This window comes from Rudaea sp. (genome assembly GCF_047601565.1).
In the GTDB taxonomy this organism is placed as follows: Bacteria; Pseudomonadota; Gammaproteobacteria; order Xanthomonadales; family Rhodanobacteraceae; genus Rudaea.
Genome location: NZ_JASGIY010000001.1, coordinates 2466853 through 2582195, shown reverse-complemented (window position 1 = coordinate 2582195; position 115343 = coordinate 2466853). Strand labels below are relative to the sequence as shown.

101 protein-coding genes, 3 tRNA genes, 6 pseudogenes and 1 other annotated feature (1 of these 111 running past the window's edge) are annotated in these 115343 nt (G+C 65.9%); of the genes and pseudogenes, 68 read left to right on the top strand and 42 right to left on the bottom strand.

Annotated features, from left to right (window positions below; genetic code table 11):
• Positions 1-849: the 3' portion of a DNA topoisomerase IV subunit B gene (parE, locus tag QM741_RS11300; RefSeq protein WP_415207793.1), read on the top strand. The gene continues 1068 nt to the left of window position 1, outside the view; only the last 849 of its 1917 coding nucleotides appear in the window; the start codon falls outside the window, past its left edge; its stop codon occupies positions 847-849.
• A 229-nt stretch (positions 850-1078) separates the two neighbouring features.
• Positions 1079-1396, top strand: a complete 318-nt coding sequence (locus tag QM741_RS11295) for an HNH endonuclease (RefSeq protein WP_415207792.1) — start codon at positions 1079-1081, stop codon at positions 1394-1396.
• A 108-nt stretch (positions 1397-1504) separates the two neighbouring features.
• Here the strand turns inward: QM741_RS11295 and QM741_RS11290 are convergent, their stop codons facing one another.
• From QM741_RS11290 to QM741_RS11260, 7 genes are all read right to left on the bottom strand, one after another.
• Positions 1505-3067: a thioredoxin-like domain-containing protein gene (locus QM741_RS11290; RefSeq protein ID WP_415207791.1), complete on the bottom strand. Its 1563-nt coding sequence runs from the start codon at positions 3065-3067 to the stop codon at positions 1505-1507.
• Positions 3068-3083: 16 nt separating this feature from the next.
• Positions 3084-3608, bottom strand: coding sequence for a peptide-methionine (R)-S-oxide reductase MsrB (gene msrB, locus QM741_RS11285; protein ID WP_415209115.1), 525 nt, complete (start codon positions 3606-3608; stop codon positions 3084-3086).
• Between the two features lie 68 nt (positions 3609-3676).
• A complete protein-coding gene (gene hutG / locus QM741_RS11280; protein ID WP_415207790.1) occupies positions 3677-4459 on the bottom strand; it encodes an N-formylglutamate deformylase in 783 nt (260 codons plus the stop codon).
• Positions 4460-4679: 220 nt separating this feature from the next.
• Positions 4680-6395: a hypothetical protein gene (locus tag QM741_RS11275; RefSeq protein ID WP_415207789.1), complete on the bottom strand. Its 1716-nt coding sequence runs from the start codon at positions 6393-6395 to the stop codon at positions 4680-4682.
• An 11-nt stretch (positions 6396-6406) separates the two neighbouring features.
• Positions 6407-7663, bottom strand: coding sequence for an NAD(P)/FAD-dependent oxidoreductase (locus QM741_RS11270; protein ID WP_415207788.1), 1257 nt, complete (start codon positions 7661-7663; stop codon positions 6407-6409).
• Positions 7664-7866: 203 nt separating this feature from the next.
• Positions 7867-9558, bottom strand: a complete 1692-nt coding sequence (locus tag QM741_RS11265; RefSeq protein ID WP_415207787.1) for an N-acyl-D-amino-acid deacylase family protein — start codon at positions 9556-9558, stop codon at positions 7867-7869.
• A 197-nt stretch (positions 9559-9755) separates the two neighbouring features.
• Positions 9756-10244 carry an FKBP-type peptidyl-prolyl cis-trans isomerase gene (locus QM741_RS11260; RefSeq protein ID WP_415207786.1) on the bottom strand — a complete coding sequence of 163 codons (489 nt, stop codon included), beginning with the start codon at positions 10242-10244 and terminating at the stop codon, positions 9756-9758.
• Between the two features lie 86 nt (positions 10245-10330).
• On the opposite strand from QM741_RS11260, the pseudogene QM741_RS11255 reads away from it, so the two are divergent.
• A pseudogene (locus QM741_RS11255) lies at positions 10331-10826 on the top strand (C40 family peptidase).
• Positions 10827-10880: 54 nt separating this feature from the next.
• Here QM741_RS11255 and QM741_RS11250 read toward each other — a convergent pair.
• Positions 10881-11402 carry a YkvA family protein gene (locus QM741_RS11250; RefSeq protein ID WP_415207785.1) on the bottom strand — a complete coding sequence of 174 codons (522 nt, stop codon included), beginning with the start codon at positions 11400-11402 and terminating at the stop codon, positions 10881-10883.
• 300 nt (positions 11403-11702) lie between these two features.
• On the opposite strand from QM741_RS11250, the gene QM741_RS11245 reads away from it, so the two are divergent.
• Positions 11703-13022 carry a DEAD/DEAH box helicase gene (locus tag QM741_RS11245; RefSeq protein ID WP_415207784.1) on the top strand — a complete coding sequence of 440 codons (1320 nt, stop codon included), beginning with the start codon at positions 11703-11705 and terminating at the stop codon, positions 13020-13022.
• Positions 13023-13162: 140 nt separating this feature from the next.
• On the opposite strand, the pseudogene tnpA reads toward QM741_RS11245, so the two are convergent.
• A pseudogene (gene tnpA / locus QM741_RS11240) lies at positions 13163-13474 on the bottom strand (IS200/IS605 family transposase); the annotation flags it as partial.
• Between the two features lie 51 nt (positions 13475-13525).
• Here tnpA and QM741_RS11235 point away from each other — a divergent pair.
• The 3 genes from QM741_RS11235 (at position 13526) to QM741_RS11225 (ending at position 15807) form a co-directional block, all read left to right on the top strand.
• Positions 13526-14748, top strand: a protein-coding gene (locus QM741_RS11235) for an IS3 family transposase (protein ID WP_415207783.1) whose coding sequence is annotated in 2 segments (ribosomal slippage) — positions 13526-13811 and positions 13811-14748 — 1224 coding nt in all. Because the reading frame shifts where the segments join, the coding sequence is not laid out codon by codon here.
• Positions 13801-13917, top strand: a sequence feature (AL1L pseudoknot). Its footprint overlaps the gene before it by 117 nt.
• 46 nt (positions 14749-14794) lie before the next feature.
• On the top strand, positions 14795-15007 hold the full coding sequence (locus QM741_RS11230) for a type II toxin-antitoxin system HicB family antitoxin (protein ID WP_415207782.1): 213 nt from the start codon (positions 14795-14797) through the stop codon (positions 15005-15007).
• A gap of 86 nt (positions 15008-15093) precedes the next feature.
• Positions 15094-15807: a hypothetical protein gene (locus QM741_RS11225; protein WP_415207781.1), complete on the top strand. Its 714-nt coding sequence runs from the start codon at positions 15094-15096 to the stop codon at positions 15805-15807.
• An 18-nt stretch (positions 15808-15825) separates the two neighbouring features.
• Here QM741_RS11225 and QM741_RS11220 read toward each other — a convergent pair whose 3' ends face one another.
• Positions 15826-16437: a class I SAM-dependent DNA methyltransferase gene (locus QM741_RS11220; RefSeq protein ID WP_415207780.1), complete on the bottom strand. Its 612-nt coding sequence runs from the start codon at positions 16435-16437 to the stop codon at positions 15826-15828.
• A gap of 70 nt (positions 16438-16507) precedes the next feature.
• On the opposite strand from QM741_RS11220, the gene QM741_RS11215 reads away from it, so the two are divergent.
• The 4 genes from QM741_RS11215 to QM741_RS11200 all read left to right on the top strand — a co-directional run bounded on the left by QM741_RS11215 (position 16508) and on the right by QM741_RS11200 (position 20961).
• Entirely contained in the window at positions 16508-16816 is a 309-nt protein-coding gene (locus QM741_RS11215) for a hypothetical protein (protein WP_415207779.1), read from the top strand.
• 126 nt (positions 16817-16942) lie between these two features.
• The gene (locus QM741_RS11210; protein WP_415209114.1) at positions 16943-18184 is read left to right on the top strand and encodes a polyhydroxyalkanoate depolymerase; all 1242 of its coding nucleotides are present in this window, start codon (positions 16943-16945) and stop codon (positions 18182-18184) included.
• A gap of 79 nt (positions 18185-18263) precedes the next feature.
• The gene (locus QM741_RS11205) at positions 18264-20369 is read left to right on the top strand and encodes an FUSC family protein (RefSeq protein ID WP_415207778.1); all 2106 of its coding nucleotides are present in this window, start codon (positions 18264-18266) and stop codon (positions 20367-20369) included.
• Positions 20370-20418: 49 nt separating this feature from the next.
• Positions 20419-20961: a hypothetical protein gene (locus QM741_RS11200; RefSeq protein ID WP_415207777.1), complete on the top strand. Its 543-nt coding sequence runs from the start codon at positions 20419-20421 to the stop codon at positions 20959-20961.
• A 9-nt stretch (positions 20962-20970) separates the two neighbouring features.
• On the opposite strand, the gene folP is transcribed toward QM741_RS11200, so the two are convergent.
• The 3 genes from folP to rlmE all read right to left on the bottom strand — a co-directional run bounded on the left by folP (position 20971) and on the right by rlmE (position 24615).
• The gene (gene folP, locus QM741_RS11195) at positions 20971-21873 is read right to left on the bottom strand and encodes a dihydropteroate synthase (protein ID WP_415207776.1); all 903 of its coding nucleotides are present in this window, start codon (positions 21871-21873) and stop codon (positions 20971-20973) included.
• Between the two features lie 114 nt (positions 21874-21987).
• Positions 21988-23907, bottom strand: a complete 1920-nt coding sequence (gene ftsH / locus QM741_RS11190) for an ATP-dependent zinc metalloprotease FtsH (protein WP_415207775.1) — start codon at positions 23905-23907, stop codon at positions 21988-21990.
• An 87-nt stretch (positions 23908-23994) separates the two neighbouring features.
• Positions 23995-24615 (bottom strand): 23S rRNA (uridine(2552)-2'-O)-methyltransferase RlmE, encoded by a 621-nt coding sequence (rlmE, locus tag QM741_RS11185; RefSeq protein ID WP_415209113.1) that lies wholly within the window; start codon positions 24613-24615, stop codon positions 23995-23997.
• 57 nt (positions 24616-24672) lie between these two features.
• Between rlmE and yhbY the strand changes: the two genes are divergently transcribed.
• Positions 24673-24969: a ribosome assembly RNA-binding protein YhbY gene (gene yhbY / locus QM741_RS11180; protein WP_415207774.1), complete on the top strand. Its 297-nt coding sequence runs from the start codon at positions 24673-24675 to the stop codon at positions 24967-24969.
• Positions 24970-24978: 9 nt separating this feature from the next.
• Positions 24979-25353 carry an Mth938-like domain-containing protein gene (locus tag QM741_RS11175; protein ID WP_415207773.1) on the top strand — a complete coding sequence of 125 codons (375 nt, stop codon included), beginning with the start codon at positions 24979-24981 and terminating at the stop codon, positions 25351-25353.
• 12 nt (positions 25354-25365) lie between these two features.
• Here the strand turns inward: QM741_RS11175 and QM741_RS11170 are convergent, their stop codons facing one another.
• Positions 25366-25923: a LuxR C-terminal-related transcriptional regulator gene (locus QM741_RS11170; RefSeq protein ID WP_415207772.1), complete on the bottom strand. Its 558-nt coding sequence runs from the start codon at positions 25921-25923 to the stop codon at positions 25366-25368.
• Positions 25924-26308: 385 nt separating this feature from the next.
• On the opposite strand from QM741_RS11170, the gene QM741_RS11165 reads away from it, so the two are divergent.
• Positions 26309-27193, top strand: coding sequence for an Hsp33 family molecular chaperone HslO (locus QM741_RS11165; RefSeq protein WP_415207771.1), 885 nt, complete (start codon positions 26309-26311; stop codon positions 27191-27193).
• 150 nt (positions 27194-27343) lie between these two features.
• Here QM741_RS11165 and QM741_RS11160 read toward each other — a convergent pair whose 3' ends face one another.
• Positions 27344-29791 carry a zinc-dependent metalloprotease gene (locus tag QM741_RS11160; RefSeq protein WP_415207770.1) on the bottom strand — a complete coding sequence of 816 codons (2448 nt, stop codon included), beginning with the start codon at positions 29789-29791 and terminating at the stop codon, positions 27344-27346.
• Between the two features lie 184 nt (positions 29792-29975).
• On the opposite strand from QM741_RS11160, the gene metF reads away from it, so the two are divergent.
• From metF to QM741_RS11135, 5 genes are all read left to right on the top strand, one after another.
• Complete coding sequence (gene metF, locus QM741_RS11155; RefSeq protein WP_415207769.1) at positions 29976-30806, top strand: methylenetetrahydrofolate reductase [NAD(P)H]; 831 nt, start codon at positions 29976-29978, stop codon at positions 30804-30806.
• A gap of 127 nt (positions 30807-30933) precedes the next feature.
• Entirely contained in the window at positions 30934-31284 is a 351-nt protein-coding gene (locus tag QM741_RS11150; RefSeq protein ID WP_415207768.1) for a winged helix-turn-helix domain-containing protein, read from the top strand.
• Positions 31285-31314: 30 nt separating this feature from the next.
• On the top strand, positions 31315-32088 hold the full coding sequence (modA, locus tag QM741_RS11145) for a molybdate ABC transporter substrate-binding protein (protein WP_415207767.1): 774 nt from the start codon (positions 31315-31317) through the stop codon (positions 32086-32088).
• A gap of 6 nt (positions 32089-32094) precedes the next feature.
• Positions 32095-32775 (top strand): molybdate ABC transporter permease subunit, encoded by a 681-nt coding sequence (modB, locus tag QM741_RS11140; protein WP_415207766.1) that lies wholly within the window; start codon positions 32095-32097, stop codon positions 32773-32775.
• The gene (locus QM741_RS11135; protein ID WP_415207765.1) at positions 32765-33427 is read left to right on the top strand and encodes an ATP-binding cassette domain-containing protein; all 663 of its coding nucleotides are present in this window, start codon (positions 32765-32767) and stop codon (positions 33425-33427) included. The genes modB and QM741_RS11135 overlap by 11 nt, the downstream gene beginning before the upstream one ends.
• 6 nt (positions 33428-33433) lie before the next feature.
• Here QM741_RS11135 and QM741_RS11130 read toward each other — a convergent pair.
• Positions 33434-34241 (bottom strand): annotated as a pseudogene (locus QM741_RS11130) (IS5 family transposase).
• Between the two features lie 210 nt (positions 34242-34451).
• Between QM741_RS11130 and QM741_RS11125 the strand changes: the two are divergent.
• On the top strand, positions 34452-34802 hold the full coding sequence (locus tag QM741_RS11125; protein ID WP_415207764.1) for a helix-turn-helix domain-containing protein: 351 nt from the start codon (positions 34452-34454) through the stop codon (positions 34800-34802).
• 72 nt (positions 34803-34874) lie between these two features.
• Here QM741_RS11125 and QM741_RS11120 read toward each other — a convergent pair whose 3' ends face one another.
• The gene (locus QM741_RS11120) at positions 34875-35678 is read right to left on the bottom strand and encodes a C1 family peptidase (RefSeq protein WP_415207763.1); all 804 of its coding nucleotides are present in this window, start codon (positions 35676-35678) and stop codon (positions 34875-34877) included.
• Between the two features lie 204 nt (positions 35679-35882).
• Here QM741_RS11120 and QM741_RS11115 point away from each other — a divergent pair, with 204 nt between their 5' ends.
• From QM741_RS11115 to QM741_RS11105, 3 genes are read left to right on the top strand one after another with little or no spacing between them, the layout of a single operon-like run.
• Positions 35883-36491, top strand: a complete 609-nt coding sequence (locus QM741_RS11115; RefSeq protein ID WP_415207762.1) for an RNA polymerase sigma factor — start codon at positions 35883-35885, stop codon at positions 36489-36491.
• The gene (locus QM741_RS11110) at positions 36452-37276 is read left to right on the top strand and encodes a hypothetical protein (protein WP_415207761.1); all 825 of its coding nucleotides are present in this window, start codon (positions 36452-36454) and stop codon (positions 37274-37276) included. The genes QM741_RS11115 and QM741_RS11110 overlap by 40 nt, the downstream gene beginning before the upstream one ends.
• 10 nt (positions 37277-37286) lie before the next feature.
• Positions 37287-38480: a PDZ domain-containing protein gene (locus tag QM741_RS11105; RefSeq protein WP_415207760.1), complete on the top strand. Its 1194-nt coding sequence runs from the start codon at positions 37287-37289 to the stop codon at positions 38478-38480.
• 15 nt (positions 38481-38495) lie between these two features.
• Here QM741_RS11105 and QM741_RS11100 read toward each other — a convergent pair whose 3' ends face one another.
• The 3 genes from QM741_RS11100 to hemP all read right to left on the bottom strand — a co-directional run bounded on the left by QM741_RS11100 (position 38496) and on the right by hemP (position 40800).
• Positions 38496-39536: a DUF6607 family protein gene (locus QM741_RS11100; protein ID WP_415207759.1), complete on the bottom strand. Its 1041-nt coding sequence runs from the start codon at positions 39534-39536 to the stop codon at positions 38496-38498.
• Between the two features lie 90 nt (positions 39537-39626).
• On the bottom strand, positions 39627-40289 hold the full coding sequence (locus QM741_RS11095) for a hypothetical protein (RefSeq protein ID WP_415207758.1): 663 nt from the start codon (positions 40287-40289) through the stop codon (positions 39627-39629).
• Positions 40290-40596: 307 nt separating this feature from the next.
• Positions 40597-40800 carry a hemin uptake protein HemP gene (gene hemP / locus QM741_RS11090; protein ID WP_415207757.1) on the bottom strand — a complete coding sequence of 68 codons (204 nt, stop codon included), beginning with the start codon at positions 40798-40800 and terminating at the stop codon, positions 40597-40599.
• Between the two features lie 202 nt (positions 40801-41002).
• Between hemP and QM741_RS11085 the strand changes: the two genes are divergently transcribed.
• Both QM741_RS11085 and QM741_RS11080 read left to right on the top strand, forming a co-directional pair.
• Positions 41003-42040, top strand: a complete 1038-nt coding sequence (locus QM741_RS11085; RefSeq protein ID WP_415207756.1) for a hypothetical protein — start codon at positions 41003-41005, stop codon at positions 42038-42040.
• An 87-nt stretch (positions 42041-42127) separates the two neighbouring features.
• Positions 42128-42685, top strand: coding sequence for a TMEM165/GDT1 family protein (locus QM741_RS11080; RefSeq protein WP_415207755.1), 558 nt, complete (start codon positions 42128-42130; stop codon positions 42683-42685).
• Between the two features lie 317 nt (positions 42686-43002).
• Here QM741_RS11080 and QM741_RS11075 read toward each other — a convergent pair.
• A pseudogene (locus QM741_RS11075) lies at positions 43003-43989 on the bottom strand (IS5 family transposase).
• A gap of 739 nt (positions 43990-44728) precedes the next feature.
• On the opposite strand from QM741_RS11075, the gene QM741_RS11070 reads away from it, so the two are divergent.
• From QM741_RS11070 to QM741_RS11055, 4 genes are all read left to right on the top strand, one after another.
• On the top strand, positions 44729-47341 hold the full coding sequence (locus QM741_RS11070; RefSeq protein ID WP_415207754.1) for a hypothetical protein: 2613 nt from the start codon (positions 44729-44731) through the stop codon (positions 47339-47341).
• 263 nt (positions 47342-47604) lie between these two features.
• On the top strand, positions 47605-48558 hold the full coding sequence (locus QM741_RS11065) for a segregation and condensation protein A (protein WP_415207753.1): 954 nt from the start codon (positions 47605-47607) through the stop codon (positions 48556-48558).
• A gap of 70 nt (positions 48559-48628) precedes the next feature.
• Positions 48629-49393, top strand: coding sequence for an SMC-Scp complex subunit ScpB (gene scpB, locus QM741_RS11060; RefSeq protein WP_415207752.1), 765 nt, complete (start codon positions 48629-48631; stop codon positions 49391-49393).
• The gene (locus QM741_RS11055) at positions 49390-50811 is read left to right on the top strand and encodes a pseudouridine synthase (protein ID WP_415207751.1); all 1422 of its coding nucleotides are present in this window, start codon (positions 49390-49392) and stop codon (positions 50809-50811) included. Before scpB ends, QM741_RS11055 begins: the two co-directional genes overlap by 4 nt.
• 99 nt (positions 50812-50910) lie before the next feature.
• Here QM741_RS11055 and QM741_RS11050 read toward each other — a convergent pair whose 3' ends face one another.
• The 4 genes from QM741_RS11050 to QM741_RS11035 form a co-directional block, all read right to left on the bottom strand.
• Positions 50911-51630: a CsgG/HfaB family protein gene (locus QM741_RS11050; protein WP_415207750.1), complete on the bottom strand. Its 720-nt coding sequence runs from the start codon at positions 51628-51630 to the stop codon at positions 50911-50913.
• Between the two features lie 97 nt (positions 51631-51727).
• Positions 51728-53359 (bottom strand): glucose-6-phosphate isomerase, encoded by a 1632-nt coding sequence (gene pgi / locus QM741_RS11045; protein ID WP_415207749.1) that lies wholly within the window; start codon positions 53357-53359, stop codon positions 51728-51730.
• A 146-nt stretch (positions 53360-53505) separates the two neighbouring features.
• The gene (locus QM741_RS11040) at positions 53506-53985 is read right to left on the bottom strand and encodes a DUF1249 domain-containing protein (RefSeq protein ID WP_415207748.1); all 480 of its coding nucleotides are present in this window, start codon (positions 53983-53985) and stop codon (positions 53506-53508) included.
• A gap of 108 nt (positions 53986-54093) precedes the next feature.
• A complete protein-coding gene (locus tag QM741_RS11035) occupies positions 54094-54909 on the bottom strand; it encodes a pyruvate, water dikinase regulatory protein (protein WP_415207747.1) in 816 nt (271 codons plus the stop codon).
• Positions 54910-55042: 133 nt separating this feature from the next.
• Here QM741_RS11035 and ppsA point away from each other — a divergent pair, with 133 nt between their 5' ends.
• Entirely contained in the window at positions 55043-57421 is a 2379-nt protein-coding gene (ppsA, locus tag QM741_RS11030) for a phosphoenolpyruvate synthase (RefSeq protein ID WP_415207746.1), read from the top strand.
• A 46-nt stretch (positions 57422-57467) separates the two neighbouring features.
• Here the strand turns inward: ppsA and QM741_RS11025 are convergent, their stop codons facing one another.
• Positions 57468-58919 (bottom strand): hypothetical protein, encoded by a 1452-nt coding sequence (locus QM741_RS11025; RefSeq protein WP_415207745.1) that lies wholly within the window; start codon positions 58917-58919, stop codon positions 57468-57470.
• A 170-nt stretch (positions 58920-59089) separates the two neighbouring features.
• Between QM741_RS11025 and QM741_RS11020 the strand changes: the two genes are divergently transcribed.
• From QM741_RS11020 to QM741_RS10985, 8 genes are all read left to right on the top strand, one after another.
• Positions 59090-59653: an ECF-type sigma factor gene (locus QM741_RS11020; protein ID WP_415207744.1), complete on the top strand. Its 564-nt coding sequence runs from the start codon at positions 59090-59092 to the stop codon at positions 59651-59653.
• Positions 59650-62343, top strand: coding sequence for a protein kinase domain-containing protein (locus QM741_RS11015; RefSeq protein WP_415207743.1), 2694 nt, complete (start codon positions 59650-59652; stop codon positions 62341-62343). Before QM741_RS11020 ends, QM741_RS11015 begins: the two co-directional genes overlap by 4 nt.
• 163 nt (positions 62344-62506) lie before the next feature.
• A tRNA-Ala gene (locus tag QM741_RS11010) sits at positions 62507-62582 on the top strand.
• A gap of 51 nt (positions 62583-62633) precedes the next feature.
• A tRNA-Glu gene (locus tag QM741_RS11005) sits at positions 62634-62709 on the top strand.
• Between the two features lie 175 nt (positions 62710-62884).
• The gene (locus tag QM741_RS11000) at positions 62885-64141 is read left to right on the top strand and encodes a tyrosine-type recombinase/integrase (RefSeq protein ID WP_415207742.1); all 1257 of its coding nucleotides are present in this window, start codon (positions 62885-62887) and stop codon (positions 64139-64141) included.
• Between the two features lie 3 nt (positions 64142-64144).
• Positions 64145-64945: a DUF6387 family protein gene (locus tag QM741_RS10995; protein WP_415207741.1), complete on the top strand. Its 801-nt coding sequence runs from the start codon at positions 64145-64147 to the stop codon at positions 64943-64945.
• A gap of 163 nt (positions 64946-65108) precedes the next feature.
• Positions 65109-65435: a DnaB-like helicase C-terminal domain-containing protein gene (locus QM741_RS10990; RefSeq protein ID WP_415207740.1), complete on the top strand. Its 327-nt coding sequence runs from the start codon at positions 65109-65111 to the stop codon at positions 65433-65435.
• Complete coding sequence (locus QM741_RS10985) at positions 65432-65779, top strand: hypothetical protein (protein WP_415207739.1); 348 nt, start codon at positions 65432-65434, stop codon at positions 65777-65779. The genes QM741_RS10990 and QM741_RS10985 overlap by 4 nt, the downstream gene beginning before the upstream one ends.
• Positions 65780-65923: 144 nt before the next feature.
• On the opposite strand, the gene QM741_RS10980 is transcribed toward QM741_RS10985, so the two are convergent.
• Positions 65924-66286 (bottom strand): HigA family addiction module antitoxin, encoded by a 363-nt coding sequence (locus tag QM741_RS10980; RefSeq protein ID WP_415207738.1) that lies wholly within the window; start codon positions 66284-66286, stop codon positions 65924-65926.
• Positions 66287-66298: 12 nt separating this feature from the next.
• Positions 66299-66454: a type II toxin-antitoxin system RelE/ParE family toxin gene (locus QM741_RS10975; protein WP_415207737.1), complete on the bottom strand. Its 156-nt coding sequence runs from the start codon at positions 66452-66454 to the stop codon at positions 66299-66301.
• Between the two features lie 434 nt (positions 66455-66888).
• On the opposite strand from QM741_RS10975, the gene QM741_RS10970 reads away from it, so the two are divergent.
• The 11 genes from QM741_RS10970 (at position 66889) to QM741_RS10920 (ending at position 74968) form a co-directional block, all read left to right on the top strand.
• Positions 66889-67206: a hypothetical protein gene (locus QM741_RS10970; RefSeq protein WP_415207736.1), complete on the top strand. Its 318-nt coding sequence runs from the start codon at positions 66889-66891 to the stop codon at positions 67204-67206.
• Entirely contained in the window at positions 67203-67478 is a 276-nt protein-coding gene (locus QM741_RS10965; RefSeq protein WP_415207735.1) for a hypothetical protein, read from the top strand. The genes QM741_RS10970 and QM741_RS10965 overlap by 4 nt, the downstream gene beginning before the upstream one ends.
• Positions 67475-67744: a hypothetical protein gene (locus QM741_RS10960; RefSeq protein WP_415207734.1), complete on the top strand. Its 270-nt coding sequence runs from the start codon at positions 67475-67477 to the stop codon at positions 67742-67744. Before QM741_RS10965 ends, QM741_RS10960 begins: the two co-directional genes overlap by 4 nt.
• Positions 67741-67974 (top strand): hypothetical protein, encoded by a 234-nt coding sequence (locus QM741_RS10955; RefSeq protein WP_415207733.1) that lies wholly within the window; start codon positions 67741-67743, stop codon positions 67972-67974. The genes QM741_RS10960 and QM741_RS10955 overlap by 4 nt, the downstream gene beginning before the upstream one ends.
• The gene (locus tag QM741_RS10950) at positions 67971-68876 is read left to right on the top strand and encodes a YqaJ viral recombinase family protein (protein WP_415207732.1); all 906 of its coding nucleotides are present in this window, start codon (positions 67971-67973) and stop codon (positions 68874-68876) included. Before QM741_RS10955 ends, QM741_RS10950 begins: the two co-directional genes overlap by 4 nt.
• Before the next feature lie 32 nt (positions 68877-68908).
• Complete coding sequence (locus QM741_RS10945) at positions 68909-69829, top strand: hypothetical protein (protein WP_415207731.1); 921 nt, start codon at positions 68909-68911, stop codon at positions 69827-69829.
• Positions 69830-69831: 2 nt separating this feature from the next.
• Entirely contained in the window at positions 69832-70164 is a 333-nt protein-coding gene (locus QM741_RS10940; RefSeq protein ID WP_415207730.1) for a hypothetical protein, read from the top strand.
• 72 nt (positions 70165-70236) lie between these two features.
• The gene (locus tag QM741_RS10935) at positions 70237-70449 is read left to right on the top strand and encodes a hypothetical protein (RefSeq protein WP_415207729.1); all 213 of its coding nucleotides are present in this window, start codon (positions 70237-70239) and stop codon (positions 70447-70449) included.
• Positions 70450-70461: 12 nt separating this feature from the next.
• The gene (locus QM741_RS10930) at positions 70462-71880 is read left to right on the top strand and encodes a hypothetical protein (RefSeq protein ID WP_415207728.1); all 1419 of its coding nucleotides are present in this window, start codon (positions 70462-70464) and stop codon (positions 71878-71880) included.
• Positions 71877-73994, top strand: coding sequence for a hypothetical protein (locus tag QM741_RS10925; protein WP_415207727.1), 2118 nt, complete (start codon positions 71877-71879; stop codon positions 73992-73994). Before QM741_RS10930 ends, QM741_RS10925 begins: the two co-directional genes overlap by 4 nt.
• A 20-nt stretch (positions 73995-74014) precedes the next feature.
• Complete coding sequence (locus QM741_RS10920; protein ID WP_415207726.1) at positions 74015-74968, top strand: hypothetical protein; 954 nt, start codon at positions 74015-74017, stop codon at positions 74966-74968.
• On the opposite strand, the gene QM741_RS10915 is transcribed toward QM741_RS10920, so the two are convergent.
• The 13 genes from QM741_RS10915 to QM741_RS10855 all read right to left on the bottom strand — a co-directional run bounded on the left by QM741_RS10915 (position 74965) and on the right by QM741_RS10855 (position 92490).
• On the bottom strand, positions 74965-75495 hold the full coding sequence (locus QM741_RS10915; protein ID WP_415207725.1) for a hypothetical protein: 531 nt from the start codon (positions 75493-75495) through the stop codon (positions 74965-74967). The two genes, QM741_RS10920 and QM741_RS10915, sit on opposite strands and share 4 nt — an antisense overlap.
• Before the next feature lie 579 nt (positions 75496-76074).
• A complete protein-coding gene (gene truB / locus QM741_RS10910; protein ID WP_415207724.1) occupies positions 76075-77025 on the bottom strand; it encodes a tRNA pseudouridine(55) synthase TruB in 951 nt (316 codons plus the stop codon).
• A gap of 157 nt (positions 77026-77182) precedes the next feature.
• Positions 77183-77530, bottom strand: a complete 348-nt coding sequence (gene rbfA / locus QM741_RS10905) for a 30S ribosome-binding factor RbfA (RefSeq protein WP_415207723.1) — start codon at positions 77528-77530, stop codon at positions 77183-77185.
• Between the two features lie 2 nt (positions 77531-77532).
• Entirely contained in the window at positions 77533-78621 is a 1089-nt protein-coding gene (locus QM741_RS10900) for an alpha/beta hydrolase (RefSeq protein WP_415207722.1), read from the bottom strand.
• Between the two features lie 196 nt (positions 78622-78817).
• Positions 78818-81442, bottom strand: coding sequence for a translation initiation factor IF-2 (infB, locus tag QM741_RS10895; protein WP_415207721.1), 2625 nt, complete (start codon positions 81440-81442; stop codon positions 78818-78820).
• Between the two features lie 150 nt (positions 81443-81592).
• A complete protein-coding gene (gene nusA / locus QM741_RS10890) occupies positions 81593-83086 on the bottom strand; it encodes a transcription termination factor NusA (RefSeq protein ID WP_415207720.1) in 1494 nt (497 codons plus the stop codon).
• Positions 83087-83192: 106 nt separating this feature from the next.
• Positions 83193-83714 carry a ribosome maturation factor RimP gene (gene rimP / locus QM741_RS10885; protein WP_415207719.1) on the bottom strand — a complete coding sequence of 174 codons (522 nt, stop codon included), beginning with the start codon at positions 83712-83714 and terminating at the stop codon, positions 83193-83195.
• 225 nt (positions 83715-83939) lie between these two features.
• Positions 83940-84016, bottom strand: a tRNA-Met gene (locus tag QM741_RS10880).
• A 159-nt stretch (positions 84017-84175) separates the two neighbouring features.
• Complete coding sequence (gene tuf, locus QM741_RS10875; protein ID WP_415207581.1) at positions 84176-85366, bottom strand: elongation factor Tu; 1191 nt, start codon at positions 85364-85366, stop codon at positions 84176-84178.
• Positions 85367-85462: 96 nt separating this feature from the next.
• A complete protein-coding gene (gene fusA, locus QM741_RS10870; RefSeq protein WP_415207718.1) occupies positions 85463-87553 on the bottom strand; it encodes an elongation factor G in 2091 nt (696 codons plus the stop codon).
• A 127-nt stretch (positions 87554-87680) separates the two neighbouring features.
• A complete protein-coding gene (gene rpsG, locus QM741_RS10865) occupies positions 87681-88148 on the bottom strand; it encodes a 30S ribosomal protein S7 (RefSeq protein ID WP_415207717.1) in 468 nt (155 codons plus the stop codon).
• Positions 88149-88284: 136 nt separating this feature from the next.
• Positions 88285-88662, bottom strand: a complete 378-nt coding sequence (gene rpsL / locus QM741_RS10860) for a 30S ribosomal protein S12 (RefSeq protein WP_415207716.1) — start codon at positions 88660-88662, stop codon at positions 88285-88287.
• 336 nt (positions 88663-88998) lie between these two features.
• Positions 88999-92490 carry a S8 family serine peptidase gene (locus QM741_RS10855; RefSeq protein ID WP_415207715.1) on the bottom strand — a complete coding sequence of 1164 codons (3492 nt, stop codon included), beginning with the start codon at positions 92488-92490 and terminating at the stop codon, positions 88999-89001.
• 193 nt (positions 92491-92683) lie between these two features.
• Between QM741_RS10855 and rlmM the strand changes: the two genes are divergently transcribed.
• The 5 genes from rlmM (at position 92684) to QM741_RS10830 (ending at position 103405) form a co-directional block, all read left to right on the top strand.
• Positions 92684-93730: a 23S rRNA (cytidine(2498)-2'-O)-methyltransferase RlmM gene (gene rlmM, locus QM741_RS10850; RefSeq protein WP_415209112.1), complete on the top strand. Its 1047-nt coding sequence runs from the start codon at positions 92684-92686 to the stop codon at positions 93728-93730.
• Between the two features lie 211 nt (positions 93731-93941).
• Complete coding sequence (locus tag QM741_RS10845) at positions 93942-94583, top strand: TVP38/TMEM64 family protein (protein WP_415207714.1); 642 nt, start codon at positions 93942-93944, stop codon at positions 94581-94583.
• Between the two features lie 193 nt (positions 94584-94776).
• Entirely contained in the window at positions 94777-97467 is a 2691-nt protein-coding gene (locus tag QM741_RS10840; protein WP_415207713.1) for a glycosyltransferase, read from the top strand.
• A gap of 102 nt (positions 97468-97569) precedes the next feature.
• Entirely contained in the window at positions 97570-99363 is a 1794-nt protein-coding gene (locus tag QM741_RS10835; RefSeq protein ID WP_415207712.1) for an autotransporter assembly complex protein TamA, read from the top strand.
• 184 nt (positions 99364-99547) lie between these two features.
• Positions 99548-103405, top strand: a complete 3858-nt coding sequence (locus QM741_RS10830) for a translocation/assembly module TamB domain-containing protein (RefSeq protein WP_415207711.1) — start codon at positions 99548-99550, stop codon at positions 103403-103405.
• A 75-nt stretch (positions 103406-103480) separates the two neighbouring features.
• Here QM741_RS10830 and QM741_RS10825 read toward each other — a convergent pair whose 3' ends face one another.
• On the bottom strand, positions 103481-104305 hold the full coding sequence (locus QM741_RS10825; RefSeq protein ID WP_415207710.1) for a universal stress protein: 825 nt from the start codon (positions 104303-104305) through the stop codon (positions 103481-103483).
• On the opposite strand from QM741_RS10825, the gene QM741_RS10820 reads away from it, so the two are divergent.
• The 14 genes and pseudogenes from QM741_RS10820 to QM741_RS10755 all read left to right on the top strand — a co-directional run.
• Positions 104304-104459 carry a hypothetical protein gene (locus QM741_RS10820; RefSeq protein ID WP_415207709.1) on the top strand — a complete coding sequence of 52 codons (156 nt, stop codon included), beginning with the start codon at positions 104304-104306 and terminating at the stop codon, positions 104457-104459. The genes QM741_RS10825 and QM741_RS10820 overlap by 2 nt on opposite strands.
• A gap of 10 nt (positions 104460-104469) precedes the next feature.
• Positions 104470-105897: a bifunctional enoyl-CoA hydratase/phosphate acetyltransferase gene (locus QM741_RS10815; RefSeq protein WP_415207708.1), complete on the top strand. Its 1428-nt coding sequence runs from the start codon at positions 104470-104472 to the stop codon at positions 105895-105897.
• Positions 105894-107078 (top strand): acetate/propionate family kinase, encoded by a 1185-nt coding sequence (locus tag QM741_RS10810; RefSeq protein ID WP_415207707.1) that lies wholly within the window; start codon positions 105894-105896, stop codon positions 107076-107078. The genes QM741_RS10815 and QM741_RS10810 overlap by 4 nt, the downstream gene beginning before the upstream one ends.
• 142 nt (positions 107079-107220) lie before the next feature.
• Positions 107221-107463 (top strand): annotated as a pseudogene (locus QM741_RS10805) (MBL fold metallo-hydrolase); the annotation flags it as partial.
• Positions 107464-107484: 21 nt separating this feature from the next.
• Entirely contained in the window at positions 107485-107820 is a 336-nt protein-coding gene (locus QM741_RS10800; RefSeq protein ID WP_415207706.1) for an ArsR/SmtB family transcription factor, read from the top strand.
• Positions 107821-108132: 312 nt separating this feature from the next.
• The gene (gene ccoN / locus QM741_RS10795; RefSeq protein ID WP_415207705.1) at positions 108133-109599 is read left to right on the top strand and encodes a cytochrome-c oxidase, cbb3-type subunit I; all 1467 of its coding nucleotides are present in this window, start codon (positions 108133-108135) and stop codon (positions 109597-109599) included.
• Between the two features lie 10 nt (positions 109600-109609).
• Positions 109610-110272 carry a cytochrome-c oxidase, cbb3-type subunit II gene (gene ccoO / locus QM741_RS10790; RefSeq protein ID WP_415207704.1) on the top strand — a complete coding sequence of 221 codons (663 nt, stop codon included), beginning with the start codon at positions 109610-109612 and terminating at the stop codon, positions 110270-110272.
• The gene (locus QM741_RS10785) at positions 110269-110424 is read left to right on the top strand and encodes a cbb3-type cytochrome oxidase subunit 3 (protein ID WP_415207703.1); all 156 of its coding nucleotides are present in this window, start codon (positions 110269-110271) and stop codon (positions 110422-110424) included. The genes ccoO and QM741_RS10785 overlap by 4 nt, the downstream gene beginning before the upstream one ends.
• Positions 110421-111335, top strand: coding sequence for a cytochrome-c oxidase, cbb3-type subunit III (gene ccoP, locus QM741_RS10780; protein ID WP_415207702.1), 915 nt, complete (start codon positions 110421-110423; stop codon positions 111333-111335). The genes QM741_RS10785 and ccoP overlap by 4 nt, the downstream gene beginning before the upstream one ends.
• A gap of 10 nt (positions 111336-111345) precedes the next feature.
• A complete protein-coding gene (locus QM741_RS10775; RefSeq protein WP_415207701.1) occupies positions 111346-111552 on the top strand; it encodes a hypothetical protein in 207 nt (68 codons plus the stop codon).
• Entirely contained in the window at positions 111552-113978 is a 2427-nt protein-coding gene (locus tag QM741_RS10770) for a heavy metal translocating P-type ATPase (protein ID WP_415207700.1), read from the top strand. The genes QM741_RS10775 and QM741_RS10770 overlap by 1 nt, the downstream gene beginning before the upstream one ends.
• Entirely contained in the window at positions 113975-114148 is a 174-nt protein-coding gene (gene ccoS / locus QM741_RS10765; RefSeq protein WP_415207699.1) for a cbb3-type cytochrome oxidase assembly protein CcoS, read from the top strand. Before QM741_RS10770 ends, ccoS begins: the two co-directional genes overlap by 4 nt.
• The gene (locus tag QM741_RS10760) at positions 114145-114873 is read left to right on the top strand and encodes a sulfite exporter TauE/SafE family protein (protein ID WP_415207698.1); all 729 of its coding nucleotides are present in this window, start codon (positions 114145-114147) and stop codon (positions 114871-114873) included. Before ccoS ends, QM741_RS10760 begins: the two co-directional genes overlap by 4 nt.
• Positions 114874-114937: 64 nt before the next feature.
• Positions 114938-115314: pseudogene (locus tag QM741_RS10755) on the top strand (coproporphyrinogen III oxidase); the annotation flags it as partial.
• Positions 115315-115343 lie beyond the last annotated feature (29 nt).

The following is a 115343-nucleotide window of genomic DNA, read 5'->3' as shown; positions in this document are numbered from 1 at the left end:
CTCAACCAGCACACGGACATTGGCGAGAAGATCGCCCAGCTCGCGATCGAGCGCGCCGCGCTGCGGCTCAAGGCCGAAAAGCAGATCGTGCGCAAGAAGATCACCCAGGGCCCCGCCCTGCCCGGCAAGCTCGCCGACTGCGCTTCGAGCGACCTGTCGCGCACCGAGCTGTTCCTCGTCGAAGGCGACTCCGCCGGCGGCAGCGCCAAGCAGGCGCGCGACAAGGACTTCCAGGCGATCCTGCCGCTGCGCGGCAAGATCCTCAACACCTGGGAAGTCGATTCCGGCCAGGTGCTCGCCTCCGAGGAAGTGCACAACCTCGCCATCGCGATCGGCTGTGATCCCGGCAAGGACGACCTTTCCGGCCTGCGCTACGGCAAGGTTGTCATCCTCGCCGACGCGGACTCCGACGGACTGCACATCGCGACGCTGCTGTCCGCACTGTTCGTCAAGCACTTCCCCGCGCTCGTGCGCGAAGGCCACGCCTTCGTCGCGATGCCGCCGCTGTTCCGCGTCGACGTCGGCAAGCAGGTGTTCTACTGCCTCGACGAAACCGAGCGCGACGCGATGCTCGAGAAAATCCAGCGCGAGAAGATCAAGGGCGCGGTCAACGTCACCCGTTTCAAGGGGCTCGGCGAGATGAATCCCTCGCAGTTGCGCGAATCGACGATCGACCCCGACACGCGCCGCCTCGTCCAGCTCACCGTCGGCCTCGCCGTCGACGGCAGCGCGATCGAGGGCGACGACGGCACCGCGAAGGTGATGGACATGCTGCTGGCTAAGAAGCGCGCAGCGGATCGGAAGGAGTGGTTGGAGACGAAGGGGGATCTTGCTTCACTGGAGGTTTGATTGGGTTAGGCGAGGCTTGACCAAATTCAGGGATTCGCATTAATCTCCAATCATCCGGATTTCAGGTTCATGGCGCTATTCGTGCATGGACTTTGGGTACACGCGAAGAACGTGGCGTTGGTAGAAAAATCTTCACCAGCGTACCGAACGTACTCTAATAGGGGCGGTCGGCTCATTTTATGAGCCTGCGCGCCCACCCAAAGCACCGCAGGCTCAATCCAAGGAGCCAATGATGCGGTCGTCACATATCAAGATCATTCACCTACGCCGGAAGGCTGCAAATAGGCAAGGGCGCCGTTGCTACTACTGCAAGCGGCTCATGACATCCCAATCGCAGTTGCGCTGCACAGCCGAGCATCTGGTAGCTCGTGCAGATCATGGGAAGAACTCAAAATCAAACATCGTCGCTGCTTGCAAATTCTGCAATGCCATGCGTCATCGGCTGTTCCCTCGCCTACTTGCGCCAGAGTACGCAGCAACTGTCAAAACTCTCGTGAACCTCAATAAATGGCATGAACACCATCCTGCGTGGAAGAGTCTTGCCTAGCCCATAGCCCGTAGCTCGTTGGGGTGAACGCGTAAGGCGGGGTGAACCCCGCCCTACCCAATCGGTTGCGTAGGGCGGGGCTTGACCCGCCGAATCTTCTGCGGCAATTCAGCGCGCCCAGGTGCGCGAAGTCCTGCTCGACGGCCGGAATTCCTCGATGCGGTGGTTGCCGGTGTCGACGAGCAGCACGCGATCGGGCGAGGCCACGGCGATGCCGGCCGGCTCGCGCAGCGGATAGCAGACCGGGTCGGTGCAAGTATACTTTCCGCCGTCGAATTCGCTCACCGTCTTCTGCTTGAGGTCGAGCGTGCGCACGCGGTTGTTGTAGGTGTCGGCGACGAGCAGGCGTTCGCCGGCGACGGCGACGGCGAGCGGATGCTGCAGGCGAGCGATGTCGAACTTGCCGTCGACGCGGCCGAAGTCGAACAGGCCCGCGCCGACGACGGTCCAGGTGCGGTCGCCGGCGTCGAGGCGGATCGCGCGGATCGCCGAGCTTTCCGCGTCGGCCACGTAGAGCGTCGCGCCGTCGCCGCTCAGCGACAGGCCGCTGGGCTGCGCGAACGCGGCCTCGGCGGGCAGGCCCGATTGCAACGCCTCGTCGCCGTTGCCGGCGAGGCGCGCGAGCTTGCCCGTGGCGAGATCGAGCACGCCAATCTGGTGCGTGCCGGCGTTGGCGAAGAACAGTTTCCCGCCTTTCTTTTCGAGATCCCACGGCGAGGCGAGCGCGGCCGTCGCGCCCGCCTGCGGCGCCGAGGCGAGCAGCGTGCCGCGCTTGCCGGTGCCGGCGAGCGTCGTCACCGCCCCGCTCGTGCGGTCGATGCGGCGGATCGCATGGTTGCCGGTGTCGGCGACGAAGATCGCATCGTCCGCGGCGATCAGCCCCTGCGGATGATCGAAACGGGCGACGCCCGCCGCGCCGTCCCTGAACCCGGCCGTGCCGTCGCCGAAGCGACGCAAATCCTTGCCGTCGTCGTCGAGCAATACGATCTGGTTGTGGCCCGCATCGGCCAGCGCCCATTGCTTCGTGTCGCCCGGTACCGCCTTGAGCTTGCCCGGAAACAGGAAGCGGCTGTTCGGCGTTTCCTCGAGTCGCAACGCGAGCTTGGCGGGCTTCAATTCGCCCGCCCGGCCCGCGCGCGCGACGATGTCGCCGATCGCCTGGGCGAAGCGCCCGGGGTCGGGTTCGCCGGCAATCCGGCCGACGATGTTGCCGTCGGGCCCGACGACCACGAGTGTCGGCCACGCCTGCACGTCGTAGGCGTTCCACAACGTCATCTTCGGATCGTGGATGACCGGGTGACGCAGTTCGTAGCGTGCGATCGCGTCCTTCAGGCTCGCCGCGCTCTTCTCCTCGGCGAACTTCGGCGAGTGCACGCCGATCACGACGAGTTGCTCGGGATATTTTTCCTCGACGCCGCGCAGGATCGGAATGATGTGGATGCAGTTGATACAGCCCTCGGTCCAGAAATCGAGGATGACCACGCGTCCGCGCAGCGAGGCGATCGGCAAGGGCTTGGTAACGTTGAACCATTCGAGGCCGTCGCGCGCGATTTCCGGTGCGGGCTGGTCGGCGGCGGCGGCCGCGCTGCGCATGCGCAGCACCGCCCCGAGCGCCACGAGGACGATCGACAGGCAGACGACGAGCAGGCGATATCGATTGGCGGATTTCATCGGCATGCCTGCGCTGTCATGCGGCCGGCTGGAATTCGAGTGCCGTGCCGTTCATGCAATAGCGCAGCCCGGTCGGCCGCGGACCGTCGTCGAAGACATGGCCGAGGTGGCCGCCGCAGCGCCGGCAATGTACCTCGTCGCGCAGCATGCCGAGCGAATGGTCCTTGCGTTCGCCGACCGCGTTCGGCAACGGTTTCCAGAAACTCGGCCAGCCGGTGCCGCTGTCGAACTTGGTCTGCGACGAAAACAGCGGCAGCGCGCAGCCGGCGCAGGCGAAGATGCCGCGTCGCTTTTCGCGGTCGAGCGGGCTCGAATACGGATACTCGGTGCCTTCTTCGCGCAGGATGCCGTATTGCGCGGGAGTCAGGCGCGCGCGCCATTCGGCGTCGCTGTGCTGGACCTCGAACGCCTCGCGTTCCGCCGCGCGCACCTGCGCGACGCCCGACAGGCGCATCCGTGCCAACCACGCGCCGGCACCGAGTGCGCCCGCGGCGGCGAGCCATGCGCGCCGGCCGTGACTATGGGTTTCGTTCGTCGCCATGATGCGTTCCTCCACGATTTGCCGCATGCGCGGCCCTCGACCAATAGACGCGATCCGGTCGCAAAACCTTACACGGCCAGCGCCGCTTCGAGCAGGCGGCGGATCAACGCTTGCGTCGGCGTGGCGAGTCCGTCGCGATATTCGAACGAATCCTCGTCCATGTAGTTGAGCTGGGCGAGTTCGAGCTGCACGGCCTGCATGCCGTTGGCCGGATCGGCGTAATGGCGCGTGATGTAGCCGCCCTTGAAGCGTCCGTTGACGATAAAAGTATATTTTTCCTGCGCGGCGAGCACGGCTTCGAGACGCCGTTGCAAAGCCGGCGTGCAACTCGCGCCGGCCGCGGTGCCGAGATTGAAATCGGGCAGTCGTCCATCGAACAGGAACGGCACGCGCGAGCGGATCGAATGCCCTTCCCAGAGCACGACGCGACCGTGCGCCGCCTTGATGCGCACGATCTCGCCGGCCAACGCGGCGTGGTACGGCTTCCAGTAACGTTCGACGCGCTGCGCGATTTCTTCGGGCGATGGTTCCTGCCCTTTCAGGTAAACCGGCTCGCCCGAGAATTGCACGACCGGACACAGCCCCGTCGTGTTTTGCCCCGGATACAGCGACACGTCGTCGGGTGGACGGTTGAGGTCGACGACGTAACGCGAGTAGTTCGGCACGAGCATCGACGCGCCGAGCTCGCGCGCGAATGCGTACAGGCGCGAGACGTGCCAGTCGGTGTCGGGCACGCGGCGCGCTTCCGGCACGAGACGCGCTGCGATGTCGCCGGGCAGCGCGGTGCCGTCGTGCGGCAGCGAGACGAGCAGCGGCACGGTGCCGCGGTGAAGGGTGCAGATATCGCTCATGATTTTCGCGTCCGTTGTCGGGAGAATCTTTCCTTCTCCCACCGGGAGAAGCCGCGTCACCAAAGCGCCGGATGAGGGAGAAGCCTCGCACAATTCAGCAGCGTTGAGGTTTGTTGCGCCTCTCCCTCATCGGCCTGCCGGCACCCACCCCGTTCGGCATCCTGCCTCACCCTCAGCGGACTGTCGTCCGCTTCGACCCACCGGGAGAAGGGTCGCTCCGTCATATGTCGTCGAATTTTCCGGGGCACCATAGCCGCCACGCTTCGCGCAATGCGGCGCTCAGCTCGCGCGCATGGCGATCGGCGTCGCACAACCGCCCGCGTACTCGCTCACGCAACGTCACGCGTAACTCGCGCCGCCGCGCCGCATCGTCCGCGAGGCCGATTGCACAGCGCACGTAGTCGTCGGCGTTTTTCGCGATCAACTCTTCGAGTCCCAACGCGGTCAGCAAACTCGCGCTTTGCCGGCTCACCATCGTCTCGCCGATTCGCGTAACGACCGGCACGCCCATCCACAGCGCGTCGAGACTCGTCGCACAGCCCGAGAACGGAAACGGATCGAGCGCGATATCGACGTCGGCATAGTCCGCCAATGCCTGCGCATGCGAGCCGTAGCCGAGCAGTTCGAGCCGCTCGGCGGCGATGCCGTGCTTCGCGCAGCGCGCAAGGAAATACGTACGGTCGTCGGCCACGTCGAACGCGCGCGCCTTCAGGCGCAGCACGCTCTGCGGCACGCCGGCGAGAATGCGCGACCAGGCCGCGAGCACGTCGTCGTTGATTTTGTTGACGCGATTGAAACTGGCGAAGCGCAGCGGCGCGGTTTCGCGCGGAGCGACCTCGGGCGCATCGGCCGGTGGCGACCAGCACAATCGCCCGGACGGCAGGGCCAGCACGCGCTCGCTGTAGCGATGCGCGAACGACGGCGGACTCAGCACCGCATCGCTGATCAGCACGTCAACCGCATCGGTGCCGGTGCTGTGGAAATAGTCGAGCCAGGTCGCCTGCACCGGCGCGGGCCGCCGCGCGAGCGCGCGCAGGCGATTGCCGGGACTGTGTCCGCTCAGTTCGACGAGCACGTCGATGCGGTCGGCGCGGATCGCTTCGCACAGCGCCGCGTCGTCGAGGTCGTCGACGCGCCGCCATTCGTCGGCCGCCGCGCGAAAGCGCACCGTCGCGGCATCGTCGACGCCGCCGAGGTCGTAGAGCACGTGCTTCGCTTCGCGGCGATCGAACCGCTCCAGCACCGGAAGAAAAAAGTCCGCGACGAGACCGGAGAAGAAACGCGGCGACAGCCAGCCGATGCGCAGCGGACGATCCGGGTCGGCGTGCGGCGTCTGCGCCGTCCAGCGCGGCGCGACGCGCGGCATGTGCTTCGCGGCCCAGGCGCGATGCGCGTCGGCGATCGCATCGGCGGAAATCGCTGCGTCGTGCTGCATCGCGATCAACAGCGCGTCGTGCGCGATCGCGTCGCCCGGCACGATGTCGACGATGCGGCGGTATTCCTCGACGCTGGCGGCCGCCTCGCCGCGTTCGGCCAGCAGGCTCGCGCGCAGCATGCGCGTGGCGCGATGCCAGGGTACCGCGCGCAGCAGCGCATCGGCGGCGGCGAGCGCCGCACCGGGGCGGACTTGCTGATCGTGCAGGCCGGCCATGCCGTAGGCGCGTTCGATGTCGTGGCGGGCGCACACTTCCGCGTCGTTCGGCAGTTCGCGCCGCAACTGCGAGAGCACGATGAAGGCCGGCATCGCCTGGCCGTATTGCGTGAGCCGCAGCGCCGTATCGAGCGCGAGCTTTCGCTCAAAGGCGAGCGCGGGTAGCGGCGCACGCAAGCGCCGGGCGATGCCGGCGAACTGCTGCGCGATTGCCGCCGCGGAAAGCCATTCGAGCAGCGCTCGCGCCGGCATCGCACCCGGGGCAGCGGACGTCGGCGCGCTCATGCCATGCGTGACTACAAACCGAACCGAGTCGGCGCGAACGTCGCCGCGTCGAGCGCCGTGTCACCGCCGGCGAACAATTGCGCGACGAGTTCGCCGGTCGCCGCCGACATGGTCACGCCGAGCATGCTGTGGCCAGTCGCGAGCATCAGGTTCTTCCATTTCGACGTGCGCCCGATGATCGGCAGGTCGTCGTACGTCATCGGCCGCCAGCCGTACCATTCCTCGACGACGTCGGGGCCTTCGGCTTCGACGAGGTACTCCGCCGCGCCGCGCCGGATCGCATCGAGGCGCGTGCGGTTGAGCGAGGCGTCGTAGCCGGCGAATTCCATCGTGCTGCCCAAACGATAGCCCGAGCCCCAGATCGACACGCAGATGCTGCGCTCCTTCAGCGTCAGCGGAATGCGCGGCGCGCGAGCGGGCCGCGTGTAGGTGATCGAGTAGCCCTTGCCCGGCTGGATCGGGATGCGCAGGCCGAGTTGCCGGCCCAGTTTCGGCGACCACGCGCCGAGCGCGAACACGACCTCGTCGGCGGGGAATTCGCCGCGATCGGTGACGACGGCGGCAATGCGCTCGCGATCGTGGCGGAAGCCGGCGATCATCGTCGATTCGTGGATTTGCGCGCCGAGCACGCGCACCACGCGCGCCAGTTCCGCCGCGTAGCGGTCCGGGCGCAGGCGCGTGTCGTCCGGATTCCAGTAGCCGCCGACGACGCTGTCGTTCAACATCGGCTCCAGTTCGCGACAGCGCGCGGCGTCGACGCGCCGCATGGCGATGCCGCACGCGGCAAGCGTGTCCGGCAGATGGCTCGCTTCGTCGAACGCGGCTTCGTCGCGGTGCACGTAGAGCGTGCCGCTTTCCTCGTATTCGCAGGCGAGGTTCTCGGCGCGGACCAATTCGCCGATCAGCGCGCGCGAACGCAGCAGCAGCGGACCTTTCGCGCGCGCGAGCCGATGGTAGTCGCGCCACGTGCAGCGCCGCGCGAACTGCAGCATCCACTCGAACAGTTCGAAGTCGAGCCGCGGCGCGACGCGGAACGGCGCATCGGGCGTCAGCATCCACTTGAGCGCCTTGCCGATCATGCCCGGCTGCGACAGCGGCGGCGCATGGCTCGGCGTGATCGTGCCGCAGTTGCCGTGTGAGGAGCCGCTGGCGAGCGTGTTCTGCTCGAGGATCGTCACGCCACGCCCCGACTTGAGCAGATAGTAGGCGCAGGCGAGACCGATGATGCCGCCGCCGAGGATCAGGACATCAGACTTGTTGTTCGACATGCATGTGAGTATCGGTTATTCCGGCGGATGCGGGAATCCGCCGTGCCCTGCTTTTTCTGCCGTCATTCCAGCGCAGGCTGGAATCCAGCTTTTCAAACATTCCGAGCAAGAACTGGATTCCAGCTTGCGCTGGAATGACGAGCAAGACTATGCCAACAACTCATCCCTGAAGCGCTCCTCCGTTCGGCATCCATGCCTCACCCTCAGCGGGCTGTCGCCCGCTTCGACCATCCCGGCCCATGCACGAACTGGCCCGGCTTCGCGCCGGTATGCTCGCCGTCCTTGAGCACCTGCACGCCATTGACGAACACGTCGCGCATGCCGGTCGCATACTGCTGCGGCTGGTCGTAGGTCGCGTGATCGGCGATCGTCGCCGGATCGAAGATCACGATATCCGCATAGTTGCCGGCTTTCAGTTCGCCACGGTCGCGCAGCTTCAGGTTCCTGGCCGGCAGCGCGGACAGGCGACGGATCGCATCGGGCAGCGTGGCGACCTTTTCCTCGCGCACGTATTTGCCGAGCACGCGCGCGAAATTGCCATAGGCGCGCGGATGCGGCCGCGACAGCAGAAACACGCCCTCGGGCGCTTCCGAGCCTTCGTCCGAGCCGAACGCCATCCACGGCAGTGCGACCGCCTGCTTCACGTTGTCCTCGAACATGAGGAAATACACCGTGCCGACGCGGCTGCCGTCCTCGATGACGAGATCGATCGCGGTCTCGGCCGGCGATGTGCCGCGCATCTTCGCGACGTCGGCGAGGGTCTTGCCGGTCAGCGGCTTCAATTGCGGATTCTTGAACGCGACGAGCAGAACGTTCTCGGGCTTGCCCGCGGCGAGCAGCAGGTTCTCCCACTTGTCGGTCGGCGTGTTTATTTCGCGGATCACGCGCTGGCGTATCGATGCATCCTTCAGGCGCTTGATCCACTCATCGAGGCCGCCTTCCTGCACCCACGGCGGCATCGCCGCATCGAGCCCGGTGGCGCCAGCCGTGTACGTGTACATATTCGCGGAAATGTCTAGGCCCTGCTTGCGCGCCTGCTCGATCTTCGCGATCGCCTGCGCCTGCTTGCTCCAGTTGTCGCGGCCGGCCGCCTTAAAGTGGTAGACCTCGCCGTGCACGCCCGCTTCGCTGGCGATGCGGATCAGCTCATCGAGGCTTTCGAGCAGGCGCGGGCCCTCGCTGCGCATGTGCGAGATGCAGCCGCCGCCGAATTCGCCCGCGGCCTTGGTGATCGCGATCAACTCGTCGGTCTTCGCGTAGAACGCCGGCGCGTAGATCAGCGAGGAGCCGACGCCGAGCGCGCCCTCGCGCATCGCGGTGCGCGTCAGCTCCTGCATGTTCGCCAGCTCCTGCGCATTCGGCGCGCGATCGGCATAGCCGACCTCGTGGATGCGCAGCGTTGTCGCGCCGACGAACGAGGCGATGTTCGGCGAGATGCCGTGCGCGGCGAGCGCCTGCATGCCTTCGCCGAAGCCGCTCCACGTGATCGGAAATTTCAGATCGCCCTGCCGCTTCTGCGCGGTCTCGCGCATCGCCGCGGTCAACGGGCCGAGCGATTCGCCTTCGCCGAACACTTCCAGCGTCACGCCCTGCTTGATGTCCGACATCGAGCGGCCGTCGACGAACAGCGCGTCCGCCGCCCACGACAGCATGTTGACGAACCCCGGCGCGACGGCGAGTCCATGCGCGTCGATCTCGCGCGCCGCATGCGCCTGCGATAGATCGCTGATCGCGGCGATGCGCTCGCCGCGCACGCCGACGTCGGCCGCCACCGGCGCACCGCCGCTGCCGTCGTAGACGGTGCCGTGGCGGATGATCAGGTCGTAGGTTTGGTTAGCTACTGCCGGAACGCGATGCCGGCCCGCATCATTCGACGTTGCGCAAGCGGAAAGCATAACAGCCAGGAAAGCGAACAGAACAACGGCAATTCGCGACATGGTGACCTCGTGCCTCTCTTCCCTTCTCCCACCGGGAGAAGGTGCCGAAGGGATGAGGGAAAGGCGTCAGGATGCCCGACGTTTTCCCTCCAATGCAACGCCCTCCCCTCATCCGGCGCTTCGCGCCACCTTCCCCCGATGGGGGAAGGGAAGCATCAATGATGATGCCCGCCTTCGCCGTGCACGTGCCCATGCTCGACCTCCTCGGGTGTCGCCTCGCGCACGTTGGTGATCTCGACGTCGAAGCTCAGCGTCTTGCCGGCCATTGGGTGGTTCAGGTCCACGTCGATCACGCTCGATCCGACCTTGAGCACGACGACCTGGCGATAGCCGCCACCCTGCACGCTAAGAACGGTCGCATCGCCCGGTTTCAGATGCTCGGCATCGCGGAAATATTTCTTCGGCACGCGCTGGTTGAAGCCTTCGCGGCGCTCGCCGTAGCCCTGCTCCGGCGGCACGTTCACCACGAACTTGTCGCCGGCCTCGCGACCTTCCATCGCCTGCTCCAGACCGGGAATGATCTGGCCGTGGCCGAACAGGACCGTCAGCGGCTCGGGGCGGTCATGCGATGAATCGACCTTCGTGCCCGACTCGTCGGTCAGGTGATAGTGAAAGGTCACGACCTTGTTCTTTTCCGCCTTCATCGAATGTCCTTGCTGGGAGCGTCACTGGAATGCGCGGATTATATCGCGATTGACAACTCCGCCCGCTTCGCCCAACGTGCGCGGCGATGCGCGCACGGATCGTTCCCGCCCTCTCGCTTGCCTTGCTGCTCGCCGCATGCGCGGGTCCGCGCACGCGACCCGCGCGCGAACCGCTGCCTGCGCCCGCGCCGCGCGGACTGGCGACGCCGAACGACATCCTGTTTCGCGCGATCGGCCTTGTCGGCACGCCCTACCATTGGGGCGGCAACACGCCCGAGAGCGGCTTCGACTGCTCGGGCCTCGTCGTCTACGTGTTCCGCACGGTCGCCGGCGTCGCGCTGCCGCGAACGACGCAGGACATGTACGCTCTCGATCTCGTTGACGTGCGCCGCGACCGCTTGCAAGGCGGCGATCTCGGTTTTCTTCAACACGTCGGGGCGCGACATCGGCCATGTCGGCATCTACGTCGGCCAGGATCGCTTCGTCCACGCACCGAACGAAGGCGGCACGGTGCGACTGGACTATCTGAGCAACGTCTACTGGAACAAGCGCTACAGCGGCGCGCGGCGCGTGCGGCTGTGATGTCTTTCGCCCCTTCTCCCACCGGGAGAAGGAAAGTCAGGCGACGAATGATCGCTACACGGAATTCGCAATGCGCCTAGCTTTGCCGAGCCTCACGCGCAGCGCCTCGCGCTTGCGCGCGAGGCTGGCCGCGTATTCCTGCCGCGTCGCCGGCGGCGCGGCGGAAAGCTCCTCGCGGAACTTGCAGAAATCGGCATAGGCGCGCAGCACGGGCGCAAGCTTGCGCAACATCAGCTCGAGCATGATGGCGTCGTCGAGCAGGCCGATCACCTCGATGTCGTCGGGAATCAGGTCTTCCGGATCGCTGAAATAGACCAGCGCCTCGAGCACGTCGACGCGCGCCGGCGCGGGCAAGGCCCAGGCGTCGTCCTCGATCATCGCGACCAGGCGCTGCACGCCGGCGATGCGCTTGCGCACGTAGGTCGGTGCGGTCGCCAGCGGTGCCGAGTCGAGCGCCTGCTTGGCCGCGTCGAGGATATCGGCCTCGTCGGCCTGCTGGGCGGTGCGGCGCGAGCGCGCCAGCGCCTGCATGAAATGGTTTATGTCGCCGGGTTCGAGCTCGATCGTGATGCGCATTGCGGGACAAGATGAACGTGCGTTCACACTGACGGGCGAACTTGCAGTATACTTCGCCCTGCAACACTGCGTCGTACCGCCGTTTTTCCCTTCCGGTCGATCCGTTCGCGATTTCCTCGCGACCATTTCACCCGCACCACTCGGTTCCGACGCCCCTGGGGTCTCCCGCTTCATTGCGTGGATTCCGCCTTTCGCCCGCGGCGCGGTTCATCGGGAACGCCAAGGAATTTCAAATTTGCGAACCGCCATCGCGGTTCGTACGCCCGCGTGCATGCGCGGACCACACGGAGTATTTGCATCATGTCATTCGACACCCTCGGGCTTTCGCCCGCCATCCTGCGCGCGCTCGCCGAACAGGGCTACGACACGCCCACGCCGGTCCAGCAGGCCGCCATTCCGCTCGTGCTCGAAGGCCGCGATCTGCTCGCCGGCGCGCAGACCGGCACCGGCAAGACCGCCGCTTTCGCGCTGCCGCTGCTCGAGCGCCTGTTCGCGCAGGCGCCGAAAAGCGAAGGCAAGCGCCGTCCGCGCGCGCTGATCCTGACGCCGACGCGCGAGCTCGCCGCGCAGATCAGCGAGAACGTGCGCGCCTACGCCAAGCACCTGCGCGTGTTCTCGACGACCATCTTCGGCGGCGTCGGCATGGGCCCGCAGATCGACGCGCTGCGCCGCGGCGTCGACATCATCATCGCCACGCCGGGCCGCCTGATCGACCATCTCGAACGGCGCACGGTCGACGTCTCGGGCATCGAGATCCTCGTCCTCGACGAGGCCGACCGCATGCTCGATATGGGCTTCCTGCCGCAGATGAAGCGCATCCTCAACACGCTTCCCAAACAGAACCGCCAGACCCTGCTGTTCTCGGCCACGTTCGCCGACCCGATCAAGGCGCTTGCGCGCGAATTCATGCGCGATCCGGCCGAAGTGCAGATCGCCGCGCGCAACAGCGTCGCCGCGACGGTCACCCATCGCGTGCATCCGGTCGATGCGGCGAAGAAGCGCGACCTGCTGCTGGAGCTGCTCAGCCGGGACAGCCGCCGGCAGACGCTGGTGTTCGGCCGCACCAAGCACGGCGCCGACAAGCTCGCCAAGTTCCTCGACCAGCACGGCCTGCGCACCGCGGTGATCCACGGCAACAAGAGCCAGGGCGCGCGCACGCGTGCGCTCGCCGATTTCAAGAACGGGAAAATTACCGTTCTTGTTGCGACCGATATTGCCGCGCGAGGTCTCGACATCGACCAGTTGCCGATCGTCATCAACTTCGACCTGCCGATGGTCGCCGAGGACTACGTGCACCGCATCGGCCGCACCGGCCGCGCGGGCGCGGAGGGCCTCGCCGTCTCGCTCGTCTCGCACGAAGAAACGCGCCTGCTGCGCGACATCCGCCGCCTGCTCAAGCAGGACATCGCAATCGAGAACGTGGAAGGTTTCGAACCGAGCCAGCCGCTACGCCTCGATGGCAACGGCGGCGTTGGACAGCCGAAGCAGAACCAGGCCCGCAAGCCGAACCATGCGCGCCGTCCGCATGCGCAGGCGCCGAACGGCCAGCAGCCGAAGCCGCACGCGGCAGCGAACAAGCAACGCCATTGGCGCGGTGGGCGCGACGCGCGCAAGGCCTGATGCTCAAAGCCCTCCCCTTCAAGGGGAGGAGTAAGTATCCCCCGGCAAAGCCGGGGGCTTTATTGATGTGAGCCGCTCAAAGCGGCTTGTGCGGGGACGCTAACGCGGCCCCGCGTTCTTTGGCACCTGTCGGTGCCAACTCAGCGCCACAGATTCAACCGATCCATGCGCTTGTCCTCGTGCTCCTGATTTTGAATGTAGGCTCGTATCTGCGTTTCATCCCGACCTACCGTCGAAACGAAATACCCTCTCGCCCAAAAGTGCTGGCCCTGAAAATTCCGCTTCCGCTCTGCGTACGTACGCGCCAGATGAATCGCGCTCTTGCCCTTGATGTATCCCACCACTTCCGACACCGCGTACTTCGGCGGTATCGCCAAAAGCATGTGGACGTGATCCGACATCAGATGGCCTTCTTCTATCCGGCTCTCTCTTTGCCTCGCCAACTGCCGGAACTGAACCGCCCCGGGTATGTCGGAGGCTCCCACTCTTGAGAGGATGGAGCAATGACAAACTCGAAGTATTCGGCAGAAGTGAGAGAGCGAGCGGTGCGGATGGTGCGCGAGCACCAAGCCGAATACGGCTCGGAATGGGCGACGATCGCCTCGGTGGCCGGCAAGCTGGGCTGCACGTCGGAGACGTTGCGGCGCTGGGTGCGGCAGGCGCAGGTCGATGAAGGCCGGCGCGAGGGGTTGAGTACGTCCGAGCGTGATCGGCTCAAGGCGCAGGAGCGAGAGATTCGCGAACTGCGCCAAGCGAACGAGATCTTGCGCAAGGCGTCGGCGTATTTTGCCCAGGCGGAGCTCGACCGCCGATTCAAGCCATGATCGCGTTCATCGACGATCACCGCGAAGCCTACGGAGTCGAGCCGATCTGCCGCGTGCTGCCGATCGCTCCGTCGACGTACCGCCGCCACGCGCGGGAACGTCGCCATCCGGATCGACGCTCGGCGCGGGCGCGCCGGGACGAGGACTTGTGCCAAGCGATCCGGCGCGTGTTCGCCGAGAACCTGCAGGTGTACGGCGCGCGCAAGGTGTGGCGGCAGTTGCGGCGCGAGGGCTACTCCGTGGCGCGCTGCACGGTCGAGCGGCTGATGCGCAGGCTGGGCCTGCAAGGCGTGATCCGCGGCAAGCCGGTAAAGACCACGGTCAGCGACAAGGCCACGCCGTGCCCGCTGGATCGCGTCAACCGGCAGTTCCACGCCGACCGTCCGAACGCGCTGTGGGTCAGCGACTTCACCTACGTGTCGACGTGGGCTGGCTTCGTCTACGTGGCCTTCGTGATCGACGTGTTCGCTCGTCGCATCGTCGGCTGGAAGGTGTCGCGATCGGCGCGCACGGACTTCGTGCTCGACGCGCTGGAGCAGGCGCTGCACGATCGACGACCGGTGCAGCAAGCCCTGATCCACCACTCCGACCGCGGCGTGCAGTACGTGTCGATCCGCTACACCGAGCGGCTGGCGCTGGCCGGCATCGAACCGTCGGTCGGCAGCGTGGGCGACTCCTACGACAACGCGCTGGCCGAGACGATCAACGGGCTGTACAAGGCCGAGGTCATCCACCGCCGATCCTGGCCGAACCTGGAAGCCGTGGAAATGGCGACGCTGGCGTGGGTGAACTGGTTCAACCACCACCGCCTACTCTCCTCGATCGGACACCTACCGCCGGCGGAAGCCGAAGCGATATATCATCAGCAACAGCAACACCGTGAGATGCCGATGGCGGCTTGACTCACACCAACCAGCCTCCGACGTTCCCGGGGCGGTTCACTTATCCATGTGCTACGCAATCGTCATCGAGCAAGCCGCAGACAATTATTCGGCCTACGTTCCCGATCTTCCGGGCTGCGTGGCTACCGGCGCGACGCTACAAGAAACCGAGACACAGATTCGCGAAGCGATCGCTTTTCACCTTGAAGGCCGGCGCGACGATGGCATTCCTGCACCACTGGTGCATATCCAAGTCGAGTATGTTGACGTTGCTATATGACATGCATTGTCCTCGACAAGAGCTTTTTGCAAGGCGCCTCAGTACAACGCACTCGTGAACTATACGATTTATCGAACGCGCTTATAATGACAGACGCGCTCTTCTACGAGTTGCTCACAACAGACCCAATAACTCGTGCCCGCTGTTTTTCCAAATTCCCGGAAGTGAACAACCCCGTTCGAATAATCGGACACATAGGGCCTATGTTGCTCCATGAGCAACGAACCAACACTAAAGCTCTCAGCTTTCTCAGCTACGAGGTAGCTGAAAAATTCAGATTCAACCCACAACTCAGAAACGCCGAGTATCAACTACCGCTTGAGGCGAGGCGGAATACCGACGAACAAACGAGTCATATTTTTGATGGAGTCGAAAGGTATATACAGCGCATCAACAATGCAGTTAGCTTCTTCCCTCTTGTAGCTCAGGGGTCAGACGAAGCGCGGAAAAAAGCACTAAAAGACTACGAGGACGATTTGGCAAAGCCCGAGACGATCATCGAGTTCTTTCGCGTCCTTGACGACTCCAATTTGCCACCACCCACTCTTCTTTCAGACGAGTGGGCAACATTCCGGTTCTATCAAGTCAACCTTTTGTTCGCGCTGCATACACTGTACCGTCATCGAGGGGAAATGCCGTCCTCTCTCTCAAATCGTGAGCGCACGCGACTAGAACATGACGAACATGACGCAAGTCTCTTTGTGACTGCCGTCATGGCTGGAGGGCTCGCCACCAAAGAATCAAAGCTCATTCGTTGGTGGCATCTACTATGTCCGAATAAGCCGATCTACGACAACTGACCGATGCTTAGGAAAAGTTTATCTAGCCGTCGCCAATTCTAGGGCAGCCACCGATGCTTCAAGCTTCGGCCCAAGATAGCAATGCGAACCGCAGGCGGTCAGCCCCGCCTGCGCGAACGTGGACAAATACCATTTCGGCGAGCGCGCGATGAAACCGTGCTTGTCGCCGTCGAGCGCGTCCTTCGAGGTGAACAGTTCGAGGAAGGCGACGCCGGCGAGCATGTCGGCGATGCCGGCGAGTCCGCGGTGCAGTTCGGCGGACGGCAGGTAGTGGATCACGTCGGAGCAGACAATCAGGTCGAAATCGTCGTCGAAGCGCAGTTCGGCGAGTTGGCCGAAGCCGACCAGACGCAGGTTGCGCGCGCGACCGTAGCGCGCGATCGCGTATTCGCTCGAATCGATCCCGAGATAGTCGATGCGCGGACGCAGTTTCTTCAGCGGCGCGTGCCAGGCGCCCTCGCCGCAGCCGACGTCGAGCACGTTGCGTACGCGCCGACCGAGGTAGTACTCGGCGACGGCGATCGCCAGCGCGGCCTTGCGTTCGAGCAGGGCGGGAGTGTTCACCGCGTGTTGCGAATGGCGATACCAGCGGTCGAAATAGGCGCGGTCGTAGATTTTCTCGCTCTTCATCCCTTTTTCCCGACATCGGAGGCCGTCTCGCGACAGGCGGCAGCCGTGCGCGGAGGACAATGGCGGGAGTATGATCGAAACCGTCAGCGCGCAGAGGAGCCGAACCATGCCACGCGGAGACAAATCGGCGTATACCGAGAAACAGAAGCGCCAGGCCCTGCATATCGAACAGGGCTACGAATCGCGCGGCGTCGACGAAGTGACCGCGGCGGCGCGCGCCTGGGCGACGGTCAACAAGGAATCGGGCGGCGGCAAACTTTCGGGGAGCGGGCGCCGCACCCAGGCTGCGGCCAAAAAGAAGGCTCCGGCGGCAAAATCCGCCCCTCGCAAGTCGACGGCGAAGAAACCTGCCGCGAGCAAGTCTCCGCGCAAGCGATAGCTTTTGCCTGCCGCCGCGACATTCTTGGACAAGCGCCTGTCCTCCGGACAGACGCAATGTTGCAGCGCAGCGAATACGGGCATACGATAACGCGCTCGCGTTCCAGATACCGATACCATGACGATGTTGCTATACCAGCTCCACGAACTGAACCGCGCCCTGCTCAATCCGCTGATGACGTTCTCGGAGAGCGGCGCGCGCATGTTCTCGTCGAAGGAGAGCTGGCTGTCGAAGTTGCCGGGCGCACCGCGCATGGCCGCCAACTACGAATTGCTCTATCGCCTCGGCAAGGACTACGAAAAGCCCGCGTTCGACATCCAATCGGTGCAGGCCCACGGCGACACGGTGCCGATCGTCGAGCAGGTCGCGCTGGCCAAGCCGTTCTGCAACCTGATCCGCTTCAAGCGCTACAGCGACGAGATCCAGACGCTGCAACAATTGAAGAACGATCCGCCGGTGCTCGTCGTCGCGCCGCTGTCCGGCCACCACGCGACGCTGCTGCGCGACACCGTGCGCACGCTGCTGCAGGACCACAAGGTCTACATCACCGACTGGGTGGACGCGCGCATGGTGCCGGCCGAACAAGGTCCGTTCCACCTCGACGACTACGTCGCCTACATCCAGCAATTCATCCGCCACATCGGCGCGAAGGACCTGCACGTCGTCTCGGTCTGCCAGCCGACCGTCCCGGTGCTCGCCGCGATCTCGCTGATGGCCTCGGCCGGCGAGGTCACGCCGCGCACGATGACGATGATGGGCGGTCCGATCGACACGCGCCGCAGCCCGACCAAGGTCAACGACCTCGCCACGACGCAGCCGATCCAGTGGTTCGAGGCCAACGTCATCAATCCGGTGCCGCAGAACTATCCGGGCAAGGGCCGCAAGGTCTATCCGGGGTTCCTCCAGCACGCCGGCTTCGTCGCGATGAACCCGAGCCGGCATTTCTCCTCGCACTGGGATTTCTACCGCGATCTGCTGCGCGGCGACCTCGACGACGCCGACGCGCACCGCACCTTCTACGACGAATACAACGCCGTGCTCGACATGCCGGCCGAGTACTACCTCGACACGGTGAAGACCGTGTTCCAGGATCATGCGCTGCCGCGCGGCACCTGGAAGGTCAACGGCAAGCTCGTCAAGCCGCAGGACATCAAGCGCACCGCGCTGTTCACGATCGAGGGCGAACTCGACGACATTTCCGGCTTGGGCCAGACCGAAGCCGCGCACGATCTCTGCAAGGGCATCCGCGCGGCGAACCGCAGGCATCTCACCGTGCTGGGTGCGGGCCACTACGGCATCTTCTCGGGGCGGCGCTGGCGCGAGAACGTCTATCCCGAGGTGCGTGCGTTCATCCGCAAGTATTCCTGACGCACCGCTTGCCCGTTGCCGGCCGTTCCGAATCGGCGGGAACGACTAGCAGAATCGGGCATCGGACTAGAATCGCGCCATGCTCCGCAGTCTCGTCGAACTGAAACCGCGCGACGTGCCGCTCGGCGTGGCACTGCGCAATGCCGCCGGCCTCGTGCTGCCGCTCGGCGTCGGCATCGCGAGCGGGCATGTCGCGATCGGCCTCGGCGTCGCCACCGGCGCGCTCAACACCATGTTCCTCGACCAGCCGGGGCCGTACCGCCTGCGCATGCAGCGCATGCTGCTCGGCGCGCTCGGCTCGGGATTGTCGGCCTTCGCCGGCAGCCTGCTCGGCGCGCACGCGATCGCGATGGCCGCGGCCGCGCTGGTCTGCGGCGTGAGCGGCGGCATGCTCGTCGCGCTCGGCCCGAACGCGGGACGCGCGGGCTTGACCTGCATCATCCTGCTGCTCGTCACGAGTGCCGATCCGCAGCCGATCCGCGGCGCCGCCGCCACCGGCCTGCTGATCTTCGCCGGCGGCCTGATCGAAACGCTGCTCGCCCTCGCCGCCTGGCCGCTGCAGCGCTACCGCCCCGAGCGTTCGGCGCTGGCGCGCGTGTACCGCGAACTCGCAACGATCACGCAACGGCCGATCTCGCCGAACCGCCTCGAACGGGCGCCGCCGGTAACGCAGGGCCTGCTCGAAGTGGAGCACCTGCTCAACGGCGAGCACCGCGCGCGCGGCACGGAGATGGAGCGCTTCCGCGTGCTCGCGCGCATCGTCGAGCGCGTGCGCCTGGAACTGCTCGCGCTGGCCGATGCGATCAGCACCCTGCCCGACGACGAAGCGCGGCACACGCTGCTGCGCCTGCGCGAATACGCCTCGCGCACGCTCGCCGGCATCGGCGTGGCGCTCGAACACGGCACCACAGCGGAAGCGACGAGCGGTGCGATCGAAGGTTACGACGCCGCGCTCGCCGCGTTCGAGACGTTGGCTCACGCAGCCGACCCGCGCATGCAGCGCACGCTGACGGTCGCGCTCGCGCGCGCGCAGGCGCTCGCCGGGCAACTGCGCGCGGCGATCCGCAACGCCGGCCTCGCCGGCGCGCGCGGCGAACTCGAAGCCGAGGAACAGGAAGCACGCCTGCCGGCGGCGTTGCGCCCGATGAGCGCGCTGGCGACGCTGCGCGCGAACCTGCACCTGCAATCGGTGGCGTTCCGCCATGCACTGCGCCTCGGCGTCTGCGTCTGTGCCGCGGTCGTCGGCGAACGCATGCTCGGCTATCCGCACGGCTTCTGGGTGCCGATGACGACGGCGATCGTGCTCAAACCCGATTTCGCCGGCACCTTCAACTTCGGCCTGCTGCGCGTCGCCGGCACGCTCGCCGGTCTCGTGCTCACCTCGGCCCTACTCCACTACGCGCTCGACAACGTCTGGGCGCAACTCGTCCTGCTCGCGCTGCTCGGCATCGGCTTCCGCATGCTGACGACGATCAACTACGGCCTCGGCGTGATGATGCTCACCGGCCTCATCGTCATCCTGCTCGCGTTCCACGGCATCGCGCCCGGCGAGTCGATGCCCCTGCGCGCGATCGCGACGACGATCGGCAGCGCGCTCGCCCTGGCCGCCTACGCGCTGTGGCCGACCTGGGAACGGCTGCGCCCGTCGCTGGCGACGATGATCGAATCGTACCGCGTATACTTTTCCACCCTGTTCGATGGCGATGCCGGCCTGCGCCGCGATGCGCGCGTCGCCTCGCGCACCGCGCGCACCAACGCGCAGGCCTCGCTCGACCGCCTGCGCGGCGAACCCAAGCGCGATCCCGCCCTGATCGCGCTCGCCGAAAGCGTGTTCGCCAACGCGAACCGTTTCGTGCGCGCGTGCATGGCGCTCGAAGCCGTGCTCCAGGACAGCCGCGAACGGCCCGCGCACGACGACGTGCTCGCGTTCGCGCGGCGCGTCGACGCCGCGCTCGGCGCCGTCGCCGACGGCCTGCGCCACGATCATCCGGCGCAGGTCGAGGGCCTGCGTGCCTGCGAACGCGAACTGGCCAGGAAGCTGGCCGCCGTGCCGCCCGACGGCGAAGCGCACGCGGTCGCGATCGCCGTCGCCGACGCCTGCGACCGCATCACCGATTCGGTCGACACCCTGGCCCATCTGCTCGACCGCGACGCCGGACATGCCGCCGCCGCGCAACTCGGCTAGACTCGGCGCTCCGCGTAAACGTCGCGCCTTTTCCGAAGCGGAACCGTCCATGAGAATCGCCGCCGCCTGCCTGCTCGCCGCGCTGCCGGTCTGCGCTGCGCTCGCCCAGAGCGGTGGCAAGGCGGCCGCCAGGACAGGCACGCCGTATGCGCTCTACGAAGGTGCAGTGAAGTTCGCGGCGCCGGCGAACTGGCCCGCGATCATGCAGAAGACCGAGGGCACGCCGCAGTTCGTCGCGTTCCTGATCAAGGATCCGGCCGACGCGGACAGCGGCGAATCGGCACAGGTCTCGGTCGAGGCGAAACTGCTCAACGACGCCTCGGCCTTCCCCGCGCTGGTCAACGCGGCCACCGACAAGGCGAAACAGTCGCCGGGTTTCGAGGCGCGCGGCGAGACCGGCGCCAACGCGCTGCACTATGTCGCGCTCAACGGCAAGCAGCGCTACGAATACCGCGACGCCTGGTACCTGGCGTCGAAGATCCTCGTCCATGTGCGCTGCGCCCGCCCGCTGTTCCCCGCAACGGCGGCGGAATGGACCAGCGCCTACGAGTCCGGCTGCGCCCAGGTGCTCGCCAGCGCCGCGGCGCGTTGAGGCGAAGCCTCAATCGTCGTCGCCGAAACGCTGCGAGCCGAACGGCTTCTGCGCCTTCTTCGCCGCCACCATGCCGGCGGCGACGCCGTGCCAGACGGCCAGCGCGTCGCGCGTCGCCGCCACGTCATGCACGCGCACGATCAGCGCGCCCTTCTGCACCGCGATCAGCGCCGCGGCGGCGGAGCCGGCGCCACGGTGCTCGACGTCGCGGCCGGTCAGCGCGCCGATCATGCCTTTGCGCGACAGTCCGGCGAGCAGCGGCACGCCGAGCGCAGCGAGCTGGTCCAACCCGCGCAGCAGGGCGAGATTGTGTTCGAGCGTCTTGCCGAAACCGAAGCCCGGATCGACGACGATGCGCTTCTTGTCGATGCCGCTCATCTCGCAGGCGAAGATGCGGCCGGCGAGGAAATTCTTCACCTCGCCGACGACGTCGTCGTAGTGCGGCGCGTCCTGCATCGTGCGCGGCTCGCCCTGCATGTGCATCAGGCACACCGGCACCTTCAATTGCGCCGCGGCGTCGAGCGCGCCGTCGCGGCACAGCGCATAGACGTCGTTGATGAAACCCGCGCCGGCGGCGACGGCCGCACGCATCACCTCCGGCTTGCTCGTATCGATGGAGATCGGCACGTCGACGCGCTTCGCCAGCGCCTCGATCACGGCAACGACGCGCGCAATTTCCTCGTCCACGGAAATCTCGCCCGCGCCGGGGCGCGTCGATTCCGCGCCGACATCGAGCAGGTCCGCGCCCTGCTCCACCATCGCGATGCCCTGGGCCACGGCGGCATCGATATCACCGCGCAAACCGTCGCCGGAAAACGAATCGTTCGTGAGATTGACGATGCCGGCAATGCGCGCGCGATCGAGCTTCAGAACGCGGCCGGCGCAATCGAGGGTAGGAGTCGTATCGAACATAGGGCGAGTTTACGACACTGGCCGCGCCGGCGGACTGAGAAAGCGGAGCAAGCTGCCTCGCGAAACAGAAGGCCGCCCGAAGGCGGCCTTTTGCTTCGATCGATAAGAATGTCTTCAGTGCTGCGTCGCCGTGCCGCCGATCGGCGCAGAGGCTTTGTCGCCGCTGGCTGCGTTGCCGCCGCGCGGCGGCTCGCCGGACTTCTGCCAGTCCTTCGGCGCACCCGGCGTGCGGCCTTCCATGATCGCGGTGATCTGGTCGCTGTCGATCGTCTCGTACTGCAGCAGCGTTTTCGCCATCGTGTGCAGCTTGTCGATGTTGGTCGTGAGCAGATCGTGGGCGCGGTGATACGCGGTGTCGATGATGCCGCGCACGACTTCGTCGATCTTGCGCGCGGTTTCCTCGGATACATGCTTGTGCTGCGTCACCGAGCGGCCGAGGAAGACCTCGTCGTCCTCCTCCGCGTAGGTCATCGGCCCGAGCTCGGGCGAGAGGCCGTACTTGGTCGCCATGTCGCGGGCGAGGCCGGTCGCGCGCTGGATGTCGTTCGACGCGCCCGTGGTCACCTTGTCCTCGCCGAAGATGATCTCCTCGGCGACGCGGCCGCCGTAGAGGCTGGCGAGGCGGCTTTCCAGATACGTCTTGCTGTTGCTGTAGCGGTCGGCCTCGGGCAGGAACAGGGTGACGCCGAGCGCGCGTCCGCGCGGAATGATCGTGACCTTGTGCACCGGATCGTGCTCGGGCACGAGGCGGCCGACGATCGCGTGGCCGGCTTCGTGATACGCGGTGAGCTTCTTCTCGTCCTCGCTCATGAGCATCGAGCGGCGCTCGCTGCCCATCATGATCTTGTCCTTGGCGCGCTCGAAGTGGTCCATCGTCACCTCGCGCGAGTTGCCGCGCGCGGCGAACAGCGCCGCTTCGTTGACGAGATTGGCCAGGTCCGCGCCCGAGAAGCCCGGCGTGCCGCGCGCGATCACGGTCGGATCGACGTCGTTCGCGAGCGGCACCTTGCGCATGTGCACCTTGAGGATCTGCTCGCGCCCGCGCAGATCGGGCAGCGGCACGACGACCTGGCGGTCGAAGCGGCCCGGACGCAGCAGCGCCGGGTCGAGCACATCGGGGCGGTTGGTCGCGGCGATGACGATGATCCCTTCGTTGCCCTCGAAGCCGTCCATCTCGACGAGCAACTGGTTGAGCGTCTGCTCGCGCTCGTCGTGGCCGCCGCCGAGGCCGGCGCCGCGATGGCGGCCGACCGCGTCGATCTCGTCGATGAAGATAATGCACGGCGCGTGCTTCTTCGCCTGCTCGAACATATCGCGCACGCGCGAGGCGCCAACGCCGACGAACATCTCGACGAAGTCGGAGCCGGAAATCGTGAAGAACGGCACCTTGGCCTCGCCCGCGATCGCCTTGGCGAGCAGGGTCTTGCCGGTGCCGGGCGAGCCGACCATGAGCACGCCGCGCGGGATGCGCCCGCCGAGCTTCTGGAACTTCGATGGGTCGCGCAGGAACTCGACGAGTTCCTGCACCTCGTCCTTGGCCTCGTCGACGCCGGCGACGTCGGCGAACGTGACCTTGACCTGGTCCTCGCCCTGCAGGCGCGCGCGCGAACGGCCGAAGCTCATCGCCCCGCGCCCGCCGGCGCCGGCCTGCATCTGGCGCATGAAGTAGACGACCACGCCGAAGATGAAAAGGATGGGCAGCCAGTCGAGCAGGACGCGCGTGATCAGGCCGCTGTTGTCCTTGGCCTCCACCGTGAACTTCACGCCCTGCTTGTCGAGGATCTTGTCGAGCGAGCCGTCGGTCGGCACGATCGTGGTGTTGAGCTTCTGGCCGTCATTGAGCTTGGCGTTGACGGTCTGCAGGTCGTTGCGCAGCACCACCTCGCTGACGTTGCCGTTGTTCACCTGCGCCATGAAGTCCGAATACGGCACCGTGTTGGTTTCGGCGCCGCCGAACTTGAAGCTCTGCACGACGGTGATCAGCACCACCGCGATGACGATCCAGAGCACGAGATTTTTGACCATGTCATTCATTAGCCTTGACTCATCGCGCGGCGGATTGCCGCATACAACCATTCGCCTGCTTTTTGCCCGTCATTCCCGCAAAAGCGGGAATGGCCGCTATTTCTTTCCTGTCGCCAGCGCATACACCTCGGGGCTGCGCGCGCGCGACGCCTTCGGTTTTCGAATGCTGACGCGCTCGTAGCCTTCGCGCAAGCTTTTCAGGTAAGCGTCGTAATCGCGACCCTGGAAAAGTTTTATCAAGAACGCGCCGCCGGGCTTCAGGTGCACGGCGGAAAAATCCCTTGCCAATTCAGCCAGATACATCGCCCGTGCCTGATCGGCCACGGTCACGCCACTCATATTGGGCGCCATGTCGCTCAAGACAAGGTCCACGGGCGCGCCGGCCAGCAGTGTTTCGAGCTGCTTCAGCACCGCTTCCTCGCGGAAATCGCCCTCGATGAAGTCCACGCCGGCGATGCCCTGCATCGGCAGGATGTCGAGCGCGACGACGCGGCCCTTGTCGCCCAGTTTCTCGCGCACCATCTGCGACCAGCCGCCCGGCGCCGCGCCGAGATCGACCACGACCATGCCCGGCTTGAGGATCGCGTCGCGCTGCAGGAGTTCCTCGAGCTTGAACACCGCGCGCGAGCGCCAACCTTCGGCTTGCGCGCGCTTGACGTAGGGATCGCTGAAGTGCTCCTTCAACCAGCGGGCGCTGGATTTGCTGCGCGAGGCCATGGTGAGCCTCGCATGATACCCTGTGCAGCCCGGTTCCGCCCGTTTTCCCCTTACTCCATGTCCTTGAGCAACAGTCAGATCCGCTTCCTGCGCGGCCTCGCCCATGATTTGAATCCGGTGATCCTGGTCGGCAACAAGGGCGTCACGCCCGCGCTGCTCAAGGAATTCGACGCCGCGCTGGACCAGCACGAATTGCTCAAGGTCAAGATCGCCGGCGACGACCGCGACGCGCGCAGGCAGCAGATCGATGCGCTCGCCGACGAGGCCGGCGCCGAAGTCGTGCAGCGCATCGGCCACACCGCCACCTTCTTCCGCCGCAATGCGGATGCGCCGAAGATCGCGCTGCCGCGCTAGTGCCTTTTCATGCAACTGACCGAACAACGCAACGAACAGCAGTTGTTCGTGCGCAAGGCCGACGCGACAAGCGTGGTCGTGATCGACCGCAAGTTAACGAGCAGCCTGCTGCTGAGCCCGAACGAAGCGGTCACCGACTTTCCCGCGCGCACGGTCGATCAACTCGACGCTGCGGCGATCGAAAGAATCCTCGCACTGCAGCCCGAACTCGTCCTGCTCGGCAGCGGCGCGCGCGCGATGTTTCCCGCGCAGACCGTGCTCGGCGAATTCCTCCGTCGCGGCATCGGCCTCGAAACGATGGACAACGCCGCCGCGGCGCGCACGTTCAACGTACTGGCCGGCGAAGGGCGCAAGGTCGTCGCGGTGTTCCTTCTGCCGGGCTGAAGCCGCCCGCGCTCAGGCCTCGATCAAGCCGTTGCGCAGCGCGATCAGGGTCAGTTCGGCCTGGTTGCCGGCACCGAGTTTCTGCTTGATGTTGTACAGATGCGTGCCGACCGTGTTCGGCGACAGCGACAGCGTTTGCGCGATGCGCTGCACCGACTCGCCTTGCGCAAGCTTGATGAATACCGCGAACTCGCGCTCCGACAGGCTGTCGATCGCCTGCCCCGGCGCGGCGAGATCGCGCAGCGCGAGCTTACGCGCAATGGCGGCCTCGAGATAGATGCGGCCCGCGGCGACCGCACGCACCGCGTCGAGCAGTTCCTCGGGTGCGCCGCGCTTGGACAGGTAGCCGAGCGCACCCGCCTTGAGCACGCGCCGCGGATGCGCCGAGTCCTCCTGCGCCGACAGCACGAGGATGCGTGCGCCGTGCTCGCGCGCGATCTCGCGGCGCTCCTCCTCGATGCGCACGCGCACGCTCTCGCGCGTGCCGCGCACCTGCTGCACGAGCAGCACGCCGACGAAGACGACGATCAGCGCGGCGATCAGCAGGTTCAACTGCGCGCGCAGGTTCATGGCGCGGCTCCGCTCGGCCAACGCGGGAAATCGCCGCCGGCGTGGCAGCAGTTTGCCGACGCGTACGGCAACCGCGCCCGCGGATCGCGCCTCGCGCCCATACGAGTCGGCTACCGGCGGGCAACGCCATGGCGCGGCCGCGATCGCACGCGAGCGTCGCACTGTCGAACGTCTGCGGAAGCGGCCGTTGAGCGATATCGTCGAGCATGGCGCAGCATGCTAGCGCATCCCCGTGTCTGCGAACCCATGAAAATCGCGAAGCGTGATCCGACTCGCTGTTCACCGGATGAACCGCCGCCTCTTGCATCGCACCGCGAATGGCCGCATACAGGGACACCCGCGGCCATCGCCGCCGCGCCTTTCGACGGATTCGACGATGCGAGCCATGACGGTCCCTGACGATTTCCTGCACCGCTTCCGGCTCGAACGTGCCGGTGTGCACGGCGCGCTCGTGCGCCTCGACGAGGCGTGGCGGCACATACACGGGAATGGCGAGTACGACGCGCCGCTCGCCGAGTTGCTCGGCCAGACGGTCGCCGCGAGCGCGCTGTTCACCAGCGCAATCAAGTTCGACGGGCGCCTGTCGATCCAGCTGCGCGACAGCGGCGCGTTGCGTCTGTTGTTCGCGGAATGCACGAGCGACGGACAGGTACGCGGAATCGGACGCCGCGACGACGAGCAAGCCAAGGCGCGGGTCTCGCTCGAACCGGGCGCGCACCTCGCGATCACGATCGAAAACTCGGCGACCGACACGCGCTACCAGGGACTCGTGCCCGTGGAGCACGGCGATCTCGCGAGCGCGTTCGAAGGTTACTTCCGGCGCTCCGAACAGCTGCCGACGCGGCTCGTGCTCGCGGCGACGGGGCAGCGCTGCGCGGGCCTGATGCTGCAGCAGGTCGCCGCAGCGGGCGGTGTTCATGCAGGCGACGCCGACGGCTGGAACCGCGCCGAACATCTGCTTGCGACGCTGAGGCCGGACGAGCTGCTCGAACTTCCGCCCGAAGACCTGCTGTACCGCCTGTTCCACGAGGAGGACATTCGCCTGCAGGCCGCGCGGCCGCTCGCATTCGGCTGCACCTGCTCGCGCGAGCGGGTCGCCGACATGCTGCGTTCGCTCGGGCACGAGGAAAACGAATCCGTGCTCGCCGAGCAAGGCTCGGCGCAGATCACCTGCGAGTTCTGCAACCGTCGCTACGTGTTCGACGGGGCCGACGTCGCCGCGTTGTTTGTGGACGAGCCGCCGGCTACGGCAATGCCGACGCGGCACTGAGCTTTGCCTCCCTTCTCCCGCCGGGAGAAGCCGCGAGAGCCCAAGCGCCGGATGAGGGAAGAGCGCTACTCTTTATGAAATACATTGACGACTTGAAATGCCTTTCCCTCATCCGCCCTTCGGGCTTCTCCCGGTGGGAGAAGGAAAAGCTCAAATCGGCGCGCCTGGCGGAATCGCCGGCAGCGGTCGCAGCTTCACCGATTTCGGATCGGCGAGGTACTTGCGAATCGTCTCGGCGGCCGACGCGCGGCTCGCACTGACGGCATCGCTGTCGCCCTGTTTCGCCAGCCACGTCTGCCATTGCTGCAGCGAGGCACGCACGTCGGCATCGACTTGCGCGTGCAACTTGCCGTCGTCGAGCGCGTGCAGCAAGGCGTCGAGCACGACGAAGTCCGCCGCGGTCTGCACCGCGGCCGCCGCAGGCGCGGAACCCTCGCGCGGAGATTGTTGCCACGTGCCGCGAAACGTCGCATCGAGCACGTCCGCAACGCCGGGCTGCCTGGCATCGCGCGCGTGCTGCCAGGCGAGGCGATTGAGACGTTCCGGCGCGAACAGAAACAATGCGGTCTGCGCGGCCGCGGCCTCGACCGCGGCCAGCGGATCGAACAGCGGCGCGGCCTTCGTCGCGAAGTATTCGCGGCTGCGCGTGTAATCGTTGCCCGGCGGGGCGACGAGATCGAGCACACTCGCCGGCAGCGCGAGATCGTCCGCGCCGAGCGTCGCGACGAGGCGCGCCAGCGCATCGCGCTGCGTGGCCGCGGGCACCGGCGTCGACCCGGCCTGCCGATCCACTGCTTGCGAGTACGCATAGTCGGCACCGCCGAGCAGGCGCGCGACGGCTTCGGTCTGATAACGATGCAGCAGATACACCGGCACGAGGCGCGCTTCGAGTTCGCCGGCCTGGCGATCCGGCGGCAGCACGCCGATCGAGAAACTCTGCAGAGCTTGACGACGCGCGGCCATCAACGCATCGAACGTCTTCAACGTGTCGGGGCCGGAGTCCCACAGCAGGCCATCGGGCTCGGCATCGCCGGGACCGCGCGAATCCGGATCGCTCATGTAGCGGAATCCGGCCTTGGCGATGTCGGCGCGCAGTTTCGCCAGCGAAGCTTCTTCCGTGCCCGGCGCGAACTGGCCGTAGGCGTGCGCGATGATGAAGTCGTCCCACGGGCCGACACCGATGCCGTAGGCGTGTTCGAGCGAAATTTTTCCGTCGGCGCCGAGCGTCAGCAGCGGATGCGGATAGTCCATGACCGAACCGTTGCCGAGCCGGCTCGCGGCGAAATTGTGCGCGAAGCCGAGCGCGTGCCCGACCTCGTGCGCGGCGAGCTGGCGCAGGCGCGCGAGCGCCATCCGCTCGGCCTCGTTCTTCAGTTCCGTCGCGTTCGCCTTGTCGTAGGGCGCGAGCAGGCTTTCGGCGATGAGGATGTCCTGGCGCACGCGCTGCGAGCCGAGCGTGACGTTGCCGCGGATGATCTCGCCGGTGCGCGGATCGACGATGGGCTGGCCGTACGACCAGCCGCGCGTGTAGCGGTGCGCCCAGGTGATCAGGCTGTAGCGCACGTCCATCGGATCGGCGCCCTCGGGCAGCAGCTCGACGCGATAGGCGTCCTCGAAACCCGCCTTCTCGAACGCCGTCTTCCACCAGTTCGCGCCTTCGAGCAGGGCCGAGCGCACCGGCTCGGGCGCGCCGCGGTCGAGGTAGAACACGATCGGTTTCTTGACGTGCCCCGCCTCGTCGATCTTGTCGAGACGGAAGCGCGGCTGCACGCGACGCTCGATGCTCGACGCGAGCGGCTGCGCGAAGTCGTACCAGCCGACGCTCAACCCACCCGACGCCGGATGGTAGGCGCGCGGCGTATAGCCCGGCGGCGGCAGGCGCACGAAGCTCAAGTGCTGGCGCACGGTGACACTCTGCGGGTCCATCGCCACGTCTTTCACGAACGCGCCCTCGCCGGGGCCGCGGAACGTAATCATCGCTTCGAGTTCGGTGTTGTCGGGGAAACTCTTCGCGTCGGCGAGCGACACCGCGCTGCGCTTGTCGTCGACGCCGTAACTGCCCTGCTTCGTGTCGGCGAGGCGCGGCGCAATGCCGTGGCGGTCCGAGATCAGCAGCGAACTCACGTCGACGATCACTTCCGCATCCGCGCCCTTGCGCTCGGAGACGACGTCGCCCGCCCACAACACCGACTCGGCGAATGCCTGGCGCACGCTGAGCGCCTCGTCGGCATTGTTCGAGATCGCGCGGAATTTCGTATTGTCCTCGACCAGCAGCACGCGCGGGCCGACGTGGCGGAACTCGACCAGATGCGAATCGCTGCTCTGTCCGCGATCGAGGCCGACGTCGTTCGAGCCCAGCGCCCACGGCAGCGAGCTCATCATCAGGAACGGCTGGTCGAACGCATGCACGCCGAGCAGGATGCGGCCCTTCGCATTGTCGCGGTAGACGTCGAAGAAACCGGCGGCACGCTGCATGCCCTTCGTCGCGCCGCCGAAATCGGCGGCCTCGCTCCCGTCCGCCGCCCGCGCGGACGGCGGTGCGGCCCACGCCATGACCAGCACTCCCAGCACCACGCCCGCCATTCGTCCGCTACGCATCGCTATCGCCTCCCGCAGCAATCCCAGGATGCGCAATTGTGCCGGGACCGGGCGGCGTTGCACATGGGCCGGAATGCACCCGTCGCGCATTCCACGCAAAAAAAACGCGTCCGCCAATCAAATATCGCTTCATCGCGACAAAGAGATATATACTTCCCCTCTCAGGAAAAAACGACCCGCCGCAATGACGCCGATAAGTCTCGAATTCTTCCCGCCGAAAACCGACGAACAGCGTGCGACGCTCGAAGCGGCGCTGCCTAAACTCAAGGCGTTGAAGCCCGAATACGTGAGCTGCACGTTCGGCGCGGGCGGCTCCACGTTGAGCTACACGCCGGAGACGGTGCGCCACCTGCGCAGCGAGCACGGCCTCGACGCGGCGCCGCACCTGTCCTGCGTCGGCGGCACGCGCGCGGAAATCGGCAAGCTCATCGAGACGTACAAGGCGATGGGCTGCCGGCGCATCGTCGCGCTCCGCGGCGACCTGCCCTCGGGCATGGCGAGCTACGGTGAGTTTCACTACGCGAGCGACCTGGTCGAATACATACGCCGCGAGCACGACGGTTTCTTCCACATCGAGGTCGCGGCCTACCCGGAGATGCATCCGCAAGCGGCCGACGCGCACAACGATTTGGCCAACTTCAAGCGCAAGGTCGATGCGGGCGCGAATGGCGCGATCACGCAGTACTTCTACAACCCCGACGCGTATTTCCGCTTCGTCGAGGACGCGCGCAAGGCGGGCATCGCGGTGCCGATCACGCCCGGCATCATGCCGATCACGCAGTACTCGCAATTGAAGCGTTTCTCCGACATGTGCGGCGCCGAAATCCCGCGCTGGATCGCCAAGCGCCTCGAAGCGTTCCGCGACGACGCCGATTCGATCCGCCAATTCGGCGCCGACGTGGTCGCGCAACTGTGCGAAAAACTCGTCGCCGGCGGCGTGCCGGGAATCCACTTCTATACTTTGAATCGCGCAAAGGCCACGCTGGCGATTTGCGAGCGGATCGGCCTCGCCTGATCCCGCGTCGCGGGAACGCCGTATCGGACCGGCTGTTGCCGCGCGGATCGGACGACGAGGCGCAGATTTCCGCCATAGTCGGGATTCCGGTGGCACACTATCCCACGGTTTCCGCCCTTCCGCATTCATGGCCCGGACCACGCCCACCCTGCGCTTCCGGCTGCTGCTCGACGCCGAACACGCGCTCGGCCCGGGCAAGGTCGATTTGCTCGAAGCGATCGCGGCGACCGGCTCGATCGCGGCGGCGGGCCGATCGATGGGCATGAGCTACAAACGCGCCTGGCAGCTCGCCGACGATCTCAACCGCAGCTTCGCCGAACCGCTGATCGCGGCCAACAAGGGCGGCGAGCACGGCGGCGGAGCGGCGTTGACCGCAACCGGCGAAAAAGTCGTCGCGGCCTATCGCGGCATCGAGCGCAAGGCGAAACGGGCCTGCGCGGAGGAACTGCGCGCACTGTCGCGTCTGCTTGCGATATAGTCGGCCGACCGCATCGATCCGGAACCGACCATGATCCGCCCATTCCGCCCGCATTCGCGGTTCGCCTGTTTACTGGCTTTCGGCGCCTTCGCCTGCACAACGGGTGCGCGCGCCGACGACCTCACCGTTTCCGCCGCCGCCAGCTTGACCAACGCCTTCACCGACATCGCCAAGGCTTACGAGGCGCAGCACGCGGGCACGCATGTGAACCTCAACTTCGCCGCCTCCGACGTGCTGCTCAAGCAGATCGAGCAGGGCGCGCCGGCCGACGTGTTCGCGAGCGCCGACGAGGCGACGATGGACCGCGCCGCGAGCGCCGGCCGCATCGATGCCGCCTCGCGCCGCGACTTCGCCGCGAATTCGCTCGCGCTGATCGTGCCCGCCGACGGAAGGTCGCCGGCGGCGCTCGGCGATCTCGCGCACGACGAGTACAAGCGCATCGCGATCGGCAATCCCGATTCGGTACCGGCCGGCCGCTACGCGAAGCAGGCACTCGTCAAAGCGAAGCTGTGGGACACGCTGCAACCCCGGCTCGTGCAGGCGCAGAACGTGCGCCAGGCCCTCGACTACGTCGCGCGCGGCGAAGCCGAGGCCGGCTTCGTCTATGCCACCGATGCCGCCTCGCAGGCGACGAAGGTGAAAGTGGCGCTGAGCGTGCCGACCGCGACGCCCGTGCGCTATCCCGCCGCCGCGGTCGGCAGCTGCAAGCAGAAGCCCGCGGCCTGCGATTTCGTGCGGTTCCTGTCCGATCCGCAAAGCCGCGCGACGCTGGCAAAATACGGATTCAGTGCCGCCACGCCGTAACCGCGATTGGAATTCCTCTCCCCGCTCTGGCTGACGCTCAAGGTCGCCGCGCTCGCGACCGCGCTCGCCCTGGTCCTCGGCGTCGCCGCGGCGCGCGCGCTGGGCCGCCGCGGCGGGCTCGCGCGCGATACCGCCGAATCGCTGCTGACGCTGCCGCTGGTGCTGCCGCCGACCGTGCTCGGCTACTACCTGCTCGTCGTGCTCGGCCGCAACGGCGCGATCGGCGGCTGGTTGCATTCGACCTTCGGCATCAGCCTGATCTTCACCTGGCAGGGCGCCGTGATCGCCGCGGCGGTCGCCGCGTTCCCGCTGATCCTGCGCGCGGCGCGCGCGGCGTTCCGTGCGGTCGATCCGCAGCTCGAACGCGCGGCGCGCACGCTGGGCCTGGGTCCGGCCGCGGTGTTCTTCCGCGTCAGCCTGCCGCTGGCCTGGCGCGGCGTCTGCGCGGGCGCGTTGCTCGCGTTCGCGCGCGCGATGGGCGAATTCGGCGCAACGCTGATGGTCGCGGGCTCCCTGCCCGGCCGCACGCAAACCTTGTCGATCGCGATCTACAACGCGGTCATGGCCGGCGACGACGCGACCGCGCAGGCGCTCGTGCTCATCGCGCTCGTCGTTGCCGCGGTCACGCTCGTGCTCGCCGCACAGATTCTGCAACGCAGCCATCATGGAGACGACGATGCGGCTTGAAGTCGACATCGCAAGGACCTTGCGCGCGCGCGACCGCGAGTTCCGCCTCGAGCTGAAATTCGCGAGCGATGCGGACGTGACCGTGCTGTTCGGCCCCTCGGGCGCGGGCAAGACGCAGACGCTGTACGCGATCGCCGGCCTGATGCAGCCCGAGCGCGGCGCGATCCGCGTCGACGACGCGGTGCTGTTCGACGCGCAACGCGGCATCGACCTGCCGCCGCAGCGGCGGGGCATCGGCTACGTGTTCCAGGACTATGCGCTTTTTCCACATTTGAACGTTTTGCAGAATGTGGCATTCGCGACGTCGCGCAGTGTCGTGTTCAATCCGCGCCATGCGCCAAGCGAGGTCTACGCCCTGCTCGCGCGCTTCGCGCTCGGCAAGCTCGCGGCCAGCCGTCCGCACGAGCTCTCCGGCGGCCAGCGCCAGCGCGTCGCGCTCGCCCGCGCGCTCGCCGCGAAACCGCGCCTGCTGCTGCTCGACGAACCGTTCGCCGCGCTCGACGCGCCGCTGCGCGCACGCCTGCGCGCCGAGCTGCTCGCCGTGCGCGCGCAGTTCGGCGTGCCGATGGTCGTCATCACCCACGATCCCGACGACGTGGCCGCGCTTGGCGGCCGCCTCGTCCCGATCGAGAACGGCCGGGCGATTTCGTAAGAGAATCTAACAAAATGAATTTCGCAATGTTCTCCAGCAGATCATCGCACATCCGATCGTGAGGAAGGCTTTGTGGAGGCAAGGCAATCGTTCGTAGCGGATACGCAACCTGCGGAACTGGTGCAGCCAGGCAATGCTGCGCTCCACGACCCAGCGTGTCTTGCCCAGACCGCTGCCGTGTGCCGTGCGACGCTTGGCCAGATCCCTGGCAATGCTCCGTGATCTGAGTTCGTCACGATGCGGCTAGGAATCGTAACCGCGGTCGCCTTGCACGCAGCCTGGCTTTCGCCTGGGCAGTCCCGGCTTGCCGGCAATGGGCGGAATCGCATCGACCAGTGGCAACAACGGGGTAATGTCGTTGCGATTGGCCTGGGTCAGGATCACGCTCAGCGGAAGGCCGTGCGCCTCGACGAGGAGGTGGTGCTTGCTCCCGGCTTTGCGGCGATCGGTTGGGTTCGGTCCGGTTTTTCCCCCCGTGTACGGCCCGTACCGATGAACTGTCCACGACGACACGCGACAAATCGAGCTTGTCAGCGCCACGCAGCCGCGACAGCAGGACTTGGTGGAGCCGCTCCCAGACGCCGGCACATTGCCATTCGCGCAGCCGGCGCCAGCACGTCATGCCCGAGCCGCAACCCATTTCCTGCGACAGCATTTCCCACGGGATGCCTGTCTGCAAGACGAACACGACGCCCGTCAACGCCCGGCGGTCGTCCAGCCGTTTGCGGCCGGGGTATCGGGCGCGACGGGGTTGGACCGGGAGCAGCGGTTCAATCAAAGCCCAGAGTTCATCCTCGACCAGGGGACGAGCCATTGAACCCCCGCAAAGCCAATAGGTTGCGAGGCATTCTGACAGCTAAATCTTCATTTTGTTAGAGGCTCTTATGAGTGTCAATTCTCAATTGATGGCGCGGCGTCTCGCGCAAACCTGCCGACGGGAAACGGCCGCAGCCCTTGTGGCTGTAGTATCGCGGTCAATCCAAAGTTACGATTCTCGTAGCTCTTTCCATGCGCCGGAACGAGCATGCGTCCCGCGGACGCGAAAACCATCTTTTGCAGGCGGCTGCGCGAAGCCCGGACGGCCTCGGGGCTGTCGCAAAAACAGCTCGGAATCCGGTCCGGACTGGACGAATTCGTCGCCTCGACCCGCATCAACCGTTATGAAGTGGGCGTGCACGAGCCCGACATCGGCACGATGCGGCGTCTGGCCGCCGTGATGGGAGTGCCGCTGCCGTATTTCTATGCGGAAGACGATCTCCTCGCGCGCACGATTCTGGCTTTTTCCCGCCTGCCGCGATCACGGCGGCGGTCGGTGCTGGGCGAAATGGAGTCGCTCGCGGAAAAGCACCGCCCGCTCATCACGGAGCGGGCTTGAAATCCTGAATTCGGGGAATCCGGTGCGACGGGTGAATCACCCGCGCGCTACCAGATCGGGCGCGGCGCATCGTCAGCGCGATTTCTTTGCCGCCGCGGGCACGAAGCCGCGCACGGTCCAGAAGTCGTCCGACAAGTTGCGATCGGCGAGGTAGGCGTAAGGCATCGTGAAATAGCCTTTCAGCCCCCAGTCCGTGCCCCACGAATTGCGCACGATGAAGCGCTTGGCCTTGTCGTCGTAGCCGACCGCGCAGACCGCGTGGCCGCCGAGAACGCGCTCGCTCTTTTTCGGCAGGCTGACCACGCCGCTCTTCGCCACCGCCTGCGATTCGAAGCTTTCGTACACGGTGAAGCCGAACACGAACGGGTAGCCCTCGGCGAGGCAGGCGCGCATTTCATCCGTCGTGGACAGGCGCTGGTAGCTCGAAATCGTGTGGTTCAGCGCGGCCTTGTAGCAGGCCGGCGCGGGCTTCTTCGCGAATTGCGCGATGACGTAGGGCCATTGGCTTTCCGGGCACACGCCCTGCTTGGCCAGCGTCTTGATGCCGTCGCGGATCATCGCGCCGGAGTCCTCGCTCGTCGTGTGTTCGATCACGCGCTCGTTGTAGTAGACGAACAGGCGCGAGAGATCGACGAGCGCCTTTGCCGCTTTCAGTTCGAGGAATTCGAGTACGCCGACGAGGGCGTTGGCGGTGCAACTGCCGAGTTGGCCCTGATCCTCGACCGGCGGGCATTGCGCGCGCAGGTCGATCTTCGCCGGCAGCTTTTTCGGCACCTTGTAGACGGCGCCATAAAGCTGGTCGCGCTGATCGGGCAAGTCGGGAATCCAGCCGTACCAGGCGGGATTCCGCAGGGTGATTTTTCCGCGATTGCTCATGGTCGTGCTCCTCTTCGTATGCGTTTTCGCAGCGAATCGCAGCCCCTCATGCGACGGGGCGATCTGCCCTTGGCTTGCGCTGGGCAGCCAATCCGCAGTTTGTTCCAACCGCGCCGACGTTCCGTGTCCAAAATCACGGATTGGAAACGCCCTGCGGCTTTTGGCACTTGCGACCTTTTTCCTCGCCGGCGCATCTATGGCAGCGTGACCGGATCCTTCTTCGACATCGAGGTTCCCCAATCGCTGATTGAGCGCGCGCGCGCCGGCGAAATGGCGGCGTTCGAGCAAATCTACCGGCGCTTCGAGCGGCCGGTGTTCAACCTCGCCCGGCGCATGCTCGGCGATGCCGACGCCGCTCGCGAGATTCTGCAGGACGCGATGTTCAAGGTGTTCCAGCGCCTCGATCAGTACCGCAACGACGCGCCGTTCTGGGCCTGGCTGCGGCAGATCGCGACGAACGAGGCGTTGATGCGCCTGCGTCGCGACAAGCATCTGGACGATCGCGCCGAAGTGCCCGACGTGACCGACGATGCCGCGCCGCCGTGGGTACGCGCCGATTCGGCCGCGCTCGAGCGCGCGCTCGGCCGCCTGTCTGCGCTGACGCGCAGCGTGCTCTGGCTCTACCACGTCGAAGGATACGCGCACCACGAGATCGCCGCGCAGCTCGGCAAGACGGTCAGCTTTTCCAAATCTCAAGTCGCGCGCGGCACCGCGCGCCTGCGCGAACTGCTCGAGCCTTGCGCGCAGGCCCCGTTTCCACAGGACCCGATGTCATGTCCGATCCAACCCGACCGAACCGCGCTGGCGAATTGAACGCGGCCGACCCGATCCCGCTCGGGGATGCGCTGCGCGCGCTGCCGCAACTCGCGCCGGCCGAAAGCGCCTGGGCCGATCTGGTCGCGCGGCTGGCCGCAGACGACGACGCCGGCACTTCCAGGCCGTCATTCCCGCAGGCGAATCCAGTCAACTCGTCATTCGCGCGAAAGCGTGGATCCAGCGACTTTGCTTTGACAGGTCGCACCGGGAAAAGGCGCAAGAAACTGGATTCCCCCTTTCGCGGGAATGAAGGGCGGAGAATTACCGCATGGCCGATCGGCATCGCCGCCGCGCTCGTGCTCGCGTTTTCCGCGGCAGCGGTCCTGCGTCTGCGGCCAACGCACGTGCCGGCCGCAAATGCCGCGACGCAGATCGCCGCGACCGAAACGCCTACCGGCGCATCTTCCGTACACAATGCCACAAATTCGCAGAATGCCGCGCAGGCAGCGTCCGATGGCCTCGTGGCGCTGCAGGCGCGCTCGCGCTCGCTCGAACGATGGCTGCGCGACACCGGCACCGCGTCGATGCCGCACTCGGCGCAGGATCTCGCCGCCAGCATGGAAATCGAGGACATGATCGGTCTCGTCGACGTGCAACTCGGCGCGGGCGACGCGGGCAATGCGACCGCGACACGATCGCTCTGGAAGCGCCGCGTCGCCCTGCTCGAGGATCTGTCGGCGCTGCGCTACGGCGCCAAGGCGTCGAGCCTGCGCGACGGTCTGGTCGCCAACGGTGCGTCGGCGGATGCGATGAACGCGACTCCCGCCGTCTGGAGAAATTAGAGAAGCCGCCATGAAACGAAACGTGTATACTTTTACTCTTATCGCGGCGGCGCTGGCGCTTGGCGCCAACCCGGCCCGTGCCGCCAATTCGCCCGCCGGCACCGCCGCCGACGCGAAGATCGACGCCGAGCAGGCGCGGCGCGAGCTCGACCGCATGCGCACGGAGATGCGTGAACTGTCGAAGAAGATGGCCGAGATTTCGGCCGAGCTTGGCGACGTCGGCCCGAGCGCCTATGGCTGGCGCTATCTCGGCGATCCCGACCGCGGCATGATCGGCGTGGTCCTCGGCCAGGAGCCCAAAGGCATCCGCGTCAGCGCGGTCACGCCGGGCGGCCCGGCGGACAAGGCCGGCCTGCGCGACGGCGACCTGATCGTGTCGGTGCGCGGCGAGGGCATCGACAAGGATGCCGCCGGCAATGTCGCCGCCGCCAACCGCGCGTTGCGCAACCTCAAGGTCGGCGAGGAGGTCACGCTGACGGTGCAACGCAGCGGCAAGAACCTCGACATGAAGATCAAGGCCGAGCGCCGCGAACCGTTCAATTTCGCGTTCTCGTTCGATGGCCTCGACGGCATCGATGCGGAGAAGATCCGCGCCGAAGTCGACCAGGCGGCGCGCGGCGCGCAGATGAGCCGCGAGCAGGTCGCACAGATGCGCGAGCAAGTGCGTGAAGCGACGCGTATCGCTGCCGAACAAGGCCGTGCCGCCGCCGAGCAGGGCCGCACCGCTGCGGAACAGGGGCGCCAGGCCGCCGAAGAAGCCCGTCTGGCGGCGCGTCGGATCCGCTATTCGACGCCGTGGTGGGGGCTCAATCTGTCCAGCCTCAATCCCGATCTCGGCAGCTACTTCGGCGCGGACCATGGCGCGCTGGTGCTGTCGGCCGACGCGGAGTTCGCGAAGACGCTGAAGCCGGGCGATGTGTTGCTCGCGATCGACGGCAGGAAGATCGAGCGTCCCGAGGATGCGATGCGCCAGCTGCGCGACGGCAAGGCCGGACGCGAGGTCAAGGTCGAGGTGTTGCGCCAGCGCAAGATGCTGGCGCTGAGCCTGAAGGCACCGGAGTTCGAGAGTCCGTTCGTGCCAATGCCGCCGCCGCTGCCGCCGCTTGCGCCCATGGCGCCGACCGCGCCGACGCCGCCCGCGGCGCCTTCCTCGCCGCCGCAACAGGCCTCGCCCGCTCCTCCCGCTCCGCCGTCCCAAGAATAGGGCCCGGTCAAGCAGCTACGGAGTCGCCCGCACGTAGCGCGCCAGAACGGCATCGATCGCCGCGCCGTCGACCTTGTCGCCGCTGCCGATGCGTTCGGCGAGCTCGAACAACTCGTCGATGCGCGCTTCTCCGTCGGGTTCGGGGGCCGTGACGAAACGCGGCGATTTGTCTTCCAGTCGCTGCCACGCGGCGCGCACGTCGCTCCAGTACTTCCGCGTCCGATTCCAGTAGTCGCGGCCGGCGCCGAAATCGTAATCGGCGATACGCGTGTAGCTGTTCGTGCCGGTTTCGCGCGCCAGCGCATACACCGTTCCGTTCGCATCGATCGCGAGCTTGGTGTTGTCCTGTTCGTGCACCCATCCCGCCGGCGTCAGCGTGTGCCGGTTGACGACTTCGAGCACTTGGTAGTCCTTGCGCTGGGTATATTCGCGCCGCGGCAGCGGCCGCCAGGTGCGGTCGGACTGCCAGGCATCGACGCCGTTCGCGTGGGTCCAGCGGCCGATGCCGGCGTAGCGCGGCGCGTCGTCGACTTCGTAGACGGTCTGCGACCACGCGCCCGTACGGGTGTCCGCGGCGACGGTCTCGGTTTCGAACTTGCCGGTGCCGCGGAAGCGCAGCAGCGTGGGCGGCTGGTACTGCCAGTCCTGGCGCCAGTGCTTCACCACGGCGTGCTTGTCGCCGAGCACGAGGATGTGTTGCAGCGAGATGTGCTCGCCGGTGTCGGCGATCACGAGCACGAGCTCGGTGCCGCCGCTGCGCTGCGCGGCGTGCGGCGCATAGCCCGGCGCGAGCGCGGCGGTTTCGTCGAAGGCGAAGTGCACGCGGTATTCGCCGGCCATCGCGAGGATGCTGCGGCGGTCGCATTCGTACGCCGACAATCCGGGCTGCGCGCACGGCGGCGTGTAGTTCGCCGGCGCGGGCGATGCCGCGGGCTCGGCCCGCTTCGTTTCGGCCGCGGTTTTCTTCGGAGCAGTGGTGCAGGCGCCCAGCATCAGCGCCGCTGCGATGCAGCAGGTCAGGGCGTAGTCCCGATATCCGTCATTCGTGCGTTTCATGCTCGTTCGATCCGTTGCCGAACCGTTCAAACGTATCGGCGCGGCGGGTTTCTTCGTTTCGTTTTTCGACAGGGGAAACTTCCGCGGGAATCAGGCGTGCGTGGCCTGTAGCGCCGCGCGTTCGTCGTCCGCGATCGCCGCGGCGAGCTGGCCGCCGAGTTCGGAGAGGACGAGCGGCGCGCGCAGTCCGAGCACGTGCAGGCACGGCAGGCGCAGCAGCGGGAAGCGCACCGCCCGCGCCTGCCACGAACTGCGCAGGCGCCGCAATGCGCAGCGCATGAACGCCGCGTGCGCGCGCCAGCGCGTGGGCGCCTGCGCGGCGGCGCGCGCGATGCCGCAGTCGTTCAGCATCGCATCCCAGGCGAGATAGTCGGCGTCGGGCAGCAGATACAGGCGCGCGACGCAGGCGAATTGCGTGTCGAGAAATTCAAGCCACTCGCGCGGGCCGTGTGCGGTGACCGCGCTGTGCGCTTCGACGCGGACGCTGCCGGAAAACGCCGCCAGCGCCGGGTGGTCGAGCAACAGTACGCCGCACGGCAGCAGGCGCGCGCGCGGAAAGACGCCATCGCCTTCGCCCGCGCGATACAGCCAGAGCACGGTGCCGAGGCGCGGCAACCAATCGGCGAGGCGGTACCAGTCCACCTGCACGGATGCGTCGTCCGTGCCATGCGTGCGCAATGGGCCATGGTAGCGCGCATCCGGGTCGGGCTCGGAAGAAGCGTACATGTGATCGTCGTGGAAGCCGTCGCTCATTGCCGTTCTCCTCTCTTCGGGTCGAGGTGCTGCAAACCGATCCAGACGCCCGCACTGGGCGACCGCTGCCCCGCCGCGGAACAGCGCCGTCGATGCATCGCCTTCTCCAGAGAACCATTCGTCGATTCGCGGTTTACTTCACGAACGAATCTTCGGCCGCGCATGTTCCGACACATTCCCCGCGGGCCACGGTGCGTGACGCGAGGTCTCTGGCCAACCGGCTGGCTACCGTGCAGACGATCGATGTCGCGCACGGGGCCGCGCGACGGAAACAAGAACCGCAGCGACCGCGAACGACCGCCCGGCGCTACTTGGTGAGAATCAGCTTGCCGTTGCGCGTCTGGCGCAGGCGGTATTCCTGGCCGAAATGCTCGATACGCACTTCCTGCGCGTCGCCGAACAGCGTGCGGCTGTCGAACTGGCGCGTCGGCGCGGTCGACGCGCGCGGCATGTTTGAGGCGCCGAGGAAAGAAACGTTCGTGGAAAGGGAAGGCAGGGTCGCAGTGTGCATGGCAGGACTCCGTTGACGGGCACCTGAATGATAATAATTCTCATTTCCATGTCAAGCGGTTTCTTGCCATGGGCCAAGCACGACCCTACCGCGCAGGAAACCGTCAACACGGCTTCGCAATTTTTTACAACACACGCTTCGACAATCCGTTCACGCTTGCGCAAGAATGCACCTCCTGCCTTTGCACGTTCGCGGAGCTCGCGTGTCACGCCCTATCCTTCCTGCCGTTCTTGGCGCCATCGTCATCGCGGTCGTCGCCGCCGCGGCCTTCTACGGCGGTCGCCGCAGCGCGCCGGCATCTGCAAGCGGCGCGCAGACCGAAATGGAAAAAAAAGTGGAAAATGCGGCAAATTCCACGAAAGGAAAAAGCAACGTCGCAGCCAAACCGGCGCTTGCGCGAACGCCCGGCCGGCGCATGCTCGACAGCGCCGTCTCGAACCCGAGCGCGCGCGCGCCGCTGCCCGCCGCAGGCACGCCGCTCAAATCCGTTCTCGCCGACCTGAAGGCGCGCGCCGACGCGGGCGACGCCGACGCCGCCTCGCGCCTGTTCAAGGACATGCAGACCTGCGCGCAGGTGCAGCGGCTGAACCAGATGCTGCCCACGATGGCCAGCCGCGCGCTCAACGACACCCCGCCCGGAGCGTCTGCGCAGCGCAGCGAACGCATGCTCGACTTCCTCCAGCGCGATCTCGATTTCACCAAGAACAATGCAGCCATGTGCGCGGACCTTTCCGCCGACGATATGGCCTCGCTCGTGCCGGCGACGCTGGAAGCCGCGCAACTCGGCGATCCCGAAGCGGCCAACTGCTACGTCGGCGCCAACCTCAACAACTGGCCCGGCCTGCTCGACAATCCGCAATGGGTGCAGGACTATCAAACCAACGCGCTCAATCTCGCCAACTCCGCCCTGCAGCAAGGCGACTGGTCGATGGCGATGCTGATGGCGCAGGCCTACGGCGGCAGCTCGCGCAACCTGCTCAACCAGCTCACCGGCAGCAACGCGCAGCAGGCCTACACCTATGCGAAACTGATGAGCCTCGGCCAGCCGAGCGGCACGCAGCCCTCCCAGCGCTCGACCAATGCGCTGAGCAATTTTTCCAGCCAGTTGACGGCGGATCAGATCCAGGCGGCCGATGCACAGGCGCAGCAGATGTACCAGCAGTATTTCAACAGCACGCCGCGCCAGACCGGACAGATCGCCAACGCGACGCAGGCCTGCCAGGGCGGCCCGGGGTTCTGACCCCGCTGCGGCGGCTTGCGCGACACCGCTCGCGTCGAGCCGCGCGGCGGAACCATCGCGCCATCCGTGCCAACTTCGGAGTCTTTCTTGCAAACCCTGCTCATCTCCACGCTGACCGTCGCCCTCGGCGAAATCGGCGACAAGACGCAACTGCTCGCGCTAATCCTCGCGGCGAAGTACCGCAAGCCGTGGCCGATCTGCCTCGGCATCCTGATCGCGACGCTGATCAACCATGCGCTCGCCGGCGCGTTCGGTTCGCTCGTGAGCCAATGGCTCATGCCGCAGACGCTGCGCTGGATCGTCGCGGCCAGCTTCATCCTGATCGCCCTGTGGACGCTCAAGCCCGACAAGGCCGACGAAAACGAGGCCGCGCACGGCAGCGCGCACGGCGTGCTCGCCGCGACGTTGGCGAGCTTCTTCCTCGCCGAGATGGGCGACAAGACGCAGATCGCGACCGCCGTACTTGCGGCGCAGTATCACCCGCTCTGGCAAGTGGTCGGCGGCACGACGCTCGGCATGCTGATCGCCGACGTGCCCGTGGTCTGGCTCGGCGCGCGCTTCGCGCATCGGCTGCCGCTGCGCGCGGCGCGCATCGGCGCGGCGCTGCTGTTCGCGGCGCTCGGGCTCTGGATTCTGCTGTCGTAGCGCGATTCGCCGCACGCAGCTCTTTTTATTCGTCATTCCCGCGAAAGCGGTAATCCAGTACCTTTGCTTCTCTTCCCGCGAACAGCAAGAGCCAAGTCCCCGGATGGCCACCTCAAAGTGTTCCACTAAGGATGGTCTGATTTTTACCCCTCTCCACCGCCATCATCGCGGCGCAGCGAGAGGTCAGGCGCGTCGCGGGCCGTGCAACGTCTTTCGGTGCCTCCCGATGCGTTTCCACACCTCCCGGCGTGCGCATTTTGCGGGTTTCCACGCGCTTTCGGCGCCGCGGGCCGCTGTGGCCCGCGCGCCAGGCGCAACTATCCTGTCTTCAGCAACGTCGTTCGGGCCATCCAAAGATTCGCCAGCGCGAACAGCGTCGTCACCTGTGCGCCGTTCTTCGCCAGTCCGCGGTAGCGCGCCTTGAGGTAACCGAACTGGCGCTTGACCACCCGGAACGGGTGTTCGACCTTTGCCCGGATCGATGCCTTGGCATGCTCCAGCTTGTCCACGATCTCGCGCAGCGCCGCATCGGTGATGGCCTTGACCTTGCTGCGCTTCTCGGCGATCCAGAACGTCCGGCCGCGCTTCGCTGCCCGCTTCTCCGCACCCGTGTAACCAGCGTCGCCAAACACGCGTTGCTCCTCGCCGTGCAGCAACTGGTCCACCATCGTCACGTCGCCGACGTTCGCTGCCGTGGTCACCACCGAATGCGTCAGGCCCGTCGACTCGTCCACGCCGATGTGGGCCTTCATGCCGAAGTACCACTGGTTGCCCTTCTTCGTCTGGTGCATCTCGGGATCGCGCGACTTGTCCTTGTTCTTCGTCGACGGCGCGGCGGCGATGATCGTGGCGTCGACGATCGTGCCTTTCGACAGGCCCAGGCCGTGCTTCCTGAGGTGCTCGCCCACCGCATCGAACAACTGTTTCGCCAAGCCGTGCTTCTCCAGCAGGTGGCGGAACTTGCACACCGTCGTTTCGTCCGGCGCCCCTTCGCTGCCCAGGTCGATCCCCACGAACCGGCGCATCGCCTGCGAGTCGTACAGCGCTTCTTCCACGCCCGGATCGCTCAGCGCATACCACTGCTGCAGGAAGTGGATGCGCAGCATCCGTTCCACGCCGATCGGCGGACGACCGCCGCCATCTTCGCGGGCCTTCGGCTAGTGCGGCTCGATGCACGCACACAGCTCCGCCCAAGGCACCACCCGATCCATCTCGGCCAGAAACACATTCCGTCGCGTGGCCTTGCGATGCCGCTCGAATCCGGCATCCTGTTGCGTCGAGAGTGTCAGCTGCTTCGGCGGCATCGCGTCGGGTCCGTCATCAGGTCCGGATTGGACAGCGGGGCAAAATCAGAGTTTCCCTAATTCGACAATCGACGTCAACGGAACACCTCAATACTATTTTTGGTGGCAGGTCTTTGACGGCACAGTGAGTGGAAGTTCTGGAAATGTAATTTCCAATCTCTCCATCAACTACGGCGATGAAGTGGGTGCAGTCACCTTTTGGGTTCCAAACTCCAGCTATACGCCAATCGGCACGGCGGTAATGGGTGTCTGCAATTTCACCACGGGTTGGTGCGTTCACTATAGCCAAAGTTCCGTGAAAGAACCCGGGAAGACGACCGAATGGATAGTCGAAGCTCCCTCGGACATAAACATGCTTCCGTATGCACTGGCGAAATACGGCACAGTAGGAATCAGAAATTCATGCTGGGCTGCTACGACCAACTTGGTTGTGCCACAGAATAATGGAACTCCTTATCCGGTAGGTACGAACGGCGCTACTGTGAATTGCCAATCCATCACGTCCGGCGGTTCCCCACTACAACTCATCTTGGAGCAAGATATTTGGAACGGCTGGCGAGTGCTGTCTACGCCGGGCTCGATAAGTGCGAATGGAATGGACTTCAACACGACTTACTATTTTGGCCCCTAACATCGGTATAATGTAATCCTACGATGAGTAACCCCATTATTCTGTCCAATCTGGAATAATGGGAGAAAGAGTTCTCGATCAGGGGTCTTCATCGGAGTCGATTCGTTCATGAAAAAGCCTATTCCCTTCTTTCCTAAATCTGCGCTTTCTTCTGATTGCGGCAACACAGGCCATTTTTTCAGTCTGGCCGGTGCCGTGATTTTGGCTTTTTCATCGCTCAGCGCTTTTGCGGTCATTCCCGCAGCGGAACGCACGGTGCTATCCAACCTGTATGCCTACACCGACGGATGGTATTGGTCGATTCCGCGCGATAGCTGGAACGGACCGCCGGGCTCCGAATGCACTTGGTACGGCATTACCTGCGACGCATCGCAGAGCCATGTCGTCGCGATCGACCTGACCGGCATTTCGCTTACCGGAACGCTTCCTCCGCTCGCTCCGCTGTCGCAATTGCAGTCGCTCAAACTGTCGAATCTTGCCGATGCCGGCTCCCCTCTCTTCAACAACCTTTGGGGCGCCATCCCGGAACTGAAAGGGTTGTCGCAACTCCGCGAAGTCCAACTGGGAAACCAGCATTTCAGCGGTGCCATTCCCGATCTCTCGGGCCTTTCCGAACTGAGCACCTTGAATTTGATCAACAATCAGTTGACCGGTTCCCTGCCTTCCTTGACAGGTCTGGGGCAGTTGCAAACCCTGCAGGCAAGGATCAACCAATTGGATGGCAGCTTGCCTTCGTTCGACGACCTCACCCAACTGACCGATTTGGACCTGGGTTCGAATTTCTTCAGCGGTGGCATTCCGTCGATTGGCAAGATGGCGAATTTGCAGACATTCCGTTTGGACGGAAATCGACTCGACGGCAGCGTCCCGTCGCTGTCCGGCTTGACTCGGCTCAACGAGTTTGAGGTAGAGGAAAATCTGTTGGATGGCGCGTTGCCTGATGAGATTTCGGATTTGCCGAATCTTCAAGGGCTTTACGCGAGCATCAATTTTCTCACCGGCACGGTGCCAGTCCTCGCCAACGTGCCAAGCCTGCAGCAATTCGACGTATCCGTGAACCAGCTCACCGACCAGCCACCCGCGCCACCCTCGAACGCGGGATTCCAGGAATACCTGTGCCCGAATCCATTGACACCGGCATCCGATCCGCCAACCTCGATCGACGTCGCCCTCAACCTGGTTTCGCCGGTGACGCCTTGGTCGACTCCCTGCACGCAAACCCCGGTCGAAAGCGTGGTTCGCGGCATCGCCTATGTCGGTCCGGCAACGGCCGACGGGAAAACGGTGACGATTGAGGCCGCGGTTTATGGCCGCAATCCTGCGGGCACGGTGACGGTCACTTATTCGGGAATCATCGAGTCGAACTATGCGCAGATCACGGTCTGCGACAATGTGCCGGTCATCGCCTCGTTCGCCACTTGCCGTTTTCAGGCAGATGGCGACAACTGGTCGGGCGCTCTGGGCCTAAGCTATTCCGGCGACGCGAACAATCAGCCGGCAACTTATCCAGCCCACAGTCGAGTCGCGGGATATCGGCTGAGCCTGTCGAGCAGTTCTGTTCCCGTGCAGGCAGACCAGGCCGTGGACCTCGTTGCTACACTGACTTCCACCCCGGAAACGTTCAGCGCCGGCAATCCTGCGGACACACTGAGTTTTTACGATGGCGAAACGCTGCTGTGCGCTCATGTCCCCATCGACATCCTTGCGCCGAAACAGACGCAGGGGGCGACCTTGCAAATCATTCCTACGGTCACCGCCCGCTGCACGACGAGTTTCGCCACGCCGGGCGATCATGTGCTGACCGTGAAAAACGACAACGCGCTGGAACTCGGCGCGCCCTCGCCGCCGCTGACGCAGACCGTGGTCGCCGCCGCGCCGTTCGACGGCGACCAGTTCGGCGTGAGCGGCACCTGGTACAACCCCTACACGTCCGGCCAGGGATTGGTGCTCACCACCTATGTCGACGGCGGCGGCGCCGGCGTGGGCGAGCTGTTCGGCGGCTGGTTCACCTTCGATGCGCTCGGCAATGCGCAATGGCGCACGCTGCAAGGCAAGCTGCCGTCGGCGCGCGGCGCATCCTATGACCTCACCATCTACAGCAACACCGGCGGCAACTTCAACGCGCCGCCGAAGGCCACCGCCGTCGTCGACGGCACGGCAACCTTGACCTTCCACGATTGCACTCATGCCACGCTGGACTACCAGCTCAATGACGGCCGCAGCGGTTCGTTGGCGGAAGCCCGCCTCAGCGTGCCGACGGTGTGCAGCACCAATGTTCCGGCCATATCGTTCTCGTCTCTGCCATTCGGCTACGACAAAGCTTTTCTTTCCGGGGCCTGGTACGACCCGCAAACCAGCGGCCAGGGCCTGGTGGTGGATGTCATTCCGCCGCAATCCCTGCTGTTCGCGGCGTGGTACGCCTATGCGCCGCAGGCGGAAGGCCAAAGCGGAGCGGCCAGCCAGCGCTGGTTCACCGTGCAGGCACCCTACTCGCAGGCGGATTCGTATCCCAACGTGACGCAGGCGCCGATCTACGCGGTGACCGGCGGACTGTTCGACAAGGCGACGCGTACCGCGGGCCTGCCGGTCGGCACCGCCGACATCACCTTCACCTCGAACAGCACGATGACGATCGCGTACACCTTCACCGCAGGGGAATTCGCGGGGCTTTGCGGAACGATCAGCGCGCAGAAGATCGCGGGTGGTGCAAGCAGTCCGTAGCCGCGCGCGCCCCTCCTCGCGGTCGCAAGACACGGGAAAACGGCGCCTGGCTCTGGACAGGCGCCGGCAATCCTCGTAATCTGTCGCCCAAAGCGCTGGTCGACCAGGCCCGCCGCGAGCCGCGGCGCAGACACGAGACCTTGGCGCCGTTCTCTTGGGAATCGTCTCCCGCGCACGCCCGATGCGAATCGGCAGTTGTGGACGGGACATCATACGCACATCCGCCATGCCGCAGTTCCACGCGATGCCGCAGCGGTGCGCGAATGTGTATTTCTGTACTTCTGCACTCTGGCGTATGCACAACGCTTTTGTTTTTCCGGGCCGCGCCGCGCGCGGCGACCACGCATGACCGAATCCGCCGCATGAACACGCACAACGCCGCCGCGAGCGACGAAGGCGCGGCCGCCGGCCCGTTTCACCCGATTCCGCAGCAGCAGGAAATGCCGCTGGCGATCGTGCGCGGCGAGCCGGTGCTGCAGATGCCGCAGGATCTGTACATCCCGCCCGACGCGCTCGAGGTCATCCTCGAGGCGTTCGAGGGGCCGCTCGACCTGCTGCTGTACCTGATCCGCCGGCAGAACCTCGACATTCTCGATATCCCGATCGCCGAGATCACGCGCCAGTACATCGACTATATCGAGCTGATGAAGGACCTGCGCCTGGAACTCGCTGCCGAGTACCTGGTCATGGCCGCGATCCTCGCCGAGATCAAGTCGCGCCTGCTGCTGCCGCGGCCGCCGGCCGAGGAAGGCGCCGAGGACGATCCGCGCGCCGACCTCGTGCGCCGCCTGCAGGAGTACGAGCGCTTCAAGAAGGCGGCCGAGGACGTCGAGGCGATGCCCCGCGCGGACCGCGATTTCGCCGTCGTGCACGCGCACGTGCCGGACAGGAGCGTGATCCGCGTGCCACCGCCCGTGGGCATGCGCGAACTGCTGCTCGCGCTCAAGGACGTGCTGACCCGCGCCGAACTGAAAGGCCATCACGAGATCCAGCGCGACACGCTTTCGGTGCGCAGCCGCATGAGCGACGTGCTCAGCGCGCTCGGCGACGGCAGCTTCCATGCGTTCGACACGCTGTTCAATCCGGAGGAAGGCCGCCCCGGCATCGTCGTCACCTTCCTCGCCCTGCTCGAGCTGGCCAAGGAACTGCTGATCGAGATCATGCAGGCCGAGCCGCTGGCGCCGATCTACCTGAAGTCGCTCGCTGCAGTGGATTGAACAACAAGAGTAAAGGCACTGGATTCCGGCTTTCGCCGGAATGACGAGCGGAAAGAAAAAATTCTTTTTTATGATCGAATTCGAACAACTCAAACGCATCCTCGAGGCCGCCCTGCTCGCTTCGTCCACGCCGCTTTCGCTGCCGCAACTGCTCGCGCTGTTCGAGGAGAACGAGCGGCCGGGCCACGACGACCTCGCGCGCGCGCTCGACGAACTGGCGCGCGACAGCGAAGGTCGCGGCATCGAACTGAAGGAAGTCGCCTCGGGCTTTCGCTATCAGGTTCGCACCGAAGTGAATCCGTGGGTCGCGCGCCTGTGGACCGAGCGGCAGACGCGCTATTCGCGCGCGCAGCTCGAAACGCTGGCCCTGATCGCCTATCGCCAACCGATCACGCGCGGCGAAATCGAGGGCATCCGCGGCGTGGCCGTGTCGAGCAACATCATCAAGACACTGGAGGAGCGCGAGTGGATCCGCACCGTCGGCCACCGCGACGTGCCCGGCAAGCCCGAGTTGTTCGGCACCACGCGCGCATTCCTCGACTATTTCAACCTGAAGTCGCTCGACGAACTGCCGCCGCTGGCCGAAATTCGCGATCTGCAGGATTTCGAACCGCAACTGGGTTTGGCGCCGATGGGACTTGGAATCGAGGACAACGCTCCGGCGAACCCCTCAGCCGATCCTGGCGCCGCCGATTCCGACGGGCACGACACGCACGCCGCAGCCGATGCCGAAACCCCAGTGCCGGTTGCCCAAGCGTCCGATTCCCGACCTCCCATTCCCGATTCCCGCGGCGACGGCGAAGCCGCCGCCGATCCTACGGAGCAAACCCCATGAACGCGCCCACGACGCGCAGCCTGCTCAGCCTCAAACGCCCCGCCGATGCGCCCGACGGCGCGCCGGTTTTCGAAGACCGCCTGCACAAGGTGCTCGCCAACGCCGGACTCGGCTCGCGGCGCACGCTCGAGCAACGCATCCAGAACGGCGAAATCCGCGTCAACGCCAAGGTCGCCGAGATCGGTTCGAGCGTGCGCGCCGGCGATCGCGTCGAAGTCGACAGCAAGGTCTTCGTCGTCGTCAACGACTCGGCCGAACGCGCGCAGGTGCTGATCTACAACAAGCCCGAAGGCGTGGTCGCCACGCGCGAGGACCCCGAAGGCCGGCCGACGATCTTCGAACAATTGCCGCATCTCAAGGGCGCGCGCTGGATCTCGGTGGGCCGCCTCGACATCAACACGACCGGCCTGCTGCTGCTCACGACCGACGGCGCGCTCGCGCATGCGCTGATGCACCCCTCGACCGAGATCGAGCGCGAATACGTCTGCCGCGTGCACGGCGAGGTACCCGACGAGGTGCTGGAAAAACTGCAGGCCGGCATCGAACTGGAGGACGGTCCGGCGCGTTTCGACGAACTGGCCGTGATCAGCCGCGGCGACAGTCATTCCTGGTTCCGCGTCATGCTCAAGGAAGGCCGCAACCGCGAAGTGCGGCGCATGTGGGAATCGCAAGGCCTCATGGTCAGCCGCCTGAAGCGCATCCGCTACGGCAATGTCGAACTGCCGCGCGGGCTGTTGCGCGGGCAGAGCGAAACGCTCGATGCGGAAACGGTCAAGGCGCTGCGCACGCTGGTCGGTGCGGGCGACCCCGAGCCGTCGCTGACCTTGCAGCCTGTGATCAACCAGCGCCGCGCTAAGCCGTCGAACGAATACCGGCCGACGCCGCAGTCGCAGCAGGCCTGGAGCGGCGCACATGCCGACGAGGCGCGCGAGCTGCGCGCGTTCGACCGCATCCGCGACGACGGGCCGTTCCGCCCCGGCGCCAAGCGCAACAACAACGGCAACAACAATAAGCGCAAGAAGAAGCGCAGCGGCGGCCAGAACGCGGGACAGGGCCAGCCCGGTGCACGCCAGAACGCGCCGCGCCGCGGCAAGAACCGCAGTGCGGGCCAGACCCAGATCGGCGTCTATCAGCCGTCCGCGCGCAGTTGGTTCGCGGGCGACGAACGTTCGCAGCGCGGCGAGGGCCAGAACCGCGGCGCGCGCGACGGCATCCACCAGAATCGCCATCCGTTCCAGAACGAGGCCGGCGCCGGCAACCGCAACAAGCCGCGGCGCGAACGCGCACGTCCGGGTTACGGCGACTTCGGTGGCCAAGGAGGACAGGGCCCGTTCCGCGAGGATGCGGCGCCACCGCGCGACGACATCGGCAACCGCCTGCACCCCGAAGGGCGCCGCGGCGGGCGTACGAGGCGATAGGCTTTCCGGCAGGGAAAAAGCGGCCATCGGGCCGCTTTTTCCCTCGTGCGACCCGGACGATCGCGAAACCGGCGACCGTCCTTGGCCCGACGCGCGCAATCAATCCAGTTTCAGGGCCTTCTTGTCGCCTTCGCGGCGGCGCTGCTCCTTGCCGCGATACTCGGCCTCGCAGCCGTCGCGCTTGACCATCACGCAATCGAGGTAATCGGTGATCTCGACCAGCGCGGCGCGGATCGCCTTGCCGGCCGGCGTGTTTTCCTCGTGCGCGAGGTTGCCGCCGAAGCCGCCGCGATACAGGCCGATGTTGACGCCGCCGCCCTTGCTGCGGCCTTCGACCGTGCGCGAATACGCAACGTCGCCGTTCGTCGTGTCGACCACGCGGATGTCGACGGCCAGGTAGGCTTCGGTCGACTTGCCGCCGAGGCCGATGCCGTGGAAGCTCAGGCCGCCGCCGGTGCTCGAGGTATTCTCCTCGTACGAGGTCACCGTGCCCATGACGAGATACTGCGCTCCGGTCACCTTGCCGATCTTCGCGCCGGTGCCCGGAGCGATGCGGCCGGAAGCGGCGAGATTCTGCTCCTCGAGCACGTTCTGCAGCTTGCTGCGCTCGACCACGCGGAAATCGCCGCTCGAGGACAGTTCGTTCGAGAGCATCCCCGACAGCTCCCAGCCCACACCGCCGCGCCACCAGCCGGCGCCGGATTCGTTCTTGAACTCGGCCACGCCGATCGCCGGGCGTCCGTCGTTCGCGGCGAACGCGCCGCCCGCACCCGTGAGCCCCGTGAGCGCCATCGCAACAGTCAGTACGAGCTTCTTCATTGCACCTTCCCCTCAGTGGTTGGTTGACGATGCCGCATTCTAGTGGCGGCCCGATGCGCTTGCCAGCGCGCGTTTCACGGGCATGCTGCGAAATGGCTCACGTTTTTGCGCCATTCCGGTTCGCGCGGTAGCGCCGGATCAGCGCGTTGGTCGACGAGTCGTGCGCGAGTGCGGCGTCGTCTACCGCGGCGATTTCCGCGGCGATGTTCTGCGCAAGCTGCTTGCCGAGTTCGACGCCCCACTGGTCGAACGAGTCGATTTCCCAGACCACGCCCTGCACGAAGGTGACATGCTCGTACAGCGCGATCAACGCGCCGAGGCTGTGCGGCGTGAGTGCCTGCGCGAGCAGCGTGTTGCTCGGTCGGTTGCCCTCGAACACGCGGTGCGGCACCAGCGCTTCCGCCGTGCCTTCGGCGCGCACCTGCGCGGCCGTCTTGCCGAACGCGAGCGCCTCGCTCTGCGCGAACAGGTTGGCCATCAACAGGTCGTGCTGGTCGTGCAGCGGGCTGAGCGGTTCGCAGAAACCGATGAAGTCGCACGGAATCAGGCGTGTCCCCTGGTGGATCAACTGGTAGAACGAATGCTGGCCGTTCGTGCCCGGCTCGCCCCACCACACGGCCGAGGTGTCGTAGTCCACGCGCACGCCGTCCAGCGTCACCGACTTGCCGTTGCTCTCCATCGTCAGCTGCTGCAGGTACGCGGGGAAACGCTTGAGATAGTTCGCGTACGGCAGCACGGCTTGCGTGGCCACGCCGAGGAAATTGGTGTTCCAGAGACCGATCAGCGCCATCAGCACGGGCATGTTCTGCGCGAACGGCGCGGTGCGGAAATGCTCGTCCATCGCATGGAAGCCGTCGAGCATCGCGCGGAAGTTGTCGGGGCCGATCGCGAGCATCGTCGACAGGCCGATCGCCGAATCCATCGAATAGCGGCCGCCGACCCAGTCCCAGAAGCCGAACATGTTCGCCGTGTCGATGCCGAATTCCGCGACTTTCCCGGCGTTGGTCGAAACGGCGACGAAATGCTTGCTGACCGCGCTTTCGTCCTTCAGCGATTCGAGCAGCCAGGCGCGCGCGGCGTGCGCGTTCGCCATCGTTTCCTGCGTCGTGAAGGTTTTCGAGGCGACGATGAACAGCGTTTCTTCGGGTTTGATGTCGCGCGTGGCCTCGAAGAAGTCCGCGCCGTCGACGTTGGAAACGAAGCGGCAATCCAGGTCGCGCTGCGTGTACGCGCGCAATGCTTCGTGCGCCATCACCAGGCCGAGGTCGGAACCGCCGATGCCGATGTTGACGATATGGCGGATGCGCTTGCCCGTATGTCCTTTCCATTCGCCCTCGCGCACGCGCGTCGCGAATGCGGCCATGCGCTCGAGTACCTCGTATACGCCCGGGACGACGTTGCCTCCATCGGTATCGATGATCTGGTCCTTCGCCGCGCGCAAGGCGACGTGCAGGACCGCCCGCTTCTCGGTGACGTTGATCTTGTCGCCGCGCCACATCGCCTCTCGGCGCGCGGCGACGCCGGCCTCGTCGGCGAGTTGCAGCAGCAGGCGCAGCGTCTCGTCGTCGACGCGTTGCTTGGAATAGTCGAGATACCAGCCGGCCGCTTCGAGCGTGTATTTTTCCCCGCGCCGCGGATCGGTGGAGAACAGATTGCGCAAATGCGCATCGCGCGCGCGCCAATGCGCGGCAAGCGCGCGCCAGATCGGACGTTCGGTAAGCTTGGACATGTCGGGTTCCAGGAACGGGCAGAAAACACTTCGTCATTCCCGCATGCTTTTGGCGGGAATCCAGCGACTCTGCTTTGTTGCCCTGAGCGAGTAAAGGCCAAGGCGCTGGATTCCCGCCAAAAGCATGCGGGAATGACGAGCAGAAGCTATTGTCGCGTGTCCACGCCGTCGGCGAAAGGCACGAGCGTGCCGCGCGAATGCCCCTGCTCGGCGAGATACTCGAGCCAGCGGTTCAGGAAACTCGCCATGCGCATGCGGTGCGCGAACAGGGTCTTGGTCGCGGGGAACGATCCGAGCGCATGCCAAAGGTGCTTGCCCGCGTGATAGTGCGAGACTTCGGCGACGTGCGCATCGCTGTACATGCGCAGCCACGCGGATGCGGGCGCCTCGTCGCCGGCTTCGCGCATGCGATAGGTCAGCTTGAGTTCGAGCGTATAGGCGTGGCGTTCGAGCACGTCGAGCCGCACGTCGAGCCCGTCGTCGACCGAGGAGACGTAGCTGCCCACCGCGAGCGTCTGCGGCGCGAACACGCGCGCGAGGCGATGGTAGTTCTCCGCATACAGGCCCATCAGGTAGGCGAACCTGCTCGGCAATACGGCGGACGGTTTTTCGAGGACGGCGGACATGCTCGCATCATAGGCGCCGCTCCCCCGCCCCGCCAGACTTGCGCGGCGCGATGGCAATCCGGTAACTTGAATATCCCGCGCGCCGCTTCGCGGCACTCGCGCGAGGCGTCAGAACATATGCTTCTCGATGCCGAGCCAGGCGAGGATCTTGCTCGCGATTTCCTCGATCGAGGTGTGCGTGGTGTTCTGCACCGGAATGTTCTCGCGCTTGAACAGCTTGTCGGCGAGTGCGAGTTCGTGGCGGCACTGTTCGATCTTCGCATACCTGCTGCCGGGCTTGCGCGCCTCGCGCACCTGAGACAGGCGCACGGGGTCGATGTCGAGGCCGAACAGGCGATGCTTGAACGCTTTCAGGCGCGGCGGAATCTCCAGCCGTTCGAGGTCGTCCGGCGTCAACGGATAGTTCGCCGCCTTCACTCCGTAGTGCAGCGCCATGTACAGACAGGTCGGCGTCTTACCGACGCGCGACACGCCGACGAGGATCAGGTCCGCATCGGCGTAGTTCACGTCGAGGCCGTCGTCGTGGGTGAGCGCGTAGTTGGTGGCGTTGATGCGCGCCTCATATTCGGCGAAGTTGGTCATGCCGTGCGCCTTGCCGACGCTGCGCGAGCGCTTCATGCCGAGTTCGTTTTCGAGCGGGGCGATGAATGGTGCGAAGATGTCGAGCATCAATGCGCCGGTCGTAGCGAGGATCTCGCCGATCGCCGGATCGACGACCGAATTCACGAGAATAGGTCGCTCGCCGCTCATGGTATACGTGTTGCGAATGCGTGCGGCCGCCGCATGCGCCTTCTCTTCGGTGTCGACGAACGGAATGCGGAATGTGTCGAATTCGACGCCGTCGAACTGCGTCAGCACAGAATGGCCGATCGTCTCGGCGGTGATACCGGTACCATCGGACACGTAGAAGACGCTTCTGGCCATCGCAAGGCTCGCAACCGCGGGAGCGCGCAGTGTACGCGATGCCGCGGAGCCCGCCGCAAACTTGTTTCGCGGTGCACAAACCGGCGAAAATCGGGTTCTTCGTGCGATCCGCGCGCTTCTCCCGGAGTACATCTTGAGCGATCTGATTCTTTGGCTCGATCAACTGCGTCTGTCCGATCTCGGCAAGGTGGGCGGCAAGAACGCCTCGCTCGGCGAGATGATCGGCAACCTCGCCAAGCTCGGCGTGTCGGTGCCGGGCGGTTTCGCGACGACGGCCGATGCGTTCAAGCAGTTCATCGCGCAATCCGGTCTCGCGCAACGCATCGCCGACAAGCTCAAGACGCTCGACGTCGACGACGTCGACGCGCTGACCAAAGCCGGCGGCGAGATCCGCCAGTGGGTGATCGACACGCCGCTGATCCCGGAATTCGACGCGGCCGTGCGCGCGGCCTACGCCAAGCTATGCCAGGACGCCGGCGCCGAGAATACCGCCGTGGCCGTGCGTTCTTCCGCGACGGCCGAAGACCTGCCCGATGCGTCCTTCGCCGGCCAGCAGGAAACCTTCCTCAACGTCAGCGGCGCCGACGACGTCGTGCACAAGATCAAGGAAGTGTTCGCCTCGCTCTACAACGACCGCGCGATCGCCTACCGCGTGCACCACGGCTTCGCCCACGAGGACGTGTTCCTTTCCGCCGGCGTGCAGCTCATGGTGCGCTCCGACGTCGGCGCCTCGGGCGTGCTGTTCACGCTCGACACCGAATCGGGTTTCCGCGACGCGGTGTTCGTCACCGCGAGCTACGGCCTCGGCGAAATGGTCGTGCAGGGCGCGGTCAATCCGGACGAGTTCTACGTCTACAAACCCACGCTCAAGCAGGGCAAGCCCGCGATCCTGCGCCGCCAGATCGGCGCCAAGCAGCAGCGCATGGTGTACTCGACCAAACCCGGCGAGCGCGTGCGCATCGAGGAAGTGCCGCAGGCCGAGCGCGCGAAATTCTCGGTCAGCGACGCCGACGTGCACGAACTCGCGCGCCAGGCGCTCGTCATCGAGCAGCACTACGGCCGGCCGATGGACGTCGAATGGGGCAAGGACGGCAACACCGGAAAAGTATACATTTTGCAGGCGCGCCCGGAAACGGTGAAGTCGCGCGCGCGCGCGACGCAGATCGAGCGTTACCAGTTGCACGAGCGCGGCAGCGTGCTCGCCGAGGGCCGTGCGATCGGCCAGAAGATCGGCGCGGGCAAGGCGCGCGTGATCCGTTCGCTCAAGGACATGAACCGCGTCGAGGCCGGCGACGTGCTCGTCGCCGACATGACCGATCCCGACTGGGAGCCGGTGATGAAGCGCGCCGCGGCGATCGTCACCAACCGCGGCGGCAGAACGTGCCACGCGGCGATCATCGCGCGCGAACTCGGTGTGCCGGCCGTCGTCGGCACGGGCGACGGGCTCGACCGGATTCCCGACGGCGCCGAAGTCACCGTGTCCTGCGCCGAAGGCGACACCGGCACGATCTATCATGGCCTGCTGAAGTTCGAGAAGGTCACGGCCGATCTCGATGCGATGCCCCCCGCCCCGCTCAAGATCATGATGAACGTGGCCAACCCCGAGCGGGCGTTCGATTTCGCCATGCTGCCGAACGCCGGCGTCGGCCTCGCCCGCCTCGAGATGATCATCGCCAGCCATATCGGCGTGCATCCGAAAGCGCTGCTCGAATACGCGGCGCAGGACGCCGAGACGAAGCGCAAGATCGACGAGCGCATCGCCGGCTATGCGAGCCCGGTCGATTTCTACGTCGACCGCCTCACCGAAGGCATCGCCACGATCACGGCCGCGTTCGCGCCGAACCCGGTCATCGTGCGCCTGTCCGACTTCAAATCCAACGAATACGCCAACCTGATCGGCGGCAAGCGCTACGAGCCGCACGAGGAGAATCCGATGATCGGCTTCCGCGGCGCGAGCCGCTACGTCGATCCGTCATTCAAGCCTTCTTTCGCGCTCGAATGCCGCGCGATGAAAAAGGTGCGCGAGGAAATGGGCCTCGCGAACGCATGGGTGATGATTCCGTTCGTGCGCACGCTCGAGGAAGGCCGCAAGGTCATCGACGTGCTGCGCGAGAACGGCCTCGAACAGGGCAAGGACGGCCTCAAGATCATCATGATGTGCGAGGTGCCGTCGAACGCCCTGCTCGCCGACGAGTTCCTCGACATCTTCGACGGCTTCTCGATCGGCTCGAACGACCTGACCCAGTTGACGCTCGGCCTCGACCGCGACTCCTCGATCGTCGCCAATCTGTTCGACGAGCGCAATCCGGCCGTGAAGAAGATGCTGTCGATGGCGATCTCGACCGCGAAGAAAAAAGGCAAGTACGTCGGCATCTGCGGCCAGGGCCCGAGCGACCATCCCGACCTCGCCCAATGGCTGCTCGACCAGGGCATCGAATCGGTGTCGCTCAATCCCGATACCGTGGTCGATACCTGGCTGCTGCTGGCGAAATCCAGAGCCACCGCAACCTGAGCGCCCGCGCACGCGGCGGCATCCGTCGCGTGCGCAGGCAGTGCCGTCAGCCTTCGCTCGTCCGCCTGCGCGCGAAAGCGGCGATCGCGCCCAGCGCCAGCGCTGCGATCAACGCCAGTCCCGCCGCGCCGCCGAGCATAGGCGCGGTCGCCGTGGCCGCGGGCGCGGCCGCGGCCGCGGCCACACTGGCCGAACACGAGGACGTCGTTCCGCCGTTGAGCCCGCCGCAGGTCCAGTTCCACGGCCCGCTACCGGCGACGACACTGGGGATGCCAGCGCTGCACAGGTTCGGATTGACCGGAGCGATGCGCGCCGCCTGGCCGTTTGCGCTGCCGCAGGCGCCGTCGATCCTCACCGTATCGGCCAGCGCGACCACGAACGGATCGATCACCAGCGCATCGACCCCGGCCGGCGGCCCGCAGCAATTGTCGTCGCCCAGGCCGCCCGTCGTTATCGTCCACTGGACGAGCGTTCCGGGCGGCGTGAACGGGTTCACGATGTCGGGAATGATATTGTAGAAATGCGGCGTGGGGTTGTCGGGCGTGGGGCCGTCCTTCCAGATCGTCACGCCGGGGCCGGCGATGATGAACGGCAGGATCAACTGGTACGTCACCGGCTGGCCGGGCGTGCTCGGCGTGACCACCGTGAACACCGGGTCGGTCAGCGGAGTGTTGCCGGCAGGGGGGAAGCCGGCGGGCGCCGGCGACAAGGTTCCCGAGCTGCCGATCGCGCAGGCGCCGGACGCGCAGGTCACGTTCAACGTGGCGCTACCGCCGAGCGAGCCGACGGCGATGTTGTTCGTGCCGGGATCCGTGGTGTCGAATTCGATGTCGTCGAGCGCGAAATTGCCGCGGTTCGTGCCATTGATGCGGTTGACGACCGACAGCACGGCGGATGTCGCCGAGCCGGAGTTCCATCGCATGTAATAGCGCTGCCACGGCGTGCCGACGTTGGTGAGGCCCAGGCCGAAGCTGCCGCTGTCGCTGCCGTTGATGTCGAGATACATCGTGCTGGGCACGCCCGCCTGGTAGGTCAGCGCGGACAATTGCGTCGCGAACACCGAGAAGTAATAGGTCGTGTTCTGCAGTACCGCGATCGGCCCCTGCGACCAGACGACGACGTCCTGCGCGGTCGTGCCGACGCTGTTGCCGTTCCCCGTCGTGCCGCCGTTGACGATCATCATGTTGCCGGCGCCGCTGGTGTGGTCGCCCATCTGCGCGAACAGGGGCTGATCTGCCTGCGGATTCGTGGCGACGTCGTAGCAGTTGCCCTGCCCCAGCCGGCCGAAGGTCGAGGTCAGGCAGCGCGAGGTGTTCCACCAGTCTTCCTGCGTCGTGAAGCCGCTGTTGCCCGCCGAAAAATCGCCGTTCGTCACGAGATTGGCGGCCGCGCAATACCACGGCTGAGCCAGCAGCAGCAAGGCGGCGAATCCGCACCAGCCACGGGCCGATTTGCGCGGACGGACCGCAGGCGCTGCGGCGGTCGGGGTGTTCGACATAACTGACTCCTCGCATTGACTTTGGGAAACGCTCACCCGCGCGCGCGAGAGCGCGCATCTGGGCCATGCCAAACCTATCCGCCGAACGGTACGGCGAAGTCTCATCCTCACTCGACGCCGATCTCGCGCGCGTTGTAGGATCGCCCGTCGCTGCGCTGGGGACGGGCGGAATGGCGGTTCTGGCAGACGATGCACCGATCACGGCCCTGATCCGCCGCTGGCGCGACGGCGACGCGGCCGCGGCCGACCGTCTGTTGTCGCTGATCTACGACACGCTGCGCGAACTGGCCCAGCGCCAGATGGCCGGGCGCGGCGAAATCAGCCTCGTGCCCGGCGAACTGATCAACGAGGCCTTCATCAAGCTGTCGCGCGAGGTGCCGCGGGTCGCCGACCGCGGCCATTTCTTCGCGATCGCGGCGCGCGCGATGCGCGAGGTGCTGATCGGGCACGAACGCGCGCGGCGCGCGGCCAAGCGCGACGGCGAGCGCGTGACGCTGACCACGCTCGGCCTCGCCGATCCGTCCCGGCCGCTCGACCTGCTCGCGCTCGACCAGGCGCTGACCCGCCTGGAGGCCGCCGATCCGCGCAAGGCGCGCGCGATCGAGCTGCGCGCGTTCGCCGGACTCGAGTTCGACGAGATCGCCCGCGTGCTCGGCATTTCGCGCGCGACGCTGGCGCGCGACTATCGCGCCGCGGAGGCATGGCTGCGCCTGACCCTACAGCTCGCGCCGTGACCGCCCTGCCGCACGTGCTCGAGATTTTCAGCGACGCCGTCGCCCTCGACGGCGCGGCGCGCGACGCCTATCTCGACCGCGCCTGCGGCGACGACGCGGCGCTGCGCCGGCAGGTCGAGGACTTGCTCGCCGTGGACGCCGTACCGGGCGCACTGTTCGCGCAGCCGTTCGCGCTGCGCGACCGCGACCGCAGCGGCGAGCGCATCGGCGCATGGCGCCTCGACGCGCCGATCGGCAGCGGCGGCATGGGCAGCGTCTACCGCGCGACGCGCGCCGACGGCGCGTTCGCGAAACCGGTGGCAGTCAAGCTGCTCGCGTTCGACGCCGGCAACCTGCGTGCGCGCTTCCTGCTCGAACGGCGCATCCTCGGCAACCTGAGCCATCCCAACATCGCCACGCTGCTCGACGTCGGCAACGACGCGAACGGGGCGCCGTACTTCGTCATGGAATACATCGACGGCGTACCGATCACCGACTACGCACAGGCGCGCGGCCTCGATGCGCGCGCGCGCATCGAATTGTTCCTGCCCGTTCTCGACGCCGTGCAGAGCGCGCACGCGCAACTCGTCGTGCATCGCGACATCAAGCCGGGCAACGTGCTGATCGACGCGGGCGGCGCGCCCAAGCTGCTCGATTTCGGCATCGCCAAGCTGCTCGGCGACGCGCCCACAACGCTCGCCGCGACGCGCACCGGCATGGCGCCGCTGACGCCCGAATACGCCAGCCCCGAGCAGGTGCGCGGCGCGCCGCTCGGCACGCCGTCGGACATCTACTCGCTCGGCGTGCTGCTCTACGAACTCGTCGCCGGCCGGCGTCCGTACCGCATCGCCAACACCAGCCCGAGCGCCATCGAGCGCACGGTCTGCGAAAGCGAGCCGGCGCGCCCGAGCGCGCAGCTCGAAGCGCGCAGTCTCGGCGGCAACGCGCGCGATCTCGACGCCGTGCTGCTCAAGGCACTGGCAAAATCGCCCGCGCAACGCTACGCGAGCTGCGCGGAATTTTCCGCCGACCTGCGCCGCTGGCTCGGCGGCGAGGCGGTGATCGCGCGCGTGCCGGCCACCTCCGAGCGCGTGCTGCGTTACGTGCGTCGCCATCGCGTCGGCGTCGCCGCGGCATCGGCTGTCGGCCTCGCGCTCGGCATCGGCCTTGCCGCCGCGCTATGGGAGGCGCATGCCGCGCACCTGCAACGCGCGCGCGCCGAAGCGCGCGCGGACGACCTGCGCCAGCTCGGCACCAGCCTGCTCTCGGAGATCGACGAGGCGATCAAGGCGCTGCCCGGTTCGACGCCCGTGCAGCATCTGCTCGTCAGCCGCGTCGTCGAACATCTCGATCGCATGGCCGGCGATGCGGACGGCGACCGGCGCACGCTGCTCGACGCCGCGCGCGGCTACGTCCGCCTCGGCGACATCCAGGGCAACAGCTACAGCCAGAACCTCGGCGACCAGAAAGGCGGCCTGCGCAATCTCGACAAGGCCGTGGCGCTTCTCGATCCGCTCGTCGCGGCAGCACCGGACGATGGCGAAGCGCGGCAGACGCTCGCCGATGCGCTGCGCGTGCGCAGCCAGATCCGGCCGGAACCGCGCGCGGCGCTCGCCGACATCCGCCGCGCGCTCGACGTGCGGCAAGCGCATGCGGGCGACGAGGCCGCCCTCGATGCGGGCGAACTCGCCGCGCGCGGCACCGCTTACGGGCTGCTCGGCGACTACGAAGCGCTGCTGCCCGACAACGCGGCGGCGCTTGCGGCCTATCGCGCCGGCCTGGCGTTGCAGCAGAAGGCGTTGCAGCGGCGACCGGGCGATGCGGCGCTCACGCGCGGCGCAGCCGTGACCACGATGCACATCGCCGACGTCGAAGCCGGCTCCGATACCTGGCAGGCGCTGGCCGACGTGCGCACCGCGATGCGAATGCTCGATGCGCTCGCGACCGCGGATCGGCAAAACCCGAAAATCCTCGAAACCCGCGAGATGCTTTCGTTCCGCCTCGGCGACCTGCTCGACGCGACGCGGGACTACGCAGGATCGACCGCGGTCTACGCGCAACTGCGCGAGCAGGCCGATGCGGCCCTGCGCGACGATCCGCGCAACCAGCGCCTGCAGGCGGGCTTCGTCGATGCGCGGCGCGATGCGCAGGCGTTCGAGGACATGGCCGATCCGGACCTCGGCGCAAACACCTCGCATGCGCGCGAAAACCTCGACACCGCGCGCCGCCTGACCGAAGAAGCGCTGGACATGCAGCAGCGCATGCTGCGCGAAGACCCGGAAGACGCCTTCCATGCGATGGGCCTGTGCGAACTGCAAATGCGCCTGGCGCGCATCCGCCATCGCCTGCACCTCGCCCCCGCCGCGAACGCGCAGCCGCGCGACTACGTCGCGACGCTCGAACGGCTGGCGACGAAGCCCGACGCGACCGGCGACGTCGTCAACGACGCGGCGCTGGCGCTGATCGACGAGGCGTCCGGCGAACTGCGCGATCCGAAGCTTGCCTTGCAATTCGCCCAGCGTGCGGCGGCGATGACGCACAACCAGGTGGCGGACTATCTGTACACGCTGGCCCGCGCGTGGCGCGCCAACGGCGATCTCGAACGAGGTCACGCCGCGGCACGCGACGCGCTGAAGCTGCTCGCTCCGAGACAACCGGACCAGAGCGAAACCCGGCTGCAGAAACTGCTCGACCTCGAACTGGGCGCGTGAACGTGCCGAGCCGGCCACCCTCACAATTGCAGTTTGCGCAAAGCGAAATTGCCGCTATAATTTGCGGCTCCCTGAATCGGCGCGCCCGAAACAGGGCACCGGGAGAATCCGAAGATTCGCCGGTCCTGCGGAATCCCTGGCCTTTCCGCGGGCGAAATCAAGTGGGGCTATAGCTCAGCTGGGAGAGCGCCACAATGGCATTGTGGAGGTCATCGGTTCGATCCCGATTAGCTCCACCACTTGATCTCGATAGCCGGGTTTGCCGCAGGCATACCCAAGGTTTTCTCGGCGTCCCCATCGTCTAGAGGCCCAGGACATCGCCCTTTCACGGCGGTAACGGGGGTTCGAATCCCCCTGGGGACGCCAATTCAATATAACTAAGCATCACGCAATATCACTGAAACCGCGCTCTGACGCGGTTTTTTCTTGCCCGTAGTTCCTTGAACGTACCGGAACATCACTTGTAATCACCCAAGTTTGGCAGTACGTTTGGCAAGCGGCTATCACCACGGGAGGCCGCCTATCGCCAAAAGGTGGTGCCATGCCGAAGCGCGTTGAGCCGCTCTCCCCTTCCGAAGTCGCCAATGCCAAGCCGAAGGAAAAGCCCTACGTCTTACGCGACGGGCGCGGCCTGCTTCTCTTGATTGAACCGCGTGGTGGCAAGCTATGGCGCTTCGACTACCGCCGCCCTGACTCAGGCAAACGCAACATGCTGAGCCTCGGCGGATTCCCCGACGTGAGCCTGAAGCGCGCGAGAGAGAAACGCGACGAAGCTCGTAGGCTGCTCGCCGACGGAATCGATCCCGGCGAGAAGCGCAAAGCCGAAGCCACGGCAACCCCAGACACTTTTGCCGCCATCGGCCGCGAATGGCTTGCGCAAACCGAAGCGAAGCGCGTCGAATCGACAAACAAGACGATCCGCGAACGAATGGAAGCCGACTTGCTTCCCTGGCTTGGCAGTCGACCGATCAATGACATCAAGGCTCCCGAACTACTCGCTGTGCTGCGACGCGTAGAAGCGCGCGGTTCACTCATCGTCGCAAAACGACTGCGTCAGGTTGCCGGCCAGGTGTTCCGCTACGCCGTCGCGACTGGCCGCGCTGAGCGGGACCCTTCCGGGGATCTGCGCGGCGCGCTGAAAAGCCCCGGCGCCGAGCGGCACCACGCCGCACTCACCTCCCCTGCCGACGTTGGCGAGCTGCTGCGCGCAATCGACGGCTACACTGGCTCACCGATCACGCGCACGGCCCTCGCCCTCTCTCCCCTCCTATTCGTTCGACCCGGCGAATTGCGGATGGCGGAGTGGACGGAACTCGAACTCGACAAAGCCGAATGGCGTATTCCCGCCTCGAAGATGAAGATGCGGACGGCGCACATCGTGCCGCTGAGCTCGCAAGCCGTCGCGATCCTGCGCGATCTGCAACCGCTGACCGGCGGCGCCATCACCGGCAAGCCAGACGCGCCGCGCTACGTGTTCCCCGGCGCGCGCTCGCGGCTGCGGCCGATGAGCAACAACACCGTGAATGCCTCGCTACGCCGCATCGGCTACACGGGCGAACAGATGACTGCGCACGGCTTCCGCGCGACCGCACGCACGCTTCTCGCCGAGCTTGGCTGGCTGCCCGACGCGATTGAACGCCAGCTCGCACACAAGGCCAGCGGGCCGCTCGGTGCCGCCTATGATCGTGCGCAGTTCCTGGCCGAACGCCGCAAGATGATGCAAGCCTGGGCCGACTATCTAGACCACCTTCGCACCGGCGCCAAAGTGGTGCCGATCAAGCGGAAGGCGAAGGGGTGAGCGATGCCGGAAAAGCGACAGCCAAAGAAGATGAATTTCCCGGATTGGTTCAAGCCGCAAAGTTACCTCACATTGAAAAGCGCCTCGTTCAGGGATTGGTGGGCTCTCATTTCAACGAGACGTAGCGTTGAAATCTGGTTGAGCACGCGCACTCCACAAGCCGATGATGCACTCAAACGGCACTTCGGTACACTCGAAAATCCACAGCAAGGCCCGTCACATATCGGGGCAAATATGTTCGGGGTAGCTCCGAACGTCCTGACTGGGAAAGCCAAAATTTTGGGTGATATGACGATAGCCCAAGTGCTGTTTCTCGCGCGAAAAATAGCCAACGAATCCCCGCATGTATATTCGATATTCGAACGAATCATGGAGCAGAAAGGCGCGACAAACGAAGAATGGGAAAAGCTCTATGAGAGTGCCGGGGAATACATTCATCTTAACCTGTCGCTAACGAGAGATGAGTTGAAGGCAGCATTTGAGGCATGGCTGAACGGCAAGAAGCCGCGTGCAAATGCGTCGAAGAAAAAAAGAGCCTTGACCACGGGTGATCTTGGTAAATGGGACAAATGGAAATTGCTTCCGGCCATTGACATCAAGCAGTGGGCTAAATATTCGGGTCAGGAGATCAAGCTGCTCAATGCGCTGGACAGCAAAAAATTTGGGGATATTGACCATGGGGAGCGCCTGTCGGCAAGAATGAAAGACTTACTTTCTGACGCGACTCTTGAGTGGCTTCGGCATGCCGTTGCGAGAGAGCAAAGAGACGCCGAAAAAATTGATGTCCGCAAGCACCGGCCTTAAGGTCATGCCACAGGGAGCGTTGAATACCCAAAATTGACCGCGGCAATTTTGGGGTGACACACTCGCCCGCATGTGAATAATCGGCAACACGGCATCGAGGCGTTGTACGTCGATTACCTGCAACGCCTCAAGGGGCCGGGCGAGCGGCGTTGGGAAGCAGTCGGTGCAGTGGCGCAAGGGCTCAAAGATTCTGGCGCGTGACCTCGACATTCCCGTGCTGGTACTTGCGCAAGTGTCGCGCGCGGTCGAGGCCGGCAACAAGCCGCGCGAGCCACGCCTGGGTGACCTCAGTGATTCGAGCGAGATCGAGAAGGAGGCTGACCAAGTGCTGATGCTTCATCGGCCCGGCTACTACGACACCAAAGCTCCGCAGGGTATCGCCAAGATCAACGTCGAGAAGAACCGACACGGGCCGACCGGCTTTGTCGAAGTGGCATGGATTCCGGAATCGATGCGGTTCGTCAATCTCGATCACGGGTACGCGACATGAGTACGAAGACGGCCAGGATCGCGACGCCTCTCCCCGGCTTCTGTGACGTCTGTGGGCATCCTTTCGCCCCGAGCGAGGACGTGCACGAGTTCGTGTTCACCCCACTCGGCGGTTCCGTCGTGGCGCAGTACGCGACCTGCGCTCGATGCCATCAGGATGGTCGGCAGGAAGGCGCAGTGTCGGCGCCTCCGGTGCGTGCGCAGGTCAATTGCCCGCCCAGGATCAACCTCTCGAACTCAACCTACCAGATCAACGGCACGGTCATCGACTGTACCGAGGAAATGGGCGAATTTCTCGCGCGCTCGGTGATCAAGGTGCGTTTCCCGGAGGAAGTTGCCGCATGATCGACGGATATACACCTGGGAGCGCGCAGGAAAGCCGCGCGAGGGTACGGGAGTACGGGCACTGGCGGCCCCGCTATTGGAACGCGGCAGAGCGCGTTCTGTGCCTTCTCGCGCGCAGTCTTGCAGGATGAGACGTTTTCAGCGTCAAGCGGCCTGCGCGAACGGCGTGATCTTCTTCAACGTCTTCTTCATGTCGCGGTCGCGTTTCGCGGTCTCGGTGTCGAAGTCGGCCTGCAGGCGCAGCCACCAGCCGTCGGTGAGCCCGAAGAACTTGCACAGGCGCAGATCGGTGTCGGCGGTGATCGAGCGCGTGCCTTCGATGATCTGGCCGATGCGCTGCGCGTGCACGCCGATCTCCTTCGCAAGACGGTAGTTGCTCATGCCCAGCGGCTTCAGGAACTCCTCGTCGAGCATTTCGCCGGGCGACACGTGCGGCACGCGACGTGCGCGCGGTTCGATGACGTCGCTGAAGTCCAAGTTGGACAGGTCTTCGATTCGGATGCTCATGTTCGTTACCTCTCAGTGATAGTCAACGATCTCGACGTCGAACGCATCGCCGTCGCGCCACACGAAACACACGCGCCATTGCTGGCTAATCCGGATGCTGTGCTGTCCCTTACGATCGCGCTTGAGTGCTTCGAGCTGGTTCGCGGGAGGGATGCGCAGGTCGTTCAACGTGCGGGCGAGATTTATTTGTTCCAGCTTGGCGCGCGCTCGTTTGCGCAGAATCCGGCGGCAAGGACTTCACCGGCAGGCCGAGGAATGCTGCGGCCGTCGCTTTGTCCTTGAACGTCTTGATCGTCATGTGCAAATAGTATTGCATCGCGATACTAGTGTAAAGAACTATCAAAAGTGCTTGACAGTGTCCGTGGGCAAGAGTAGTGTGCGCTTTAAGGAGCGTCGAAACTCCGATCCAGTAGCGGCACCGCACCCGACAGACTTGCGGTTTTTTTGTGCCCGACGTTCTACGTCGGGAGGGCGGCAGAGATACAACACCCGCAAGGGGAAAACTGCCCGCCGTCTACTGGCGGTTTCGAACCTCCCGACACCCACGAGTGCGGCGCGTCGAAACGTCTCACCGTGGTCATCTCGACCAGTAGGAGACGTCCATGTCTAGCACCAAGGCCACGCGTGCCTCAACCGCGCAACCCGGTTCCGGCCTCGTCATCAGCACCGATAGCCCCCGCGCCGGCTTCTATCCCACCTCCAATGGCGAACAACACCTGTTCGTCGCGCGCGATGGTGTACCGATCGAAGATGCCATCTTCTTCGTCGAGATCGCCCGCAACGTCGCTCGCACGCTGTTGACTGCCATCGCCTCGAACGCCCCGGAAACCAATTCGCCTGACCTCGCTTTTGCCGCCCGCTTCCTGCTCGATGCGGCGGATGCTGCCCAGGCCGCGGCGAGCAAGGGAGGTGCGGAATGAACGCCGTCCCTGCCTTCGTCATCCAATCCGCCGCCGACGCGGCCTTTCCGACCAGGCAAGTCCTTCGCAATAGCCACAACGAGATGTTCGCAGTATCGCGATCACGCGACCTGCAGACGGTTCTCCTCGCCGCCGGCAGCACCGCAACACGCATCACGATCGAGTTGACGCCGACGCTTGCGCTCGAGCTTTCCACACTCCTGCGCCGGCAGGCCGAAACGCTGCAACGCGAGCTCGCTGCCCGCGCCATGGTGCCGGGAGGTGCGGAATGAGTATCGAACAGAAGATGATCGAGTTCTCTGAGGATCAGGTCAAAGCGATTCACGAGGCGTTGCTGATTGGCCTCACGTGTTACGGCGAGGTGGATCGCGTCCTCAGCGTGATCCGTGGAATGGAAGCCATGCGCAAAGCCGGATGCAAGCTCAACGTGGACTTGGAGGAGATTCGCGACCTGCGCCCGCGGCACCCGACCGGCCTGCATGACGTGGTGGGCAGGCTTTCCGAAGCGCTCACCTACATCGCGGAAGGTGCCGCATGAACAAGTTCAACCGTGAAAACTGGATCGAGAACCGCGCCGAGGAAATTTGCGAATCGTGGACCGAGGCGCACGCGGTCTATGGCAAGCACTGGGACGCGCTCATGGATATCGCCACGCAGGAAGCCACCGCCGAGTGCGACGAGGCCGAAGCGGAGGCCGCAATTGCCCGCGCTGAGGGAGTCGCCGACGCGCGCTACGACGACGACATGCGGAGGGCCGACTTCGTATGAACATGACCACCCGCGAACAGTTCCTCGCCGAACGCAGGCGTGGCATCGGCGGCTCGGATGTCGCCGCGATCCTCGGCATGTCGAAGTGGAAATCCGCCCTCGACGTGTATCTGGACAAGCGCGGCGAAGCGCCCGAGCAGCCCGACAACGAATCCATGCTGTGGGGCCGCGCACTCGAACCCGTGATCCGCCAGCAGTACGCCGAGCGCACGGGCCGCGTCGTGCTCGTGCCGACGGCTCCCGTCGTGCATCCGGTGCACACCTTCGCGCGCGCCAATCTGGACGGCGTGACGGAAGGCGGCCGCTTGGTCGAGATCAAGACCGCTCGAACCGCGCAGGACTGGGGCGAGCCGGGCACGGACGAGGTGCCAGACGCCTACGCTCTGCAGGTGCAGCACTACCTGATGGTGACGCGCTACGAGGTCGCCGACGTGGCCGTTCTGATCGGCGGCAGCGACTTCCGGCTGTACGAGGTACGCGCCGACGCCGAGCTGCAGGCCATGCTGATCGAGCGCGAGGCCGCGTTCTGGGACTGCGTGCAACGCAGCGAGCCGCCCGCGGTGACCTCCTTCGCTGATGCGCAACGTCGCTGGGGACGCAGCGCGCGCGCCGGCAGCATCGAGGCCGACGCCGAGGCGGTTGCCGCAGCGAAGGAACTGCAAGCCCTGCGCGTCCAGGTCGACGGGCTGACCGAGCGCATCGACGCCTGCAAAGCCACGATCACGCGCGCGCTTGCCGACCGCGGCGACACGCTCGTCGCCGACGGCAAGACGATCGCGACATGGAAGCTCGCCAAGGCGCCCGCGCGTTTCGACGCCAAGGCGTTCGAGGTCGCTCACCCTGACCTGTACCAGCAATTCATCAAGCCCGGCGAGCCATCGCGCCGCCTGCTCCTGAAGTAGACCCACCATCCTGAACATCGAGAGGTCGCACCATGAACGCAGTAGTCGCCACACCCAACACCAGTAACAACCCCTTCGCCAACGCGGCAGTCGCCGCGCGTCCGACCAGCAACGCCCTTGCGGATGCCGGCCAGCAGCGTGAAATCGCCGAAGTGCAGGCCGCGATGGTCATCGCCAAGAAGTTCCCGCGCGACCCGATCGCCGCGTGCGACCGTATCATGCAGGCCTGCACGCGTCCGACACTCGCCGAGGGCGCGCTGTACAGCTACAGTCGCGGCGGCACCGACATCACCGGCCCGAGCATCCGATTGGCCGAAGTCGCGGCGCAGTCGTGGGGCAATGTGCAGTTCGGCATCCGCGAGCTCGAGCAGCGCAACGGCGAGTCGACCGTCGAGGCCTTCGCTTGGGACGTCGAGACGAACACGCGGCAGGTAAAAGTATTCCAGGTGCCGCACGTCAGGCACACGAAGGGAGGCGCGCGCAGGCTCGAAGATCCGCGCGATGTCTACGAGCTGGTGGCCAACCAGGGTGCTCGCCGACTGCGCGCCTGCATCCTCGGCGTCATCCCCGGCGACGTGATCGAGGCCGCGGTGAAGCAGTGCGAGGAAACGCTCCATGCCTCGGCGGACACCTCGCCCGAGGGCCTGAAGAAGCTCGTCACCGCCTTCGAGAAGTTCGGCGTCACGCAGGCGCAGATCGAGAAGCGCAACCAGTGCCGACTCGAAGCGACCCTGCCGGCGCAGATCGTCCAGTTGAAGAAGGTCTACGCTAGTTTGCGCGATGGGATGAGTTCGGCGGCCGACTGGTTCGAGCAGGAGCCCCCCGCGGCGAACAGCGAGCCGGCACCGTCCAAGGCGGCCGGCCTCAAGGATCGCGTGCGTGCGGCAGCGCCGAAGCAGGCAACTGCGACGGAGCCGGAGCAGCCCGCAGCGAACGGTGACGCTGAGGTGTGACGTTGAACGCGCCGGCGCACAACGTCGTGCCGATGGCGACGCTGCCCGAAGAGGTGGCGGCACCGAAGGAGCGGCGTGCGCGCCGGCGCCAGCCGGACAGTATCCGTGACTCGCGTGGCCACCTGCTGTTGAGCCCGCATGTCGTCGCAAAACTGACGCACTACTCCACTGGCACACTGCGCACGATGCGCTGCGAGGGAAAAGGTCCACCACCAGTCAAGCAGCAGGGTAGTTGGTGGGTCTGGTATTACGCGGACGAACTCAAGCTGTGGTTGAAAGAAAACCGCAGAATCATCGACTGGAATCCTTCGCTTTTCGTGAATTCGCGTACATAGGCGTACATCCGCGTTATAGGTGTTCGGTGCACGATGCGCGATGCTCCTCGCAACTACCATGAGGACGCAAACATGGCACATGAAAAATTGCTGGCTGAAGAAAACCAGCAACTGCGCATCGAGATCGAGCGCTTGAAAAAGGGATTCTCTGGCGAGCACCAACAGCTCCTCGCTGCCAAGGACCAACTGCGCATTGATCGCGAAAAATTTGAGGCTGACGCGAAAGTCGTGAGGCAGTTCATGCTGGCCTTCGACGCGCTGCGCAACGCACGGCTCAATTGGTGAGGAGGTCACGACATGGCCAAGATCACCGACGACGACAGCGGCACGAACGCGGCATCTGCGCCGATCGTCAAACGTCCTGATGCCGGCGCTGGCGCTGCACCCGCGCTGCCGAACACCCCGCCGCCGAGCACGGACTCGGCACCTATTGCACCGCCCGGCCTGACCGCGCCGCCGTCGCGGCCCACGCCTGCGCCTGCATCTACGGGGGCCGATTTCCCGACGAAGCCGGTGGTCAGCGGCCAGTCGAATGGCAACGTCGGCGCGATGGTCAATGGCGTGCAGACCTTCAACGACGCCACCGTCCCCAGGAGCTTCATCGATCGCGCTGCCGCCGCACCGAGCGTGTCGGATGTTGCCAGTACGATCCCGAAGCCCACGCTATCGGGCACGTTCAATGGCCGCACGTACTCGGGGGCCGAGTTGGACAAGCTGGCGAACAGCGTCAACGTGGTGCCGGCGGCGAACTTCACCCGACCTGGGCTCGGCACGCTGGGCATGCCCGTGTCGGCCGATCAGGGTATCCAGATGGCGGCGATGAGTATTCCGCGGCCGGTGGCGCCGGCGAATCAGGATGCTGGCATTGCCCGGCCGGCGGCAGTTCAACGACCCGACGGCTACGATCCCACCGCGGCCGCGCGCGACTATCAGTCCAATCTCGCCGATGTCATCAACAGGGATCCGCGCAGCATCAGCGGCACGGCCGCACACAACGCCGACGCGGATCGAATCTGGAACCGAGCCTTGGCCGGCAGCAGCATCAGAAAACAGAATGCAGCCGATGCCATTTACGACAAGCAGATCAGCGCTCTTACTGGGATGCCACAGGGAATTTTCGACGCGCGGAACGCGGCCGGCAATGCCAACGCGCGCGACCAGACGCAGTTCGCGGACACCCAGAACACGAACGCAACGAACCTCCTGCGCACCGGCTTCGAGACGAATGCGCGCCTGACGGGAGCGGAAGCGCGCGCCGATGCGCTGCGCTACGGTGCCGACCAGCGCGCCGGTTCGACCATGTACGCCGCCGACTCGCGCGGCAACGCGGCGCGCGACGTGGCGACGACCCGGGCGAACGTGCCGAAGATCGACAGCGCGAGTACGGCAGCCGCGGGGCGCATCTACCAGCAGGTCCTGCAGGACGGCAAATCGCCCGAGGATGCGCACGCCGCCGTGCAGGGCTGGCTGCAGGCGCGGCAGGGCGGCGCGCCCAGCGCTTCGTCGCCGCAGCCTCAACAATCGCCATCCGTTCCGCCGCCGGACGTATCTGCTCAGGACGCCCAAGATCAGGAGGAAATCGACAGACGCACTCCGACCTCCATGGATATCTATCACCTGCGCACCTTCGTCAAGTCGAATCCGATGTTGCGCGGACTGTTCGATGCGCGCTTCGGCCGCGGTGCCGCTGACAAGGTTCTCGGGCCGCAGCAGTGACCGACAACAGCGATATCCCCGACTGGGCACGGCCCGCGCATGAGGCTGTGCCGGATGTACCCGACTGGGCGAAGCCTGCCTACTCGAGCACGCGCGCATCACCGCCACCCGACGCCACCGCGGCTTCCGTTCCCGACTGGGCGAAACCGGCGACAGCGTCCGCGCGAGCTCCGGCGCCCTCTCCCGCAACGACGTCGGACGTTCCCGATTGGGCGCGCGCCGCTACGCCTGCTCCCGAGAACACGCCGGGCCTCGGCGAGCTGGCGAAGCGCGGCTTCGTGCAAGGGGGCGCCACGCTGCTGCGCTCGCTGCAAGGCGTAGGCGACAGCTTCACGGGTCAGGGGTTGGCGAAGCAGATCACCGAGTCGCAGATGCCGCCGGAAGCGCGCGCGGCGTTCCACGAACAGGCGTATCCGCTCGACACGCTCGCCAAGAACGCGGACGAGTATGCCGCGCCTGCGCCTGGCGAAGCGGCACCCGGTTTGGCGGGAAGGGTCGTGCAAGGAGCATCGAAGCTCCTCCCGGAGGTCGCTGGCGTGATCGCCACCGGCGGCGAAGGTGCCGTTCCGGAAGCCGTCACTGCCGCGGCGCGCGCGGTGCCCTACGTTGGGCGCGTGCTCGGCGGCATCGCGGAAGGCCTGCCGACGGCGGCGAAGTTCACGACCGAGCAGGCCAGCAGCCTGCCGGACGACATGACGCCGGGCCAGAAGCTCGCCGAGACGGCGAAGGACTTCGGCGTCAACGCGGCGATGGCCGGCCTGCCGGCGGCATTGGGCGCCTCGCCGCTCGTGCGTGTGCCGACGGGCGCGGCGATCGGCGCGGGACAATCCGCGGCGCTCAGTGCGCTCGAGGGTCAGCCACAGGACGCCGCGCAGAACATCATCGGCGCGATTCAGGGCGGTGCGTTCGGACTGGTTCCGCATGCTCCACGAGAAGCGGCGCCCGGGACGCGGGCCGATTCGAAAATCAACGCGCCCGGATTTGAAAGTCATCCGCCAACCGACAACGAGTTCGACCGGTTCCACGAGCCGGAAGGCTTGATGAACCCGTTCGATGTGGTCGAGCGGCGTGCACGTGCGCAGGAGCCAGCGCAATCCGACTACAAGCCGAACCTCGTCGCTGACGAGAACGGCGTCCTGCGCGCGGCGCCTGTGCAGCCTGAGCGGCCGCAGATGGAGTCCGAGCACCTGCAATCGACGGTGGTTCCCGACCGGGCCCAACCAGCACAAGCCCCGGATTTTCCCGACCCCAACGCCGGCCCGATATCGCGCGCCGCGGCGCAGGTGACGCCGGCGCACCAGGCCGAACAGGGCATCCGTCCCGCGCCACCGTTTCCCGATGCCGAAACCGGCTCGCTCGCGCATGCCGCCAACGCGATCGACCCCTTTCCGTTCGAGTCGCCGCCCCGCGAGGGGCCACAAATCGAACCCAACAAAACCCAACATGCCGACGACCTGAACTCCACAAAACCTGACATGCCGAAAGGCAGTGAACAGGCGCTCCGGCAGGCGACGCAGCCTGCGTTCCGCGTGGAACCTTTGGGTTCGCAGGGTCTGCTGGTGCATGGCGATCCCGACGCGGTACGTCAGCAACTCGCCATTGCCGGTTTCGCGAAACGCGGCCGCGTCCAGGAGGGCGCGCTGCGCTTCGACGCGAAAGACCGCGATGCGATCGAACAGGCGCTGTTCTCGCCGCAAGGTAACGATGAGGCGATTTCCTTTCCCAACGCGACGGCGAAGGAAACCCAAGCGGCGCAGGCCGATGACGTTCCGCCGCCGATCCCCGACCACGACCTTCTCGAGTGGGTACGCACCGACTCGGACGAGAATCTGGACGGGGCGCAGGACAGCGCCGAGCTTGCCGGCCTGCAGAAACACGAGCATCAGGAGCCGACCTATGTCGCTGCCGCATCGCGCGCGTGGCGCGAGCAAGGTACGGACTCGCCGTTCTTCCGGCACTGGTTCGGCGATTCGAAGGTGGTGGACGCCCAGGGCAAGCCGCGCACGGTGTTCCACGGCACCAGCGAGGACTTCAACGTGTTCCGTGACGACAAGCTCGGCGACAACACGGGGCACATGACGGCGCCGCTCGGGCACTTCCTCACGGAAAGCTGACGGGCACGCTCAAGCGCACGGTGCAGGAGTGGATCGGCGCGGTGCGCGACTGGCTGCGCCGGAACGGCTTCACGGAGCTGGCGAAGTACGGCGAAACCGACCTCGCGCACGTGCTCAGGCAGGCGCGGCAGGCGGCGAACGAAAAGGCCGGCACGGCAGACACGGTTCGGCCGTTCTACCAGCGCTCCCCCGATGCCCAGCCCGCCGGCGGCGGCGATGCCCTGTCCACGGACGAACTGCACGAGGCGCACAGCATCGCCAAGCGCGGTGCGTTCGCCAAGATGTTCCGTTTCTCGAAAGACGGTGCGCAGACCGTCGTGTCGTACAACGGCAAGGAGCTGGTGCGCCTCGACGGGCCGGTGAACCGCAAGAGCCTGACGGCCGCCCTCGATGCCCGCTGGCAGTTGCACCAGGCGGAATCGGAGTCGCCGGCGCGAAACGCTTCGGCAAGCCGCGCGCCTGTGAATTCCAATCTGCCGCCGCGCCGCCCCGGCGAAGCCCCCAGCGCCTATCTGAAATCGCCTTGGTGCCTTCAAGAGTCAGGCATCGCGGCCTTCAAGAAAGGCATGACGGTCATACCGCTATCTCTTGATGGGACAAAGCCTCCGGGGTTTGTCTCGCGTCACCAATCTGTAGCAGTCGATCCGAACGATATCACCATGCGCGATTTGCTACCGGCACTTTTCAGGCATTACTTCGACTTGGCTGTTATCGTTGCAACAAAGTTAGTAGGCGCATCGGGATCGTATCGCAGCGCCGAGATAAATTTTCGCGCCATCCTTCCGCATCTGGGGAGAATGAGCGATCCGCAAATGAAGGAACTGCTTGAGCGATCGATAGAGAACGGTCAGGTATTGCACGCGAGTGAGTGCGCGTCGAAATACCTTCCGCCTCTCTTAAAGACGCACGGTAAACTTCTGAAACCTATAGTTCGTGCAAAATTGAAGCGTGCCTGTGCGGACTTCATGACCTAGTGGGGCGATGTATAGCTCAGAGTCGGTAGGTACTGCGCAAAGAAGCGCTGAGGCAAAGTGAGTCTAGGTGCCTCGCTCATCGAATATCCGTCACGCCGCATAAGTTCGATTTGACAGCGACGTACGAGATACGGCAGGCATGGTGGTTCCCCCTGTTCAATCTTTCTGCGCTCATTGGTCAGAGAATTCAACGCTGCCTTACTTCGTTGGGTCTCGCGCCATTTCATCTCGAGATCGATGAACCTACGATAGAAATCGCCGTGCAGCCAAGCCAAGCGTGAAAAACCGATAACAAGATTTAGGCCTTGAACGATGGTGACAGCGACGGAGGCCGCCACTGCATAATCTGGTAGCTTTCCGAGGAGAGAGCTTACCGTTGCAGTGCCCATGATCACACCAAAGAAGGCTGTCGCTCTGTTCCACCGCTCGAAGAAACGGCGCCGCTCCTGATGGTAGTGACTGCACAGAGCGAGGTCGAATCCCAAAACACGCCAATCTTTCTCGAGTTCACTTTCCTCGATTGCCATTGTTATCTCCTCCCTTCTTGGGCGGCGGATCGACACGCTGCACGTGCGTCGGAATGTTCCTTGGAGTATGGCCGCGATCATTCCCGTGTTCTTTATGAGATTCGCGGAATGGCACATCGCTCCTACGCGACGGCTGGTCTTTCGGCTTGTCGTTCTGGCTCACAGAAGGTTCCTATCTATGGGGCTACTACAGCTTAGCGCATCACGCCATGCTGCCGAGCATCTTGGTCTTGACCGAAGTTGTAAGCGAAGGGCGAGCAAGAACAGCGGGAACGAGCACCCCCACGCCCCCTTTGATTCGGTTGACCAGCATTGTGGGCAGTATGCCTAAGAATTCGTGAGGCGCGAGCATGAGGCAACGGCCAGGGTGATCGTGAGTTGTTGGCGGTAGATTTGGCGGTACGAGCGATTTTTCACATCACGAAAATCTCGCAAAATCAGTGTCCTGAGCCGAGTATTCGTGTTCCCCTGGGATTCAATATGACTCGGCGTCACGCAACATCACTGAAACCGCGCTACGGCGCGGTTTTTTCTTGCCCGGAGAGTCATCATTACCCGTTCGCCAGCAGGCGTTGCGCTTCAAATCCAAATCCGCCGGTCGGAACCCGGTTGAACCGCCGCATTGAAACCGCGCAAAACGCGCACGTCGCCGTTGGCGTCGGCTTCCACGAGGGCAACCAGACGGTTGTCTGCATCGAGCGCACGCCACGGTGTCGCGGTGCGTATCCCGACTCGCCGCAGACGCCTGCCATGCCGCAACGCGATCGCTTCCTCGGGCGAAAGATGCAGTGCGGGCAGCGCAACGAGCCCCTCATCGAGCGACAGCAGCAATGCGTCGAGCCCGTCCGGACCGCGCTCGGCGTGGACCGCTTCGAGCTGACCCCACGTGTGCATCGCCGGCTCGCGGAACGGCTCCACCCACAACCGCCGCAGCGCGGTCAGGTGCGCGCCGCAACCCAGCTTTTCGCCGAGGTCGCGCGCAAGACTGCGCACGTAGGTTCCCGAACCGCATTCCACGTACAGGCGCAGCGCATCGTCCGCGTGCGCCACGGCATCGAGCCGGAACACTTCGACCGTGCGCGTCGGCGCTTCGACGTCCTCGCCGCGCCGCGCCCGTTTGTACAGCGGCACGCCGCCCTGCTTGAGCGCCGAATAAATCGGCGCGGTCTGCATGATGCGCCCGCGCAGCGGCTGCATCGCCGCTTCGAGCGCCGCCGCGTCGATGGCAGGTACCGCCCGCGTTGCGACGACCTCGCCTTCGGCATCGTCGCTCGTCGTCGTCACGCCGAGCCGGCATTCGGCGCTGTACGCCTTGCGCGCGCCGAGCAGATGGCCTGCGATCTTGGTCGCCTCGCCGAAACAGATCGGCAGCATCCCCGTCGCGAGCGGATCGAGGCTACCGGTGTGCCCGGCCTTGCGCGCCCTAAACAGATATCGCGCCTTCTGCATCGCCTGGTTGGAACTCATGCCATGCGGCTTGTCGAGCAGCAGAATGCCGCTGATGTCTCGATATTCTTGTCCGGATGTCACGGAGAAATTCGCTTTGTCTTCCCTTCTCCCGCCGGGAGAAGGTGCCCGAAGGGCGGATGAGGGAAGGACATTGCAGTTTTCGACAAGAAAGAACGCATGCGAGGTTCTCCCCTCATCCGGCGCTTCGCGCCACCTTCTCCCGGTGGGAGAAGGGAAACTACGGCTTCCCGCGCAGCAACGCCTCGATGCGCTCGCCGCGGTCGAGCGAGTCGTCGTAGCGGAAACGCAATTCGGGTACGCGACGGATGTTCATCGTGCGCGACAGTTCGCGGCGGAACTCCTTCGCGAGCTCGTTGAGCGCCTTGACGCCCTGCGTCGCCTGGTCGGGCTGCAACGCCGTGACGTACACCGTCGCCACGTCGAAATCCTTGGTCACCTCGACGTCGGACACGCTCATCGACGACAGCGCGTTGTCGTCGCGCACGGTCTCGTGCACGAGCGTGCCGAGCAGGCGGCGAAGTTCCGCGGAAAGACGATCGGAGCGGTTGAAGGATCGCGTGGCCATGCTCAATGCCTGTTGCCGGCGGCGTTCGTCCCGCCCAGTTCGCGGTCGAAGAAGCGCGCGACGACGGCGTACATCGCCTTCGACTCGGGCAGTTCGGGGTCGGAGAAGAACGAATGCCACATGCCTTCCCAGACGTGCAGTTCGGTGCGCGCACCGGCCTCGGTCAGCAGTTCGTTGCTGCGCAATGCGGCGCTCATCGCGAAGTCGCGCGAGCCGGAGACCAGCAACGTCGGCGGGAATTTCGCCAGCACCTCGCGCGAATTGCCGGGCAGTACCAGCGGGCTCGCCGGATCGGCGTCCTTGAAGTACGGCAGCGCGGTCAGCGGAAAGGCATGCTCGGGCACCGCCTCGCCCATGAGCAGGTGCCCGGCATACGCCGAATCGCCCTGCAGATCGACGACGCCCGCACAGAAGATGCCGATCGCGCCCGGCGCAGGCAATTTCTTCGTCTGCAGCCAGGCGACCGCTTCGGCGGTCAGCGCGCCGCCGGCCGAGCAGCCGTAGATGCCGATGTTCTGCGGCTTGTAGTTCTTGAGCAGGTCGCGGTAGACCTTTTCTACATCCTCGCTCGCGGCGGGAAATGTGTACTCGGGGCCTTCGCGGTAGTCGACCGTGACCACCTTGATCCTGCCGACGCTCGCAACGGGAATCGCCTCGACGAGTCCGCCGCTGCCCGCACCCCAGAGGAACGCGCCGCCATGCAGGTTGATCAGCACGCGCTGCGCATTGCGCGGATCGACGCCGCCTTTCGGCGTCACCACGTCGGCGGTGACGCCGCCGAATTTCTGCGCCACGACCTCGACCGGATAGAGCTTCTTCATCCGCTCGGCACGGTCGCTGTTGATCTTGTCGTAGAACGCGCGGCTCGCCTGGATGTCCTGGCCGAGCGGCGGCGATGCCTTGCCTTCCGCGAAGGTTCCGCCGAAGCGTTTCAGCGCTTCCTTCGATGCGAACGTGGAGAACGGAATGCGCACTGCGGGCGAGGAAACCGCACCGGCCGCGTCGATCTTCGGCGCAGCATCTTGCGCAAACGCCGGGGACGAGAACAAGACTCCGGCCAATAGCGAGAGCACGATACGATGAGAAATCATGAGAGCTTCCCGGTGTTGTGGCGACCAAGCGCAATTCTAACGCCGTCATTACTCGCCGCATCCTGCGGCTTGCCCTGCGGGCCATTCGCTACGCGAATGTTCGTTTCGGCATCCCGCCTTCACAGTCCGGCGGAAACCGGAATGACGAGCAAGAGCGATTCGGCCATATGCTTTTGCCGACGCTCGATTCCCGGCCTTACAGCGTCCTCGCCACCTCGATGCGCTCGAAGCACTCGATCTGGTCGCCCGGTTTGACGTCGTTGTACTGCTTGACGCCGATGCCGCACTCCATGCCGTTGCGCACCTCGTCGACGTTTTCCTTGAAGCGGCGCAGCGATTCGAGTTCGCCCTGGAAAATGACGGTGTTGTCGCGCAGCACGCGGATCGGCTTGTTGCGCTTGACCGCGCCCTCGACGACCATGCAGCCCGCGATCGCGCCGAACTTGGACGAGCGGAACACGTCGCGCACCTGCGCGATGCCGATGATCTCCTCGCGGATCTCGACGCCGAGCAGGCCCGAGGCGACCTGCTTCACCTGGTCGATCACGTCGTAGATGATCGAGAAGTAGCGCAGGTCGAGACCGTTCGCCTCGATAATCTTGCGCGCGGACGCGTCGGCGCGCACGTTGAAGCCGATGATGACGGCCTTCGACGCGGCGGCCAGCGTCGCGTCGGACTCGGTGATGCCGCCGACGCCCGAGCCGATCACGTTGACCTTGACCTGGTCGTTGCCGACCTTGGTCAGCGCGTCGCGCAGCGCTTCGGCCGAACCCTGCACGTCGGCCTTGACCACGAGGTTGAGCGTCTGTGCGCCCTCGCCCTGGCCCATCTGCGCCATGATGTCTTCCATGCGGTTGCCGGCGACCTTGGCCAGGCGCGCGTCGCGGCGCTTGTGCTGGCGCTCGAGCGCGACGTCCTTGGCGAGGCGCTCATCCTGCACGACGATGAAGTCGTCGCCCGCGTCGGGCACGCCCGACAGGCCGAGCAACTGCACCGGAATCGACGGGCCAGCCGAATCGACCTGCTGGCCGCCTTCGTCGAACAGCGCGCGCACGCGGCCGTATTCGACGCCGCAGACGATGAAATCGCCCTTCTTCAGCGTACCCTGCTGGACGAGCACGGTTGCGACCGGGCCGCGGCCCTTGTCGAGGCTCGATTCGACGACGACGCCCGCAGCGCGGCCGTCCCTGACCGCGGTCAGTTCCATGACTTCAGCCTGCAGCAGGATCGCGTCGAGCAGGTTGTCGACGCCCTCGCCGGTCTTCGCCGACACCGGCACGATCTGCACGTCGCCGCCCCATTCCTCGGGCACGACTTCGTGCTGGACCAGGCCCTGCTTGACTTGGTCGGGATTCGCCTCGGGCTTGTCCATCTTGTTCATCGCCACGATCAGCGGCACGTGTGCGGCGCGCGCGTGGTTGATCGCCTCGATCGTCTGCGGCATCACGCCGTCGTCGGCGGCGACGACGAGCACGACGATGTCGGTCAGCTTCGCGCCGCGCGCGCGCATCGCGCTGAACGCGGCATGGCCCGGCGTGTCGAGGAAGCTGATCACGCCCTTGTCGGTGGTCACGTGGTAGGCGCCGATGTGCTGGGTGATGCCGCCGGCTTCGCCGGAGGCCACCTTGGTGCGGCGGATATAGTCGAGCAGCGAGGTCTTGCCGTGGTCGACGTGGCCCATGATCGTGACCACGGGCGGGCGCGACTCCTTGTCGCCGACGATCTCGATGTTCGCAAGCGCGGTCTCGGCATTGTCCTCCTCGAGGCGCGTGGCACGGTGGCCGAGTTCCTCGACGACGAGCACGGCGGTGTCGTGGTCGATAGGCTGGTTGATCGTCGCCATCACGCCCATCTTGAACAGCGCGCGCACGACGTCGGCGCCCTTGACCGCCATTTTCTGGGCGAGGTCGGAAACGAGGATCGAATCGCCGATCGCGATGTCGCGCGTGACCGGTGCGGTCGGCCGCGAGAATCCGTGCGGACCGCCCGACGGCGAACGCGCCTGCTCGACGACGCGGCGCGGCTTGCGCTTGATCGCGCCGCGGCGCGCATGGCCTTCATCCGACAGGTGCAGCTCGGCGCCGAAGTAGCGACGTGCGGCGTCGCCGCCGTCGTCGTCGCGCATGCGATGCGAGCCGTGCTTCTTGTGCCGGGCCCCGGGCGCGGCGCCGCCATTGCCCTCTTCGGTGCGCACGGCGGCACGCGGGCGCGGCGCTTCCGCCGGCTTGCGCGCCGGCGTCTCGGCCTTGGGCGCGCGCTCCGCCGCAGTCGGCTTTTCCGCCGCCGCGGCCTTGCTCGCCGCCGCTTGTTCCGCTGCGGCCTTGGCCTGCGCTTCGGCTTGCGCACGAGCTTCTTCGGCCGCGCGCAACTTGGCCTCCTCTTCGAGGCGACGACGCTCCTGATCCTGGCGCGTGATTTCCTCGGTTTCGCGCTTGAGCTGCGATTCGGCGAGCTTCTTCAGCGCCTCCTCGCGCTCGGCGTCGGGCTTCTGCTCGTCGGCGATCTCGCTGCGTTTGACGTAGGTGCGCTTCTGCCGCACCTCGACGTTGACCGTCTTGCCGCGCGTCGCTCCCTGGTTGACCGTCAATTCGCTGACCGTGCGTCGCTTGAGCGTGACCTGGCGCGGCGCGCTGTCGGCAGCGACGCCTTCGCCCTTGCCGTGCGTGCGGCGCAGGAAGCCGAGCAGCTTGACCTTCTCGGTGCTCGAGACGACCTGGTCGGGGCTGGAGAACTTCATGCCGGCGCCGTCGAGCTGCGCCAGCAGCTTGTCCACGCTCATGCCGAGCACACCGGCGAGTTGTTTGATCGTTACATCCGACATGGTTCTTGCTTCTCCTCGTGGCGTACGGGGACCTGCCTCCGCTTCGCCTCTGATTCTTTTGCCGTCATCCCGACGAAAATCGGAAGGACGGGATTGTTCGTTCAAGTGTTCATATGCACACCGGGCTCGTTCTCGTTGGCCAGCTGAAGACTATGCCGCCTCTGCCTGGCGCGCCGCCATGATCAGCGCCGACGCGCGCTGCTCGTCGACGCCGTCGATCGCCAGTTCGACCAGTTCGTCGGTGGCGAGATCGGCCAAGTCCTGGCGCGTGACGACCTTGTGCTGCGCGAGCGCGAACGCGGTCGCCTCGTCCATGTCCGGCACGGCGAGCAGGTCTTCGGCCGGCTTGTGCTCGTCGAGATCCTCCTCGACCGCGAGCGCGTCGGTGAGCAGCGCATCGCGCGCGCGCGCGCGCAGCTCCTCGACGATGTCCTCGTCGAAGCCTTCGATGCCGAGCAGTTCGGCGGTCGGCACGTAGGCGATTTCCTCGACCGTGCTGAAGCCCTCCTGGACGAGGATCGCGGCGATCTCCGCATCGACCTCGAGCTTGGCCTGGAACAGTTCGCGCGCCGCGACCTGCTCGGCCTCGGACTTCGCCGCGACCTGGTCCTGCGTCATCACGTTGAGCTGCCAGCCGGACAGCTTGCTCGCGAGGCGCACGTTCTGGCCGCCGCGGCCGATCGCCTGCGAGAGCTTGTCCTCGGCGACGGCGATGTCCATCGAATGCTTGTCCTCGTCGACGATGATCGACTGCACCTCGGCCGGCGCCATGGCGTTGATCACGAACTGCGCCGCGTTCTCGTTCCACAGCACGATGTCGATGCGCTCGCCGTTGAGTTCGTTCGACACCGCCTGCACGCGCGAGCCGCGCATGCCGATGCAGGCGCCGATCGGGTCGGTGCGGTGGTCGTGCGCGATCACCGCGATCTTGGCGCGGTCGCCCGCGTCGCGAGCGGCGGCCCTGATTTCGACCAGACCCTGGCCCACCTCGGGTACTTCGAGCTTGAACAGCTCGATCATGAATTCCGGCGCCGTGCGCGAGACGAACAATTGCGGACCGCGCTGCTCGGAGCGCACTTCGTACAGGTAACCGCGCACGCGGTCGCCCGCACGCACTGCCTCGCGCGGAATCGCCTTGTCGCGCGCGATATAGGCTTCGGCGTTGCCGCCGAGATCGAGATAGATGCTGCCGCGCTCGACGCGCTTGACCACGCCGGTGACGAGTTCGCCGACACGATCCTTGTACGCATCGACGACGAGCGCGCGCTCGGCCTCGCGCACGTGCTGCACGATGACTTGCTTCGCCGCCTGCGCGGAGATGCGGCCGAAATCGGGATTGTCGATCTTCTCCTCGATGAAGTCGCCAACCTGCGCGTCGGGCTTGACGTCGACCGCGTCCATCAGGCGCAACTGGCGGTCCGGCGATTCCATCACCACGTCGTCGGCGACGACTTCCCAGCGGCGGAAGGTCTCGTACTCGCCGCTGTGGCGGTCGATTGCCACGCGCGCGGCGACATCCTCGTTCGGATAGCGTTTCTTCGCCGCCGAGGCTAGCGCCGCCTCGAGCGCATGGAAGATCACGTCGCGGTCGACGCCCTTCTCGTTTGCGACGGCCTCGGCCACCATCAACATCTCTTTGCTCATCGTCTTTTCTCTTGATCTTCCCTTCTCCCGCCGGGAGAAGGTGCCCCGAAGGGGCGGATGAGGGAAAGGCGTTGCACGGTCGTGTCACGCCATCCGCAAAAAAAACTTATTTCTTTTTACTCTTTTCCGCTTTGCCGCCCTGGCCGGGCTTCTTCGGCTCGTCGAACCGAGGCACCAGCTTGGCCTTGTGAATGTTGCCGTGCGCGATCCGCACCGGCTCGCCATCCTGCTCGACCGTGATCGTCTCGCCTTCCACGCCGAGGATCGGCCCCTGGAAGCGGCGCCGGCCGTCGAGCGGAAGGCTCAGTTCGATCTTCGCCTCCTGACCGACGAAACGCGCGAACTGCTCCGGCGTGTACAACGGGCGATCGAGTCCCGGCGAAGACACTTCGAGCGTGTAGCGCCCGACGATCGGATCGTTCACGTCGAACAGCGCCGATACCTGGCGGCTGACCAGTTCGCAATCGTCCACCGTCACCGGCGAACGCTCCCGATCAGGGCCGGCGCGATCGATGTACACGCGCACCAGCGAATTGCCGTGCGACGGGCTGTACTCGACGCCGAGGCACTCCAACCCCATGTCCGCGATCGCGGGCGACACCAGATTGGTCAGTTCCTCGTTGCGCAAGATCGGCCCCACTCACGTTGACGTCGTTCCCGCGAAAGCTTAGGAATGACGGCGAAAGAAAACACGGCCAAGCCGCAGAAACAAAAAATGGGCCAGAGGCCCATTCCTTAGTCCGCCGTTTTGATCCAAAACCGGCGAGTCGCATCCTGCGAAATCTTTGCGTTCGTCCCTGAATCGCGAAAAAATCAATAGCGTCCGTCCATGGCCGCACTTCTCGAAAAGAATTGGTAGCGGGGGCAGGATTTGAACCTACGACCTTCGGGTTATGAGCCCGACGAGCTGCCAGACTGCTCCACCCCGCACCAGAGAGTCGCTATTCTAGTCTCGAACACAGGCATTTTGCAACCACATCGAAGTCGCCGGATCCCCGCCAGAAGCACGCGGGGATGACGTATCGATCCAAAGCTGGATCCCGGATCAGCGTACATCCCTGTACTGTCCGGGATGACGCCATCATGGCGTCACTTGATGATCTTCGCCACCACGCCCGCGCCGACCGTGCGGCCGCCCTCGCGGATCGCGAAGCGCAAGCCCTCGTCCATCGCGATCGGGTTGATCAGGCTCACCACCATCTTGATGTTGTCGCCCGGCATCACCATCTCCACGCCCTCGGGCAGTTGCACACTGCCCGTCACGTCCGTCGTGCGGAAGTAGAACTGCGGGCGGTAGCCCTTGAAGAACGGCGTATGACGCCCGCCCTCTTCCTTGCTCAGCACGTACACCTCCGCCTCGAAGTCCGTGTGCGGCGTGATCGTGCCCGGCTTCGCCAGCACCTGACCGCGCTCCACCTCGTCGCGCTTCGTGCCGCGCAGCAGAATGCCCGTGTTGTCGCCCGCCCGGCCCTCGTCCAGCAGCTTGCGGAACATCTCCACCCCCGTGCACGTCGTCTTCACCGTCGGCCGGATGCCCACGATCTCGATTTCGTCGCCCACCTTCACGATCCCGCGCTCGATTCTTCCGGTCACCACCGTGCCGCGGCCCGAGATGCTGAACACGTCTTCCACCGGCATCAGGAACGGCTTGTCGATGTCGCGCTTGGGCTCCGGAATGTACGTGTCCAGCGCGTCCACCAGCTTGATGATCGCCGGCACACCAATCTCCGACTGGTCGCCTTCCAGCGCCTTCAGCGCCGAACCCTTGATGATCGGCGTGTCGTCGCCCGGGAAGTTGTACTTCGAGAGCAGGTCGCGCACTTCCATTTCAACCAGTTCGAGCAGCTCGGCGTCGTCCACCATGTCCGCCTTGTTCAGGAACACGACGATGTACGGCACGCCCACCTGGCGGCTCAACAGGATGTGCTCGCGCGTCTGCGGCATCGGGCCGTCCGCGGCCGAACACACCAGGATCGCGCCGTCCATCTGCGCCGCGCCCGTGATCATGTTCTTCACGTAGTCCGCATGCCCCGGGCAGTCGACGTGCGCGTAGTGGCGCGTCGGGCTTTCGTACTCGACGTGCGCCGTCGAGATCGTGATCCCGCGCGCCTTCTCTTCCGGCGCCGCATCGATCTGGTCGTACGCCTTGAACTCGCCGCCGAACCGTTCCGCTCCGACCTTCGTCAGCGCCGCCGTCAGCGTCGTCTTGCCGTGGTCCACGTGGCCGATCGTGCCTACGTTCACGTGCGGCTTGGTCCGCTCGAATTTGCCTTTTGCCATGACTTAAATCTCCAAAAATTTTTACAGAAGAACTCGTTGCCACCGATAAGCTGCCGAACGACAGCTTCATCGCCGGCGGTTATCGCCGGCGATAACTCAGCCTTTCTTGACCACCGCCTCGGCGACGTTGGCCGGCGCCTCGGCGTAGTGGTCGAACTCCATCGTGAACGTGGCGCGGCCCTGGCTCATCGAGCGCAGGCTGGTCGCGTAGCCGAACATCTCGCCGAGCGGCACGAGCGCCGAGATCACCTTGCCCGACGGGCTTTCGTCCTGGCCCTGCAACACGCCGCGGCGGCGCGACAGGTCGCCCATCACGTCGCCCATGTAGTCTTCCGGCGTCACCACCTCGACCTTCATGATCGGCTCGAGCAGGACCGGATTCGCCTTGGCGAAGCCTTCCTTGAACGCCATCGAGCCGGCGATCTTGAACGCCATTTCGTTCGAGTCGACCTCGTGGTACGAGCCGTCGATCAGGCGCACCTTCACGTCCACCACCGGAAATCCGGCGAGCACGCCGTTGCCGAGCTGCTCGCGGATGCCTTTCTCGACCGCCGGGATGTATTCCTTCGGAATGACGCCGCCGACGATCGCGTTTTCGAATTCGAAACCCTTGCCGCGCTCGAGCGGTTCCATCTCGACGACGACATGGCCGTACTGGCCGCGGCCGCCCGACTGGCGCACGAACTTGCCTTCCTGCTTGACCGCCTTGCGCATCGTCTCGCGGTACGCGACCTGCGGCTTGCCGACGTTTGCCTCGACACCGAATTCGCGCTTCATGCGGTCGACGATGATGTCGAGGTGCAACTCGCCCATGCCGGCGATGATGGTCTGGCCCGACTCCTCGTCGGTACGCACGCGGAACGACGGATCCTCCTGCGCGAGACGCGACAGGGCGAGGCCCATCTTTTCCTGATCGGCCTTGGTCTTGGGCTCGATCGCCATCGCGATCACCGGCTCGGGAAAGCTCATCTTCTCGAGCGTGATCACGTGGTCGGCCGCACACAGCGTCTCGCCCGTGGTCACGTCCTTGAGGCCGACCGCCGCGGCGATATCGCCGGCGCGCACTTCCTTGATCTCGTCGCGGTTGTTCGCATGCATCTGCAGCAGGCGGCCGATGCGCTCCTTCCTGCCTTTGATCGGGTTGAACACGGTGTCGCCCGAGTTCAGCACGCCCGAATAGACGCGGAAGAAGGTCAGCGCACCGACGTACGGATCGGTCGCGATCTTGAACGCGAGCGCCGCGAACGGTTCGTTGTCGCCGGCGTGACGTTCCTCGACCTTGTCGTCCTCGTCGTGGCCGGTGACCGGCGGACGATCCGACGGCGCGGGCAGATAGCGGATCACGCCGTCGAGCATCGCCTGCACGCCCTTGTTCTTGAACGCCGAGCCGCAGAACACCGGAATCATCTGGTTCGCGAGCGTGCCCGCGCGGATACCCGAGATGATTTCGTCTTCGCTGAGCTCGCCACCTTCCAGATATTTGTTCATCAAGTCTTCGGAGGTTTCCGCCGCCGACTCGATCATGTGCTCGCGCGCGGCCTTGGCCTTGTCGACCAGGTCCGCCGGAATGTCGCCGAACTCGAACTCCATGCCCTGGGATTCCATGTCCCAGTGGATGGCCTTCAGCTTGAGCAGGTCGACCACGCCCTCGAAGCCGTCTTCCGCGCCGATCGGCAGTTGCATCGGCACCGGATTCGCGCCGAGACGCGCCTTCAACTGGCCGACGACCTTGTCGAAATCCGCGCCCTGCCGGTCCATCTTGTTGACGAAGGCGACGCGCGGCACGCCGTACTTGTTCGCCTGGCGCCACACCGTCTCCGACTGCGGCTGCACGCCGCCGACCGCGCAGAGCACGAACACCGCGCCGTCGAGCACGCGCAACGAACGCTCGACCTCGATCGTGAAGTCGACGTGCCCCGGCGTATCGATGATGTTGAAGCGATGCTGCGGGAACGAACGGTCCATGCCGGTCCAGAAGCACGTCGTCGCGGCCGAGGTGATCGTGATGCCGCGCTCCTGCTCCTGCTCCATCCAGTCCATCGTCGCCGCACCCTCGTGCACCTCGCCGATCTTGTGATTGACGCCGGTGTAGAACAGGATGCGCTCCGTGGTCGTGGTCTTTCCGGCATCGATGTGGGCCATGATGCCGAAATTACGGTAGCGTTCGATTGGCGTGTTGCGTGCCATGGTTGCAGGGTGCGAGTGCTGTTCGGCTGTGCCGGAGGCGAATGATTTTCGTGGCTTCAAAACGGGAGAAGGCGGCCATCACGACCGCCGTTCTCGCGTAGCCCTCAAATGAGGCCTGACTTCCAAATTACCAGCGGTAGTGCGAGAACGCCTTGTTCGCGTCCGCCATGCGGTGTGTTTCCTCGCGCTTCTTCACCGCCCCGCCGCGATTCTCCGCAGCTTCGATCAGTTCGGCCGCGAGCTTGCGCGGCATCGAATTTTCGCTGCGCTTGCGCGCGGCCTCGATCACCCAGCGCATCGCCAGCGCGACACGGCGCGACGCGCGCACTTCGACCGGCACCTGATACGTGGCGCCGCCGACCCGGCGCGACTTCACCTCGACGGCCGGCGCAACGTTGCCGAGCGCCTTCTCGACGAGTTCGAGCGGCTGCGCGTTCTTCTCGCCGATATGGGCGATCGCACCGTAGACGATGCCTTCGGCGATCGACTTCTTGCCGCTCTGCATGACCATGTTGATGAAGCGCGAGATCAGTTGGCTGCCGTGCTTGGGATCGGGCAGCAGTTCGCGCGTGGGGGTATTGCCTTTGCGTGACATAGTCTCTTCTCAATGATGCGGCCACACGGGCCGCTTGATACTCAAATGCCGCGAAGCGGCACCTGCGGAATTGAATCTTTTTTGAAAAGTGCGGCCAGGATGGCCGCTCTGGTCCGGGCACGGAAGCCCGGAAAAATCAACCAGCCTTGGGCTTCTTGGCGCCGTACTTCGAGCGGCTCTGGCGGCGCTTGGTCACGCCGGCCGCGTCGAGCGAACCGCGCACCGTGTGGTAGCGCACGCCCGGCAGATCCTTCACGCGACCGCCGCGGATCAGCACGACCGAGTGCTCCTGCAGGTTGTGGCCTTCGCCGCCGATGTAGCTGATGACCTCGAAACCGTTGGTCAGGCGCACCTTGGCGACCTTGCGCAGGGCCGAATTCGGCTTCTTCGGCGTGGTCGTGTAGACGCGCGTGCAGACGCCGCGGCGTTGCGGGCAATTCTCGAGCGCGGGCGAGGCGCTCTTGTAGGTCTTCGGGCTGCGCGACTTGCGCACGAGCTGATTGACGGTAGACATGCAGGCTTTCGATCCGGATGTTTGCGTAGACGAAAACGCAGCCCGGACATGATCCGGGCTGCGAAGACTTGAAAGTATAGCTGGCGCTTGACAAAACCGTCAAGCCAAACAGCTTGCGATTTCGTCGGACTTCCGTATGACGATTCCGAAGGACATCCTGCCCCTCGATGTCGCTTGCAGCGCCTGCAACACCATTCGAAGACGACCCTGTCAAGCCGCTTTCGAGTGCGCCATTTTACTTCGTCTTGCCGGAATCGGCAATATCATCAAGAACTTCGGAGCGGAAGCCCCGCGAGCGCAGCCAGCCACGAGGCCGACTGCGCCCGTTGCGGTCGATCAGTTTTTCGCATTGACCTCGATGGCGAAACTGCTTGCGGGAATCTGCCCCAGAGTGGCTTCGTCCCGATAGCTGGTGCCGAAGCAGACATACGTCGACGCCGAGGTATCCGGCGCGTAACCTGCACTGGCGGCGCTGAACGTCAGCGTGGTCGGCGTGGGCCCCGACACCACGCCAGTGCCCGCGTTCGGCGTCAGCGTCAACCAGGACGGAACCGCGCCGCACGCGGCTTGCGTGGTGATCGTCATCGCCAGGCCCGGCCCGTACCAGTTCGTGCCGTCGTTGGCCCACGCATCGCCCTCGGCGGAACTGATATACGCCCAGTTCGTGCCGTTGCCGTACCAGCTCGCATCCCAGTTCCAGCCCTCGGTGCAGCCGTAGCCGTCGCCCTGGTCGTTGCACGGCAGGTCCGGATAGACCGAAAGCCAGTAGCGTCCCGCGGCGAGCGCCGTCGACTGTCCGGCGGCCGTCAGATCGAGGCTGATGGTGTCTCCCGATACGCTCACGCCCGCGCCTCCGGCGGTCGAATCGTAACTCCATACGGCCGTGCTGCCGGGCAGGCCGTTGTCGTCGGCGTAGATGCGCCAGTGCAGCGGCAGGCTCGCGCCGAACGAGGACAACGGATTGACCGCCGCGCCCGGCACCGCGATCGTCGCCAGATCGACGCCACTCCCAGAAACGACGAAGTCGTCGGCGAGGAATTGGTCGAGGTCGCCCTCGCCGGCATCGAGGTAGTGCGTGCTGGTGAAGTAGTAGTAGCCTTCGTTGTCCTTCTGGTCGGCCCAGACCAGCGACGCGACTCCGTCCGACTTCGGCGAGAAAGCCATCGTTCCGCCGCCGGTGTTGGCGAAATCGAGCGTGGCGCTTGCGCTCGCCTTGCCTCGCAGGTCGATGTCGACGACATTGGTCGCGGTCGTGACGGACGCTGCCGGCACGGCGACGGCGATCGGCAAGTGCAGGTCCGGCAGTGGCTGGTAGCCGGGCAGGCTGCTCGACGGCCAAAGCCGCACGGTGCCGGTGCTGTAGGTGCCGCCGGACGCGAGCCCTTTGGCATTCACGGTGAACGTCAACGTGACGGTTGCGCCTGCCGCGACGGTGAACGTCGCCGGGGAAACCGCGACCTTGGCGGCCAGGTCCCCGCTCACGCTCGCCGTCCACGCCACCGCCATCGACTGCGTGTTGCGGAACGTGCGGGTGAAGCTGCACGATCCCGCGCAGTGGAAGTTCTGCAGGCTGGCGAGGTTGAACGTGCTCGCATCGCCGCCCTGGGTGGGATCGCCCGCGTAGAAATTGTCCAACGTCTCGTCGAGCACCAGCCCCGCCGCCGCGGCATTGTTCACCTGGACGCGACCCGAGCCGACGTCGTAGGGATCGGCCGCCGTCACGCCGTCGGCCTTGGTGACGGCGGTCGTCGCCGTCATCATGAGCGCGGATTTGATTTCGGCCGCGCTCCAGTCGGGATGCGCCTGCACCAGCAGTGCCGCCGCGCCGGCGATGTGCGGCGACGCCATCGAGGTGCCGCTCAGGAAGGCGACGCCGTCGGGATCGTCGTCCGCAACGATCTGGCCATCTGTCACGGTCGCGTTCCGGTATGCGGCCAGCGTGCCGACGCCCGGCGCGGCGATGTCGGGCTTGATCACATCGAACGGCACCGGCGTCAGCACCGGGCCGAGCAGGCTGAAATCCGCAAGGACGTCGCCCTGCATCGGCAATCGCGAACTCGGATAGCCGAGCCCGGCCGTACCCTTGCCGCCGTTCGCGTCGAGAAACGCCTGCAGCGCGAGACCCTGGGCCTGGCTGACCGAGAACACCGGCACGCCGAGCACCGGCGGCCCGACCGTGGGGCTGAAGCCGCCTTCGACGCGATTGTCCGAGATGACCACGGCAACGGCTCCCGCCGCGATCGCATTGGATACCTTCACTGCAAAGGTACAGGTGCCGCGGCTGGCCAGCGCGATCGAATTCTTGAATGCGCCGGCCGGATAGCCGTCGCAGCCGTCCGCGCCGTGATCGGGTGCGTCCGCGCTGCCGGCGTCGCCCGCGTCGAACTCCGGGCTGAGCACGATTGGCGTCGTCGATGGCAGCGGCGAATCCGGCGTCAACGGCGTGTCGTAGGTTCCCTCGACCGGGCTGATGGCCTGCAGCGCCGCCGGCGGCGTGCCGGGTCCGGTCACGCTGAATTTCACGTCGGCGTCGGTCGCTGGCGGCGTCGTCGCCGCGACCGTCGTCACCCACGGCAGCGCGTTGCCGAGCGTGCCCGCCGTCTGCGCGGCCTGGCGCGGGCAGGTCGACGCCGCCTGCGTGTTGCCGGCCGACAGCGCAACGAAGATGTTCGCATCCTGCGCGGCGAGAAAGCCCAGTGCGACCGGGTCGTCCCAGTAGTTCGGCTCGTAGCAACCGCCGAACGACAAATTGATCACCTGGACGACGTGATCGTCGATCGCGTCCTCGATCGCGCCGAGTTCGGACGCATCGCTGGCCGAGCCGCTGCCCGGCGCGGTGATGCTGAAGATGGCAAGGTTCGCGTGCGGCGCGATGCCGGCCAAGTTCGCGTCGAGCGCATAGACCTCGCCCGAGCGCGCATTGCCGCCGGCAGTGCTCGCGGTATGGCTGCCGTGGCCGTTCGTGTCCTCGACGTTGACGCCATCTTCGCCCTGGCCGCGGCTGTATTCGTCGTAGACGCCAATGACCTTGTCGTTGCAGCCGCCGAAACTGATGCCCGCCACGCCGCAGTCGCCGAGGTAGTTGCCGCTGCCCAATTTGTTGGTCACCGTGTAGCCGCTGGCGTCGGTTGCCTGGAACGACGGACTCTCGCTGTTGTAACCCGTATCGATGACGCCGATGACGACGCCGTCGCCCTTGACGCCCGAAGCGCCGTCCAGATCGCCGAACAGGCTGTCCAGCGTCGGATAGGTGAATCCGGGCGCGGGCGCGCGCCGGCCGCTGCCGCGCCAGAGCTGGTCGGCGCCGATGAAGCGCGAGGTGACGTCGTCGCTCGGATAGATCGTCCGGCTCGGCACCACCGCGGCGACGCCCGGCAACGAACGCAGCTTCGCGGCCTCGCGCTCGCTGAGCGTCACCGCCGCGCCGTTGATCGCGTACTGGTACGTGCGCGAAAACGCGACGGTTCTGCCGATGGTCTTCTCGATCTCGCGCTTGTGCTGTGTCTGCGCGGCGATCAGGCTCGAACGATAACTGCGCGCGACCTCGCTGCGCGTATCCAGATAGGCGTGGCCACTGGCGTCGCGGGCGAACGGGATGGCGGCACGCGGAGCGGCATCGCCGGCCTTGCCCGCGCGCAGCGCGCGATTGCGCAACGCGACCGAAGGCTCCGAGAACATCACGATGTAGGTCTTGCCGGCGACGCTCGCCGCGCTGTTCGCGCCCTTGGCGCGCGCCGTCACGGGGCCGGCCTGCGCCGCAGCGGTCGTTGCCAGACATGCGGCGATCGCCGCCGCGAGAAAGCCGGGCCGAATGAAATTCGAAATCATCTGTCGCTCTCCTTGTTGCGTTGATGTCGAAAAAGCGCGCCGCGCGAGCACGGCCGTATGTCGTTGCTTGCGCCCGGTGAAATGACACCGGGGCAGGCATGCGCGCTTGCCGAATAGGCGGGATTTTCCCCAACGGCTAGACTTTACGCCCCACCGCACTCGCATATCAACCCGCTTGAACCCGCTCCATTCCATTCACGGCGTCATCCTGTATTGCCGCGCCGGATTCGAAAGCGAATGCGCGCAGGAAATCGCGGCGCTCGCCGCAAGCCACGGCGTGGCCGGTCACGTGCGCGCGCTGCGCGATGACGCCTTCATCGAATTCGTCACGGCGACGCCTGGCGAGGATGCCCTGCCCCGCCTCGCCGATCCGCGCGCGCTGATCTTCGCGCGGCAAGCGCTGCCGGTCGTCGCGCAACTGCGCGACCTGCCGTCGCGCGATCGCATCGCCCCCATCCTCGATGCGCTGCGCGCGATCGACGCGCGCTGGGCCGAAGTTCTCGTCGAAGCGCCCGACACCAACGACGGCAAGGCGCTCGCGACGTTCTGCCGCAGCTTCGGCAATGCCCTCGTCGGCGCAATGAAGCGGATGCGGCTGATCGACGCCGCCGCGCCCCGGCGGCTCCACGCCTTTTTTCCACAAAGCGATAAAGTATATTTGTGTGCAGCGGAACCGTCGCGCGCGTCGCCGTGGCCGCGGGGCATTCCACGGCTGAAGTTTCCGCGCGAGGCGCCGAGCCGCTCCACGCTCAAGCTCGACGAAGCCTTCCTCGTCCTGCTCGACGAGAACGAACGCGAGCGCTGGCTCCAGCCCGGCATGAGCGCGGTCGACCTCGGCGCCGCGCCAGGCGGATGGACGTACCAGCTCGTGCGCCGTTCCGTGCGCGTCGTCGCGATCGACAACGGGCCGATGGACGCGGCGCTGATGCAGTCGGGCCTCGTCACCCACGTGCGCGCCGACGGCTTTCGCTGGCGGCCGCCGAAGCCGGTCGACTGGCTAGTCTGCGACATGGTCGAACAGCCGCGGCGCGTGGCCGCGCTGGTCGCGCAATGGCTGGCCGACGGCGCCTGCCGGCGCGCGATCTTCAACCTCAAGCTGCCGATGAAGAAGCGCTACGACGAGACGCTGCTGTGCCTTTCGATCCTGCGCGAGGCGCTCGGCGCCAAGGGCGACATCCGCGCCAGGCAGCTCTATCACGACCGCGAGGAAATCACGGTGTTCGCACGACGCACTCACTGATGTCATTCCCGCTTGCGCGGGAATGACGGATGCTTTGGAGTCTTTCAAGCATATCGGACTCTCCTCGCGACTCGCCGTAGCGAAAGATTACGCCGGCAACCGTTCTCCGCTATCCTCGCCGGCCTATTGGCGCCGACCGGCATTCGCATCACCGATGAAACAACTGCGTTCATTCTGGCCTCTCGCCGTTCTGATCTGCATCGGCGTAGCCTTGTTTTTCTCCGGAGTGCTCGACCGCTTCGCGCCGGCGCACCTCGCCGCCGAACAGACGCGTTTGCAGGCGCTGATCGGCGAGCGTCCGATTCTCAGCGCGCTGGCCCATATCGGCGCGATCACGCTCGGCATCGCGACCGGGCTGCCTGGCATGGTCGTACTGATCATGGCCGGCGGCATGCTGTTCGGCGTCGTCACCGGCGCATTGCTCAACATCGTCGGCGTGACGATCGGCGCGTTGGTCCTGTTTCTCGCCTCGCGCCGCGCATTCGGCGATCACGGCGACGACAACAAGGCGCCCGGCCTCGTCTCGCGCCTGCGCGACGGCTATCTGGCGCAACCGGTCAGCTACACGTTCTTCCTGCGCCTGGTGCCGTTCTTCCCGTTCGGCGGCGTCACCGTCGCGCTGGCCTGGCTGCGCTGCCCGCTGTGGCTGTTCGTCACCGCGACCGCGATCGGCGGATTCGCGATGACCGGCATCGAAACCTGGTTGGGCGCCTCGCTGGCGAAGAACATCGGCACGAACAAGGCGATCGGCACGGACCTGCTGCACGACCCGCAGGTACTGTGGCCGATGATCGGGCTGGTGCTGCTCGCGCTCGTGCCGATCGCGGTCAACAAGCTGCGTGCGCCGAAATGATTTTCTTCCCTTCTCCTTCCGGGAGAAGGTGCCCGAAGGGCGGATGAGGGAAGAGCACAACAATTTTCACCGAGAAGGAGAATTGGAAAGCTCTTCCCTCATCCGGCGCTGCCGCACCACCTTCTCCCGATGGGAGAAGGAGAGCCGAAGAAATTGAGGCGCGGTAGCGCTTCGGCTATCCTGCGACGCTCGAATGCGCGTTGCCGCGCAGCAAGATCAACAAGGCCCCGGTTTGAGTTCCGTAGCGAGACCCTCCTCTCCGCTTTCGTTCTGGCGCGCCGCCGTGCTCGCGATCCTCATCGCGCTGGCGAACGTTGCGCTGTGGGCGGTACTCAATCGGCCCAGTGAAGTACCGGAATGGGACGGCAAAATCACCGGCATCGCCTACAACCCGTATCAGCGATTTCAGGGGCCGAACAACGGCATATTTCCAACCATTGAGGAAATCGATGCCGACCTGAAGCTGCTCGCAACGCGAACGGATCGCATCCGCACCTATTCCTCAATCGACAATCCGGCAGTGCCAGCGCTGGCAAAAAAATACGGCATCAGGGTATTGGCGGGCACATATCTCGATAGGCGCTGGCAGCGCAATGAAGACGAGATCGCAGCGCTCATCGAAGCCGTACGCCAAAACGACAACATTGATCGTGTCAGTGTCGGCAATGAAACCCTGCACCGACAGGATATGGGCTTCGACGAACTTGTGGCCTACATCGATCGCGTTCGTGCACAACTGCCGCCGCGCATTCAAGTCTCTACAGCTGAACCGCCCTACATCTGGCGCAAGTATCCGAAACTTGCAGAACATGTCGATTTCATCACCGCACATCCGTACCCGTACTGGGAAAAAATTCCGCGCAAAGATGCCGTTGGGATCGGTTTGCTAGGCACTTATGTTCAGATGCAGAGCGAATTTCCGGGTAAAAAAATTCTGATTGGCGAAGTCGGCTGGCCATCCGCGGGCGATCGCAATCAAGTTGCCATCCCGTCTGTGGAAGACGAGGCGCAGTTCATTCGCCAGTGGGTCAAAGAGGCAAGCTGGCGCAAGCTCGACTACTACATCTTTGAGGCGTTCGACCAGCCCTGGAAGGAAAGTATCGAAGGCCGCGTCGGTGCCTATTGGGGTATATACGGCGCCGATCGCCAGCCGAAGTTTTCGTTTACCGGAAAAATCATCGAAGATCCAACCTGGCCGCGCAAGGCGATCATCGCCTCGCTGCTCGCGCTGCTGCCGATGTTCTTCTTCGCGCGGCATTTCATGCGCTTCCGCTGGCAAGGCGTCTTGTTCTTCTGCGCGCTGATCCAGCTCTCGGCTTCGCTGCTAGTGTGGTCGGCGACGCTGCCGCTCGCGTTCTACCTGAGCCCGTTCGACTGGACGATGCTGATCGTGCTGTTCCCGGCCCAACTGGCGATCATCCTGACCTTGCTGATCAACGGCTTCGAATTCACCGAGGTGCTCTGGCACAAATACTGGCTGCGCGGCTTCGGCCTACTCTCGCCCGGCCCCGAGGAGAGGCAGCCGTTCGTGTCGATCCATCTCGCCGCGTGCAACGAACCGCCCGAGATGGTGATCCTCACCCTCGATTCGCTCGCCGCGCTCGACTACGAGAACTTCGAAGTGCTCGTGATCGACAACAACACCAAGCGCGACGAGGTGTGGAAGCCGGTCGAGGAGTACTGCGCCAAGCTCGGGCCGAAGTTCCGCTTCTTCCATCTCAACCCGTGGCCGGGCTTCAAGGCCGGCGCGCTGAACTACGGCCTCGAGGTGACCGACCCGCGCGCCGAAGTCGTCGCCGTGGTCGACGCCGACTACGCCGTGCGCGCCGACTGGCTCAAGGCGCTGACCGGCTATTTCAACGACCCCAAGGTCGCCGTCGTGCAGTGCCCGCAGGCGCACCGCGACTGGGAGCACAACGCATTCCGGCGCATGACCAACTGGGAGTACGACGGTTTCTTCCGCATCGGCATGCATCATCGCAACGAGCGCAACGCGATCATCCAGCACGGCACGATGACGATGGTGCGCCGCGACCTGCTCGAATCGACCGGCAAGTGGTCGGAGTGGACGATCTGCGAGGACGCCGAGCTCGGCCTGCGCCTCATGCACGCCGGCTACGATCTCAACTACGTCGACGAGATCATGGGCCGCGGCCTCACCCCGGCCGACTTCACCGCCTACAAGTCGCAGCGCTACCGCTGGGCGTTCGGCGCGATGCAGATTCTCAAGGGCCGCTGGAACTGGATGACGCGCAAGGGTCCGCTCACGGCCGGCCAGCGCTTCCACTTCCTCACCGGCTGGTTCTCGTGGTTCGCCGACGCGCTGCACATGGTGTTCACCGGCCTCGCGCTGTGGTGGACCGCGGGCATGCTCGCCCTGCCTCAGTACTTCGCCCTGCCGCTGGATCTCTTCATCTATCCGATCATCGGTTTCTTCGTGTTCAAGGCCGTGATCGGCATCTGGCTGTACCGCGTGCGCGTGCCGTGCGGCTGGAAGGACACTATCATGGCCTCGATCGCGAGCATGGGCCTCTCGCACGCGATCGCGCGCGGTATCTTTCTCGGCCTGTGGAAGAAGAAAGGCGAATTCGTGCGCACGGCCAAGAGCCGGCGCCTGTCATCGAGGCCAAATCCGTTCACCGCGGTGCGCGAGGAGCTCCTGATGTTCGTCGCGATCGTGTTCGCGATCGCCGGCATGTTCGGCCTGCCCGGCTTCATCGATCACTGGATCAACGGCACCGCCGAGGCGCCCGGCACGCGCCATTTGACCGACTACGCCGAAGGCAAGCTGTGGATCTTCATCCTCGCCGCGCAGGCCATACCGTACCTGTCGGCGCTGATCGGCGCGATGGTCGCGGCGCGCTCGGGCGAGAAGAGTGGCTGAGGCCGCGCGCCTCGTCCGCGCGCTTTCACAACCTGATAACTTCACGCCCACGAGCGCCATGTTATAAACGTTCGAACGTTGCAGCGTAGGGAAACGATCCGCTTGAATCGCCGCGCCCTCCAGCACCTGATCGCCCTCTTCGCCGCGCTCGTCAGCGCGACGGCGCAGGCCGGCACGATCACCACGCAGATCGACGGCGTCGACGACCCGCTCAAGGCCGCGGTCGCCGCGGCCGCAGAGATCACGCAGTACGAGAAGCAGGACGTCAGCGCGGCGCAGGCGCAGCGCCTGTACAAGAATGCCGGCGAGCAGATCGTCAAAGCACTCGAAGCCTACGGCTACTACAACGCGAAGACCGACGGCGAACTCAAGGAAACCGCGCAAGGCTGGAACGCGATCATCCACGTGCGTCCGGGCGAGCGGCTCGCGGTCGGCGACTACACGGTCGAGGTGCCGAGCCCCGCGCGCGAGGAAAAGGAAGTCGCCGTCGCGCTCGCCAACTTCACGCCGAAAGCGGGGCAGCCGTTCGACAGCACCGCCTACGAGAAGAGCAAGGCCGCGGTGCAGTCGGCGCTGTTCTCGGTCGGCTATCTCGACGCGAAGCAAACCGTGCACAAGGTCGAAGTCTCGCGCAGCGCGAACCGCGCGGCGATCGCGCTCAAATGGGACGTCGGCGAGCGCTACCGCTTCGGCGACGTGATCTTCAAGGGCAGCCAGCTCAACGACGGCGTGCTCGACCGCTACATTCCCTGGCGCAAGGGCGACTTCTACAGCCAGACCCGGCTCCTGCGCCTGCAGCAGAAGCTCGTCGACGCCGACTACTTCGCCATCGTTGACGTGCAGCCTGACAAGGACAAGGCGCAGGGCAACGAGATCCCGATCGACGTCACGCTCGCGCCGGCGCCGCGCAACATCTACACCGCCGGCGTCTTCGTCGATTCGGACATCGGCCCCGGCGTCAAGGGCAGCATCACGCGGCGCTGGGTCAACGGGCGCGGGCACAAGGCCAAGATCGAGGCCGAGATCGCGCAGCGCGAGAAGATGCTCGCCGGCACGTACACGATCCCTCTGCCCGGCGACAACAACCGCGCCTACAACTTCGGCGTTGCCTACCGCGACATCGACACGGAAACCGTGCAGTCGGATACGCTGCGCCTGACCGCGAACGAAACGCGCTACTGGCACGGCTGGAACCGCACGATCGGGGTCAATGCGTTGAGCGGCACCTACACCGTCGCCAACATCGACGGCAGTTCCACCGTCGTCTATCCGGAGTTTTCGCTGACGCGGAAAAAGATGGACGACAGCGCCTTCGTGCGCAACGGCTACTCCCTGAGCCTCGATGCGACCGCCAGCCCCGGCCCGTCCACGCGCTTCGCTTCCGCGCGCGCCGACGCGACGTGGATTCGCGCGTTCGGCGATTGGCAGCGCCTCGTCGTGCGCGGCTCGCTCGGCGCGATGGAAGTCGGCGACTTCGACAAGCTGCCGCCCGAACTGCGCTTCTTCGCCGGCGGCGACCGCTCGATCCGCGGCTACGCCTACCAGACCATCGGCCCGCCGCTGCCGGCGGACCTGCTGCCGATCGCGCTCGCCCGCTGCGCGAGCGGCCGCTCGGGCACGGATTGCAACAACCTCATCATCGGTGGCACCGACCTCGCCGTCGGCAGCATCGAATACCAGTACTTCGTCACGCCGACGATCGGCGTGTCCACCTTCGTCGACGCAGGCGATGCGTTCAGCGGTTTCGGCAACTACAAGACCCACCTCGGCACCGGCCTCGGCGTGCTCTGGAAATCGCCGGTCGGCATGGTGCGCGCCTACCTCGGCGTGCCGGTCAACGATCCGGAAAACCGACACGGCGTGCAGTTGCATTTGATCATCGGACCGGATTTATGAGTCACGCTGCGCACTCGCGCATTGAAATTCCTCCCCTCTCCCCCCGGGAGAAGGTGCCCGCAGGGCGGATGAGGGAAGAGCCTCGCACTGAACTCGCGCGCGGAAAAATTGAAATGCCTTTCCCTCATCCGGCGCTGCCGCGCCACCTTCTCCCGATGGGAGAAGGGAAACATGAGGCGCACCAATGAAAAAATGGCTCAAACGCATCGGCATCGCGCTTGCGATTCTCGTCGCGCTCATCGTCGCGATCGCCTGGTGGCTGCTCGCGACCGAATCGGGCGCGCGCTTCGCGGTCGAACGCGCGAAGTCCTCGCTGGCCGGCAAGCTCGCGCTCGCGCAGGCGAAGGGCACGCTGACGAGCCCGCTCGAACTGCACGACGTGACCTACAAGGACCCGGCCTCCGGCCTCGACGTCAAAGTCAAAACCTTGAAGCTCGACTACGAATTCTGGGGCCTGCTGCGCAAGACCGCGCATGTGCGCAATCTCGACATCGACGGCGTCGAGGTGGCGCTGACCACGGTGCCGCCGACGACGCCGCCACCGCCGGTCGCGACACCGTCGATCCAGTCGCTGCTCACGCCGCCGCTCGACATCCTGCTCGACCGCCTGCACGTCGGCGCGGCCAAGATCGCGCAGGACGGCAAGCCCGTGTTCGCCAGCGACAGCCTCGACGCCGCGGCGACGTGGACCGCCTCCGCGCTGACGGTCAAGCAGCTCGCGCTGCGCGCGCCGGACGGCAAAATCGATCTCGCCGGCGCGATCACGCAGTACAAGGACGTCGTCGGCAAGGGCAAGCTCGATGTCGACTGGAAGATTCCAAGTGACCCGAACAAGCAAGGCGCATCGTCGGCGCCGATGCGCGCCATCGCCATGATCGACCTCGACAACGACGGCAAGCAGGCGCATTTCGCGCTCGCGGCGAGCCAACCGCTCGTCGCCAATGCCAAGGGTTCGCTGACGCCGAACGAATCGAACCTGCCGTGGACGCTCGACCTCGACGTGCCGGCCTTCGACCCGAAGAAACTCACGCAAAACGACACGCTCAAGACGCTGGCGCTGAAACTGTCGGGCGCAGGCGACAAGAACGCCGGCACGCTGACCGGCAGCGTCGACCTCAACGACCATCGCGTGCTGCTCGATCCGCTCAAGTTCGCGAGCGACGGCAAGACGCTCACGCTCGACCCGCTGCGCCTGCGCTCGCCCGAAGCGCGGGGATCGCTCACCGCGCAGGCAGTCGTCCATCTCGATGCGAAACCGGTCGGCGGCGAGGTCAAACTCGACTGGGCCGACGTGGTGCTGCCGGCCGACCTCGCCGGGCAGGAACTCGCCACGCACGGCAGCATCGCCGCGGGCGGCAACGCCGACAAGTTCAATGCGCACGGCGAGCTGTCGATCGGGCCGCCGAAGCAGGTCGCCGACCTCGCCTTCCAGCTCGACGGCACGCCGGAAAAGATTTCGCTCGCCCAACTCGAACTGAAGCAGCCCAAGGGCGGCCTCGATGCGACCGGCGACGTGGTGCTCAAGCCCAAGCTCGGCTGGAACCTCGTGGCGAAGGCGACCCGGCTCGATCCGGGCGCTTTCGCCAAGGACTGGCCGGGTTCGGTCGATTTCCAATTGTCCACCAGTGGAAATGTGGAAAAAGACGGCCCGCTTGGCAAACTCAAGCTCGAAAGCCTGAGCGGCACGCTGCGCCAACGCCCACTCGGCGGCAGCGGCGATCTCGCCTTCGCGCCGCCGCTCAACGTCGACGGCAAGCTCGACGTGTCGTCGGGACCGAGCACGGTCGCACTCGTCGGCAAGGGCGGCGCGAGCAAGGACGCGCCGACCGACCTCAAGATCGACCTCGGCATCGCCAGCCTCGGCGACTGGGTGCCGAAGGCCGGCGGCAGCATCCGCGGCAATATCGCGGTCGACGGCGCCTATCCCAAACTCAACGCGAACGGCAAGGTCACCGGCGCCAACATCGTCAGCGGCGACACGCACCTGCAGGGCTTCACGCTCGACTTCGACGCGAAGGACCTTTCCGCGCCGAGCGGCAAACTCACGCTCGACGCGAAAACCCTGTCGGCCGCCGGCTATACCTTCGACACGGTCAAGCTCGACGCGCACGGCAACCAGGCCGCGCACCAACTCGCGCTCGACGTCCACGGCAAGCCGCTGTCGCTCGCCCTCGCCCTCGACGGCGCGCTGACCCAGAACAAGAACGCGAGCGACTGGCGCGGCACGCTGAAAGAACTGACCCTGGACCAGCAAGGCCTGCCCGAGTGGAAACTCGCTCAGCCGACCGCGTTGTCCTATGCCGGCGGCGTGTTCAATCTCGACCAGCTATGCCTGAGCGCCGGCGTGTCCGGCATCTGCGCACAGGCGCGGCAGGACGCGAAAACCGGCACCGACGCGAAGTTCTCGCTCGAGCATCTGCCGCTCGCGATGCTGGCCAAGCTCGGCAGCCCCGACTCGACCGTCAAGCTCGACGGCGAACTCAACGGCAACGGCGCGATCCTCGCCGCGCCGAATGGCGCACTGAGCGGCAACGCGACGATCACCTCCGACCAGGGCACGATCGTCTATCCCGACTCCGCTTCGAAGGCGCTGCTGAGCTACAAGGGCTTGCGCATCGATGCCGCGCTTGCGCCCGCGCAGAACACGATCGACATCGCCGGCGACCTGAACGACGGCGGCCGCATCGACGGCCATATCGTCACCGGCGCGGCGGATGCCGCAGGCGCGATGCCGCTGTCGGGCAATCTCGCGCTCAACATCAACAATCTCTCGTTCGTCGATTTCCTGACGACGCAGCTTTCCGGCACCAAGGGCAAGGTCGAAGCGAAGTTCGCATTGTCGGGGAACACCAGGCAACCCGGCATCGACGGCCACCTGGCCCTCGTCGACTTCGGCACCGAAGTGCCCGCGGCCGGCATCAAGCTGCGCGACGGCAACATCAGCGTCGCCTCGCGCGACGGCGCCAATTTCGACATCGACGGCAGCATCGCCTCCGACGAAGGCAAGCTTGCGATCAAGGGCAAGGCCGGCGCCGCCGCGAACGCGCCGCTGGCGCTGACGATCCAGGGCGACAACTTCCTCGCCGCGAACATTCCGGGTGCGAAGGTGCATATTTCGCCCGATCTGAAAATCGACCGCGACGACAAGCGCCTGCGCATCGGCGGCACGGTGCAGATTCCGCAGATGTTCGTCGACATCTCGAAACTGCCCGGCGGCGGCGCGGCGGTCGCGCCTTCGCCCGATATCGTCGTCACCGACGAGGAGGCGCCGCCTGCCGCGGCGGCGCTGCCGGTCGAGGTCGAAGTCACGGTCAAGCTCGGCGCGGGCGAGAAACTCTCGATGGACCTGCGCCAGGGCACCGAGGTACACCTGATCGGCTTCGGCCTCGACGCCAATCTCGGCGGCCAGCTTACCGTCGCGCAGCAGCCCGGCAAGACGCCGATCGGCCGCGGCCAGATCGAAGTCAACGGCACGTTCAAGGCCTACGGGCAGGATCTGACCATCGAGCCGGGCGCCGGCCGACTGCTGTTCGCCGGCACGCCGGTGGAGAATCCGGGCCTCGACATCCGCGCCACGCGCGCCTTCCCCGACCAACAGATCACCGTCGGTCTGCAGGTGCGCGGCACCGCGATCGCGCCGACGCTAACCGTGTTCTCGACGCCGGCGATGGAACAATCCGACGCGCTCTCCTATCTCGTCGCCGGCAAACCGCTGTCGCAATTGAAAGGCGGCGAAGGCAACGCGGTCGGCAGTGCCGCCTCCGCGCTCGGCACCGCGGGCGGCGACCTGCTCGCGAAAAGCGTCGGCGCGAAGATGGGGCTCGACGACGTCGGCGTCGCCGACAATTCCTCGGTCGGCGGTGCGGCGCTCACCGTCGGCAAGTATCTTTCTCCACGTTTATACATGAGCTACGGCGTCGGCCTGTTCACGCCGGGCCAGGTCGTCACGCTGCGCTACAAGCTCACGCGCCTGTTCAATTTCGAGATGCAGAACGGCACGCTGTCGAGCCGCGCGGGGATCAACTATCGCATCGAGAAATGAGGCCCGCGCCCGCCAGGCGCGCATCGATTCAAGAGGCGGGCGTCGATACGCCCGACGTCGATCGGCAACCTTCGCTCAATGCCGCATGAATACGGGAATCGCCGCATGCTCGAGCGCGTGCCGCGTGGCGCCGCCGAAGAGCCATTCGCTGAAGCGCGCCCTGCCGTAGGCGCCCATGACCAGCAGGTCGGCCCGCGCTTCGCCGGCGACCGCGAGCAACGCCGCGCCGGCCTCGTCGTCGCCGGTATCGAGCAGGCGCTTGCGCACCTTCACGCCATGCTGCACCAGATAGGCTTCGACGTCTGGCGTCGGAACGCGCGTAACCGCAGCCAACGGATCGACGAATTCTCCGTGAATCAGGGTGACGTTCTCCGCGCGGCGCAGCAGCGGCAGCGCCGAATGCATCGCGCGCACCGATTCCGCCCTGCCGTTCCATGCGACCGCGATCGACTGGAACGCGGCCGCCGGCATGCGGTCTTCCGGGACGACGATGCAAGGCACGCCGCAGGTCAACAACACCTGGCCAACCTCGGCAACCCCGCTCCACCCGGTTTCCCCGCGCAAACCGAGCACGAGCAGATCGTGCCAATTGCCCGTCTGCGCCATCGCCTCCCGCATCCCGCCCTCGATGACGAGCCAGTCGTTCGAGGCGACGCCGAGGCCGCAAGCCCAGGCGCAGAATTTCTCCCGTTGCCCAAGCGCCTCTGCGATCTGTTCGTTGGTGAATCGGCGGATCTCGGCAACGAGTTGCATCGCCGCATACGACGGCACGATCGTGACCGGCTCTTGCACGTAAACGGCGTTCAGCCTCGCGCCGAAGCGCGCCGCCAGCGACGCCGCGTAGCGCATGCTCGGCGTGAACGTGCGGTGATTGCTCGCGTAGACCAGGATGTCGCGCATGATCCTCTCCGATGCCATGTCGGTCATGGCATTCATCATGGCCCCGACTGCGCCGCATGGCTTTGACCCCGGTCAAGAACTCGTGTTCGCTCCCCGCTGTTCGAGCCTTCCGCACGAGCGGGAGCATGCGGGAATCGTGCGGAAAACCCTATGATACGAACTCCATGAACGACACCACTCCCCTTTCGCCGGCCGCCGACGACCGGCGCACGATCCGCAACCGCACCTTCGACGAGATCGCGTTCGGCGACGAGGCCGGGCTCGAACGCACGCTGACCGCGGCCGACATCCAGTTGTTCGCGGCGCTGTCGGGCGACCTCAATCCGCAGCACCTCGATCCGGCCTTCGCCGCCTCGACGCGCTTCCACGGCGTGATCGCGCACGGCATGTGGGGCGCGGCGCTGATTTCCGCCGTGCTCGGCACGCAGTTGCCGGGGCCGGGCACGATCTATCTCGGCCAGACGCTGGAATTCCTCGCACCCGTGCACGTCGGCGACACGCTCGAGGTGCGCGTCAAGGTGACCGCACGCGACGCGGCGAAGAAACGCCTCACGCTCGCCTGCACCTGCGTCAACCAGGACGGCAAGACCGTGATCGCGGGCGAAGCGCAGGTGAGCGCGCCGACCGCGCGCATCGAGCGCCCGCGCGCGACGCTGCCCGAAGTGCGCCTGATCGACGCCGCGGGCAAGACCCTGCTCGACGCCGTACGCCCGCTCGGCGCGATCCGCGTCGCGGTCGTGCATCCCTGCGACGAGGCCAGCCTCGGCGCAGCGCTCGACGCGGCACGCGCGGGCCTGATCGAACCGCTGATCGTCGCGCCGCGCGCCAAGATCGACGCCATCGCCCAGAAAGCGGAACTCGACCTCGCCGGCATCGCGATCGAGGACGTGCCGCACAGCCACGCCGCCGCTGCGCGCGCGGTCGAACTCGCCGGCGACGGCCGCGTCGAGGTGCTGATGAAGGGCGGCTTGCACACCGACGAGATCATGTCCGCGGTCGTCGCCCACGACTCGCCGCTGCGCACCGCGCGGCGCGTCTCGCACTGTTATCTGATGCATACGCCGGCCTACCCGCGCCCGTTCATCATCACCGATGCGGCGATCAACATCGCCCCGACGCTCGACGAGAAGGCCGACATCGTGCGCAATGCGATCGACCTCGCGCAGACGATCGGCGTGGCCGTGCCGCGCATCGCCATCCTGGCCGCGGTGGAAACCGTCAACCCGCGCATGCCGGCGACGCTCGACGCGGCGGCGCTGTGCAAGATGGCCGACCGCGGCCAGATCGCCGGCGCCACGCTCGACGGCCCGCTCGCGTTCGACAACGCGATCTCGGCCGCCGCTGCGCGCATCAAGGGCATCCAATCGCCCGTCGCAGGCCGCGCCGACGTGCTCGTCGTGCCCGACCTCGAAAGCGGCAACATGCTCGCCAAGCAGCTCGAATACCTTGGCGGCGCGTCGAGCGCCGGCATCGTCATGGGCGCGCGCGTGCCGGTGATCCTGACCAGCCGCGCCGATTCGCGCGAGACGCGTATCGCCTCGTGCGCAATTGCCGCGCTCGTCGCGCACCGCCGCCGGATTGGCAAGACATGAGTGATTTCATCCTCGTCCTCAACTGCGGCTCGTCGAGCATCAAGTTCGCCCTGTTCGACGCCGGCACGACGCCGCTGCCGCGCGTCGCGGCGTGGAGCGGCAAGATCGAGGGCATCGGCGGCGCGAACGCGACGTTCGCCGAAACGGGCGCGGCCGACGCAGCGATTGCGCTGGACGAGGCGCAGCCCTACCACGCCGCGCTCGACCATATTCGCGAACGCGTGCGGATACGACTCGGTGGCGCGCGCCTGAAGGCGGTCGCGCACCGCGTCGTCCACGGCGGCGCCAAGTATTCCGCGCCGGTGCGCGTCGATGCGCAGGTGCTCGCCGACCTCACCGGCTACATTCCGCTCGCGCCGCTGCACCAGCCGTTCGCGCTCGAACCGATCGGCGCACTGCTGCGCTCGCATCCCGACCTTGCGCAGATCGCCTGCTTCGACACCGCGTTCCACCACACCATGCCCGACGTGGAGAAACTTCTGCCGCTGCCGTTCGACGCCTGGCAGCGCGGCCTGCGCCGCTACGGTTTCCACGGCCTGTCGTACGAGTACCTGTCGATCGCGCTCGCCGAACGCTGGGAAAACGCCGCGCGCGGGCGCACGATCTGCGCCCATCTCGGCAGCGGCGCCAGCCTGTGCGCGATGGACGACTTGCGCAGCGTCGCCACGACGATGGGCTTCTCCGCGCTCGACGGCCTGATGATGGGCACGCGCTGCGGCGCGCTCGATCCCGGCGCGGTGCTGTACCTGATGGAAATCGAGAAGCTCAGCCTGCACGACGTCGGCCAACTGCTCTATCACCGCTCGGGCCTGCTCGGCGTGTCGGGCCTGTCGGCCGACCCGCGCGAACTGCTGCAGAAAGAAGCGGGCGACGAGCGCGTGTGGCTCGCGCTGTCGCTCTACGTGCGCCGCATCGTGCGCGAAATCGGCGCGCTCGCCGCCGCGCTCGGCGGCCTCGACTTGCTCGCGTTCACCGCCGGCATCGGCGAGCACAACGCGGTCATCCGCGAGCGCGTCTGCCGCGCGCTGCACTGGCTCGGCGTCGAGATCGACGACGGCGCCAACGCGGCCCACGCGGCGCGGATCTCGACGCCCGCAAGCAGAATACGCGTCGCGGTCGAGCCGACCAACGAGGAATGGATCGCCGCGCGTCACGCGCTCGCCCTGCTTTCCGCCACCTGAGCGCCGCAGCGCGCATTGAGTTTTCTTCTTATCAGATTTATATTAGAAATATCGAATATACGAATATGAATATATGGAAAGCTGGCTCATTGCATCGTTCGGCGGCGCCCTGATCGGCCTCGCGGCCGTGCTGCTGATGGCGGCGCTCGGCCGCGACGCGTTCGTCTGCGAGACCACGGTCGGCGCTGAGCGCAACAGCAACATCCATGTGCGCGGCGGCGTCGGCGAAGACGCATTCGTGGAACTGCGCAACGCGCGCGACGCGACGCTGGCGATGCCGGCCTTGCTGCTGCCGTCGGTGCAGGTCAACATGCGCGCCGGCCGCTTCCCGCCCGCCGAAGGCAACGGCATCCGCTATCTGAAAATTCCGCTCGACGCGCTGTGAGCGCGGTATCCTCGCCAAGCCATGAAACGCGCCCGCACCCCCGCGAAAAAACCGCGCGCCGACACGGCGGCCGCGGCGATGCAGCGCCACGCGGACGAAGCGGTCGCCGTGCTCAAAGGCCTGGCGAGCCGCAACCGCCTGCTGCTGTGCCGGCTTTTCGACGGCGAACGCTCGGTCGGCGAACTCGCGCAAGCACTCGGCCTCGCCCAGAGCGTCGTCTCGCAGCACCTGTCGCTGCTGCGCCGCGAAGGCGTCGTCGCCGGCCGGCGCGACGCGCAATCGATCCGCTACCGCATCGCCGATGCGCGCGTGCGCAAGCTCATGGCGACGATGTTCGCGCTGTTCTGCAAGGACTGAGAAGGCGTCTGCAGAAAATTCCGCGCTCTGCTCTCGCGCCGTCCGCTTGTGGGGGAAGGAACGGCCAGGCTTCTTTGCGGACGTTTTGTAAATGGAACGCGCGGCAACCGGCTCGAGTAGGAATTTTTCCACCTGCGGACCACGGCGCGAATTGATCTCGGTCAATTTGCCGCGCAGCAACACGTGAAAAAATTCGCATGATTGAAGTCGTGAACCGGCCATCGCGGGCGTGCGCGTCCACGAGGTGCCTGTCATGCGCCGGGAAAGCATCCTGCTTCGAGATCGATCGGCAACGTCCTGCGAGGAATGTCCATGCCCAATACCGAAACCTACAACGACCACGTCGTGCGCCTGTTCCTCTTGGCCTCGGCGGTATGGGGCATCATCGGCATGCTCGCCGGCATGTACGCCGCGGCCGAACTGGCGTGGCCTGCGCTGAACCTCGACATCCCCTGGCTGACCTTCAGCCGCCTGCGCCCGGACCACACCTTCGGCGTGATCTTCGCCTTCGGCGGCTCGGCGCTGATGGGCACCTGTTACTACGTCGTCCAGCGCACCGGCCACACCCGCCTCGCGCTCGGCAAGCTGGCGAACTTCACCTTCTGGGGCTGGCAGCTGATCTGCGTGCTGGCGATGGTGACGATGCCGCTCGGCATCACCCAGAGCAAGGAATACGCGGAACCGGAATGGTTCATCGACATCCTCGTCGCGGTCGTCTGGGTATCGTTCGGCGTGGTGTTCTTCGCCACGCTCGCGCGCCGGCGCATCCGCCACATCTACGTGGCCAACTGGTACTACGGCGCCTTCATCATCGCGGTCGGCCTGCTGCACATCGTCAACAACCTCGCCGTGCCGGTGTCGCTGTTCAAGTCGTACCCGATCTATTCCGGCGTGGTCGACGCGATGGTGCAGTGGTGGTACGGCCACAACGCGGTGGCGTTCTTCCTGACCGCGGGTTTCCTCGGCATGATGTACTACTTCGTGCCGCGCCAGGCGCAGCAGCCGCTGTGGAGCTACCGCTTCTCGATCGTCAATTTCTGGGCGCTGATCTCGGTCTACATGTGGGCCGGCTCGCACCACCTGCTCTACACCGCCCTGCCCGACTGGGTGCAGTCGGTCGGCATGGCGTTCTCGCTGATCCTCTTGATGCCAAGCTGGGGCTCGGCCGCCAACGGCCTGCTCACGTTCAACGGCTCGTGGCACCGGCTCAAGGACGATCCGGCGGCGAAGTTCATGGTCATCGCCCTGGTGTTCTACGCCGCGGCGACGTTCGAAGGTTCGATGATGGCGATCAAGACGGTGAACTCGCTGTCGCACTACACCGACTGGACCATCGCCCACGTCCACTCCGGCTCGCTCGGCTGGGTCGCGATGATCACGATCGGCTCGCTCTACGCGATGGCGCCGCGCGCGCTCGGCCGGCCGGCGATGTATTCGCGCAAGGGCATGGAACTGCATTTCTGGTTGCACGTGTCCGGCACGCTGGTCTACGTCATCGCGATGTGGATCGCCGGCGTCACCGAAGGCGTGATGTGGCGCACGACCAACCCCGACGGCTCGCTGACCTATCCGTTCATCGACAGCCTGCTCGCGATCAAGCCGATGTACATCCTGCGCTGGTTCGGCGGCGTGCTGATCTGGCTCGGCATGTGGGTGATGGCGTGGAACCTCTGGTACACGGCGGCCGACGCGCGCGCCAAGATCATCAAGCCGATTCCGGTGCCGATTCCCGACCCCGAACCGCACCAGATCCCGGCCCCATTGCCGGTCGCAGGCTGAGGAGACGACGATGGCTGGTGGATACAAGTATTTCGAAGCGATCGAGAAGCATGCCGGCCTGCTCGGCATCCTGACCGCGATCATGGTCTCGATCGGCGGCCTCGCCGAGATCACGCCGCTGTTCATGCGCGCACACGAAGTGAAGCCGGCCGTGGGGGTCAAGCCCTACGACGCGCTGCGCCTCGCCGGCAAGGACATCTACGTGCGCGAGGGCTGCTACCTCTGCCACACGCAGATGATCCGCGCGCTGCGCGCCGAGACCGAACGCTACGGCCACTATTCAACCGCGGAGGAATCGGTCTACGACCGTCCGCACCAGTGGGGCTCCAAGCGCACCGGGCCGGACCTCGCGCGCGTCGGCGGCAAATACAGCGACGAATGGCACATGGTCCACCTGCGCAATCCGCGCGCGGTCGCGCCGGAGTCGAACATGCCCGACTATCCGTGGCTGTCGCAGGCTTGGGCCGATGCGGACGAGATCGTGAAGAAGATGAAGGTGCTACGCATGCTCGGCGACCCGTACACCGACGACGACATCGCCAAGGCTCCCGCAGCGGTGAAGGGCCACACCGAAATGGAAGCGCTGGTCGCCTACCTGCAGGGCCTCGGCATCGCCAACGAGCCGGCCAAGGCCGCCGGCGCCGCGGCGCCGGCGAAGGGGGCTGCGCCATGAACGAACTCTGGGGCCATCTCACCGGCGCGCTGATCGTGCTGATGATGCTGACCTTCATCGGCATCTGGATCTGGCTGTGGCACAGCGGTCACAAAGACAAGTTCGACGCGCTCGCGCGTCTGCCGATGGAAGACGAAGGAGATCAACGATGAGCGCATTCTGGTCCGGCTGGATCATGTTCTTGATCGTGCTCAACCTCGGCATCACGCTGTTCCTGTTCGTGTGGGGTCAGTTCGTCAAGATTCCGACCCAGGCCGACGGCACGAGCGGACACGTCTGGGCGCACGGCGTGCTGCGCGAGGGCGTGCGCCGGCTGCCGATTTGGTGGGTGATCCTTTCCGCATCGATGTTCGCGGTCGCGATCGGCTATCTCGTGCTCTATCCGGGTTTCGGCGCGTACAAGGGCGCGATCGGCTGGAGCGCGCACACGCAGCTCGCCGACGACAAGGCGGCGAACGACGCGAAGCTCGACCCGGTTCTGCAGGGCTTCGACGGCCGCAGCATCGAGCAGCTCGCCGCTGCGCCCGAAGCGACGCGCATGGGCCAGCGCCTGTTCGTCGACAACTGCGCCGCCTGCCACGGCCTCGACGGCCGCGGCGGCCACGCCGTCGGCGCGCCCGACCTGACCGATGCCGACTGGCTCTGGGGCGGCACGCCCGAGACGATCGTGAAGACCATTCTCGACGGCCGCACCGGCACGATGCCGCCGTTCGGCGCCTCGCTCGACACGCAGCACGTCGAGCAACTCGCCAACTACGTGCTCAGCCTGTCCGACTCGCCCAACACGCCCGCGCTCGCCGCCGAAGGCAAGCCGCAGTTCGGCGTCTGCGCCGCCTGCCACGGCCCCGAAGGCAAGGGCAATCCCGCGCTCGGCGCGCCGAACCTCACCTACGCGAAGCGCCTCTACGGCAGCGACCTCGCCATGATCGAACAGACGATCAAGGACGGCCGCATCGGCACGATGCCCGCCTGGCGCCAACGCCTCGGCGAGCGCGACGTGCGCCTGATCGTCGCGTGGATCGTCGCGCAATCGCACGCCAATGCGGAAACGGCCGCGCGCTGAGGCCGAGCGCATGGCCGCCGGACCGAATCTGCGTGGGCAGCAGTGGCATCGCCAGCCCGTCGTCTGGCTGGCGATCGCCCTGTTCGCGGCAATCGTCGCCGGCTGCATCTCGATGATCGTGCTCGGCGCACGCCATGCCGACGAGCCGCTGCCGAACGTGGGTGAGCAGGTGTTCAAGGTGCCGGTGTCGCGGCCGCCTCCGGCGGAGAAAAACTGATGGACGGCGGCGGCTGCTGGCACTGCGGCGAGCCGCTGCCCGTGGACGCCGCGCCGCGCGCCGCGATCGGCGGCACCGAGCGCATCTTCTGCTGCCACGGCTGCCGCGCCGCGGCCGAATGGATCGAACATCTGGGCCTGGCCGACTACTACCGCCTGCGCAGCGCGCCCGCGCAAAAGCCCGCGGCGGACGCCGTCGATGCCGCGTGGGCGCGCGAGGACATCGCCCGCCACGTCGTGCGCGAACTCGGCGCCGGCGAACGCGAGACGATCCTGCTCGTCGAAGGCATCCGCTGCAGCGCCTGCGTCTGGCTGATTGAACGCGCGCTGGTCGCGGTGCCCGGCGTCGTCCGCGTCCAGGTCAATGCCGCCGCGCAGCGCGCGCGCGTCGCCTGGAATCCGGCGCGATGCAACCTGCCGGCGATCCTCGACGCGCTCGCGCGCACCGGCTATCGCGGCCTGCCGCTCGACGTCGCCGCGCTCGACGATTCGCGCCGGCGCGAATCGCGCGCGGCGCTCAAGCGTCTCATCGTCGCCGGCTTCGGCGCGATGCAGGCGATGATGTACGCGAGCGCGCTCTACCTCGGCGCGTTCGATGCGATGGACGCGACCACGCGCGACCTGTTCCGCTGGCTCGGCCTGCTCGTGGCGACGCCGGTCGTGTTCTATGCCGCCGCGCCGTTCTTCGCCGGCGCCGTGCGCTCGCTGAAAGCACGCCGCCTCGGCATGGACGTGCCGGTCGCGCTCGCGGTCGCGCTGATCTATCTCGCCAGCCTCGTCGAAGCGCTGCGCGGCGGCGCCGAGGTCTACTTCGACTCGGTCGGCATGTTCGTGTTCTTCCTGCTCGTCGGCCGCTACCTCGAAATGCGCGCGCGCCATCGCGCCGGCGATCTCGGCGACGCGCTCGCGCGGCTGATGCCGATGTTCGCCGAGCGCGTGCGCGCGGACGCATCGCTCGAACGCATCGCCGCGAGCGCGCTCACGTCGGGCGACCTCGTCCACGTCGCCGAAGGCGCCACGGTGCCGGCCGACGGCGTATTGGAAAGCACGCGCTGCCACGTCGACGAGGCGCTGCTGTCGGGCGAATCCGCGGCGGTGGCGAAAAACCCCGGCGATGCGCTCGTCGCCGGCAGCCTCGTCGTGCAGGGGCCGGCGCGCCTGCGCGTGCGCCAGGTCGGCGCCGGCACCGTGCTCGCCGGCATCGCCGCGCTCGTCGCGCGCGCGCAGACCGAGCGCCCGCGCCTCGCGCAAACCGGCGAACGCGCCGCCGCGGGTTTCGTCGCACGCGTGCTCGCGCTCGCCGCGCTGACCGCGCTGGTCTGGAGCCTGGTCGATCCGGTGCGCGCGTTCACCGCGACCCTGGCCGTGCTCGTTGTCTCCTGCCCGTGCGCGTTCGCGCTCGCGGTGCCGGCCGCGCTGACGCGCGCGCTGGCCGTGCTCGCGCGCCGCGGCGTGCTCGTCGTGCGTCCCGACGCGATCGAAGCGCTCGCGACCGCCACGCATGTCGTGTTCGACAAGACCGGCACGCTGACCCTGCCGTCACTCGCGCTCGAACGCATCGACCTCGTGCGCGCGGGCACGCGCGCGGATGCGCTCGCGCTGGCCGCGGCGCTCGCGCGCGGCAGCCGTCACCCGGTTTCGCGTGCGCTTGCCGAAGCGGCCGGCGATGTGCCGGCGCCGACGGTCGATGCGCTGCGTGAAGTCGCCGGCTGCGGCCTCGAAGGTCGCATCGACGGCCGCGACCTGCGCCTTGGCCGCGCGGATTTCGCGCTTGGCACAACCGCGCCCGAATACGACGACGCCATCGTGCTCGCCGATGCGGACGGCGCGATCGCCGCGTTCCATCTGTCCGAGCGCCTGCGCGCCGACGCGGCCGATGCGATCGCCGCGTTGCGCGCTGCCGGCATCGACGTCGAAATCGCCAGCGGCGACGCCCCGGCCAAGGTCGCCGGCGTCGCCGCCCGCCTCGGCATCGAAGAATGGCACGCGCGCCAGCGCCCGGCCGACAAGCTCGCGCGCCTGGGCGCGCTGCGCGCACAGGGCGCGCGCGTGATCGCGGTCGGCGACGGCATCAACGATGCGCCGGTGCTGGCCGGCGCCGACGTTTCCATCGCGCTCGCCGCGGGCGCCGATCTCGCCCAGGCCTCGAGCGACATCGTGCTGCGCGGCGAGCGCCTCGATGCGATCGCGCAGGCGCGCGCCATTGCGGTCGAAACGATGCGCATCCTGCGCCAGAACCAGCGCTGGGCGCTGTGCTACAACCTCTGCGTCGTGCCGTTCGGCGCGCTCGGCTTCGTGCCGCCGTGGCTTGCGGCGATCGGCATGTCGGCCAGTTCGCTCGTCGTCGTGCTCAACGCGCTGCGCATCGGCCGCGGCACGGAACGGGAACATCGCGCCGCACGATTCGAACGCGAGGCCGTCGCATGAACATCCTGCTCGCGCTGATCCTCGTCTCGATCCTGATGCTGATCGCGGCCGGCATCGCCTTCTTCTGGGCCGTCGACCACGACCAGTTCGACGACATGGACACGCCGAGCCTGCTGCCGCTGCTCGACGATCCGGATCAACCGCCGCCACCGCCGGATCGCGAGCCGTGAGCGGCGGCCTCACCCTCGCCGCCGCGCTGCTGCTCGGCCTCGCCGCGAGCGGCCATTGCCTGGTCATGTGCGGCGGCATCACCGCCGCGCTCGGTCTCGCCACCGCGAAACGCGCCGACGGCCGCCCGCGCACCTCGCTGCTCGCCGCCTACCAGCTCGGCCGCATTATTTCGTACACACTCGCCGGCCTGCTCTCGGGCGGCGTGCTCGGCGGCTTCGTCGCGCTGATCGATCTCGACGCCGTGCGCAACGCGTTGCGCGCCGTCGCGGCCGTCGTGCTGCTGCTCGGTGCGCTCGTCGCCTTCGGCCGCGTGCGCGATCCGGGCTTCGGCGTCGGCCAGCGCCTGTGGAAGAAGCTCGCCCCGCTCGGCCGCCGCCTGCTGCCGGTGACGAGCCTGCCGCGCGCGCTCGCGTTCGGCATGGTCTGGGGCTGGATGCCGTGCGGCTTCGTCTACACGGTGCTGCTGATCGCGGCGATGCGCCTCGACGCGCTCGACGCCGCGGCGACGATGGCCGCGTTCGGCCTCGGCACCGCGCCGGCGCTGTTCGCCGGCGCGCTCGGCGCGCAGCGCCTCGCCGGCTGGGCGCGCCTGCCCGGTGCGCGCCGCACGGCCGGCTTCGTCCTGCTTGCCGGCGCCGCCCTCACCGTCGCGGGCCCGTGGCTGCCGGGCGCGCACTGGCTGCACGCGTGGCTGCCGTTCGACTGTGCGCCGCCGACGCATTGATGCCGCCGCTTTGACCTGGACCTGGATCAATGCCCGCAGCCGGTACGGGCCGCATGATCGCGACATGATCGCCTCCACCCCATCGGCATCGTTCGACGCCGAGTTGATCGCCCGCTACGACGTACCGGGGCCGCGCTAAACCTCGTATCCGACCGCGCCGAACTTCCGCGACGGCTTCGACGAGAATGCGTTGCGCGGCATTGCGCGCGCGTCGAACGAAGATCCGATTCCGCACCGCCTCTCGCTCTACGTGCGCGTGCCGTTCTGCACGAGCCCCTGCCTCTACTGCGGCTGCACGCGCGTGATCACGCGCGACCGCGCGAAGGCCGACGTCTATCTCACCCGCCTCTATCTATCGATCGCGAGATCGAACTCACGGCGCCGCTGTTCGACCGCGACCGCCCGCTCGTGCAACTGCATTTCGGCGGCGGCACGCCGAACGAAAAACGAAACAAAAACGAAACGGTGTC

Coding starts and splice junctions, on each gene's coding strand:
- QM741_RS11295 (WP_415207792.1), top strand. CDS start 1,079: ATGATGCGGTCGTCACATATCAAGATCATTCACCTACGCCGGAAGGCT.
- QM741_RS11290 (WP_415207791.1), bottom strand. CDS start 3,067: ATGAAATCCGCCAATCGATATCGCCTGCTCGTCGTCTGCCTGTCGATC.
- msrB (WP_415209115.1), bottom strand. CDS start 3,608: ATGGCGACGAACGAAACCCATAGTCACGGCCGGCGCGCATGGCTCGCC.
- hutG (WP_415207790.1), bottom strand. CDS start 4,459: ATGAGCGATATCTGCACCCTTCACCGCGGCACCGTGCCGCTGCTCGTC.
- QM741_RS11275 (WP_415207789.1), bottom strand. CDS start 6,395: ATGAGCGCGCCGACGTCCGCTGCCCCGGGTGCGATGCCGGCGCGAGCG.
- QM741_RS11270 (WP_415207788.1), bottom strand. CDS start 7,663: ATGTCGAACAACAAGTCTGATGTCCTGATCCTCGGCGGCGGCATCATC.
- QM741_RS11265 (WP_415207787.1), bottom strand. CDS start 9,558: ATGCTTTCCGCTTGCGCAACGTCGAATGATGCGGGCCGGCATCGCGTT.
- QM741_RS11260 (WP_415207786.1), bottom strand. CDS start 10,244: ATGAAGGCGGAAAAGAACAAGGTCGTGACCTTTCACTATCACCTGACC.
- QM741_RS11250 (WP_415207785.1), bottom strand. CDS start 11,402: ATGCGCATCACGATCGAGCTCGAACCCGGCGACATAAACCATTTCATG.
- QM741_RS11245 (WP_415207784.1), top strand. CDS start 11,703: ATGTCATTCGACACCCTCGGGCTTTCGCCCGCCATCCTGCGCGCGCTC.
- QM741_RS11230 (WP_415207782.1), top strand. CDS start 14,795: ATGTGCTACGCAATCGTCATCGAGCAAGCCGCAGACAATTATTCGGCC.
- QM741_RS11225 (WP_415207781.1), top strand. CDS start 15,094: ATGACAGACGCGCTCTTCTACGAGTTGCTCACAACAGACCCAATAACT.
- QM741_RS11220 (WP_415207780.1), bottom strand. CDS start 16,437: ATGAAGAGCGAGAAAATCTACGACCGCGCCTATTTCGACCGCTGGTAT.
- QM741_RS11215 (WP_415207779.1), top strand. CDS start 16,508: ATGATCGAAACCGTCAGCGCGCAGAGGAGCCGAACCATGCCACGCGGA.
- QM741_RS11205 (WP_415207778.1), top strand. CDS start 18,264: ATGCTCCGCAGTCTCGTCGAACTGAAACCGCGCGACGTGCCGCTCGGC.
- QM741_RS11200 (WP_415207777.1), top strand. CDS start 20,419: ATGAGAATCGCCGCCGCCTGCCTGCTCGCCGCGCTGCCGGTCTGCGCT.
- folP (WP_415207776.1), bottom strand. CDS start 21,873: ATGTTCGATACGACTCCTACCCTCGATTGCGCCGGCCGCGTTCTGAAG.
- ftsH (WP_415207775.1), bottom strand. CDS start 23,907: ATGAATGACATGGTCAAAAATCTCGTGCTCTGGATCGTCATCGCGGTG.
- rlmE (WP_415209113.1), bottom strand. CDS start 24,615: ATGGCCTCGCGCAGCAAATCCAGCGCCCGCTGGTTGAAGGAGCACTTC.
- yhbY (WP_415207774.1), top strand. CDS start 24,673: ATGTCCTTGAGCAACAGTCAGATCCGCTTCCTGCGCGGCCTCGCCCAT.
- QM741_RS11175 (WP_415207773.1), top strand. CDS start 24,979: ATGCAACTGACCGAACAACGCAACGAACAGCAGTTGTTCGTGCGCAAG.
- QM741_RS11170 (WP_415207772.1), bottom strand. CDS start 25,923: ATGAACCTGCGCGCGCAGTTGAACCTGCTGATCGCCGCGCTGATCGTC.
- QM741_RS11165 (WP_415207771.1), top strand. CDS start 26,309: ATGACGGTCCCTGACGATTTCCTGCACCGCTTCCGGCTCGAACGTGCC.
- QM741_RS11160 (WP_415207770.1), bottom strand. CDS start 29,791: ATGCGTAGCGGACGAATGGCGGGCGTGGTGCTGGGAGTGCTGGTCATG.
- metF (WP_415207769.1), top strand. CDS start 29,976: ATGACGCCGATAAGTCTCGAATTCTTCCCGCCGAAAACCGACGAACAG.
- QM741_RS11150 (WP_415207768.1), top strand. CDS start 30,934: ATGGCCCGGACCACGCCCACCCTGCGCTTCCGGCTGCTGCTCGACGCC.
- modA (WP_415207767.1), top strand. CDS start 31,315: ATGATCCGCCCATTCCGCCCGCATTCGCGGTTCGCCTGTTTACTGGCT.
- QM741_RS11135 (WP_415207765.1), top strand. CDS start 32,765: ATGCGGCTTGAAGTCGACATCGCAAGGACCTTGCGCGCGCGCGACCGC.
- QM741_RS11125 (WP_415207764.1), top strand. CDS start 34,452: ATGCGTCCCGCGGACGCGAAAACCATCTTTTGCAGGCGGCTGCGCGAA.
- QM741_RS11120 (WP_415207763.1), bottom strand. CDS start 35,678: ATGAGCAATCGCGGAAAAATCACCCTGCGGAATCCCGCCTGGTACGGC.
- QM741_RS11110 (WP_415207761.1), top strand. CDS start 36,452: ATGTCCGATCCAACCCGACCGAACCGCGCTGGCGAATTGAACGCGGCC.
- QM741_RS11105 (WP_415207760.1), top strand. CDS start 37,287: ATGAAACGAAACGTGTATACTTTTACTCTTATCGCGGCGGCGCTGGCG.
- QM741_RS11100 (WP_415207759.1), bottom strand. CDS start 39,536: ATGAAACGCACGAATGACGGATATCGGGACTACGCCCTGACCTGCTGC.
- QM741_RS11095 (WP_415207758.1), bottom strand. CDS start 40,289: ATGAGCGACGGCTTCCACGACGATCACATGTACGCTTCTTCCGAGCCC.
- hemP (WP_415207757.1), bottom strand. CDS start 40,800: ATGCACACTGCGACCCTGCCTTCCCTTTCCACGAACGTTTCTTTCCTC.
- QM741_RS11070 (WP_415207754.1), top strand. CDS start 44,729: ATGAAAAAGCCTATTCCCTTCTTTCCTAAATCTGCGCTTTCTTCTGAT.
- QM741_RS11065 (WP_415207753.1), top strand. CDS start 47,605: ATGTGTATTTCTGTACTTCTGCACTCTGGCGTATGCACAACGCTTTTG.
- scpB (WP_415207752.1), top strand. CDS start 48,629: ATGATCGAATTCGAACAACTCAAACGCATCCTCGAGGCCGCCCTGCTC.
- QM741_RS11055 (WP_415207751.1), top strand. CDS start 49,390: ATGAACGCGCCCACGACGCGCAGCCTGCTCAGCCTCAAACGCCCCGCC.
- QM741_RS11050 (WP_415207750.1), bottom strand. CDS start 51,630: ATGAAGAAGCTCGTACTGACTGTTGCGATGGCGCTCACGGGGCTCACG.
- pgi (WP_415207749.1), bottom strand. CDS start 53,359: ATGTCCAAGCTTACCGAACGTCCGATCTGGCGCGCGCTTGCCGCGCAT.
- QM741_RS11040 (WP_415207748.1), bottom strand. CDS start 53,985: ATGTCCGCCGTCCTCGAAAAACCGTCCGCCGTATTGCCGAGCAGGTTC.
- QM741_RS11035 (WP_415207747.1), bottom strand. CDS start 54,909: ATGGCCAGAAGCGTCTTCTACGTGTCCGATGGTACCGGTATCACCGCC.
- QM741_RS11025 (WP_415207745.1), bottom strand. CDS start 58,919: ATGTCGAACACCCCGACCGCCGCAGCGCCTGCGGTCCGTCCGCGCAAA.
- QM741_RS11020 (WP_415207744.1), top strand. CDS start 59,090: ATGGCGGTTCTGGCAGACGATGCACCGATCACGGCCCTGATCCGCCGC.
- QM741_RS11000 (WP_415207742.1), top strand. CDS start 62,885: ATGCCGAAGCGCGTTGAGCCGCTCTCCCCTTCCGAAGTCGCCAATGCC.
- QM741_RS10995 (WP_415207741.1), top strand. CDS start 64,145: ATGCCGGAAAAGCGACAGCCAAAGAAGATGAATTTCCCGGATTGGTTC.
- QM741_RS10985 (WP_415207739.1), top strand. CDS start 65,432: ATGAGTACGAAGACGGCCAGGATCGCGACGCCTCTCCCCGGCTTCTGT.
- QM741_RS10980 (WP_415207738.1), bottom strand. CDS start 66,286: ATGAGCATCCGAATCGAAGACCTGTCCAACTTGGACTTCAGCGACGTC.
- QM741_RS10970 (WP_415207736.1), top strand. CDS start 66,889: ATGTCTAGCACCAAGGCCACGCGTGCCTCAACCGCGCAACCCGGTTCC.
- QM741_RS10965 (WP_415207735.1), top strand. CDS start 67,203: ATGAACGCCGTCCCTGCCTTCGTCATCCAATCCGCCGCCGACGCGGCC.
- QM741_RS10960 (WP_415207734.1), top strand. CDS start 67,475: ATGAGTATCGAACAGAAGATGATCGAGTTCTCTGAGGATCAGGTCAAA.
- QM741_RS10955 (WP_415207733.1), top strand. CDS start 67,741: ATGAACAAGTTCAACCGTGAAAACTGGATCGAGAACCGCGCCGAGGAA.
- QM741_RS10950 (WP_415207732.1), top strand. CDS start 67,971: ATGAACATGACCACCCGCGAACAGTTCCTCGCCGAACGCAGGCGTGGC.
- QM741_RS10945 (WP_415207731.1), top strand. CDS start 68,909: ATGAACGCAGTAGTCGCCACACCCAACACCAGTAACAACCCCTTCGCC.
- QM741_RS10935 (WP_415207729.1), top strand. CDS start 70,237: ATGGCACATGAAAAATTGCTGGCTGAAGAAAACCAGCAACTGCGCATC.
- QM741_RS10930 (WP_415207728.1), top strand. CDS start 70,462: ATGGCCAAGATCACCGACGACGACAGCGGCACGAACGCGGCATCTGCG.
- QM741_RS10915 (WP_415207725.1), bottom strand. CDS start 75,495: ATGGCAATCGAGGAAAGTGAACTCGAGAAAGATTGGCGTGTTTTGGGA.
- rbfA (WP_415207723.1), bottom strand. CDS start 77,530: ATGGCCACGCGATCCTTCAACCGCTCCGATCGTCTTTCCGCGGAACTT.
- QM741_RS10900 (WP_415207722.1), bottom strand. CDS start 78,621: ATGATTTCTCATCGTATCGTGCTCTCGCTATTGGCCGGAGTCTTGTTC.
- infB (WP_415207721.1), bottom strand. CDS start 81,442: ATGTCGGATGTAACGATCAAACAACTCGCCGGTGTGCTCGGCATGAGC.
- nusA (WP_415207720.1), bottom strand. CDS start 83,086: ATGAGCAAAGAGATGTTGATGGTGGCCGAGGCCGTCGCAAACGAGAAG.
- tuf (WP_415207581.1), bottom strand. CDS start 85,366: ATGGCAAAAGGCAAATTCGAGCGGACCAAGCCGCACGTGAACGTAGGC.
- fusA (WP_415207718.1), bottom strand. CDS start 87,553: ATGGCACGCAACACGCCAATCGAACGCTACCGTAATTTCGGCATCATG.
- rpsG (WP_415207717.1), bottom strand. CDS start 88,148: ATGTCACGCAAAGGCAATACCCCCACGCGCGAACTGCTGCCCGATCCC.
- rpsL (WP_415207716.1), bottom strand. CDS start 88,662: ATGTCTACCGTCAATCAGCTCGTGCGCAAGTCGCGCAGCCCGAAGACC.
- QM741_RS10855 (WP_415207715.1), bottom strand. CDS start 92,490: ATGATTTCGAATTTCATTCGGCCCGGCTTTCTCGCGGCGGCGATCGCC.
- QM741_RS10840 (WP_415207713.1), top strand. CDS start 94,777: ATGCGCGTTGCCGCGCAGCAAGATCAACAAGGCCCCGGTTTGAGTTCC.
- QM741_RS10830 (WP_415207711.1), top strand. CDS start 99,548: ATGAAAAAATGGCTCAAACGCATCGGCATCGCGCTTGCGATTCTCGTC.
- QM741_RS10820 (WP_415207709.1), top strand. CDS start 104,304: ATGATCCTCTCCGATGCCATGTCGGTCATGGCATTCATCATGGCCCCG.
- QM741_RS10825 (WP_415207710.1), bottom strand. CDS start 104,305: ATGCGCGACATCCTGGTCTACGCGAGCAATCACCGCACGTTCACGCCG.
- QM741_RS10815 (WP_415207708.1), top strand. CDS start 104,470: ATGAACGACACCACTCCCCTTTCGCCGGCCGCCGACGACCGGCGCACG.
- QM741_RS10810 (WP_415207707.1), top strand. CDS start 105,894: ATGAGTGATTTCATCCTCGTCCTCAACTGCGGCTCGTCGAGCATCAAG.
- QM741_RS10800 (WP_415207706.1), top strand. CDS start 107,485: ATGAAACGCGCCCGCACCCCCGCGAAAAAACCGCGCGCCGACACGGCG.
- ccoN (WP_415207705.1), top strand. CDS start 108,133: ATGCCCAATACCGAAACCTACAACGACCACGTCGTGCGCCTGTTCCTC.
- ccoO (WP_415207704.1), top strand. CDS start 109,610: ATGGCTGGTGGATACAAGTATTTCGAAGCGATCGAGAAGCATGCCGGC.
- QM741_RS10785 (WP_415207703.1), top strand. CDS start 110,269: ATGAACGAACTCTGGGGCCATCTCACCGGCGCGCTGATCGTGCTGATG.
- ccoP (WP_415207702.1), top strand. CDS start 110,421: ATGAGCGCATTCTGGTCCGGCTGGATCATGTTCTTGATCGTGCTCAAC.
- QM741_RS10775 (WP_415207701.1), top strand. CDS start 111,346: ATGGCCGCCGGACCGAATCTGCGTGGGCAGCAGTGGCATCGCCAGCCC.
- QM741_RS10770 (WP_415207700.1), top strand. CDS start 111,552: ATGGACGGCGGCGGCTGCTGGCACTGCGGCGAGCCGCTGCCCGTGGAC.
- ccoS (WP_415207699.1), top strand. CDS start 113,975: ATGAACATCCTGCTCGCGCTGATCCTCGTCTCGATCCTGATGCTGATC.